The 110,603-nt window shown below is 65.9% G+C and carries 105 protein-coding genes, 5 tRNA genes and 1 riboswitch (2 of these 111 cut by a window edge); of the genes, 54 read left to right on the forward strand and 56 right to left on the reverse strand.

Translation table 11 applies throughout. The features are described 5' to 3' along the window. Both minC and AC3WOB_RS20875 read right to left on the reverse strand, forming a co-directional pair. Positions 1 to 799 carry the 5' portion of a septum site-determining protein MinC gene (gene minC / locus AC3WOB_RS20870; RefSeq protein WP_492276062.1) on the reverse strand. 80 nt of this gene lie to the left of the window's left edge, so 799 of the gene's 879 nt are visible here — the first part of the coding sequence; its start codon is at positions 797 to 799; its stop codon lies beyond the left edge, outside the window. 162 nt (positions 800 to 961) lie between these two features. Next, on the reverse strand, positions 962 to 2,728 hold the full coding sequence (locus tag AC3WOB_RS20875; protein WP_492276063.1) for a glutamine--tRNA ligase/YqeY domain fusion protein: 1,767 nt from the start codon (positions 2,726 to 2,728) through the stop codon (positions 962 to 964). A 136-nt stretch (positions 2,729 to 2,864) separates the two neighbouring features. On the opposite strand from AC3WOB_RS20875, the gene AC3WOB_RS20880 reads away from it, so the two are divergent. Both AC3WOB_RS20880 and AC3WOB_RS20885 read left to right on the forward strand, forming a co-directional pair. After that, positions 2,865 to 4,208 (forward strand): cytochrome ubiquinol oxidase subunit I, encoded by a 1,344-nt coding sequence (locus tag AC3WOB_RS20880; RefSeq protein WP_492276064.1) that lies wholly within the window; start codon positions 2,865 to 2,867, stop codon positions 4,206 to 4,208. Beyond that, the gene (locus AC3WOB_RS20885; RefSeq protein ID WP_492276065.1) at positions 4,205 to 5,257 is read left to right on the forward strand and encodes a cytochrome d ubiquinol oxidase subunit II; all 1,053 of its coding nucleotides are present in this window, start codon (positions 4,205 to 4,207) and stop codon (positions 5,255 to 5,257) included. Before AC3WOB_RS20880 ends, AC3WOB_RS20885 begins: the two co-directional genes overlap by 4 nt. A 30-nt stretch (positions 5,258 to 5,287) precedes the next feature. Here AC3WOB_RS20885 and recQ read toward each other — a convergent pair whose 3' ends face one another. Beyond that, complete coding sequence (gene recQ, locus AC3WOB_RS20890) at positions 5,288 to 7,117, reverse strand: DNA helicase RecQ (protein WP_013391716.1); 1,830 nt, start codon at positions 7,115 to 7,117, stop codon at positions 5,288 to 5,290. Between the two features lie 93 nt (positions 7,118 to 7,210). After that, on the reverse strand, positions 7,211 to 8,515 hold the full coding sequence (locus tag AC3WOB_RS20895) for a fimbrial protein (protein WP_492276066.1): 1,305 nt from the start codon (positions 8,513 to 8,515) through the stop codon (positions 7,211 to 7,213). 216 nt (positions 8,516 to 8,731) lie between these two features. Between AC3WOB_RS20895 and AC3WOB_RS20900 the strand changes: the two genes are divergently transcribed. The 5 genes from AC3WOB_RS20900 (at position 8,732) to AC3WOB_RS20920 (ending at position 14,254) form a co-directional block, all read left to right on the forward strand. Continuing rightward, positions 8,732 to 9,433 carry a response regulator gene (locus tag AC3WOB_RS20900; protein ID WP_041652336.1) on the forward strand — a complete coding sequence of 234 codons (702 nt, stop codon included), beginning with the start codon at positions 8,732 to 8,734 and terminating at the stop codon, positions 9,431 to 9,433. Further along, positions 9,433 to 10,992 carry a sensor histidine kinase gene (locus tag AC3WOB_RS20905; protein WP_013391719.1) on the forward strand — a complete coding sequence of 520 codons (1,560 nt, stop codon included), beginning with the start codon at positions 9,433 to 9,435 and terminating at the stop codon, positions 10,990 to 10,992. The genes AC3WOB_RS20900 and AC3WOB_RS20905 overlap by 1 nt, the downstream gene beginning before the upstream one ends. An 88-nt stretch (positions 10,993 to 11,080) precedes the next feature. After that, positions 11,081 to 12,154, forward strand: a complete 1,074-nt coding sequence (gene ruvB, locus AC3WOB_RS20910) for a Holliday junction branch migration DNA helicase RuvB (RefSeq protein WP_492276067.1) — start codon at positions 11,081 to 11,083, stop codon at positions 12,152 to 12,154. Between the two features lie 123 nt (positions 12,155 to 12,277). Then, positions 12,278 to 13,243 carry a threo-3-hydroxy-L-aspartate ammonia-lyase gene (locus AC3WOB_RS20915; RefSeq protein WP_492276068.1) on the forward strand — a complete coding sequence of 322 codons (966 nt, stop codon included), beginning with the start codon at positions 12,278 to 12,280 and terminating at the stop codon, positions 13,241 to 13,243. 102 nt (positions 13,244 to 13,345) lie between these two features. Next, complete coding sequence (locus tag AC3WOB_RS20920; protein ID WP_013391722.1) at positions 13,346 to 14,254, forward strand: complex I NDUFA9 subunit family protein; 909 nt, start codon at positions 13,346 to 13,348, stop codon at positions 14,252 to 14,254. 7 nt (positions 14,255 to 14,261) lie between these two features. On the opposite strand, the gene ruvA is transcribed toward AC3WOB_RS20920, so the two are convergent. The 6 genes from ruvA to AC3WOB_RS20950 form a co-directional block, all read right to left on the reverse strand. Continuing rightward, entirely contained in the window at positions 14,262 to 14,834 is a 573-nt protein-coding gene (ruvA, locus tag AC3WOB_RS20925; RefSeq protein ID WP_013391723.1) for a Holliday junction branch migration protein RuvA, read from the reverse strand. A gap of 125 nt (positions 14,835 to 14,959) precedes the next feature. Further along, a complete protein-coding gene (gene ruvC / locus AC3WOB_RS20930; RefSeq protein ID WP_013391724.1) occupies positions 14,960 to 15,508 on the reverse strand; it encodes a crossover junction endodeoxyribonuclease RuvC in 549 nt (182 codons plus the stop codon). Continuing rightward, entirely contained in the window at positions 15,508 to 17,097 is a 1,590-nt protein-coding gene (gene purH, locus AC3WOB_RS20935; RefSeq protein WP_013391725.1) for a bifunctional phosphoribosylaminoimidazolecarboxamide formyltransferase/IMP cyclohydrolase, read from the reverse strand. The genes ruvC and purH overlap by 1 nt, the downstream gene beginning before the upstream one ends. Positions 17,098 to 17,200: 103 nt before the next feature. Continuing rightward, entirely contained in the window at positions 17,201 to 17,440 is a 240-nt protein-coding gene (locus tag AC3WOB_RS20940) for a helix-turn-helix domain-containing protein (protein WP_006217670.1), read from the reverse strand. Between the two features lie 36 nt (positions 17,441 to 17,476). Then, positions 17,477 to 18,502, reverse strand: coding sequence for a tRNA dihydrouridine synthase DusB (dusB, locus tag AC3WOB_RS20945; protein WP_013391726.1), 1,026 nt, complete (start codon positions 18,500 to 18,502; stop codon positions 17,477 to 17,479). A gap of 115 nt (positions 18,503 to 18,617) precedes the next feature. Next, positions 18,618 to 19,787 (reverse strand): UbiH/UbiF/VisC/COQ6 family ubiquinone biosynthesis hydroxylase, encoded by a 1,170-nt coding sequence (locus tag AC3WOB_RS20950; protein WP_013391727.1) that lies wholly within the window; start codon positions 19,785 to 19,787, stop codon positions 18,618 to 18,620. Positions 19,788 to 19,866: 79 nt separating this feature from the next. Between AC3WOB_RS20950 and AC3WOB_RS20955 the strand changes: the two genes are divergently transcribed. Further along, positions 19,867 to 20,331: a TM2 domain-containing protein gene (locus AC3WOB_RS20955; protein ID WP_492276069.1), complete on the forward strand. Its 465-nt coding sequence runs from the start codon at positions 19,867 to 19,869 to the stop codon at positions 20,329 to 20,331. Positions 20,332 to 20,354: 23 nt separating this feature from the next. Here the strand turns inward: AC3WOB_RS20955 and AC3WOB_RS20960 are convergent, their stop codons facing one another. Then, positions 20,355 to 21,698: an aminopeptidase P N-terminal domain-containing protein gene (locus tag AC3WOB_RS20960; protein WP_492276173.1), complete on the reverse strand. Its 1,344-nt coding sequence runs from the start codon at positions 21,696 to 21,698 to the stop codon at positions 20,355 to 20,357. Between the two features lie 128 nt (positions 21,699 to 21,826). After that, positions 21,827 to 22,016: riboswitch (yybP-ykoY riboswitch) on the forward strand. 52 nt (positions 22,017 to 22,068) lie between these two features. On the opposite strand from AC3WOB_RS20960, the gene AC3WOB_RS20965 reads away from it, so the two are divergent. The 5 genes from AC3WOB_RS20965 to AC3WOB_RS20985 all read left to right on the forward strand — a co-directional run bounded on the left by AC3WOB_RS20965 (position 22,069) and on the right by AC3WOB_RS20985 (position 29,207). Continuing rightward, entirely contained in the window at positions 22,069 to 23,073 is a 1,005-nt protein-coding gene (locus tag AC3WOB_RS20965) for a sodium:calcium antiporter (protein WP_013391730.1), read from the forward strand. A gap of 440 nt (positions 23,074 to 23,513) precedes the next feature. After that, positions 23,514 to 23,867, forward strand: a complete 354-nt coding sequence (locus AC3WOB_RS20970; RefSeq protein ID WP_013391732.1) for a hypothetical protein — start codon at positions 23,514 to 23,516, stop codon at positions 23,865 to 23,867. 422 nt (positions 23,868 to 24,289) lie between these two features. Further along, complete coding sequence (gene mgtA, locus AC3WOB_RS20975; RefSeq protein ID WP_492276070.1) at positions 24,290 to 27,088, forward strand: magnesium-translocating P-type ATPase; 2,799 nt, start codon at positions 24,290 to 24,292, stop codon at positions 27,086 to 27,088. A 52-nt stretch (positions 27,089 to 27,140) separates the two neighbouring features. Continuing rightward, positions 27,141 to 28,244: a porin gene (locus tag AC3WOB_RS20980; protein ID WP_492276071.1), complete on the forward strand. Its 1,104-nt coding sequence runs from the start codon at positions 27,141 to 27,143 to the stop codon at positions 28,242 to 28,244. An 87-nt stretch (positions 28,245 to 28,331) separates the two neighbouring features. Next, positions 28,332 to 29,207 carry a cytochrome c oxidase assembly protein gene (locus AC3WOB_RS20985; protein ID WP_492276072.1) on the forward strand — a complete coding sequence of 292 codons (876 nt, stop codon included), beginning with the start codon at positions 28,332 to 28,334 and terminating at the stop codon, positions 29,205 to 29,207. Positions 29,208 to 29,232: 25 nt separating this feature from the next. Here AC3WOB_RS20985 and galU read toward each other — a convergent pair whose 3' ends face one another. Next, positions 29,233 to 30,084: a UTP--glucose-1-phosphate uridylyltransferase GalU gene (galU, locus tag AC3WOB_RS20990; RefSeq protein ID WP_013391740.1), complete on the reverse strand. Its 852-nt coding sequence runs from the start codon at positions 30,082 to 30,084 to the stop codon at positions 29,233 to 29,235. Between the two features lie 56 nt (positions 30,085 to 30,140). Here galU and AC3WOB_RS20995 point away from each other — a divergent pair, with 56 nt between their 5' ends. Next, positions 30,141 to 31,667 carry a M48 family metalloprotease gene (locus AC3WOB_RS20995; protein ID WP_492276073.1) on the forward strand — a complete coding sequence of 509 codons (1,527 nt, stop codon included), beginning with the start codon at positions 30,141 to 30,143 and terminating at the stop codon, positions 31,665 to 31,667. A 33-nt stretch (positions 31,668 to 31,700) separates the two neighbouring features. Here AC3WOB_RS20995 and AC3WOB_RS21000 read toward each other — a convergent pair whose 3' ends face one another. The 4 genes from AC3WOB_RS21000 to AC3WOB_RS21015 all read right to left on the reverse strand — a co-directional run bounded on the left by AC3WOB_RS21000 (position 31,701) and on the right by AC3WOB_RS21015 (position 34,499). Continuing rightward, on the reverse strand, positions 31,701 to 32,801 hold the full coding sequence (locus AC3WOB_RS21000) for a YheT family hydrolase (RefSeq protein ID WP_013391742.1): 1,101 nt from the start codon (positions 32,799 to 32,801) through the stop codon (positions 31,701 to 31,703). Between the two features lie 17 nt (positions 32,802 to 32,818). Beyond that, entirely contained in the window at positions 32,819 to 33,241 is a 423-nt protein-coding gene (locus AC3WOB_RS21005) for a YybH family protein (RefSeq protein ID WP_013391743.1), read from the reverse strand. Positions 33,242 to 33,278: 37 nt separating this feature from the next. Next, positions 33,279 to 33,500 carry a zinc-finger domain-containing protein gene (locus AC3WOB_RS21010; protein WP_013391744.1) on the reverse strand — a complete coding sequence of 74 codons (222 nt, stop codon included), beginning with the start codon at positions 33,498 to 33,500 and terminating at the stop codon, positions 33,279 to 33,281. 78 nt (positions 33,501 to 33,578) lie between these two features. Next, the gene (locus tag AC3WOB_RS21015; protein WP_492276074.1) at positions 33,579 to 34,499 is read right to left on the reverse strand and encodes a branched-chain amino acid transaminase; all 921 of its coding nucleotides are present in this window, start codon (positions 34,497 to 34,499) and stop codon (positions 33,579 to 33,581) included. Between the two features lie 196 nt (positions 34,500 to 34,695). Between AC3WOB_RS21015 and AC3WOB_RS21020 the strand changes: the two genes are divergently transcribed. The 3 genes from AC3WOB_RS21020 to AC3WOB_RS21030 all read left to right on the forward strand — a co-directional run bounded on the left by AC3WOB_RS21020 (position 34,696) and on the right by AC3WOB_RS21030 (position 37,581). Beyond that, positions 34,696 to 35,445: an AzlC family ABC transporter permease gene (locus AC3WOB_RS21020; RefSeq protein WP_492276075.1), complete on the forward strand. Its 750-nt coding sequence runs from the start codon at positions 34,696 to 34,698 to the stop codon at positions 35,443 to 35,445. Then, positions 35,442 to 35,777, forward strand: a complete 336-nt coding sequence (locus AC3WOB_RS21025) for an AzlD domain-containing protein (protein WP_013391747.1) — start codon at positions 35,442 to 35,444, stop codon at positions 35,775 to 35,777. The genes AC3WOB_RS21020 and AC3WOB_RS21025 overlap by 4 nt, the downstream gene beginning before the upstream one ends. Before the next feature lie 322 nt (positions 35,778 to 36,099). Then, complete coding sequence (locus tag AC3WOB_RS21030; RefSeq protein WP_492276076.1) at positions 36,100 to 37,581, forward strand: DEAD/DEAH box helicase; 1,482 nt, start codon at positions 36,100 to 36,102, stop codon at positions 37,579 to 37,581. Positions 37,582 to 37,669: 88 nt separating this feature from the next. On the opposite strand, the gene AC3WOB_RS21035 is transcribed toward AC3WOB_RS21030, so the two are convergent. Beyond that, positions 37,670 to 38,053, reverse strand: coding sequence for a thioredoxin family protein (locus tag AC3WOB_RS21035; protein WP_013391749.1), 384 nt, complete (start codon positions 38,051 to 38,053; stop codon positions 37,670 to 37,672). A 63-nt stretch (positions 38,054 to 38,116) separates the two neighbouring features. On the opposite strand from AC3WOB_RS21035, the gene AC3WOB_RS21040 reads away from it, so the two are divergent. The 3 genes from AC3WOB_RS21040 to AC3WOB_RS21050 all read left to right on the forward strand — a co-directional run bounded on the left by AC3WOB_RS21040 (position 38,117) and on the right by AC3WOB_RS21050 (position 40,810). Next, positions 38,117 to 38,926: an EI24 domain-containing protein gene (locus AC3WOB_RS21040; RefSeq protein WP_492276077.1), complete on the forward strand. Its 810-nt coding sequence runs from the start codon at positions 38,117 to 38,119 to the stop codon at positions 38,924 to 38,926. 34 nt (positions 38,927 to 38,960) lie between these two features. Next, positions 38,961 to 39,776: a competence/damage-inducible protein A gene (locus AC3WOB_RS21045; RefSeq protein WP_492276078.1), complete on the forward strand. Its 816-nt coding sequence runs from the start codon at positions 38,961 to 38,963 to the stop codon at positions 39,774 to 39,776. 170 nt (positions 39,777 to 39,946) lie between these two features. After that, positions 39,947 to 40,810 carry an IclR family transcriptional regulator gene (locus tag AC3WOB_RS21050; protein ID WP_013391752.1) on the forward strand — a complete coding sequence of 288 codons (864 nt, stop codon included), beginning with the start codon at positions 39,947 to 39,949 and terminating at the stop codon, positions 40,808 to 40,810. A 79-nt stretch (positions 40,811 to 40,889) separates the two neighbouring features. Here AC3WOB_RS21050 and AC3WOB_RS21055 read toward each other — a convergent pair whose 3' ends face one another. Then, positions 40,890 to 41,867, reverse strand: a complete 978-nt coding sequence (locus AC3WOB_RS21055; RefSeq protein ID WP_492276079.1) for a tripartite tricarboxylate transporter substrate binding protein BugD — start codon at positions 41,865 to 41,867, stop codon at positions 40,890 to 40,892. A gap of 381 nt (positions 41,868 to 42,248) precedes the next feature. Between AC3WOB_RS21055 and phaP the strand changes: the two genes are divergently transcribed. Then, entirely contained in the window at positions 42,249 to 42,827 is a 579-nt protein-coding gene (gene phaP / locus AC3WOB_RS21060; RefSeq protein ID WP_013391754.1) for a TIGR01841 family phasin, read from the forward strand. 151 nt (positions 42,828 to 42,978) lie between these two features. Here phaP and AC3WOB_RS21065 read toward each other — a convergent pair whose 3' ends face one another. The 5 genes from AC3WOB_RS21065 to AC3WOB_RS21085 form a co-directional block, all read right to left on the reverse strand. Then, positions 42,979 to 44,019 (reverse strand): quinone-dependent dihydroorotate dehydrogenase, encoded by a 1,041-nt coding sequence (locus AC3WOB_RS21065; RefSeq protein ID WP_492276080.1) that lies wholly within the window; start codon positions 44,017 to 44,019, stop codon positions 42,979 to 42,981. Between the two features lie 67 nt (positions 44,020 to 44,086). Next, positions 44,087 to 44,824, reverse strand: coding sequence for an arginyltransferase (locus AC3WOB_RS21070; protein ID WP_013391756.1), 738 nt, complete (start codon positions 44,822 to 44,824; stop codon positions 44,087 to 44,089). Positions 44,825 to 44,865: 41 nt separating this feature from the next. Further along, positions 44,866 to 45,639 carry a leucyl/phenylalanyl-tRNA--protein transferase gene (gene aat, locus AC3WOB_RS21075; protein ID WP_492276081.1) on the reverse strand — a complete coding sequence of 258 codons (774 nt, stop codon included), beginning with the start codon at positions 45,637 to 45,639 and terminating at the stop codon, positions 44,866 to 44,868. Beyond that, positions 45,636 to 46,217 (reverse strand): NUDIX hydrolase, encoded by a 582-nt coding sequence (locus AC3WOB_RS21080; protein WP_492276082.1) that lies wholly within the window; start codon positions 46,215 to 46,217, stop codon positions 45,636 to 45,638. Before AC3WOB_RS21080 ends, aat begins: the two co-directional genes overlap by 4 nt. A gap of 10 nt (positions 46,218 to 46,227) precedes the next feature. Further along, positions 46,228 to 47,160 (reverse strand): LysR family transcriptional regulator, encoded by a 933-nt coding sequence (locus AC3WOB_RS21085; RefSeq protein ID WP_013391759.1) that lies wholly within the window; start codon positions 47,158 to 47,160, stop codon positions 46,228 to 46,230. Positions 47,161 to 47,289: 129 nt separating this feature from the next. Between AC3WOB_RS21085 and AC3WOB_RS21090 the strand changes: the two genes are divergently transcribed. Both AC3WOB_RS21090 and AC3WOB_RS21095 read left to right on the forward strand, forming a co-directional pair. Further along, on the forward strand, positions 47,290 to 47,691 hold the full coding sequence (locus AC3WOB_RS21090) for a DoxX family protein (RefSeq protein WP_013391760.1): 402 nt from the start codon (positions 47,290 to 47,292) through the stop codon (positions 47,689 to 47,691). A 96-nt stretch (positions 47,692 to 47,787) separates the two neighbouring features. After that, positions 47,788 to 48,252 (forward strand): nuclear transport factor 2 family protein, encoded by a 465-nt coding sequence (locus AC3WOB_RS21095; RefSeq protein ID WP_492276083.1) that lies wholly within the window; start codon positions 47,788 to 47,790, stop codon positions 48,250 to 48,252. 9 nt (positions 48,253 to 48,261) lie between these two features. On the opposite strand, the gene AC3WOB_RS21100 is transcribed toward AC3WOB_RS21095, so the two are convergent. Together AC3WOB_RS21100 and AC3WOB_RS21105 are read right to left on the reverse strand one after the other, a co-directional pair. Further along, positions 48,262 to 48,852 carry a DUF2946 family protein gene (locus AC3WOB_RS21100; protein ID WP_492276084.1) on the reverse strand — a complete coding sequence of 197 codons (591 nt, stop codon included), beginning with the start codon at positions 48,850 to 48,852 and terminating at the stop codon, positions 48,262 to 48,264. A gap of 2 nt (positions 48,853 to 48,854) precedes the next feature. Continuing rightward, a complete protein-coding gene (locus tag AC3WOB_RS21105) occupies positions 48,855 to 49,217 on the reverse strand; it encodes a hypothetical protein (protein WP_492276174.1) in 363 nt (120 codons plus the stop codon). Between the two features lie 182 nt (positions 49,218 to 49,399). On the opposite strand from AC3WOB_RS21105, the gene AC3WOB_RS21110 reads away from it, so the two are divergent. Together AC3WOB_RS21110 and AC3WOB_RS21115 are read left to right on the forward strand one after the other, a co-directional pair. Continuing rightward, complete coding sequence (locus AC3WOB_RS21110) at positions 49,400 to 50,374, forward strand: D-2-hydroxyacid dehydrogenase family protein (RefSeq protein WP_492276085.1); 975 nt, start codon at positions 49,400 to 49,402, stop codon at positions 50,372 to 50,374. Continuing rightward, entirely contained in the window at positions 50,371 to 50,841 is a 471-nt protein-coding gene (locus tag AC3WOB_RS21115; RefSeq protein ID WP_492276086.1) for a hypothetical protein, read from the forward strand. Before AC3WOB_RS21110 ends, AC3WOB_RS21115 begins: the two co-directional genes overlap by 4 nt. Before the next feature lie 63 nt (positions 50,842 to 50,904). Here the strand turns inward: AC3WOB_RS21115 and AC3WOB_RS21120 are convergent. From AC3WOB_RS21120 to AC3WOB_RS21135, 4 genes are all read right to left on the reverse strand, one after another. After that, positions 50,905 to 50,978, reverse strand: a tRNA-Cys gene (locus AC3WOB_RS21120). 55 nt (positions 50,979 to 51,033) lie between these two features. Continuing rightward, positions 51,034 to 51,109 (reverse strand) — tRNA-Gly (locus AC3WOB_RS21125). Between the two features lie 150 nt (positions 51,110 to 51,259). Beyond that, positions 51,260 to 51,862: a ProQ/FinO family protein gene (locus tag AC3WOB_RS21130; protein WP_492276087.1), complete on the reverse strand. Its 603-nt coding sequence runs from the start codon at positions 51,860 to 51,862 to the stop codon at positions 51,260 to 51,262. A gap of 245 nt (positions 51,863 to 52,107) precedes the next feature. Beyond that, positions 52,108 to 52,305, reverse strand: a complete 198-nt coding sequence (locus tag AC3WOB_RS21135; protein ID WP_492276088.1) for a hypothetical protein — start codon at positions 52,303 to 52,305, stop codon at positions 52,108 to 52,110. A gap of 419 nt (positions 52,306 to 52,724) precedes the next feature. Between AC3WOB_RS21135 and AC3WOB_RS21140 the strand changes: the two genes are divergently transcribed. Continuing rightward, positions 52,725 to 55,679 (forward strand): autotransporter family protein, encoded by a 2,955-nt coding sequence (locus AC3WOB_RS21140; RefSeq protein ID WP_492276089.1) that lies wholly within the window; start codon positions 52,725 to 52,727, stop codon positions 55,677 to 55,679. 172 nt (positions 55,680 to 55,851) lie between these two features. On the opposite strand, the gene AC3WOB_RS21145 is transcribed toward AC3WOB_RS21140, so the two are convergent. Continuing rightward, positions 55,852 to 56,466: a hypothetical protein gene (locus AC3WOB_RS21145; RefSeq protein WP_013391778.1), complete on the reverse strand. Its 615-nt coding sequence runs from the start codon at positions 56,464 to 56,466 to the stop codon at positions 55,852 to 55,854. Between the two features lie 111 nt (positions 56,467 to 56,577). Then, positions 56,578 to 56,653: transfer RNA gene (locus AC3WOB_RS21150), tRNA-Gly, on the reverse strand. Positions 56,654 to 56,984: 331 nt separating this feature from the next. Here AC3WOB_RS21150 and AC3WOB_RS21155 point away from each other — a divergent pair. The 10 genes from AC3WOB_RS21155 (at position 56,985) to AC3WOB_RS21200 (ending at position 65,595) form a co-directional block, all read left to right on the forward strand. Further along, on the forward strand, positions 56,985 to 57,719 hold the full coding sequence (locus AC3WOB_RS21155) for a succinate dehydrogenase/fumarate reductase iron-sulfur subunit (RefSeq protein ID WP_013391836.1): 735 nt from the start codon (positions 56,985 to 56,987) through the stop codon (positions 57,717 to 57,719). A gap of 1 nt (position 57,720) precedes the next feature. Further along, entirely contained in the window at positions 57,721 to 58,056 is a 336-nt protein-coding gene (locus AC3WOB_RS21160) for a succinate dehydrogenase membrane anchor (protein WP_013391837.1), read from the forward strand. Beyond that, positions 58,053 to 58,397 (forward strand): succinate dehydrogenase/fumarate reductase transmembrane subunit, encoded by a 345-nt coding sequence (locus AC3WOB_RS21165; protein ID WP_013391838.1) that lies wholly within the window; start codon positions 58,053 to 58,055, stop codon positions 58,395 to 58,397. The genes AC3WOB_RS21160 and AC3WOB_RS21165 overlap by 4 nt, the downstream gene beginning before the upstream one ends. A gap of 1 nt (position 58,398) precedes the next feature. Further along, on the forward strand, positions 58,399 to 60,138 hold the full coding sequence (locus AC3WOB_RS21170) for an L-aspartate oxidase (protein ID WP_492276090.1): 1,740 nt from the start codon (positions 58,399 to 58,401) through the stop codon (positions 60,136 to 60,138). 13 nt (positions 60,139 to 60,151) lie between these two features. Next, positions 60,152 to 61,087, forward strand: a complete 936-nt coding sequence (locus AC3WOB_RS21175) for a fumarate hydratase (protein WP_013391840.1) — start codon at positions 60,152 to 60,154, stop codon at positions 61,085 to 61,087. Then, the gene (locus AC3WOB_RS21180; protein WP_013391841.1) at positions 61,081 to 61,761 is read left to right on the forward strand and encodes a fumarate hydratase C-terminal domain-containing protein; all 681 of its coding nucleotides are present in this window, start codon (positions 61,081 to 61,083) and stop codon (positions 61,759 to 61,761) included. The genes AC3WOB_RS21175 and AC3WOB_RS21180 overlap by 7 nt, the downstream gene beginning before the upstream one ends. 51 nt (positions 61,762 to 61,812) lie before the next feature. Beyond that, a complete protein-coding gene (locus AC3WOB_RS21185) occupies positions 61,813 to 62,646 on the forward strand; it encodes an amidohydrolase family protein (RefSeq protein ID WP_492276091.1) in 834 nt (277 codons plus the stop codon). A gap of 54 nt (positions 62,647 to 62,700) precedes the next feature. Continuing rightward, positions 62,701 to 63,606 (forward strand): LysR family transcriptional regulator, encoded by a 906-nt coding sequence (locus AC3WOB_RS21190; RefSeq protein WP_013391843.1) that lies wholly within the window; start codon positions 62,701 to 62,703, stop codon positions 63,604 to 63,606. 171 nt (positions 63,607 to 63,777) lie between these two features. Further along, positions 63,778 to 64,779 (forward strand): Bug family tripartite tricarboxylate transporter substrate binding protein, encoded by a 1,002-nt coding sequence (locus AC3WOB_RS21195; protein ID WP_492276092.1) that lies wholly within the window; start codon positions 63,778 to 63,780, stop codon positions 64,777 to 64,779. A gap of 66 nt (positions 64,780 to 64,845) precedes the next feature. Further along, complete coding sequence (locus AC3WOB_RS21200) at positions 64,846 to 65,595, forward strand: sulfite exporter TauE/SafE family protein (RefSeq protein ID WP_492276093.1); 750 nt, start codon at positions 64,846 to 64,848, stop codon at positions 65,593 to 65,595. 12 nt (positions 65,596 to 65,607) lie between these two features. Here the strand turns inward: AC3WOB_RS21200 and AC3WOB_RS21205 are convergent, their stop codons facing one another. Continuing rightward, positions 65,608 to 67,137, reverse strand: a complete 1,530-nt coding sequence (locus AC3WOB_RS21205) for a CoA-acylating methylmalonate-semialdehyde dehydrogenase (protein ID WP_492276094.1) — start codon at positions 67,135 to 67,137, stop codon at positions 65,608 to 65,610. Between the two features lie 119 nt (positions 67,138 to 67,256). Here AC3WOB_RS21205 and AC3WOB_RS21210 point away from each other — a divergent pair, with 119 nt between their 5' ends. Beyond that, positions 67,257 to 68,222, forward strand: coding sequence for a LysR family transcriptional regulator (locus tag AC3WOB_RS21210; RefSeq protein ID WP_013391847.1), 966 nt, complete (start codon positions 67,257 to 67,259; stop codon positions 68,220 to 68,222). Here AC3WOB_RS21210 and AC3WOB_RS21215 read toward each other — a convergent pair. From AC3WOB_RS21215 to AC3WOB_RS21240, 6 genes are all read right to left on the reverse strand, one after another. Next, positions 68,219 to 69,220, reverse strand: coding sequence for a Bug family tripartite tricarboxylate transporter substrate binding protein (locus AC3WOB_RS21215; RefSeq protein ID WP_492276095.1), 1,002 nt, complete (start codon positions 69,218 to 69,220; stop codon positions 68,219 to 68,221). The genes AC3WOB_RS21210 and AC3WOB_RS21215 overlap by 4 nt on opposite strands. A gap of 62 nt (positions 69,221 to 69,282) precedes the next feature. Beyond that, positions 69,283 to 70,914, reverse strand: coding sequence for a thiamine pyrophosphate-binding protein (locus AC3WOB_RS21220; protein ID WP_492276096.1), 1,632 nt, complete (start codon positions 70,912 to 70,914; stop codon positions 69,283 to 69,285). A gap of 111 nt (positions 70,915 to 71,025) precedes the next feature. After that, positions 71,026 to 72,486: a catalase gene (locus AC3WOB_RS21225; protein WP_492276097.1), complete on the reverse strand. Its 1,461-nt coding sequence runs from the start codon at positions 72,484 to 72,486 to the stop codon at positions 71,026 to 71,028. An 83-nt stretch (positions 72,487 to 72,569) separates the two neighbouring features. Continuing rightward, positions 72,570 to 72,803 carry a hypothetical protein gene (locus tag AC3WOB_RS21230; RefSeq protein WP_492276098.1) on the reverse strand — a complete coding sequence of 78 codons (234 nt, stop codon included), beginning with the start codon at positions 72,801 to 72,803 and terminating at the stop codon, positions 72,570 to 72,572. Positions 72,804 to 72,880: 77 nt separating this feature from the next. After that, a tRNA-Cys gene (locus tag AC3WOB_RS21235) sits at positions 72,881 to 72,954 on the reverse strand. Positions 72,955 to 73,224: 270 nt separating this feature from the next. Further along, positions 73,225 to 73,300, reverse strand: a tRNA-Gly gene (locus AC3WOB_RS21240). 229 nt (positions 73,301 to 73,529) lie between these two features. Between AC3WOB_RS21240 and murB the strand changes: the two genes are divergently transcribed. Then, on the forward strand, positions 73,530 to 74,576 hold the full coding sequence (gene murB, locus AC3WOB_RS21245; RefSeq protein ID WP_492276099.1) for a UDP-N-acetylmuramate dehydrogenase: 1,047 nt from the start codon (positions 73,530 to 73,532) through the stop codon (positions 74,574 to 74,576). Positions 74,577 to 74,639: 63 nt separating this feature from the next. On the opposite strand, the gene dapB is transcribed toward murB, so the two are convergent. Continuing rightward, positions 74,640 to 75,431, reverse strand: a complete 792-nt coding sequence (gene dapB / locus AC3WOB_RS21250; protein WP_013391853.1) for a 4-hydroxy-tetrahydrodipicolinate reductase — start codon at positions 75,429 to 75,431, stop codon at positions 74,640 to 74,642. A gap of 15 nt (positions 75,432 to 75,446) precedes the next feature. Then, on the reverse strand, positions 75,447 to 75,983 hold the full coding sequence (locus AC3WOB_RS21255) for an outer membrane protein assembly factor BamE (RefSeq protein WP_013391854.1): 537 nt from the start codon (positions 75,981 to 75,983) through the stop codon (positions 75,447 to 75,449). Between the two features lie 152 nt (positions 75,984 to 76,135). Between AC3WOB_RS21255 and fur the strand changes: the two genes are divergently transcribed. After that, positions 76,136 to 76,555, forward strand: a complete 420-nt coding sequence (fur, locus tag AC3WOB_RS21260) for a ferric iron uptake transcriptional regulator (protein ID WP_013391855.1) — start codon at positions 76,136 to 76,138, stop codon at positions 76,553 to 76,555. A 143-nt stretch (positions 76,556 to 76,698) separates the two neighbouring features. Here the strand turns inward: fur and recN are convergent, their stop codons facing one another. Both recN and AC3WOB_RS21270 read right to left on the reverse strand, forming a co-directional pair. Continuing rightward, entirely contained in the window at positions 76,699 to 78,354 is a 1,656-nt protein-coding gene (recN, locus tag AC3WOB_RS21265) for a DNA repair protein RecN (protein WP_492276100.1), read from the reverse strand. A 13-nt stretch (positions 78,355 to 78,367) separates the two neighbouring features. Further along, positions 78,368 to 79,267, reverse strand: a complete 900-nt coding sequence (locus AC3WOB_RS21270) for an NAD kinase (protein WP_013391857.1) — start codon at positions 79,265 to 79,267, stop codon at positions 78,368 to 78,370. A 141-nt stretch (positions 79,268 to 79,408) separates the two neighbouring features. On the opposite strand from AC3WOB_RS21270, the gene hrcA reads away from it, so the two are divergent. The 7 genes from hrcA to dnaJ all read left to right on the forward strand — a co-directional run bounded on the left by hrcA (position 79,409) and on the right by dnaJ (position 86,255). After that, entirely contained in the window at positions 79,409 to 80,413 is a 1,005-nt protein-coding gene (gene hrcA, locus AC3WOB_RS21275; RefSeq protein ID WP_013391858.1) for a heat-inducible transcriptional repressor HrcA, read from the forward strand. A gap of 45 nt (positions 80,414 to 80,458) precedes the next feature. Further along, the gene (gene hemH / locus AC3WOB_RS21280; RefSeq protein WP_041654993.1) at positions 80,459 to 81,574 is read left to right on the forward strand and encodes a ferrochelatase; all 1,116 of its coding nucleotides are present in this window, start codon (positions 80,459 to 80,461) and stop codon (positions 81,572 to 81,574) included. After that, positions 81,564 to 81,797, forward strand: coding sequence for a hypothetical protein (locus AC3WOB_RS21285; protein ID WP_013391860.1), 234 nt, complete (start codon positions 81,564 to 81,566; stop codon positions 81,795 to 81,797). Before hemH ends, AC3WOB_RS21285 begins: the two co-directional genes overlap by 11 nt. A 235-nt stretch (positions 81,798 to 82,032) precedes the next feature. Beyond that, positions 82,033 to 82,590: a nucleotide exchange factor GrpE gene (gene grpE, locus AC3WOB_RS21290; RefSeq protein WP_013391861.1), complete on the forward strand. Its 558-nt coding sequence runs from the start codon at positions 82,033 to 82,035 to the stop codon at positions 82,588 to 82,590. A 14-nt stretch (positions 82,591 to 82,604) separates the two neighbouring features. Continuing rightward, complete coding sequence (locus tag AC3WOB_RS21295; protein WP_492276101.1) at positions 82,605 to 83,009, forward strand: thioredoxin family protein; 405 nt, start codon at positions 82,605 to 82,607, stop codon at positions 83,007 to 83,009. Between the two features lie 80 nt (positions 83,010 to 83,089). Beyond that, the gene (gene dnaK / locus AC3WOB_RS21300) at positions 83,090 to 85,015 is read left to right on the forward strand and encodes a molecular chaperone DnaK (RefSeq protein WP_013391863.1); all 1,926 of its coding nucleotides are present in this window, start codon (positions 83,090 to 83,092) and stop codon (positions 85,013 to 85,015) included. Between the two features lie 109 nt (positions 85,016 to 85,124). After that, entirely contained in the window at positions 85,125 to 86,255 is a 1,131-nt protein-coding gene (gene dnaJ / locus AC3WOB_RS21305) for a molecular chaperone DnaJ (RefSeq protein ID WP_013391864.1), read from the forward strand. 323 nt (positions 86,256 to 86,578) lie between these two features. On the opposite strand, the gene AC3WOB_RS21310 is transcribed toward dnaJ, so the two are convergent. Both AC3WOB_RS21310 and AC3WOB_RS21315 read right to left on the reverse strand, forming a co-directional pair. Next, positions 86,579 to 86,968: a DUF4148 domain-containing protein gene (locus tag AC3WOB_RS21310; protein WP_013391865.1), complete on the reverse strand. Its 390-nt coding sequence runs from the start codon at positions 86,966 to 86,968 to the stop codon at positions 86,579 to 86,581. A 286-nt stretch (positions 86,969 to 87,254) separates the two neighbouring features. Continuing rightward, the gene (locus AC3WOB_RS21315) at positions 87,255 to 90,011 is read right to left on the reverse strand and encodes a M16 family metallopeptidase (protein ID WP_492276102.1); all 2,757 of its coding nucleotides are present in this window, start codon (positions 90,009 to 90,011) and stop codon (positions 87,255 to 87,257) included. Positions 90,012 to 90,134: 123 nt separating this feature from the next. Here AC3WOB_RS21315 and AC3WOB_RS21320 point away from each other — a divergent pair, with 123 nt between their 5' ends. From AC3WOB_RS21320 to AC3WOB_RS21330, 3 genes are all read left to right on the forward strand, one after another. Further along, a complete protein-coding gene (locus AC3WOB_RS21320; RefSeq protein WP_013391867.1) occupies positions 90,135 to 90,734 on the forward strand; it encodes a GNAT family N-acetyltransferase in 600 nt (199 codons plus the stop codon). Between the two features lie 249 nt (positions 90,735 to 90,983). Further along, positions 90,984 to 91,361: a hypothetical protein gene (locus AC3WOB_RS21325; RefSeq protein ID WP_013391868.1), complete on the forward strand. Its 378-nt coding sequence runs from the start codon at positions 90,984 to 90,986 to the stop codon at positions 91,359 to 91,361. A 115-nt stretch (positions 91,362 to 91,476) separates the two neighbouring features. Beyond that, positions 91,477 to 92,034, forward strand: coding sequence for a GNAT family N-acetyltransferase (locus tag AC3WOB_RS21330; RefSeq protein ID WP_492276103.1), 558 nt, complete (start codon positions 91,477 to 91,479; stop codon positions 92,032 to 92,034). 20 nt (positions 92,035 to 92,054) lie between these two features. On the opposite strand, the gene AC3WOB_RS21335 is transcribed toward AC3WOB_RS21330, so the two are convergent. Together AC3WOB_RS21335 and AC3WOB_RS21340 are read right to left on the reverse strand one after the other, a co-directional pair. Next, positions 92,055 to 93,227 (reverse strand): vWA domain-containing protein, encoded by a 1,173-nt coding sequence (locus AC3WOB_RS21335; RefSeq protein ID WP_013391870.1) that lies wholly within the window; start codon positions 93,225 to 93,227, stop codon positions 92,055 to 92,057. Between the two features lie 28 nt (positions 93,228 to 93,255). After that, positions 93,256 to 94,137 carry an AAA family ATPase gene (locus tag AC3WOB_RS21340; protein ID WP_492276104.1) on the reverse strand — a complete coding sequence of 294 codons (882 nt, stop codon included), beginning with the start codon at positions 94,135 to 94,137 and terminating at the stop codon, positions 93,256 to 93,258. A gap of 175 nt (positions 94,138 to 94,312) precedes the next feature. Between AC3WOB_RS21340 and AC3WOB_RS21345 the strand changes: the two genes are divergently transcribed. Together AC3WOB_RS21345 and AC3WOB_RS21350 are read left to right on the forward strand one after the other, a co-directional pair. Then, on the forward strand, positions 94,313 to 94,666 hold the full coding sequence (locus AC3WOB_RS21345; RefSeq protein WP_013391872.1) for a c-type cytochrome: 354 nt from the start codon (positions 94,313 to 94,315) through the stop codon (positions 94,664 to 94,666). Positions 94,667 to 94,678: 12 nt separating this feature from the next. Beyond that, positions 94,679 to 95,041 carry a c-type cytochrome gene (locus AC3WOB_RS21350; RefSeq protein ID WP_013391873.1) on the forward strand — a complete coding sequence of 121 codons (363 nt, stop codon included), beginning with the start codon at positions 94,679 to 94,681 and terminating at the stop codon, positions 95,039 to 95,041. A gap of 72 nt (positions 95,042 to 95,113) precedes the next feature. Here AC3WOB_RS21350 and AC3WOB_RS21355 read toward each other — a convergent pair whose 3' ends face one another. Further along, complete coding sequence (locus tag AC3WOB_RS21355; protein WP_013391874.1) at positions 95,114 to 95,539, reverse strand: DUF1841 family protein; 426 nt, start codon at positions 95,537 to 95,539, stop codon at positions 95,114 to 95,116. A gap of 202 nt (positions 95,540 to 95,741) precedes the next feature. On the opposite strand from AC3WOB_RS21355, the gene icd reads away from it, so the two are divergent. The 3 genes from icd to AC3WOB_RS21370 all read left to right on the forward strand — a co-directional run bounded on the left by icd (position 95,742) and on the right by AC3WOB_RS21370 (position 100,129). After that, positions 95,742 to 96,998, forward strand: a complete 1,257-nt coding sequence (gene icd / locus AC3WOB_RS21360; RefSeq protein WP_013391875.1) for an NADP-dependent isocitrate dehydrogenase — start codon at positions 95,742 to 95,744, stop codon at positions 96,996 to 96,998. A gap of 118 nt (positions 96,999 to 97,116) precedes the next feature. Further along, a complete protein-coding gene (locus tag AC3WOB_RS21365; RefSeq protein WP_492276175.1) occupies positions 97,117 to 98,373 on the forward strand; it encodes an O-antigen ligase family protein in 1,257 nt (418 codons plus the stop codon). Positions 98,374 to 98,587: 214 nt separating this feature from the next. Next, entirely contained in the window at positions 98,588 to 100,129 is a 1,542-nt protein-coding gene (locus AC3WOB_RS21370) for a methyl-accepting chemotaxis protein (protein ID WP_492276105.1), read from the forward strand. On the opposite strand, the gene AC3WOB_RS21375 is transcribed toward AC3WOB_RS21370, so the two are convergent. From AC3WOB_RS21375 to kdpF, 9 genes are all read right to left on the reverse strand, one after another. After that, positions 100,107 to 101,006, reverse strand: a complete 900-nt coding sequence (locus AC3WOB_RS21375; RefSeq protein ID WP_492276106.1) for a 4-hydroxy-tetrahydrodipicolinate synthase family protein — start codon at positions 101,004 to 101,006, stop codon at positions 100,107 to 100,109. The two genes, AC3WOB_RS21370 and AC3WOB_RS21375, sit on opposite strands and share 23 nt — an antisense overlap. A 3-nt stretch (positions 101,007 to 101,009) precedes the next feature. Next, positions 101,010 to 101,333 (reverse strand): hypothetical protein, encoded by a 324-nt coding sequence (locus AC3WOB_RS21380; protein WP_492276107.1) that lies wholly within the window; start codon positions 101,331 to 101,333, stop codon positions 101,010 to 101,012. 145 nt (positions 101,334 to 101,478) lie between these two features. Continuing rightward, on the reverse strand, positions 101,479 to 102,255 hold the full coding sequence (locus tag AC3WOB_RS21385; RefSeq protein WP_492276108.1) for a TorF family putative porin: 777 nt from the start codon (positions 102,253 to 102,255) through the stop codon (positions 101,479 to 101,481). 117 nt (positions 102,256 to 102,372) lie between these two features. Then, positions 102,373 to 103,065 (reverse strand): two-component system response regulator KdpE, encoded by a 693-nt coding sequence (gene kdpE, locus AC3WOB_RS21390; RefSeq protein WP_088138719.1) that lies wholly within the window; start codon positions 103,063 to 103,065, stop codon positions 102,373 to 102,375. A 12-nt stretch (positions 103,066 to 103,077) separates the two neighbouring features. Further along, positions 103,078 to 105,864, reverse strand: coding sequence for a DUF4118 domain-containing protein (locus AC3WOB_RS21395; RefSeq protein ID WP_492276109.1), 2,787 nt, complete (start codon positions 105,862 to 105,864; stop codon positions 103,078 to 103,080). 51 nt (positions 105,865 to 105,915) lie between these two features. Further along, positions 105,916 to 106,524, reverse strand: coding sequence for a potassium-transporting ATPase subunit KdpC (gene kdpC / locus AC3WOB_RS21400; protein ID WP_492276110.1), 609 nt, complete (start codon positions 106,522 to 106,524; stop codon positions 105,916 to 105,918). A 24-nt stretch (positions 106,525 to 106,548) separates the two neighbouring features. After that, the gene (gene kdpB / locus AC3WOB_RS21405) at positions 106,549 to 108,708 is read right to left on the reverse strand and encodes a potassium-transporting ATPase subunit KdpB (protein ID WP_492276111.1); all 2,160 of its coding nucleotides are present in this window, start codon (positions 108,706 to 108,708) and stop codon (positions 106,549 to 106,551) included. 8 nt (positions 108,709 to 108,716) lie between these two features. Then, a complete protein-coding gene (gene kdpA / locus AC3WOB_RS21410) occupies positions 108,717 to 110,519 on the reverse strand; it encodes a potassium-transporting ATPase subunit KdpA (protein ID WP_492276112.1) in 1,803 nt (600 codons plus the stop codon). Continuing rightward, positions 110,519 to 110,603, reverse strand: partial view of a K(+)-transporting ATPase subunit F gene (kdpF, locus tag AC3WOB_RS21415; RefSeq protein ID WP_013391886.1) — the 3' portion only. It continues 5 nt past the right edge of the window; only the last 85 of its 90 coding nucleotides appear in the window; its start codon lies beyond the right edge, outside the window; it ends in the stop codon at positions 110,519 to 110,521. Before kdpF ends, kdpA begins: the two co-directional genes overlap by 1 nt.

The following is a 110,603-nucleotide window of genomic DNA, read 5'->3' on the forward strand; positions in this document are numbered from 1 at the left end:
GCTTGTCCTCGACCACGCGGTACACGCCGGCCACGGCCAGCAGTTCAGCGTCCAGGTGGGTCGTGAAGATGCGCGCCGAGGTGTCGCCGCGGGCGCCGGCCATGGCTTTGCCGCGCAACGGGCCGTAGACATGGATGTTGCCGTCGGCAATGACTTCCGCGCCCTGGCTCACCATGCCGATCACCACCAGGTCCGTGTGGCGCGCGTAGACGCGCTGGCCGGAGCGCAGCGGCTTGGTGATGACCAGCGCCGACGACGAGTGCGGCGCGGCGGGCGTGGGGCTGGACGCCGAAGTGGTGTTGCTGGCCGCGCGCGCGGGCAGTGGTTCGCCTGCGCGATTGCCGGCAGGCGCTTCCGGCTCGGCGGCGGCTTCGGTGGAGACTTCAGTGGGCGCGGGCGCGGTTTCGATCGCGGCGGCAGGCACCGAGGGCACCGGGGTGGAGACGTCGTTGGGCGGCGCGGTGTCGATCACGGGCGCGGGCCGGGCCGCGGGCGTGGACAGTTCCACCGGGGTCAGGCCCGCGGCGCGCGCGGCTTCCAGGTTGGCGCCTTCGGCGACCACGCCGATCGGAGGCAGGTTGTGGCCGCGCAATGCCGCCACCAGGGCGGTCCAATCGATTTTTTCCTCGACGCGGCTGGCGTCCACGACCACGGGTTCGTTTTCGAAGAAGCTGCCGGCATCGGCCATGCGCTTGGCCAGGGCGGCGTTCAGGCGTTCAGGGTCGGCGCTGTGCAGGACCACCCGGATGGCGTAAAGGGTGGCGCTTTTGAAGTCCAGGGCTAGGGATTCAGTGTTCATCTTGATTGTGGCTGGCGGTCTTGGGGCCGGGAAACGGCGCGCTCGACCGGCTGCGGGGTTCGGGGGATGATAACCCGCCCAGGGGCGGCATGCGCGGGCGGCGGATCCAAAGAAAAAGGCGCCTTTCGGCGCCTTTTCCCGGCAATGCGGACGCCAGGCGCATCAGCCTTGCGCCCAGGAATCGCGCAGGGTCACGATGCGGTTGAGCACCGGCGCTGCGGCGGTGGATTCCTTCAGGTCGGCGGTGAAGTAGCCCAGCCGCTCGAACTGCCAGGTGGCGCCCGGCGTGGCGACAGTGCCCGGTTCCAGCCAGGCCGTGACGGTCAGCTTGGAGTTCGGGTTCAGGCAGGCCAGGAAGTCCTTGTCGCCGCCGTCGGGGCGGGCGTCGGCGAACAGGCGGTCGTACAGGTGGATCTGGGCGGGCACCGCGTGGGCCGCGCTGACCCAGGTGATGTTGCCCTTGACCTTGACGCTGTCGGCGCCCGGCGTGCCGCTCTTGGTTTCCGGCAGGTATTCGGCCTGGACCTCGATGACTTCGCCGGCTTCGTTCTTGGTGAAGCCGGTGCAGCGCACCACGTAGCCGTACTTCAGGCGCACGGTGTTGCCCGGGAACAGGCGGAAGTACTTCTTGGGCGCTTCTTCGCGGAAGTCGTCGCGCTCGATCCAGAGTTCGCGCGACAGCGGGAATTCACGCACGCCGGCCTCGGGATCGTGCGGGTTGCGCGGCGCGGTGCAGATCTCGGTCTGGCCTTCCGGGTAGTTGGTGATGACCAGCTTGATCGGATCCAGCACGGCCACCGAGCGCGGCGCGATCGGGTCCAGATCGTCGCGCACGGCCTGCTCGAGCAGGCTGTAGTCGATGCGGGAATCCGACTTGGACACGGCGGTGCGGTCGCAGAACAGGCGGATCGAAGCAGGCGTGTAGCCGCGCCGACGCAGGCCGAAGAGGGTCGGCATGCGGGGGTCGTCCCAGCCGTCCACGTGGCCTTCGCGCACCAGTTGCAGCAGCTTGCGCTTGCTGGTGACGACGTAGCTCACGTTCAGGCGCGCGAATTCGTACTGGTGCGGCAGCGGCTGCGCCAGCTTGCCGAGTTCGGCCAGGCGCGCCAGGATCCAGTCGTAGAACGGGCGCTGGTCTTCGAATTCCAGCGTGCAGACGCTGTGTGTGATGCCTTCGAGCGCGTCCTCGACCGGGTGCGCCCAGCTGTACATCGGGTAGATGCACCACTGGTCGCCGGTGCGGTGATGGTGGGCGTGGCGCACGCGGTACATGACCGGGTCGCGCAGGTTGATGTTGGGCGAAGCCATGTTGATCTTCGCGCGCAGCACCAGGCTGCCGTCCGGATGCTTGCCGTCGCGCATTTCGCGCAGCAGCGTCAGCGACTCGGCGGCCGGGCGGTTGCGCCAGGGCGAGTCGGTGCCGGGTTCGGTCAGCGTGCCGCGGTTGGCGCGGATCTCTTCGGGGCTTTGCTCGTCGACGTAGGCGTGGCCGGCTTCGACCAGCGCCTCGGCGAACTCGTACATGTAGCCGAAGTAGTCGCTGGCGAAGTACAGGTTGTCATTGCCGTCGGCCTTCCAGTCGAAGCCCAGCCAGTGCACGGCCTCGATGATGGCGTCGACGTATTCCTGGTCTTCCTTTTCAGGATTGGTGTCGTCGAAGCGCAGGTGGCAGACGCCGCCGAAGTCGCGCGCCAGCCCGAAGTTCACGCAGATGCTCTTGGCGTGGCCCAGGTGCAGGTAGCCGTTGGGCTCCGGCGGAAAGCGCGTGCGGATGCGGGCCGGATCCAGTCCGCCCTGCTCTTGCAAGGCCGCCGGGCCAGGCTTGCCCGCCCAACGCTTGCCTGCGAAGCGCTGGGCTTCGAGGTCGTCTTGAACGATGTTGAGCAGGAAATTTGATGCGGCAGGGGTCGGCGTCGTGGCGGAGGTCATTCTTGAAAGAATAGGAAAAAGCAGCGACAAAGAGTCAATTTTGCCACGTTCCGCAGGAGAGGCCTTTTCGCGGCCGGTGCAACCGGTTTCAAACTGTCCCCACAGTGATGTAACTGGCTCTACACTACGGGCCATCATGGACATATCCACGTTATCCCTGGCCCGCGCGCAGTTCGTGGCCAGCCTGAGCTTCCTGGCGTTCTTCCTGGCCTTCTCCCTGGCGCTCGCCTGGGTGTTGCTGTTCTTCAAGATCAGGGCGCGCTGGTCCGGCCATGGCGGTTGGACGGCCGCATATCGCTTCTGGGTGCGGATCTTCGCGCTGGCCTTCGTGCTGACGCTGGCGGCCAGCGTGCCGGTGCTGATCCAGTTGGGCAGCTTGTGGGCGGGCCTGATGGACAAGATAGGCAATGTGGCCGGTCCCTTGCTGGGCTACGGCATTCTCTCGGTTTTCATCCTCAAGTCCTGTTTCCTGGGCGTCATGCTGTTCGGCCAGCGTCGCGTGTCGGACGGCGCCCATACGCTGGCCGTGCTGATGGTGGCGGTGGGCCAGCTGGTGGCGGTGTTCTGGGTGCTGGCGCTGCAATCCTGGATGCAGACGCCGGACGGCGCGCTGCTGGTCGACGGCCGCTATCAGGTCTACGACTGGATGGCGGTAGTGCTGAATCCGTCCGTGGGCTGGCGCATGGCGGTGGTGGTGGTGGGCGCGGCCCTGGCCGCCTCGTTCCTGATGATGGGCGTGACCGCGCTGCAGGCCTTGCGGCGTCCGTTGGGCGACGGCGAGCGCAATACGTTCAAGACCGCCCTGGTGGTCGCCGTGGTGGCGGCCTTCATGCAGCTGCCGGTCGCGACCGGCGCCGGCCAGATGACCGCCAAGCTCCAGCCGGCCAAGGCGGCGGCTGCCGCTGGCTACTGGGAAAGCGGCGCGGAGCCTCAGCTGGTGCTGTTTGCCTGGCCCGACGCGCGCGCCCATGAGAACGTGGCCGACCTGACCTTGCGCAACATGGGCGGGATGTGGCTGCACCGCAACCAGGACGGCACCTACCGCGGCCTGGACAAGTATTCGGGCATGCTGCCGCCGGTGGCGCTGACCTTCTGGTCGCTGCGCGTGGCGGCCGGACTGGGCCTGTTGATGCTGGTCGTGGCCTGCGTGACCTTCCTGTGGACGTTCCGGCGCGGACTGGATCCGTCCACGCTGCCGCAGTGGTGGCAGCGGGTCCTGTGCGGCATGATGTTTTCCGGCGCCATCGCCGTCGTGGCCGGATGGTGGGTATCCATCCTGGGGCTGCAGCCGTTCGCGGTGAACGGCACCATCACGCAATCCGAGGTGCTGGGCATCGTGGCCTCCAGCACCGTGCTGTATGGCTTGATCGGCTATGGCGTGCTGTACCTGCTGCTGCTCGCGGCCTTTGTCGGCATGCTGTTCCACGCGGCGCGCTACGGCGTCGTGCCTGTGCGCAAACTGGGCGGAGGGTCGCCATGATCGCCATGCTGGCCGCCTCCCAGGGCCTGAACCCCGATGATCCTTCGTTCTGGATGCCGCTGGCCTTCATGGCCCTGCTGTTCGTGGTGATCGCCGCGGGCATGGTGCTGGACGGCTTCGACCTGGGCGTGGGTATTCTGCTGCAGCTGGCGCCGGAGCACGAGCGCGGCCGCATGATGAGCCTGCTCAGCCCATGGCGCGACGCCAACGAATTCTGGCTGCTGCTGGGCATGGGCCTGTTCGCGGCGGCGTTCCCGTTCGCCTGGGGCGCGGTGCTGGGCAAGCTCTACGGGCCGCTCACCTGCATGGTGCTGGGCGTGGTGCTGCGCAGCGTTTCGTTCGAATTCCGCATCCGCGCGCGCAACGACATGAAGCCGCGCTGGATCTTCGGCTTCTGGGCGGGGTCGCTGATCGCCGCCTTCGGCCAGGGCATGCTGCTGGGCCGCATTGCGACCGGCTATCAGTCCGATGCCGGCTATGGCTGGTTCTCCATGTTCGTGGGCCTGTGCGCGGTGGCGGCCTATGTGCTGCTGGGCGCGTCCTGGCTGGTCATGCGGGTGGACGGCGACTTACAGCGCCGCGCCGCCAACTGGGCCCGCCACGCCATCCGCTGGACGGCGGTGGGCATGGTGGCGATCGCGGTCACGCTGGGTCTGGCCAACGCGGGCATCTTCTACAAGTGGAGCAACATCGCCCACCTGAGCCTGGCGGCCACGGTCTGGGTGCTGATGCTGGCGGGCTTCGTGGCGGCCGAAATGGTGCTGGCGCGGCTGCCCGGCAAGGCCGACCGCTTCAGCTGGCTGCCGTTCGTGCTGTGCGTGGCCCTGTTCCTGCTGATGCTCAGCGGCCTGGCCTACAGCCTGTTCCCCTACCTGATCCTGGACGACATGACACTGTGGGACGGGGCGGGCGCGCTGGGCTCGATGCGTCTGGTGCTGGCCGGCGCGGTGGTGGGCGTGCCGGTGGTGCTGGTGTTCAACATCCTGGCCTACCGTTCGGTGTTCGGCAAGGAGCGTGCGCCGGTGCCGCTGCTGCCGCCGCCGGGCTGATCCGGCCGGGATGCCCGGCCGGGGCCGGCTTCACAAGACCGGCTTGGCCACGCGCTGCAGGATTTCTTCGCCGTAGGCTTCCAGCTTGCGGGCGCCCACGCCGCTGATGTGGCTCAGGTCGTCCATTGATTCGGGCTGGGCCAGCGCGATCTCGCGCAGCGTGGCGTCGTGGAAGATGACGTAGGCCGGCACGCCATGGCTCTTGGCCACTTCGCCGCGCCAGGCGCGCAGGGCCTCGAATACGGGTTGCAGTTCGGCCGGCAGGTCGATGGCCGCCGCCTTGGGGCGGCCGCTGCCGGTCTTGCCCGAACGCGGTTTCTTTTCGGATTCCCGGCGCAGCATCAACTGCCGTTCGCCCTTGAGCACGGCGCGGCTGCCTTCGGTCAGGGCCAGGGTGCCGTAGCCTTCGTGGTCCACCGTCAGCAGGCCTTGCGCCAGCAATTGGCGCAGCACGCCGCGCCAGGCGGTGTCGCTCAGGTCCGCGCCCACGCCGAACACGCTCAGCGTTTCGTGGCCGTGCTGCTTGGTGCGGTCGGTGATCTTGCCGCGCAGGATGTCGATGATGTGCCCCGCGCCATAGCGCTGGCCGCGTTCCTTCCACAGGCGGTAGACGGCGGACAGCACCTTTTGCGCCGCGACCGTGCCGTCCCAGGCCTGGGGCGGTTCCAGGCAGACGTCGCAATTGCCGCAGGCCGTGATCTGCTGGCCGAAGTAGGCCAGCAGGCGCACGCGCCGGCATTCCACCGTTTCGCACAGCCCCAGCATGGCGTCCAGCTGCTGGCCCAGGCGCCTGCGGTAGGACTCGTCGCCGGGCGATTCGTCGATCATGCGGCGCTGCTGCACCACGTCTTGCAAGCCATAGGCCAGCCAGGCCGTGGCCGGCAGGCCGTCGCGGCCGGCGCGGCCGGTTTCCTGGTAATAGCCTTCCACGGATTTGGGCAGGTCGATGTGCGCCACGAAGCGCACGTCGGGCTTGTCGATGCCCATGCCGAAGGCAATGGTGGCCACCATGACCACGGCGTCCTCGCGCAGGAAGCGCGACTGGTTGGCGGCGCGCACCTGCGCGCTGAGGCCGGCGTGATAGGGCATCGCGTCGATGCCCTGGTTGCACAGGAACTCCGCGGTTTCTTCCACGCGGGCCCGCGACAGGCAGTACACCACGCCGGATTCGCCTTCATGGTCGGTCTGGATCATGTCCAGCAGCTGCTTGCGCACCTCGTTCTTTTCGATGATGCGGTAGCGGATGTTGGGGCGGTCGAAGCTGGAAACGAAGTGGCGCGCGTCGTCCAGCGACAGGCGCTGGGCGATCTCGCTGCGCGTGTCGGCGGTGGCGGTCGCGGTGAGCGCGATGCGCGGCACGTCGGGCCAGCGCTCGTGCAGCATCGACAGGCCCAGGTATTCGGGACGGAAGTCGTGGCCCCATTGGGACACGCAGTGGGCCTCGTCGATGGCGAACAGCGCGATGCGGCCGCGTTCCAGCAATTGCAGGCAGCGGTCGGTCAGCAGGCGCTCGGGCGCCACGTACAGCAGGTCCAGCTCGCCGGCCAGGAAGGCCTGCTCGACGTCGCGGGCAACCCGCCACTCCTGGGTGGAATTCAGGAAGGCCGCGCGCACGCCCAGTTCGGTCAGGGCGTCGACCTGGTCCTGCATCAGCGCGATCAGCGGCGACACGACAATGCCGGTGCCTTCGCGGACCAGCGAGGGAATCTGGTAACAGAGCGACTTGCCGCCGCCGGTAGGCATGAGGACCAGCGCGTCGCCGCCGTCGATCACCTGTTCGACAATGGCTTGCTGGTCGCCGCGGAAGGATTCGTAACCGAAAACGCGCTGCAACACGCCGAGGGCGCGCGCGTCAGACATGGGGGTAGGCCGGGAGCATCATGGCAGGGATTTTAAGCCGCAATTCCGGCGGCCCCTTTCCAGGGGGAGATTTCCGTCCCTGCCGTGGCCTGCCTACCAGCTCAGCCAGGTGCCGCGCATGAAGGTATCCACCGGCATGCTCAGGTTGGCGCGCCATTCGTAGTTGCCGGAAATGATGTCGCGGTCCGCGCCCACCGCCAGCTTGACCTTGGGCGCCACGAACATGCTGTGCGACAGGCCCACGCGCTGTTCGGCCAGCTCGGAGCCTTCGCGCAGCCCCGAATAGGTGCCGCTGAGCACGCCCCAGCCGGTGATGGGGACGCCGGCCGACAGCGTGTTGCGGGTGTGCGCGGCCGAGGCTCCGCCGCCCGCGTAGCTGGACAGGTCGCCATAGCCCGCGCCGACCTGTTCGTTGGAATAGCCCAGGTTGACGGCGTCGGCCACGGCCACGTTGTAGTCGAAGCGGTAGCGCCAGGCGCTGGCCGCGTCGAACGAGCTTTGCGTGGCCCCGGCGCGGAAGGTGCCGTACTCGCCGGCGGCATAGGTGGTGCCCATGCCGCGCGTCGTGAGCGAGGGCGCGCTCTGCACCTGGCCCTCCACGGTCAGCGCAGGCGTGAGCCCGTAGCGCACGCTGCCGCTGCCTACCGTGTCGCCGTAGTCCACCGCGCCGGAATTGGCTGCCGGGTCCATGCGGTTGAGCCGGCCCAGCGATGAGGAATAGCCGAAGCTGCCTTCCGGCGCCGTGGCGCCGGACCCGGCCCAGTTCGATATCTGCAACCCGCCCACCGGCGCGCTGCTGCCCCAGGCGGGCGCTCTGGCGTCGATGTTGCCGACGGCAACGGACGGACCCGAGGTGTTGCGGTAGACCCAGTTGCGGCTGCCGCCGTAGCGCAGGCCGTCCTGGCTGCTGGCGGAGGCGAACCACGGGCGGGAGGCGCGCGACACGCCGGAAATCATGACCACGGGCACGCGCGGCAGATCTCCGTCCTGGAGGACGAAGGAGTAGTCCGGTGCGGGTTCTTCGGGCGTGGCGAGCACGCCGCAGTCCAGGGGGACCGGGGCGGGCTGGGCGTCGCCGGATAGCCCCAGTCCGGTGCCGGGGATCAAGTCCGCGTCGGCCGCTCCGTGCACGCTGGTGTCCAGCGCCGGTTCCATGGTCTGCATGTCGCAAGGGGACGGGTCGAGCGGCACCGCGCGCGACTCCAGGGACGCCGCGGGGCGCACGGGGATGGGTTGAACCGTGGATAGCACCCCGATGCCGCGCGCCGAGGGCGGGGCCGGCATATACGGGGACGCAGCCAGCGGATCGCCCAGGGCCGGGGCGATCGGGCAGGCCATGGCGGCCGCGAGCGCGGCGCGCGACAGCCGGTTTCGCCAGATGAATGCAGGGGCGATCATAGATACAGTGTAGAGAGGGGGCCCTGCCTTGCCTGTAAACGATTTTTAGCAAAGCGGACAGAAGGCGGGCCGGATTCCATTTTAGGGCCAGTCCGGACCGGCGCGGCGACGCGGCGGGAAAGCGCTGGCAAACGCAGCCAACATCGTGCAACAGGTATATTTCAGTTGATTTCCCGCCTCTTGCGGCGGGGCCCGCCGGGCCGCACTATGGCATCCATGGACAATCCCCACACCAAGCTGCTGGTCGTCGACGACGATCCTGCCTTACGGCAATTGCTGGCCGATTACTTGAACCGGCACGGCTACGACACCCTGCTGGCGCCGGACGCCACCGACCTGTCGTCCCGCATCACCCGCTACGCGCCCGACCTGCTGGTGCTGGACCGCATGCTGCCCGGCGGCGATGGCGCGGACGCCTGCCGCCGCCTGCGCGAGCAGGGCGAGGACATCCCCGTCATCCTGCTGACCGCCCGCGACGAGGCGGTGGACCGCATCATCGGCCTGGAGGCCGGCGCCGACGATTACGTCGGCAAGCCCTTCGACCCGCGCGAACTGCTGGCCCGCATCGAGGCCGTGCTGCGCCGCAAGCGCGGCCCGTCGGCGCTGACCAAGGACGCGCCGGTCTCGTTCGGCCCCTTCGTATTCGATCCTTCCACCCGACAGTTGTCGCGCGAGGGCACGGTGGTCAAGCTGACCGGCGGCGAGATCAATCTGCTGGAAGCGCTGGTGCGCAACGCCGGCAAGCCGCTGTCGCGCGAACGCCTGCTGGCGCTGGCGCGCGATGACGACGCCGGCGAACGCAATGACCGCGCCATCGACATCGCCATCCTGCGGCTGCGCCGGGTCATCGAAGAAGATCCCAAGCAGCCGCGCTGGATCCAGACCGTCTGGGGCATCGGTTACCGGTTCTCGCCCTGATGCGCTTTGCTCCTGGTTTCCTGGTGCCGCGGTCGCTGCGGGCAAGGCTGATCCTGCTGATTCTGGGTTCGGTCCTGCTGACGCAGGCGGCCACGCTGGTGACGGTGTCGTACTTCCGGCACAAGTTCATGGAAGACGTGGCCATCGGCTACATCGTCACCACCATCCGCACCTTGCGCGCCGCCGTGTCGCAGGTGCCGGCGGAGGAACGCGCCGACTTCGTGCGCACGGCCTCGCAGAACCAGTGGCGGCTATGGTCGCGGGTGCTGCCCGCCGAGGCCAAGCTGCAGCGCTTCAATGGCCGCCGTCCCCCGCCGAAGACCGCTCCGAAGCCACCGCCGCCGCGGCCGCCCGCGGACATGCAGATACACGGCCCGCCGGCGCCGCCGCCCCCGGAAGTGCGCGACGAGGAGCATGGCGATGAACGCGCCAGCGCGCGGGAAGGCGAGCGCGCGCGCGATCGCGAGGAGCACAGCCGCCGCTACCAGCCCGAGCCGGACGACATCCGCCGCGACCTGCGGGTGCTGGTGCAACAGCTCAATGAACGCCTGAACGACGGCACGCGCGTGGCGCTGTCGCGCGGGCCCACGCCGGAAATCTTCATTTCACTGGCGCCCAATCCCGCCAGCGAGGATGCGCCGCGCCTGCGCGAATGGCTGGTCATTCCACTGGACCGCCTGGACCCGCCGGTCGCCACGCCCTTCATCGCCGCCTGGCTGGGCGGCCTGGGGCTGCTGCTGTTGCTGGCGGTGGGTTTCTCCTGGCATATCACGCGTCCGATCACCCGCCTGGCCGACGCGGCCGACCGGCTGGCGGCGGGGCAGCCGCAGCGGGTCGAGCCCTCGGGTCCGCATGAAACGCGGGTGCTGGGCGTACGCTTCAACGCCATGCTGGATGCGCTGGCCGAATCCGATTCGGTGCGCCGCACCCTGTTGTCGGGCCTGCCGCACGACTTGAAGGGACCGCTGTCGCGGATGTGGCTGCGCATCGAACTGGCCGACGACTCCAAGCTGAAAGAGGGGCTGCGCGCAGACTTGCAGGACATGCAGCACATGGTCGACCAGTTCATCGGCTTCGTGCGCGGCACGGATCCGGCCGCCTACCGCTACGCCTCCATGATCCTGTCCGACTGGCTGACCGAGCGCGTCGGCGCCTGGCAGGGCGCCGGCACCGACATCAGCCTGCGGGCCGGCGACGACGTCGCGGCCCTGGTGGTGCAGGCGGACGCGGTGGCGCTGGGCCGCCTGCTGGACAACCTGATCGGCAATGCGCTGAACCATGGCGCGCCGCCGGTCGAGGTCAGCCTGCGGCACGAGGGCCGCCACGCGGTGCTGGACGTGGCCGACCATGGTTCCGGCATCGTGCCGGAGCGGCGCCAGGAAGCATTGCGGCCGTTCAGCCGCCTGGACGATGCGCGCACGCGCACCGGCAGCGTGGGCCTGGGCCTGGCGCTGGCCGAGGCCATCGCGCGCGCCCACGGCGGGTCGTTGGAGCTGTTGCAAGCGGAATCCGGCGGGCTGTGCGTGCGGGTCAGGCTGCCGCTGTCGGAAACGCCTTAGGACCGTCCGGGCAAGGGCGGCCACCCCCCCGGGGCGGGCCGCCCTACGGTACGATGCATCCTGCTCAGTACTTTGTTGTTTCCGCACCATGGCCATCCAGTCCGATTCGCTTTCCTCCCGTCCCGACGCCCCCCGTATCGTGGCGCCGCAGCCGGTGTCGCCCAACGAGGAGTCGATCGAACGCGCCCTGCGGCCCAAGGCGCTGCAGGAGTATGTCGGCCAGCACCGCGCCCGCGAACAGCTGGAGATCTTCATCGCCGCGGCCAAGAAACGCGGTGAAGCCCTGGACCACGTGCTGCTGTTCGGTCCCCCAGGCCTGGGCAAGACCACGCTGGCCCACATCATTGCGCATGAAATGGGCGTGCAGCTGCGCCAGACCTCCGGCCCGGTGCTGGAACGGCCGGGCGACCTGGCGGCGCTCTTGACCAACCTGGAAAAGAACGACGTCCTGTTCATCGACGAAATCCACCGCCTGTCGCCCGTGGTCGAGGAAATCCTCTATCCGGCGCTGGAGGATTTCCAGATCGACATCCTGATCGGCGAAGGACCCGCGGCGCGCAGCGTGAAGCTGGACCTGCAGCCCTTCACCCTGGTCGGCGCCACCACCCGCGCCGGCATGCTGACCAATCCCTTGCGCGACCGCTTCGGCATCGTGTCGCGCCTGGAGTTCTACAACGCCGCCGATCTCGGTCACATCGTCACGCGCAGCGCCGGCCTCCTGAACGCTGGCATCACGCCGGACGGCGCGGCGGAAGTCGCGCGCCGCGCCCGCGGCACGCCGCGCATCGCCAACCGGCTGCTGCGCCGGGTGCGCGACTACGCCGAGGTCAAGGCCGGCGGCACCATCGACGCCGAGGTCGCCGGCCGCGCGTTGGCCATGCTGGAGGTGGACCCGCAGGGCCTGGACCTGATGGACCGCAAGCTGCTCGAGGCCATCATCCACAAGTTCGACGGCGGCCCGGTCGGCGTCGACAGCCTGGCCGCCGCCATCGGCGAAGAGCGCGACACCATCGAAGACGTGATCGAGCCCTATCTGATCCAGCACGGCTATCTGCAACGCACGCCGCGCGGCCGCACTGCCACGCTGACTACCTGGCGCCATCTGGGGCTGACCCCGCCCGCAGGCACCACGACAGGCTCTGGCGACCTCTTCGGCAAATAGGCGACGGGCCTCGATCGGACAGGGCGCGCGTGTCGAACGGCGCCCAATCGGCGCCGGGACTGCGCTACGGGTTTATCATCCGAAGGTTTTGATTTCCCTTCGCGATCAAAGGACCCCCATCCCATGCAGCCCGAATTGCCCACCTATGATGATGTCGTGCGCGCCAGCGAGCGCCTGGCCGGCAACGCGCACCGCACGCCCGTACTGACCTCGGCCACCGCCGACGCGATCAGCGGCGCGTCGGTCTTCTTCAAGTGCGAGAACTTCCAGCGCATGGGCGCCTTCAAGTTCCGCGGCGGCTACAACGCCATTGCGCGCCTGACGCCTGAACAGCGCGCCGCGGGCGTGGTGACGTTCTCGTCGGGCAACCATGCGCAGGCCATCGCCCTGGCCTCCAAGTTGCAGGGCGTGCGGGCCACCATCATCATGCCGCTGGACGCGCCGGCCGCCAAGCGCGCGGCCACCGAGGGCTATGGCGGCAAGATCGTCACCTATGACCGATACACCGAGGACCGCGAAGCAATCGCCCGCCGCATCCAGGCGGAAACCGGCGCCGCCCTGATCCCGCCCTACGATCACGAAGATGTGATCGCCGGCCAAGGCACCGCCGCCAAGGAGCTGTTCGAGGAAGTGGGCGAGCTGGACTACCTGTTCGTCTGCCTGGGCGGCGGCGGCCTGCTGTCGGGATCGGCGCTGTCCGCCTACGCGCTGAGTCCGCGCTGCCTGGTCTACGGGGTCGAGCCCGAGGCGGGCAACGACGGTCAGCAGTCCTTGCGCAAGGGTGAAATCGTCCGAATTCCTGCGCCCAAGACCCTGGCCGACGGCGCCGCCACGACGCATCTGGGCAACCTGACCTTCCCGCTCATCCAGAAGCATGTGCGCGACATCGTCACGGTGACCGACGAACAGCTGGTCACGACCATGCGTTTCTTCGCCGAACGGATGAAGATGGTGGTCGAACCCACCGGCTGCCTGGGCGCGGCCGCCGTCATGCAGAACGTGGTGCCGGTGCGCGGTGCGCGGGTCGGCGTCATCATCAGCGGCGGCAACGTCGATCTCCCGGTCTACGCCAAGCTGCTGGCGGCCTGATACCGGCGGGCGGTCCCATTCCGGGGCCGCCGATGCGCGCTTGCGGTTGTCGCGTGTGCAAGGCAGAATCGGGACTGAATCCTGACGAACAGGGGCTGCGACATGCGTATCCTTGTCATCGGCGGCACCGGTTTCATCGGCCGTCATCTGGTAGCGCGGCTTTCCGCGGATCAACATCAGATCGTCGTGCCCACCCGGCTCTACAGCCGCGGGCGCGACCTGCAGATTCTCCCCACCGTTACCCTGCTCGAATGCGACGTGCATGACGACGCCACGCTGGACAGCCTGGCGCAAGGTTGCGACGCGGTCGTCAACCTGGTCGGCATCCTGCACGGCAACGCCGGCCGACCCTATGGCTCGGCCTTTGCGCGGGCGCACGTGCTGCTGCCGCAGCGCATCGCGCAAGCCTGCCGCCGGCAGGGCGTGCGCCGCTTGCTGCACGTCAGCGCGCTGGGCGCCGATTCCAATGGCGACAGCATGTACCAGCGCTCCAAGGGCGACGGTGAAGCCGCCATCAAGCAGGAATTGCAGGGCTGGCAGGACGGCGGCTGGACCATATTCCGGCCTTCGGTGGTCTTCGGCCCCGACGACAAATTCACCAATATGTTCGCCGGCCTGGCGCGCTGGCTGCCGGCGCTGCCGCTGGCGGGCGCGCACGTGCGCATGCAGCCGGTCTATGTGGGCGATGTGGTCGCCGCCATCGTGTCGGCGCTGGGCAATACGCATACCTGCGGCAAGACCTACGAACTGGGCGGCCCCCAGGTCTACACGCTGGGCGAGATCGCCCGGCTGTGCGCCGCCTGGGGCGGCCATCCCCGCCCGGTCGTCAGCATGCCGATGGGCGTGGGCCGCATGCAGGCCCGGCTGTTCGAGTGTCTGCCCGGCACGCCGCTGATGTCGCGCGACAACCTGGATTCCCTGCGCCGCGACAACATCTGTACCGGACCGATAGCGCCCGAACTGCATGTGGTGCCGACCGGCCTGGAAGCCGTGGCGCCGCGCTACCTGTAAGCCTGGCTCAGCGCACCAGCGCCTTCAAGGCCTGCTTGATGCCGTCGGACACGCCCACGCCTTCCGGCAGGGTCTTCAGCGCCGACAGCGATTCCTTCTCTGAGTAGCCCAGCGCCAGCAGCGCGTTCAGGATGTCCGACTGGTTGTCGGGCGCCGCGTGCGGCGACGCACCGATGTCCGCGCCCAGCTTGCCGCGCATTTCCAGCAGCAGGCGTTCGGCGGTCTTCTTGCCGATGCCGGGCACGCGCGTCAGGCGGCCCGATTCCTGCAAGGTGATGGCCTGGGCCAGATCCGCCACCGACAGGCCCGACAGCACCGACAACGCGGTGCGCGCGCCGATGCCGCTGACCTTGATCAGTTCGCGGAATGCGCTGCGCTCGCCGGCCGACGCGAAGCCATACAGGATGTGGGCGTCTTCGCGCACCGTCAGGTGCGTGTAGAGCGTGACGCGGGCGCCGGTGTCGGGCAGCGAATACAGCGTGCTCATGGGCACGTCGATGTCATAGCCCAGACCGCCCACGTCCACACAGATGGTGGGCGGGAGTTTTTCGATCAGGGTTCCGGTGATGCGTCCGATCATGGTGATGGTGGCCTGGCAATGGTGAGACCGCTGAATGCGCGGCGGATGCGGGGATTCTATACGCGCGGGCGCGCAATCGGCGGGAACCGGTCCCGCCCTGCGGCAAATCGCGGTGAATCAGGCGGTCAGCCGACCAGGCGGCCGTTGCGGATGCGGGTCTTGCCGCCCATGCGCAAGCTCGCGCCCAGGCGTTCCAGCTTGTCCTGCATGGGGCCGACGTGGGCATGGCAGATGGCGCAGGCCAGCGCGTCGGCCGAGTCTGGCGCGGGCGCGCCGTCCAGCGCCAGCAGGTGCTGCACCATCATCTGCACCTGCTCCTTGGCGGCGCGGCCGGTGCCGACCACGGCTTTCTTGATCTGCAGGGCGGTGTACTCGTGCACGGACAGCGAGCTGTCGGCCAGCGCGCACAGCGCGGCGCCGCGCGCCTGGCCCAGCAGCAGGGTAGAAGCGGGGTTGGTGTTCAGGAAGATGATTTCCAGCGCGGCCACGTCGGGTTGCGTGTCGCGCGCCACCTGGCGCAGATTGTCCAGGATGACTTTGAGGCGTTCGGACAGCGCCAGCGCCGGCGGGACTACGATGGTCCCGCTGGCCACATAACGCAGCCGCGGGCCGTCGGCATCGATCACACCGAAGCCGGTGCGGCGCAAGCCGGGATCGATGCCGAGGACGCGCATCAGTGGCGGAAGTGACGGGTGCCGGTCAGCACCATGGCGATGCCGTGCTCGTCGGCCGCGGCGATGACTTCGTCGTCGCGCATGCTGCCGCCCGGCTGGATCACGCAGGTCGCGCCCGCCGCCACCACTACGTCCAGGCCGTCGCGGAACGGGAAGAAGGCATCCGACGCCACGGCCGAGCCCTTCAGGGTCAGGCCGGCGTTCTCCGCCTTGATCGAGGCGATGCGGGCCGAATCGATGCGGCTCATCTGGCCGGCGCCCACGCCCAGGGTCATGCCGCCGCCCACGAACACGATGGCGTTGGATTTGACGTACTTGGCGACCTTCCAGGCGAATGCCAGGTCGTTCATTTCAGCTTCGGTGGGCTGGCGCTTGCTGACCACCTTGAGCGCGTCGCGCGGCACGTTGTAGGCGTCCGGGCTCTGCACCAGCCAGCCGCCGCCCACGCGCTTGATGTCGAAGGCGTTCTGTCCCGTGCCCATCGGCACTTCCAGCACGCGCACGTTCTTCTTGGCGGCCAGGATGGCCAGCGCGGCGCCGTCATAGGCGGGCGCCAGCAGCACTTCCAGGAACTGCGCGCTGACGGCTTCGGCCGTGGCGGCGTCGACCGGACGGTTGAAGGCGATGATGCCGCCGAAGGCCGAGGTCGGGTCGGTCTTGAAGGCTTGCTGGTAGGCGCCCAGCGTGTCGGCCGCGACCGCCACGCCGCAGGGGTTGGCGTGCTTGACGATGACGCAGGCGGGCGCTTCGAAGCTGCGCGCGCATTCCCAGGCGGCGTCGGCGTCCGCGATGTTGTTGTAGGACAGTTCCTTGCCCTGCAACTGGCGGTAGTTGCCCAGCAGGCCGGCCTGACGCTGCGCGTCCACGTAGAAGGCGGCGGTCTGGTGCGGGTTCTCGCCGTAGCGCAGGGCCTGCTCCTGCTTGACCTGCAGGGTCAGGGTGCCGGGCCATTCGTTGCGGGCCGGCACGGCTTCCTGCTTGGGCTCGGCGTCGACCAGGCTGGTCAGGTAGGCGGCGATGGCGCCGTCGTAGGCGGCGGTGTGGGCGTAGACCTTGGAGGCCAGCGCCAGGCGCAGGCCGTAGGAGGTGTTGCCGCCCTTGTCCATTTCCGACAGCACGCGCGAGTAGTCCACGGGGTCGATCACCACCGTGACGCCGCCGGCTTCGGTGCCGTGGTTCTTGGCCGCCGCGCGCAGCATGGCCGGGCCGCCGATGTCGATGTTTTCGACGGCGTCGGCGAAGGTGCAGTCCGGCTTGGCCACGGTTTCGCGGAACGGATACAGGTTGACCACCAGCATGTCGATGCGGTCGATGCCCGCCGCCTTGATGGTGTCCATGTGTTCGGCGCTGTCGCGGCGCGCCAGCAGGCCGCCATGGATCTTCGGGTGCAGCGTCTTGACGCGGCCATCGAGAATTTCGGGCGAACCCGTGTGGGCCGCCACTTCGGTGACGGTCAGGCCGGAGTCGGCCAGCAGCTTGGCGGTGCCGCCGGTGGACAGCAGGCGCACGCCGCGCGCGGCCAGGGCGCGGGCAAATTCAACGATGCCGGTCTTGTCGGACACCGAAAGCAGGGCGGTTTCGATTTTCATGGTGAGGGACGGGAGTGGGGCGGGAGCGCCTTTCTCGTTCAGGTCGGATGGGAAATCTGGGGGGAGCGGGCGGCGCGATGCGCCTGCCGCCCGCGCGCGAAAGCTATACCTGGATATTGTGCGCCAGCAACTTCTTGCGCAGGGTGTTGCGAGTGATGCCCAGCATTTCGGATGCCCGCGACTGGTTGCCGCCCGAGCGTTCCAGCGCCACTTCCAGCACCGGGCGCTCCACGCAGCGCATCACCATGTCCCACATGTCGTGGGGTTCGGATTCGCCCAAGTCTTCGAAATAGCGCTCCAGGCTGGCGCGCACGCATTCTTCCAGGACATCTTTCTTGCTCATTTGAGTACAGATATTTTTATGTTGGTGTTGAGGCGGTTATGCCGCCAGCAGGGCTTCTGCGACTGGCGCCGGATGGGGTCCGCCGTCGCGCGAGATGAGATCGAACCAGTCCGACACGGCCCGCCACTGGTCGCGGGTGTTGTCGATCAGATTCATGCGGGCGCAGAACGAATCCGCGCCCGGCAGGCCGTCCAGATACCAGCCTATGTGCTTGCGCGCCGTGCGTACGCCGGTGTGCTCGCCATAGAACCGGTAGTGGTCGTCGAGATGTTCGAGCAGCAGCTCGCGCATTTCCCCATAGGAGGGAGGGGCCAGTGTTTCGCCCGTGCGCAGGTAGTGGTCGATTTCGCGGAAAATCCAGGGACGGCCTTGAGCCGCCCGGCCGATCATGACCGCGTCGGCGCCAGTGTAATCCAGGACGTGCTTGGCTTTTTCGGGCGTCGTGATATCTCCGTTGGCGACAACGGGGATTTTCAGCTCGGCCTTGACGGCGCGGATAGTGTCATATTCCGCCTCCCCCGTATAGAGGTCGGCGCGGGTGCGCCCATGCAGGGTCAGGGCAGCGATGCCGGCGTTTTCAGCCATTTTCGCCACCCGCAAAGCATTGCGGCTTTCGCGGTCCCAGCCGGTACGGGTCTTCAGCGTTACTGGCACGTCCAGGGGCGCGCAGGCGCCCACCACCGCGTCCAGGATGCGGGCGATCTGGTCTTCATGGCGCAGCAGCGCCGACCCGGAGGCCACGTTGCAGACCTTCTTGACCGGGCAGCCCATGTTGATGTCGATGATCCGGGCGCCCTTGCTGGCGTTGAACACCGCCGCCTCCGCCATCATGGCGGGGTCGGCGCCGGCGATCTGCACGGAAATGGGGGCGATCTCGCCGTCGTGGTTCAGGCGCCGGGAGGTTTTGACGCTATCCCATAGCTTGGGATTGCTGGCGGCCATTTCCGACACGGCATAGCCCGCCCCCAGCTTCTTGCAAAGCTGGCGGAAAGGACGGTCCGTCACGCCCGCCATGGGCGCGACCAGCACGTTGTTGGGTAGGGTCCATTGACCTATGCGCATGCTCACATTTTAACCGGCTCGATCGCACCCCCTTTGTCACCGGGAGAACAATTCGTAACAGAGGAAGGCGAAAACAGACAATCCGCCCCTTTTATCGGGACGGAACGGGTGGAATTCAGGCGCGAAAACCCTGCAGCAAATGCTGCGCCAGCGGCGCGCGCAGAGGGGACGCCAGATCCATCCCCAATAAGGCCAGGCCGCAGGCGTGCTCTACCGGCGCCAGGCCGGTCGAAAAGATGCGGGGCATCAGATCGGTCAGGCCGGCGGTGATGAAGCGGTCCAGGTGGCGCGCGCCGGCGAATTCCGCCAGGGCGGCCCCGGGATTGGCGTCGGGATGGGCCAGCCAGCCGCCCAGGGTCTGGGCCAGGCGGGCCGCGTCGCGCAGGCCCAGGTTCAGGCCCTGGCCCGCGACCGGATGCAGGGTCTGCGCCGCATTGCCGATAGCCGCCACGCGGCCGTGCACCTGGGCGCGGCGGGCGCTGAGCGCCAGCGGAAAGACATGCCGCGGCGCCTGGCTGGACAGCCGTCCCAGGCGGTCGCCGAACGCTGCGGACAGCGCCCGCGAAAAGGCGGCGTTGTCCAGCGCGGCCAGTTCGGCGGCGCGTTCGGGGGCGCTGCACCAGACCACCGAATAGGCGTCCGGGGTCTGCGGGTGCGGCAGCAGCGCCAACGGCCCTTCGGCGGTGAAGCGTTCCCAGGCCCAGCCGCGGCGCGGCAGGGTGGCGTGGGCGGTGGTCAGCACGGCGTGCTGGTCGTAGTCGCGGCGCAGGTCGGTCGCGCCCGCGCCGTCGGATTGCACGGCGACCTGGCACAGCAGCGTCGCGTCGCCTTGTTCGACGCGCACGCCGTCCGCATCCTGCCGGCCGATCCGGGCGGGCGGGCCCTGCAGCACGGTGACGCCACAGGCGGCCACGCATTCATCCAGCTTGGCGTGCAGGCCGGAATAGGCGACCACGCTGCCCAGCTGCGGCACGCCGAAATCGGTGTTCTGGATCAGGGTGCGTCCGAGCCTGCCGCGTTGCGACACATGGATGTTGCGGATGTCGGCCGAGCGCTCGGGCCAGGCATGCAGCGATTCCAGCAGCACCCGGCTGCCGTGGTTCATGGCCAGTACGCGGGGATCCGTGGCGGGCACCGCCGCCGACGGCGCGGCCGGAGCGGGCGCGCTGCTTGCAAGCAGCGCGATGCGCGCCGGGTCCGGCGCCACGCGGGCCAGCATCAGGGCCAGCACCCGGCCCACCGGGCCCGCGCCGAGTATCGCTATGTCGAAGGCGGATGAAGTCATGCCCGGATTTTAACCGTCCACTACAATCCGCAGCAGCCGGCGCGTCTTGGCGCCGTGGTTCCCTTTCCGGTCGATCGATATGACGCAGCTCCAGGCTTCCTCTCAGCTGTCCGCCGTTACCGCCCGCCGCCCGCGCGGCAAAGTCGCGGTAGGGCTGCTGGCCTGCCTGTTCGGGGCGGTGGGGGCGCATTGGTGGTATCTGGGCCGGCGCCACGCCTGGCTGGTGACCGCGTACACCTTGGTCAGCCTGTTCTGCGCGTTCAGTTTCTATCCCGTCTGGTACGACAACCCCGCTTTCTTCCTGGTGTTCATTCCCATGGTCGACGGCTTCATCGAGAGCGCGGTGTTCTCGCTGATGCCGGACGAGAAATTCGACCGTCTCTATAACGACGGCCTGGGCAGGCCGACCCGGACCGGCTGGGGGCCGGTGCTGGTCGCCATCCTGGCCTGCCTGGTCGGCGCCATCGTCTCGATGTTCGCCATCGCCATGGTGGTGGTCTATACCTGGATCGCCATGGGCTGGCTGGACGGCTACGTCTTCTAGCGCGGGCCAGGCGCGTTGCCTGCCTATTCGCGCATCAGCGCTTCGATTTCCCCGGCCTGCACCGGCACGCCGCGGGTGATGAGTTCACAGCCTTCGTCGGTGACCAGCGCATCGTCCTCGGTACGGATACCGATGTTCCAATACGCCTCGGGAACGTCGTCGGCGGGCCGCACGTAGATGCCGGGCTCGATCGTCAGCATCATGCCCGCTTCCAGCTTGCGCCAGGGCCGTTCGGCGCCATGGGCCGGGCCGGGCTGGCGGTAGTCGCCCACGTCGTGCACGTCCAGGCCCAGCCAGTGGCCGGTGCGGTGCATATAGAAGCGGCTGTAGTCGCCGGATTCCAGCACGCCGTCCAGGGAACCCTTCAAGAGCTTCAGGTCCAGCATGCCTTGCGCCAGCACCCGCAGGGCGGCCTGGTGGCCGTCGTTGAAGCTGCGGCCCGGCGCCGTGGCTTGGGCGGCGGCATCCTGCGCGGCCACCGTCAGATCGTACAGGGCGCGTTGCGGACCGCTGTAGCGGCCGTTCACGGGAAAGGTCCGGGTGATGTCGCTGGCATAGCTGTCGACCTCGCAGCCCGCGTCGATCAGCACCAGATCGCCGTCGCGCAGCGTCGCCTCGCCAGCCGGGTAATGCAGCACGCAGGCGTTGGCGCCCGCGGCCACGATGCTGTTGTAGGCGACCGATTGCGCGCCGTGGCGGCGGAACTCGTACAGCAGTTCGGCTTCGATCTCGTACTCCCGCATGCCGGCACGGGCGACGCGCATCGCGCGCACATGCGCGCCGGCGGAGATCTTGGCCGCGCGCCGCATCGCCGCGATTTCGGTGGCGTCCTTGATCAGCCGCATTTCGGCCAGCAGGGCGCGGACGTCCTGCTGGCGGGAGGGCGGCGCATGGCCGCCGCGGCTGGCTTCGCGCGCCGCGGCCAGCCAGCGGTGCAGGCGGCCGTCGCTGCGCTTGTCGCCCGCCAAGGGCGCGTACAGGGTGGCGTGGTCCTGCAGCAGCGCGGGCATCAGCTCGTCCAGCGCATCGAGCGGATGCGCGTCGTCAAAGCCGAAATGCGCTGCCGCCGCTTCGGGGCCGAAACGCTTGCCTTCCCAGATTTCATGTTCGATGTGACGCGGGCGGCAGAACAGTATGGCGCGGTCGGTCGCACCCGCGCTCAGCACCAGCCAGGCACCGGGTTCGGTGAACCCGGTCAGGTAGAAAAAATCGCTGTCGTGCCGGTACGGATACTCCGCGTCGCGGTTGCGCGTGGCCTCTGGGGCGGTCGCCAGTATGGCGATGCCGCCGCCATCGGCGCGCATCTGCTCCATCAGGCGTTGGCGCCGTGCGGCGTAGGGGGCAATGTCGTCGGGAGGCAGGCTCATGGCGGACTGGGGCGCGAACCCCGGCAGGGTGAGGATGCCGTTTACTTTACCCGCCATCCCCCGGATGCAACAGCCCACGCGGCCTGCGCGGAATTCACTGGATACCGATGGGCAAGCTGCTACAATCGCCGCTCTGTCATTGGGGAGTAGCCATCCTTTGTCCCCTCAAAGGAGCTAGCGTCAACAGACTTGGTGGTTCAGCGCTGCGCAGCAGCCGCTAGAACTCCATGGCGCTAGTAGCGGTTCCATGCATGTCGGCAAGCCCGCCGCATGGACCAGCCAGGCGAGACCTTTGGCCGCGTTGCGTTCACCCCAGCCGGGCGAGCCGCGACGTCGCGCCAATTGGTTTCTGCTCGTCCGGCTCGCCTATATGTTTCTCACCCTGTTCCTGTTTTTCCTGTCAGCGGCAGTGATCTACTTCGCCTGCGAATATTTCGTAAATGGCGTTGAATGGGTCGGCCATCGCTTTCAGCTCGGCGCCACCGCCACCGGCACCGTGCTTGCCGCGTTCGGCACCGCCTTGCCGGAAAGCGCGGTGACCTTCATGGCCGTTGTGTTCGGCGAAACCCCTGAGCAAAAAGACATAGGCGTCGGCGCGGCCATGGGCGGCCCGCTGGTGCTGGCGACACTGGCGTACGCGGTGGTCGGCCTGGCCCTGTGGCGCGCTCGGCGCGGGCAGGCCACGCAGGCGGACTGTATCAACGCGGACCAGCGCCGGCTGGCCCGCGACCAGGCCTGGTTCATGGGCATCTTCATCTTCAAGGTGGGCCTGGGTCTGCTGGCCTTTGCCTGGAAGCCCTGGCTGGGCATCCTGTTCCTGGCCACCTACGGCCTCTACGTCAAGCGAGAGCTCAGCCGCGACGAGGCCAGCCTGGATGCCGAGGAACTGGAACCGCTGAAGCTGCGCCCCCGCGATGAAGACCCGGCCATGTTCTGGGCAGTCGCGCAGACGCTGCTGGCCTTGGTGGTCATCGCCGGCGCATCGCATGTGTTCGTGAATCAGATCGAGTTGTTGGGCGTAGCCATGGGCGCGTCGCCGCACGTTGCCGCCCTGTTGCTGGCGCCGGTGGCGACCGAGTTGCCGGAAATCATGAACGCGCTGATCTGGGTGCGCCAGGGCAAGGAGCGGCTGGCGCTGGCCAACATCTCGGGCGCCATGATGATCCAGGCGACCATACCCAGCGCGCTGGGGATATTCATGACGCCGTGGCTGCTGGACGCGCCCTTGCTGGCGGCTGGCCTGTTCACCATGTTGTCCATCGGTCTCCTGTGGCTGCGTTTCCGCCGCTCGGCCATGAGCGTGCCGGCTTTGTCGGCGGTGGGCGGGTTGTATGCGGTGTTCGCCGCCTATCTGGGCTGGCATTTCTACGTCTGACAGTGGTTTGCGCGCGGGGCTGCGGCCCCGCGCCGGTTTTTGCGGCATTCAAGTCCGATTTGGCGGCAAAAACCTTGTCCATAAGTGGAAACCCGCGTAAAATCCTGCCTGTTATCCATCCCAGGAGCAGTCTTCGTGAATACCGATTCCGGCGAAAGTAGTCGATCTTGCATCGACGTCGCTGTTTAACAGGTCCACGCAGAACTCCGTCTGCCGCAGCCTGTTGAACAGGTTGCGGTTGTATCCCAAGCTCCAGGCGCAAGCCCGGGCAATCGCGCAAGCCAGCGGCTTGCCGGGAACCTCCCCAACGTAAACCGCCAGAACCGCCGCCATCCGCAGCGTCAGCGTTCGTGCACGTTTGCCCGTGCCAGTCCGCCGAGCGCCGCGCGAGTGCGCGCGTATTCGCGATCACGCTCCCCATTCTTGCAATGGAGGTCGTTATGCGTTTCTTCGACTTGTTCCTACGCCGCGCCGGCGTGGACCGCGCCACCGCCCTGGGCCGCCGCCGCGGCACTTCGCGCCTGACGGTCATCTGTCCGCGCGACGAGCTGGGCGCCTTGCGCAAGCAGATCTGCCTGGACTTCAGCGCCGCCGGCCTGGACGTCTCGCAAGTGCAGATCGACCAGGGCCGGGATCCTGGCATGGCATCGGCCTGCATCACCGTCAATTGCCCGCCGGAGCTGCGCGGCGAACTGATGTCGCAGGCGCGCCGCCTGAGCGCCAATCCCGCCGTGCGCCACGTCCATTTCGGCGCGCAAGCCACGCAAGCCGCCGCGCAAGCCGCGCTGGCCTGACGGCAGCCGATTCATTCCACAGGAGAGATCATGCCTAGTGCCTTAGACCCCGAGCCTCGATTGCGCCCAGTGCGCGGCGCCGGCATGCCTGTCTGATCTGTCTACTCGCTGCGAGCCGACAGGCAGGATAGTCATCCTGGCCCGTACGGAGTCCGCAGCCAAGAATCCCCGGCCTGGCCCACGCCTTGTGCGCCCTTGCCGCCGGTATCGATTCCCCCGCTAGCTCCCTTCCGTTTTCCGCACCCGGCGCATTTCATGCGATCCGGACACCGGCAACATTGCTCCGGCGCCTGCGCACGCCTGTACGCGGCGGCTTGACGGCTTTCTGCGCGAAAGCCGCGGCCTGCTGCTGCCTGCGCGCGGGCGCGGCGGGCAGGGTCGTCCGTGTCTCCGACAACGATACGTACAACCGGAGCACTCCCATGTTCAAGTTCCTCAAGTCCTTCTTTACGTCCGCGGCTGGCCTGCGGCAAACCGCAAGGCACTTCCGCCGCTCGCCCCTGCCCGAACAAGGCGCAGCGGCCGCCGCCGCAGCCTCCGACACCGCGCGCCACGCCAACCGCCAGATGCTGGACCTGTCGCGGATGGACTTCGGCGCCGTGTTCGCGCTGTTCGGCAGCAGCCGCGGCGGGCTGTCGGAAGCCCAGGCACAGGCCGCGCGCGAACGCTACGGCGCCAATGAGGTCGACCATGAAAAGCCGCTCTCCTGGCCTGCCCATCTCTGGCTGTCCTACCGCAATCCGTTCAACCTGCTCCTGACCGCGCTGGCGGCGCTGTCCTGGCTCACCGACGTGCACATGGCCGTCCCGGACGACCAGTCCTGGACGGCGGTGTTCATCATCGGCGCCATGGTGCTCATCTCCACCGTGTTGCGCTTTGCGCAGGAGCAGCGCTCCAGCCGCGCCGCCGAGGCGCTCAAGGCCATGGTGCAGAACACCGCCACCGTGCTGCGCAGCGATCCCGCCACCCAGGCCGAAGGCGACGCCCGCCGCTTTTTTGGCGTGACGCTGCATGTCAGCGGCTCGCGCCAGGTGGAGGCGCCGCTGACGGAACTGGTGCCGGGCGACGTGGTGCTCCTGTCCGCCGGCGACATGATTCCCGCCGACTGCCGCATCCTGGGCGCCAAGGACCTGTTCATCGCGCAAGCCGCGCTGACGGGCGAATCCCTGCCCGTCGAAAAATACGCCACGCAGCGCACGGACACCGCCAACGCGCTGGAACTGGAGAACATGGCCTTCATGGGCACCAATGTGGTCAGCGGCTCCGGCAGCGCCCTGGTGGTGGCCACCGGCTCGCGCACCTATTTCGGCCAGCTGGCCGGGCGCGTCACGCAGACCAGCCGAGCCCCGACCCAGTTCCAGCAAGGCATCAACCGGGTGAGCTGGGTGCTGATCCGCTTCATGCTGGTCATGGCGCCCATCGTCATGCTGATCAACGGCTTTACCAAAGGCGACTGGATGGAGGCATTGTTGTTCGCGCTGGCCATCGCCGTGGGCCTGACGCCCGAAATGCTGCCCATGATCGTCACGGCCACGCTGGCCAAGGGGGCGGTGCGCATGTCGCGCCGCAAGGTGGTGGTCAAGCGGCTGGATGCCATCCAGAACCTGGGCGCGATGAACGTGCTGTGCACCGACAAAACCGGCACCCTGACCCAGGATCGCATCGTGCTGGAACGCCACACGGATGTGTATGGCGCCAGCAGCGACGATGTGCTGGCCTACGCCTATCTCAACAGCTACTACCAGACCGGCTTGAAGAACCTGCTGGACGTGGCGGTGCTGCAGCACGCCGAGGTCGAGCGCAAGCTCGATCTGGCGGCGAAGTACCGCAAGGTCGACGAAATCCCCTTCGACTTTTCCCGGCGCCGCATGTCGGTGGTGGTGAACGAGACCGAGAACGGCCGCGAACACCATGAACTGATCTGCAAGGGCGCGCTGGAAGAAATGCTGTCGGCCTGCACCCGCCTGCGCGTGGGCCACGAAGAGCATCTGCTGACCGATGCCCGCCGGGCAGACATCCGCCGCGTGACGGCGGAGCTGAACCGGGACGGCCTGCGCGTCATCGCGGTAGGCGTCAAGGAAATGCCGCCCACTCAGCAAACCTATGGCGTGGCCGACGAGTCCGACCTGGTGCTGGTTGGGTACATGGCTTTCCTGGATCCCCCCAAGGAATCCACCGCTCCTGCGCTCAAGGCGCTCAGGAATTCCGGCATCGAAATGAAGGTGCTGACGGGCGATGTCGAACTGGTAACCCAGAAAGTCTGCCGCGAGGTCGACTTCGAGGTGCGCAAGGTCTACCTGGGCGCCGAGATCGAGGCGATGGACGAGGCGCAACTGGCTGCGGCCGTGCGCGAGGCCAATGTGTTCGCACGCCTGACGCCGGCCCACAAGGAGCGCATCGTGCACAGCCTGCGGGCCCAGGGCAACACCGTGGGTTTCATGGGCGACGGCATCAACGATGCCCCGGCCCTGCGGGCGGCGGACGTGGGCATTTCGGTCGATTCGGCGGTCGATATCTCGAAAGAGGCGGCCGACATCATCCTGCTGGAAAAGAGCCTGATGGTGCTGGAGGATGGCGTCATCGAAGGCCGCAAGACCTTCTGCAACATGCTCAAGTACCTGAAGATGACGGCCAGCTCGAACTTCGGCAACGTTTTCTCGGTCCTGGTGGCCAGCGCCTTCCTGCCGTTCCTGCCGATGCTGCCTATCCATCTGCTGGTGCAGAACTTGATGTACGACATTTCCCAGACGGCGATTCCGTTCGACAATGTCGACGAAGAGTTGTTGAAGCAGCCCCAGCAGTGGGACCCTGACGGCCTGGGCCGCTTCATGGTGTTTTTCGGTCCGATCAGTTCCATATTCGATATCGCTACGTATGCGCTCATGTGGTACGTATTTCAGGCCAATGCACCGGAACACCAGACCCTGTTCCAGTCGGGTTGGTTCGTCGAAGGCTTGCTGTCGCAGACGCTCATCGTCCATATGATCCGCACGCGCAAGATCCCGTTCCTGCAAAGCCGCGCCGCCTGGCCGCTGATGGGCATGACCTTGATGGTGGTGGCGATGGGGCTGCTGCTGCCGTTCTCGCCGCTGGCGGAATACCTCCAGCTGCAGCCGCTGCCATGGAGCTATTTCCCCTGGCTGGTGGGCATCCTGTTGGCCTACTGCACGCTGACGCAGTTGTTGAAGGGAATCTGGGTCCGCCGTTATGGCTGGCAATAAGTAGATGAGGACCGCGGCGGGCACATGCCCGCCGCGCAATCAGGAGAAACGCATGAGAATCGCTACTTTTGCCGCGCTGATGGCGGCCGGCCTGGCTCTTCCCCTGGCGGCGCGCGGCGCCGATACCGCACAGGGGCTGTCGTTGTACGGTGTGGTCGACGCGGGCGTGGCCGTCACCAAGGTGTCGGGGCAGGGCAGCCATAGCGGGCTGCTCAACGGCGGCTTGACCGACTCGCTGTGGGGCATGACGGGGGCGGAAGACATGGGCGGCGGCTGGAACGCCCGCTTCCAGCTGAAAAGCGGCTTCGATCCCTCGTCGGGCAAGCGGGCCGACGACGATCGCCTCTTCAATTACGCCGCCTGGGTGGGGCTGGCCCATGACAGCTATGGCGACTTGCGGCTGGGCCGTCAGCACACCATAGGCCAGGTCTACGGCAATTCCCTGGAAATCGCCTCCTGGAAGGAAATGGGGATGGGCGCCACGTTCAAGGCGTCCGACAACTACCAATTCAGCAACCTGGTCAATTACTACACGCCGGTCTGGCAGGGCTTTCAGGCCGGCATCGGCTATTCCTTCGACGCCGACGACCGCAGCCGCTTCCGTACCGCCAACAACAACCGCGCCCTCAGCCTGGGGCTGAAATATGAGGACGGACCCTTGCTGGCGGTCGCCACCTGGGACCAGCTGCGCCTGGCCGAGGCCCCGCCTGGCAGCAACGGCCGGCCACAGGCGGTGCAGTTGGGCGCTTCGTATGATTTCGAGGTGCTGAAGCTGTCCCTGGCCTGGTCGCGCCAGCGCAATGGCGATGTCGGGCTGGACGGCGGCGATCCGGACGGCCTGGGCATGGGCCTGGGACCGGCCGCCTTCGTGCGCGGCGGCACGGTCAACGCCTGGCTGGTCGGCGCCAGCGTGCCGGTGGGGCCGGGCACGGTGCTGCTGCAATGGTCGCTGGCGCGGCCAGACTGGCATTGGGACAACGGCATGACGGCGCGCAATGCGCAGGTGATGACTCTGGGCTATACCTACGGCCTGTCCCCGCGCACGACGCTTTATGCCTTTGCTGGCTATGCGTCGAACTACACGCTGGACGACCAGTTCGATCCTGCCCATTCCCACACCACGCGCGTGGGCACGGGCATTTCACACCGTTTCTGAGCGCCGGGGCAGGGCGGGCCGGGGTCAACTACAATCGGCGGGTGCGGCGCATGGCGCCCGTCCTCGTACAGCCCCGACGTTTTCCGGATGGTTTGCATGGATAGTCTCGAATGGCTCATACCCTGGGAGTTCTCTCCCACGCTGGTGGCCTCCTTCCTGGTGGCCATCGCGCTGTTCGTGCGCGGCCAAAAAGTCCATCACGTGACCGCCGCCCGCCGCATCCTGTTCTGGACCGGCATGGTGCTGCTGTACCTGTCCATGCATACCCGGCTGGATTACTACGCCGAGCGCATGTTCTTCATCCACCGCATCCAGCATCTGGTGCTGCACCATCTGGGGCCGCTGCTGGTCATGGCGGCGTTTCCTGGGCAGGTGATGCGGGCGGGGCTCCCGATGAGCTGGCGCATCCGCCTGCGCGACTTCCTGCGCACCGGCGCCGGTCGCGCCACGGTGACGCTGCTGACCCACAAGATCTTCGTGCCGGCGCTATTCGTCTTCCTGGTGATCGTCTGGCTAATCCCGTCGGTGCAGTTCTATTCCATGCTGGACTGGCGCCTGTACCGCCTGATGAACTGGTCGGTGGTGATCAGCGGCTTCATGTACTGGAACCTGATCCTGGACCGCAGGCCCGCGCCGCCGGCGGCCATGACGCCGGGCGGCCGCGTCATTTCGCCCGTGCTGACGATGCTGCCGCAGATGGTGGCGGGGGCCATCATCGCCTTTACTGAAAGCGATATCTACCCGCTGTTCGAGTTGTGCGGCCGGGCCATCGCCATGTCGGCCCAGACCGATCAGACCATAGGCGGCCTGACCATGTGGATTCCGGCTGCGCTGGTCGAAGTGATCGGCCTGATGGTGGCCCTGGGAACCTTGATGCGCCTGTCGGCCAAGGGACGCCTGCGCAAGGCGGACCGCGATGCCCAGGCGCGGGCCAGGGCGAAGGCCCGCGAGGTGTCCGCCTAGGGGGCGGGCCACCGCAGGCTTGCGGCTATTCCGGCAGCAGGCCGTGGTACTTCTTGCCCAGCGCCACGGTGGCCTGGAACATGCCGGCCTTGCTGCCGCAGTCATAACGCACGCCTTCATAGCGGTGCGCATACACGGCGCGCTCGCGCATCAGCGAGGCAATGCCGTCGGTCAGCTGGATCTCGTTGCCAGCGCCCATCTTGGTCGAGCGCAGGTGGTCGAAAATCGCCGCTTCCAGCACATAGCGGCCCACCACGGCCAGCGTCGACGGCGCGGCTTCGGGATCCGGTTTTTCCACGATATGGGTGACGCGTTCGGTGCGGCCGTGGGCGCTGGCATCCCCCTGGCGGGTGGCCACGATGCCGTACTTGCGGGTATCGGCGCGCGGCACGTCCTGCACGCCCAGCACACTGGCGTTCTGCGCCACGGCCACCTCGATCAGCTGCTTGAGCGCGGGCTGGTCGGAGTCGATCAGGTCGTCGGCCAGCAGCACGGCAAAGGGTTCGTCGCCCACGGCGGGCGCGGCGGACAGCACCGCATGGCCCAAGCCCAGCGGGGCCGATTGGCGGATATAGAGGCAATTCACATGCGCGGGTAGAATGCCCCGCACCATGGCCAGAAGCTCATGCTTGCCCTTGCTTTCCAGGTCCGATTCGAGTTCCGGCGCGGAATCGAAGTGGTCTTCGATGGCGCGCTTATTGCGCCCCGTCACGAAGATAAGATCCGTGATTCCGGCGGCCACGGCTTCTTCCACGGCATATTGGATCAGCGGCTTGTCGACCACGGGCAGCATTTCCTTGGGCATCGCCTTGGTGGCGGGCAGGAAGCGCGTGCCCATGCCGGCGACAGGGAAAACAGCTTTACGGACAGGACGCATTGAAACCTCGTTGGGCTATCGATGAAACATTTTAAGCGCATCGCTATCATAGGCTTATGAACCGCAGGAAAATGCCATCCATTTGCTCGATTGCGAAACGGGGTGCAATCGTCGGGCTGTCCGTGGCCCTGACCGTGCCCGCTCTCCCCATTGCTGCCTGGGCGCAGCCCGTGGGCCTGCCCTCCATGGGGGCGGCGTCCGCGGCCGAACTGTCCCCCATGCTGGAGCGCAGCCTGGGCGAGGCCATCATGGCCCAGGGGCGGCGCGACCCGACCTACGTGGACGATTCCGAGCTCAGCCAGTACCTCACTACCATGGGGCGCAAGCTGGCGGCGTTCGCGCCCGGCGCGGTCCCCGAGGTCGAGATGTTCGGCGTGCGCGACCCCGAGATCAACGCCTTCGCCATGCCTGGGGGCTTCATCGGCGTCAATACGGGGCTGATCGTGGCTTCCGCCAGCGAGTCCGAGCTGGCCGCAGTGCTGGCGCACGAAATCGGCCACGTCGTGCAGCGCCACATCGCCCGCGGCATGACCCAGCAGAACCAGAACAGCATGGTGATGCTGGCCAGCCTCGCCGGCGCGCTGCTGGCGGCCCTGGCCGGGGGCGGCGGCAATCTGGCGGTGGGCGTGGCGGCTTTCGGCCAAGCCGCGGCCATCAACCGTCAACTGGGCTTTTCCCGTGATGCGGAACGCGAGGCCGACCGGGCCGGGCTGCAGATGCTGACCAAGGCGGGGTACGACGCCGAAGGCATGGCGCAGATGTTCGGGCGCCTGATGAACGCTTCGCGCCTGAATGAAGGCGCCGGCGGCGGCTCATGGGCCAGCACCCACCCGCTCTCCATCGAGCGCATGTCGGACGTGCAGAATCGGGTGCGCAACCAGTCTCCCGTGACGCGCCACGTGGACAGCGACGATTTCTGGTACATCCGCGCCAAGATGCGCGTGGTGCAGGGCCGCGACGCGGTCAGCCTGCGCACCGCCGGCCAGCAGTTGCAGGACGAGGCCCAGGCGCTGTCGGGCGTGCGCAAGTCGGCCGCCTACTACGGCCTGGCGCTGCAGGCGTTCCAGCGCAACAACCTGGCGGAGGCCGAGCGCAACTGGAATCTGGCGTCGGCGGACGGCCGCAGCTCGGCCCAGTTGGCCAAACTCAGCGTGGATATCGCCCTGGCGCGCAAGGAGTACCCCCGGGCGCTGGAGCTGGCCCAGGCCGGCACCAAGCGCTGGCCCGGCCACCGGGCCCTGGGCATCGCCTACGCCCAGGCGCTGCAAAGCATCGGCCGCCACACGGACGCGCAGGAGTACCTGCGGGCCAGGATCAAGCAGTGGGGCAGCGACGAGCCCAGCCTCTACCAGATGCTGGCGCAGAGCGAAGACCGCAACGGCAAGCCGGTGGCGGCCCGCCGCGACCAGGCCCGCTACTACGTCATGACGGGCGCCTACGCAGCCGCGGAATCGCAGCTGCAGCAGGCGCGCAACATGTCCACCGATTTCTACGAGCAGTCGCAGATCGACGTGCAGATCAAGGAAGTCAAGGACAAGCTGGCCGAAGAGCGCCAGTTGCTCGAACGCTTCAAATCGGGCTGAGTGTCGGGCCGGGCGGGGTAGGGCGCAGGCGCCCTACTGGCCGGTTTCGAAGAAGCGTCCCAGCCGCTGCGGCAGCCAGTTCAGATGAGCCGGGAAGCTGCCCGTCGGAAAACCGGCATGGCCGCCGTCCGTGGGCTGGTGCAGCAGTATGGCGGGCGAGCAATCCTCGGGTGTCGGCAGCGACGCGGCCGGCACGAACGGATCGTTGCGCGCATTGAGCACCAGCGTCGGCACGGATATCTTCGGCAGCCAGGGCTTGCTGGACGCGCGCGTCCAGTAGTCCAGCGCATTGCGGAAACCATGCATGGGCGCGGTGTAGGTGTCGTCGAATTCGCGCAGGTCGTGCGCATGCGCAATGCGCATGACGTCGACGGCGCCAGGATAGCGATGCGCCTTCTCCAGCACCTTGTGCTTGAGCGTCTTCAGGAAATGAGCGGTGTAGACCCGGCGGTTGAACATGCCGGTGGATAGCGTCTTGCCGCAAGCCACCAGGTCCAGCGGCACGGACACGCCCGCGCAGGCGGTCAGCCAGCCGGTGTCTTCCTGGTGCTCGCCCAGGTACTTGAGCAGGGCGTTGCCGCCCAGCGATACGCCGACCGCATGCCAGCGCGCATGCGGGATGCGCTGGCGCACGGTTTCCAGCATGAAGCCGACCTCGGCCGAATCGCCGGAGTAATAGGCGCGGGCCAGGCGGTTCGGCACGCCGGAACAACCGCGGAAATGCGCGATCACCACGATCCAGCCGCGCGCGCGGAAATGATGCGCGATGGATTGCGCGTAGCGGCTGTTGCTGCCGCCTTCCAGGCCATGGAACAGAATCAGGGCGGGGGTGTCGGGCGTATGCGGCAGGGACTTCCAGTCCGCGTCCGTCATCCACCTGGCCGCGGCGGTCTTGCCATTGGCGACCGGGCGCTGGCCGCTGACGGGCGCGCCGTCGGCGGACTTGTGCGGGAACAGGCCGGGGCCGGTCCAGTCGAAGTCGACGAAGTCGGTATCGGGCGTGTCCACCCGTTCGCGCACGAACGCGATGCGGTGGTACTGCGCGAACAGGGCGGCATAAACCGTCTGGCTGTCGCCTCCGGGCAACCAGGAGGGAACGGGACAGGGCGTTGTATCAAGACGAGCAGCGGCCAACTAAAAATCCACCCGATTCAATGCAGCATGTCGGGTACGTCGTGCAAGTCGAGCACCCCGGCTTCCGTGGGCGCCGGCGAGGCATGGTGCATGACCATGCGCCAGCCGGTGGGGCCCTTGTGGTAGATGTTGGTGGCATAGCAATTGGCGAATTGCGTGCCTTCCCGCGTCTGTACCGCCACCTGTTCCACCAGCACGTGCACCGCGCACATCATGCTCAGCATGACCAGCGGGCGCAGGGGCCGCACGTGCAGCGGGCCGTTGGTCAGCACCTGCTGCCAGGAGTCGTGCACCGCCGAATGGCCGACGATGCGCAGGCCCCCCGGGTGGATGCAGACGACTTCCTCGTCGTCCGCCCACACTTGCATCAGGCGCACGACGTCCGCCTGCTCGAGGGCTTCGTAGAACGCGTGCTCTGCTTCTTCGGGCGTGGCGAACATGATGGCGGATACGGGTCGACGTTGTAGAGCGGGTGACTCAGTGCCCGTGGCCGTGCAGCACGGTGCCGGGCTTCAGACGGTACTCGGCGCCGCAGTAGGCGCAGCTGGCCGAGCCGCTGCGGGCCACGTCCAGGAACACGCGCGGGTGCATGCTCCAGAGCGGCGCCTTGGGGCCCGGACAGAACACGGGCAGGTCGTCGGCGCCGACCTCGATGACTTCGTGGGGGTGGGGGACGGCGGCCGGAGCAGCAGCGGTCATGGATATTCCTGAAAAAAAAACCGGTAAACGGCAGGTTGGGGCAATGATGCGGCCTGGTCGGGGACCGGGCCGCGCGGATCAGACTTTACTCAGCCAGTGATGGTACTTCGGGTTGCGGCCATTCACCACGTCAAAAAATGCTTTCTGCAGCTTCTCCGTGATCGGGCCGCGCCGGCCAGTGCCGATCTGGCGGTTGTCCACTTCGCGGATGGGCGTTACTTCGGCGGCGGTGCCGGTGAAGAACGCCTCGTCGGCGATATAGACGTCGTCGCGCGTCAGGCGCTTGGTCACCACGCGCAGGCCCAGGTCGGCGGCCAGCGCATGGATGGTGGAGCGGGTAATGCCGGTCAGGGCGGAGGCGATCTCCGGCTCGCAGAGCACGCCGTCCTTGACGATGAAGAGGTTTTCGCCCGAGCCCTCGGCCACGAAGCCTTCGGTGTCCAGCAGCAGGGCTTCGTCGTAGCCGTCCTGCAGGGCCTCGGTATTGGCCAGGATCGAGTTGGCGTAGGTGGTGGCGACCTTGGCGCGCGGCATGGTGACGTTCACGTGCTGGCGCGCGAACGACGATACCTTGACGCGGATGCCCGCGGACAGCGCCTCTTCGCCCAGGTAGGCGCCCCAGGGCCAGGCGGCGATGGCCACGTGCACCCGGGCGCCCTTGGGCGAAACTCCCATCTTCTCGGGGCCGTAGAACACCAGGGGGCGCAGGTAGCCGGCTTCCAGCTGGTTCTCGCGCACGACCGTCCGCTGCGCCTGGTTGATCGTGTCGCGATCGAAGGGCATGGAGATCTGGTAGATGTGCGCCGAATTGAACAGGCGGTTGGTATGGTCTTCGAGGCGGAAGATGGCGGTGCCGATCTCGGAGCGGTAGGCGCGCACGCCTTCGAATACCGACAGGCCGTAGTGCAGGGAGTGCGTCAGGACGTGCGTGGTCGCGTCTCGCCACGGTACGAGCTTGCCGTCATACCAGATGAAGCCGTCGCGGTCTGCCATCGACATGGTCTACTCCCAAGAGCCCAAGAATCTCGAGGCCCGTATTGTATCAAGCAGCGAGGTTACAATACGCGCCTATTCGCGCCCCGGCGCGGCGCCGCCAGGCCCGCGCGCAGTGATCCCGGCGGGCGAACGGGTTGTCGTGCGTTCCTTTTCCTTAGAGTTTCCATGTCGTCCTGTCCGAATCGCCAGGGGCCTGCCGTTGTCCTCTGAATCTGCGCTTCCTGAAACCGAAGACCCCGTTGCGGTCCGCCAGGAACGCGTCGCCGCCTTCCGCGCTGGCGTCCATGCCATCGTGCCCGCCCTGATCGCCACCGCCACCTGGGGGCTGGTCACCGGGGTGGCCATGGTCAAGTCCGGCCTGACGGAGACCATGGCGCTGGCCATGACCCTGCTGCTGTACGCCGGTTCCGCCCAGCTGACATCCCTGCCGCTCATCGCCACCGGCGCGCCGCTCTGGCTGATCTTCGCCGCCGGTTGTGTCGTCAATCTGCGCTTCCTCATTTTCGGCGCGGCGCTGCATCCCTATTTCCGCCACCTGTCCTGGCCCAAGCGGCTGGGGCTGGGCTATTTCACGACCGACATGGGTTTCGTGCTGTTCATGCCGCGCTATGGCGATGCGGCCGTGCGCGGTACGCGCGAACAGCTTTGGTTCTTCCTGGGCGCCATCGCGCCGGGCTGGTTCGTCTGGCAGACGTCCTCCATTGTCGGCATCTACCTGGGCACCATGGTGCCCACGGGCTGGTCGCTGGACTTCGCCGCGGTGCTGGCGCTGCTGGCCATTACGGTGCCGCTGGCCAACACCAAGCCCATGCTGATTTCCATGTTGGCCGCCGGCGTGGTCGCCTGGACGGGCCAGGTCCTGCCGCTGCGCCTCGGCCTGGCGGCCGCCGTGGTGGCGGGTGTGGTCGCCGGCATCTGGGCGGAACGCTACTTCAAGGCCCGCGCATGACCCTCTGGCCCGCCGAAATCTACGTCTATTCCGCCATCCTGCTGCTGGCGCTGTGCAGCGTGCTGACGCGCGCCGGCTTTATGCTGTTCGGCGACTACATCCCCCTGCCGGAAGGCGTGCGGCGCGCATTGCGCTACGCGCCGGCCGCCGCCCTGACCGCCATCATTGTGCCGGACCTGCTGCCCTGGAAGGCTGGCCTGGGGCCGGTGTTCGACTACAAGCTGGTCGCGGGCGTGGTCGCCATCCTGGTTTTCCTGCGCACGCGCAGCGCGGTGCTGGTCATCATCGTGGGCATGCTGGCCCTGTGGGGCCTGCGCTGGCTAGCTGGTTGACGGTTTTTTTCGAAACGTCCATCCAGTGGACGCTGCTGGTATGCCCGGCGGGCGCTTTCTGGCGGCTGCCGGAAGGCGTTTGCAATGCCTTTCGAACGCGGACCGAACCGTGTGGTAATGCGGCTGCGCTAAAATCATGTTATCCACAGCAATCCGGGCCTGGTACTGCCCTCATAAGTATCGAATCCAGAATGCGCCGCCTGCCCTGCAAGGCAGGATGCTGATTGCGCGTGTTCAGGTTGTTCCGATGCATATGTAGTGCAGTGCGCGTAGCACTCTCGTTTTGTTCTTTTTCACTGGTCCCGGTATCTGCCTAACCCTGATGACTGAATCCACTCAATCCGTAGCACCCGCCGCTGACGCGCCCGCGCCGACGTTCACTGATTTCGGTCTGCATCCCCTGCTGCTGCAGTCCATCGCCGAAACCGGCTACACCACCCCCACGCCCATCCAGGCCCAGGCCATCCCCGTCGTGGTGGAAGGGCGCGACGTCATGGGCGCGGCCCAGACCGGCACCGGCAAGACGGCCGCCTTCACGCTGCCCATCCTGCATCGCCTGATGCCGCTGGCCAACACCAGCGCATCGCCCGCGCGCCATCCGGTGCGCGCGCTGATCCTGACGCCCACGCGCGAGCTGGCTGACCAGGTCTACGAAAGCGTCAAGCGCTACAGCAAGCAGACGCCGCTGCGTTCGGCGGTGGTGTTCGGCGGCGTGGATATCGGTCCGCAGAAGGAAGCCCTGCGCCGTGGTTGCGAAGTGCTGGTGGCCACGCCCGGCCGCCTGCTCGACCACGTCGAGCAAAAGAACGTGAACCTGAGTCAGGTCGGCATCCTGGTGCTGGACGAAGCCGACCGCATGCTGGACATGGGCTTTTTGCCTGACCTGGAACGCATCATCCGTCTGCTGCCCGCGCAGCGCCAGGGCCTGCTGTTTTCCGCGACGTTCAGCAATGAAATCCGCAAGCTCGGCCGCTCGTACCTGAATCATCCGGTCGAAATCGAAGTCGCGGCGCGCAACGCCACCGCCAACACGATCACCCAGATCGCCTACAAGATGCCCAGCGACGCCAAGCGCGCCGCGGTCGTGCACCTGGTGAAGTCGCGCGGCCTGAACCAGGTCATCGTGTTCTCCAACACCAAGATCGGCACGGCGCGGCTGGCCCGCGACCTGGAACGCGATGGCGTCAAGGCCGAGTCGATCCATGGCGACAAGACGCAGGCCGACCGCATGAAGGCGCTGGAAGCCTTCAAGGCCGGCGAACTGGAAGTGCTGGTGGCCACCGACGTGGCCGCGCGCGGCCTGGACGTGGCCGGCGTGCCCTGCGTCATCAACTACGACCTGCCGTACAACGCCGAAGACTACGTGCACCGTATCGGCCGTACCGGCCGTGCCGGCGCTTCGGGCGAGGCAATCGCCCTGTTCACGCCCGACGAAGAGCGTTTCCTGCTCGACATCGAAAAACTCATCAAGCGCGAAGTGCCGCGCGGCACCCTTGACGTGCCGGCCGAACTGGTCGCGCGCAGCCACCGCCGCAGCGACGAGCACCGCGGTTCGTCCTCGCGTGAAGGCCGTGAAGGTCGTGAAGGCCGCGACAGCCGTGGTGATCGCGGCCGTTCGTCCGACCGCCGCTCCGGCTACTCGTCCGGGGCGTCGCGCCAGCCCGTGGACGATTTCTTCCTCAAGCCCTACGAGCCCTCGGCCCCGTCCGCACCGGCCGACGAGCCGGCGCCCAGGAGCAACGGCGCATCCTCCGGGCCGAAGCGCCAGATCGCCGTCTTGCTCGGCGGCAGCCGCAAGCCCTGAACCGGGTCCGCATGAAAAAACCCGCAAGCCTTTGGGCGTTGCGGGTTTTTTTATGGCTGGCGCGCGTAGCGTGCCAGAGCGCTACTGCTCAGGCTGCCAGCAAGCGCGGCAGGTCCGGCAATGCCGCGGCGACGGCGGGACTATTTTCATTCAGGCTTTCGAGCAGGCGTTCCAGGTGGCCGATATGCGGCAGCATCGGGCCGTAGAACACCACTCGCGCGCCGATCTGCACCAGCAGCGTGGGGAAATTCTCCACGTCTTCGTCGCCCAGCAGTTCGGCGTGGTCTTCGATGTCGATCCAGGCGAAGACGTGTTGGGGCAGGGCGTCGGCCAGCGCTTGCAGCTTGGGCTTGTATTGCTCACAGGTATCGCACCAGGCCGCGCAGAAGCAGGCTACCAGCCAGGCGTCGGGCGATGAGCCCAGCCGCGCGCGCAGCGCGGCCAGATCGGTATCGGGTACAAGTAGAGACATGTGGGCAGATCGAGGCGTGTTTGACTATCATACCCGGGATGTCTACCCCCTTATTTCTCGTCCATGACCGCTTTGCGTACTGATTCCGCCCCGCCTGAAAACGGCCGATTTTCCGCTGCCGGTGTCGGCGCCGTCAGCGTGGGCCAGGCGTTCAAACGCGCCCTGGTGTCCCAATGCCACCCCACCATGCTGTTCGCGGTGCTGCTGCCATTCCTGATTGCGCTGGTTGGGGCCCTGTTGTTGCTGTACCTGTTCTGGACGCCGCTCAATGAATGGCTGGCGGCCGAGGCGGCTCGCTGGGACTTCGTCAATCGGGCCGAGGACTGGATGCTGGCGATGGGGCTGTTCTCGCTCAAGGTCTACATGATCCCCGTGATCGCAGTGGCCATCCTGTTGCCGGTATCGGGCATCCTGGGCCTGGCGATTGCCGCCGTCTTCGTGATGCCGCTGGTGCTGCGTCACGTCAGCAAGCGTGAATACGTGAGCGTCACGCCGCAAGGCAAGCACGCGACCGCGGTCAGCGTGTGGAACGCAATCTGGGTGTCGCTGGCGTTTGCCGCGGGCTGGTTGCTGACGCTGCCGCTATGGCTGGTGCCGCCCATGGCCATCGCCTTGTCGATCTTCTGGTGGGCCTTCGCGTTTTCGCGCATGATGCGGGTGGACGCCATCGTCGAACATGCCAGCCCCGCCGAGCGCAAGCTCATCCTGGAGCGCAACAACGGCGGCTTCTGGACCATAGGCCTGATCTGCTCGTTGCTGAACCTGTTGCCGCCCGCGTGGGTCATCCTGCCGGTGTTTTCGGCCCTGGTTTATGCCCACTACGGTCTGGAAGCGCTCAAGCGCTTGCGCGAGGACCGCGTCATCGACGTCTGACCGGCGTCACCCCTCTCAACTTCTGGAATCGGACATGGCCGCAGAATCCGCCGCCCGCCGCATCGGCCTCATCATCGTGGGGGACGAGATCCTCTCGGGCCGCCGTCAGGACAAGCATTTTTCCAAGGTCGTCGAGCTTCTGGGCGCGCGCGGCATGCAGCTGAGCTGGGCCGAAATCGTGCCCGACGACCGCGACACGCTCATCGCCACCTACAAGCGCAGCTTCGCCACCGGGGACGTGGTGTTTTCCTGTGGCGGCATCGGCGGCACGCCCGACGACCACACCCGCCAGGCCGCCGCGGCCGCGCTGGGCCTGCCGCTGGCGCTGCATCCCGAGGCCGAGCAGGCCATCGCCTTGCGCACGGCCGAGATGGCCGCCAAGGGGCAGGGCACCGCCGACATGAGCGCGCCGGAAAACCAGCAGCGCCTGCAGATGGGCGTGTTTCCGCAAGGCTGCGAAGTCGTGCCAAACCCCTATAACCGCATCCCCGGCTTCTTCATCAAGGACCATACCTTCGTGCCGGGCTTCCCCGTCATGGCCTGGCCCATGCTCGAATGGACGCTGGATACGCGCTATCGTGCGCTGCAGCATGTGCGCGCCCATGCGGAGCATTCCTTCCTGGTGTTCAGCATGCCCGAATCGCGCATCACGCCGGCCATGCAGGCCGTGGAAACGCGCTGGCCGGGCGTGCGGGCGTTCAGCCTGCCCAGCGTGGGCGAGGCTGGCGGCACGCCGCATATCGACCTCGGCGTGAAGGGCGAGCCGGCCGCGGCCGCTGAGGCGCTGGAGTATTTGCGGGCCGAGGTGCTGCGCCTGGGCGGCAAGCTGGCGCCCCCGCCAGCAGCGTGAAGCCAGGGCCGCCCACTATGCGCGGCCCTTTTTTTTTGATACAAAAACCGGTTGCCAAACGCGCCAGTAAATTTCACAATACGGGAAAGAACTGTTTGCTGCGATGCCGCAAGTCCGGTTCCCGAAGGTGGGGCCCTACAGGCGGCGCGGCTGTCCTCGCCCCCCTTTCCATGTCCCGTCTCCCCACTACTCGCAATGCCCTGGACGCCGAGACCGAAGGCGCCTCCGCCCATCCCATCGCCATCCAGGTGATCGAACGCGCCATGCGCCTGCTCGACGCCCTGGCCGCGCAGCCGGATCCGGTAACGCTCAAGGAACTGTCCGCGACCACGGGTCTGCATGCGTCCACCGCGCACCGCATCCTGAATGACCTGGTCGTGGGCCGCTACGTTGAACGCGTCGACAACGGCCTGTATCAATTGGGCATGCGCCTGCTGGAGCTGGGTTCGCTGGTCAAGGGACGCCTGAACGTGCGCGAGGCGGCCATTTCCGCCATGCGCTCGCTGCACAAGCTGACCGGGCAGACCATCAACCTGTCGGTGCAGCAGGGCGATGAGATCGTCTACATCGAACGGGCCTGGAGCGAGCGTTCGGGCATGCAGGTGGTCCGCGCCATCGGCGGCCGCGCGCCGCTGCACCTGACCTCCACCGGCAAGCTGTTTCTGTCCACCGCCGATGCGCGCCAGGTCCGCGCCTACGCGTTGCGCACCGGCCTGGCCGGCCACACGCGCAACAGCCTGACCGACCTGGACCGCCTGGAACGCGAACTGGCGCTGGTGCGGCGCCACGGCTATGCGCGCGACAACGAGGAACTCGAACTCGGCGTGCGCTGTATCGCCGCCGGTATTTTCGACGACACCGGCAAGCTGGTCGCGGGCCTGTCCATCTCGGCCCCGGCCGAACGACTGCAGGACGACTGGATCAAGGCCCTGGTCGACACCGCCGCCAGCATTTCCGAAGCGTTGGGCTACGAGCCCTCGGTCTCCTCCGGCTTCAACGGCCTGGGCATGGCGGCAGAGGCCCTGCGCCCGTAATCCAAGGCCGCTCGGCCAAAAAAGAAAAGCCCCTGATGGGGCTTTTCTTCCAGGTGCGCCGTGCAGGCGCCCGTTCGGATTACTGCTGTTCGACGCCAGCCTTCTTGAACAGCTCGCCCCACTGCGGAACTTGTTGCTTGACCTTGGCTTCCAGGGATTGCGGATTGGCTTCGGACGTCAGCACCGTGGCGCCCAGCTGCTTCATGCGGTCCTGGAACTTGGGATCGGCCAGGCCGGCCTGCAGGCTCTTGATCAGCTTGTCCACGACCGGCTTGGGCGTGCCCTTCGGCACCCACATGCCATGCCAGATGCCCACTTCAAAACCCTTGTAGCCGGATTCGTCCATGGTCGGCAGGTTCGGCAGCGTGGGGACGCGCTTCAGGCTGGTGACGGCGTAGGCCTTCACCTTGCCACTGTCGATCTGCTGGGTGGTGTTGGTGGTCTGGTCGCATAGCAGGTCCACCTGCTTGCCCAGCAGGTCGTTCATGGCCGGCGCGGTGCCCTTGTAGGGGATGGTCAGCAGTTGCACGCCCAGCGCCTCGACCAGCATGGTGCCGCACAGATGGCTGGCGGCGCCGATGCCGGCGTTGGCCAGGGACACCTTGTCCTTGTTCTGTTTGACGTACTCCGCCAGTTCCTTGATGTTGTTGGGCGGGAAGTCGGAGCGCGCGATGATGGTCATCGGCACGTCGACCACCAGGCCGATAGGCTCGAAGCTCTTGTAGGGGTCGTACCCCGGATTCTTGTACAGCGAGGGCGCGGTCGAGAAGCCGGCGTGCATCAACAGGACGGAATAGCCGTCAGGCTGCGCGCGCGCTACCTGGGTGGTGCCGATGGTGCCACCGGCGCCGCCCTTGTTCTCGACCACGACCGTCTGGCCCAGGCTCGGCCGCATGGCTTCCGCGAGCGAACGCGCGACGTTGTCCGTCGGGCCGCCAGCGGCGAACGGCACCACCATATTGATGGGGCGATCCGGATATTCGGCTTGGGCGGCGCCGGCTGCGAGCATGGCGCTGACCGCGAGCAAGGCCGAAAGCGTGCGGGGGATGAGGGTCATGGAGTCTCCAATTGCAGGGTTTTGCTGCTGCGATTTCATTGTTGCGCGCTGACTTGTGGGTTTATTTGTCTGTCATCAGCGTGAAAGCAGTTTAGAAAACAATTGATACGTCGTCACTTCGGGTATTTCCTGAATCCTGGGAAATCTTTGTGCTGGATCAAGCCCGTATGAGGCGTGCACCGTCGAAGTGCAATTCTTTGTTGCGTTGCACAAAAACTCCTTGACAAGTTTTTTTGCCAGTCTAGAATGTGAATTGTGCAGTGCATCAAACGGGCCGGCGGTAGCTTGTAGTACCAGTTTCCGCGCACGTTTCTCTAGTTCGTCGCAGACAACCATCCTTACTTGCCGGACAGCCTCCGGCTACCCCTAAAGGAGCATTCTATGAGCGCTATTCCGCAACAAGTCCTGGACCGTCAAAAGGCCAGCATCAACACCATCGTGGCCGCCCAGACCGCTGTTTTCGCCGGCTTCGAAAAGCTGGTCGAACTGAACCTGAAGGTCGTCCGCGCCACGCTGGACGAAGTCGCCCAGAAGTCGCAGCAAGCCGCTGAAGTCAAGGATCCGCAGGAAGCCGCCGCTTTCGCCTCGGGCCTGCTGCAGCCGGGCGCCGAAAAGGCCATGGCCTACACCAAGCATGTGTACGACATCGTCGCCGGCGTGCAGACGAGCCTGGTCAAGCTGACCGAGGAACAGATCGCCGAAGGTCAGCAGCAGCTGAGCGAAGCCGTCGACCAGTTCTCCAAGAACGCCCCGACCGGCTCCGAAAGCGCCGTTGCCCTGATCAAGTCCTCGCTGGCCACCGCGACCAGCGCCTACGATTCCATGACCAAGGCTGCCAAGCAGGCTGCTGAAGTCGCCGAATCGAACCTGAATGCCGCCGCCAACGCGACCTTCAAGGCTGCCTCGGATGCTGCCGACGCCGCCACCAAGGTTGCCAGCCGCAGCCGCCGCAGCGCCTAAGTTTTTGGCGCGCAGTGCTGCGCAAACCGCAGTTATGTAGTACTGTTGAGTGACAGAGCAGAGCTGGAATTAGGGCCACCCACCGGGTGGCCCCTTTTTTTGCCTGCTTTTTTGTCCTTATCGCCGCGGTGGATGCCGGCGCCGTTTCCGGTCAGCGCGCCACGGCGCGCACGCACTCGCCCACCAGGGCCGGACCGCGGTAGATCAGGCCGGTATAGAGCTGCACGGCGTCGGCGCCCGCGTCCATTTTCTCGCGCGCCTGGCGGCCCGACATGACCCCGCCCACGCCGATGATGGCCAGGCTGCCGCCCAGCCTTTCCTTCAGGCGGCGGATGACGGCCAGCGACAATTCATGCACCGGGGCGCCCGACAGGCCGCCGGCTTCCTCGGCATGCGGCTGGCCGGTGACGGCATCCCGCGAGAGAGTGGTGTTGGTGGCGATGACGCCGTCGATGCCATGGCGCGGCAGCGTTTCCGCGATGGAATCGATCTGCTCATGCGTCAGGTCGGGAGCGATCTTCACCGCCATGGGCACGCGCCGCTGGTGTTTGTCTTCCAGCGCGCGGCGCTTGTCCGCCAACTGCGCCAGCAGGGCCGACAGTTCGTCGCCGCCTTGCAGCGCGCGCAGGTTCTTGGTGTTGGGCGAGGAAATGTTCACCGTCACATAGTCGGCATGCGGATACACGCCTTCCAGCCCGATCAGGTAGTCGTCCGCGGCGCGCTCGATGGGCGTGTCTGCGTTCTTGCCGATGTTCAGCCCCAGCACGCCGCCTTGCTTGCGCCAGGCGCTGCGCTGCACATTGGCCAGGAAGGCGTCCAGTCCCTGGTTGTTGAAGCCCAGCCGGTTGATCAGCGCGTTGGCGCGCGGCAGCCGGAACATGCGCGGCTTGGGGTTGCCGGGCTGGGCGCGCGGAGTCACCGTGCCTACCTCGATAAAGCCGAATCCCAGATTGCCCAGCGCGTCGATATAGGCGCCGTTCTTGTCCAGGCCCGCGGCCAGCCCGATCGGGTTGGCCAGTTGCAAACCCATCAGCGTGCTCGGCGCCTTCGGCTGCGCATGCATGAGCTTGCGCGTCGCCCCGCACTCATAGGCGCGTTGCAGGCCCGACAGGGTGACTTCGTGGGCGGTTTCCGCGTCCATGGCGAACAGCGCCGGGCGGGCCAGGGGATAGGCGTGGAAGAGGATAGACATGGGGCGGAATTGTAGAGCGAATTTTGCCGGCCCTGCGCCGCGCCGGGCGCCCCGGGCGAGACCAGAATCAGGCGGGCGGCGGGGCGGGCTGCTCGCCCCACGCGCCGTCGACCAGGAACTGGGCCGGGTGGAAGCTCGATTTGTAAGACATCTTGCGGCTGTCGGCGATCCAATAGCCCAGGTACAGCCAGGGCAGGTTCAGCGTGCGGCATTGCTCGATCTGCCACAGGATGCTGTAGGTGCCCAGGCTGCCGGCAAGGTCCGGATCGTAGAAGGTGTAGACGGAGGACAGGCCGTCGTCCAGTACGTCGATGATGGACACCATGACCAGCGCGCCCGTTTCATCGCGGAATTCGACCAGGCGGGTGTTGACGCGGCTGGTGAGCAGGAATTGCGCATACTGCGTACGGCTGTCCTCGTCCATGCCGCCGCCTGGATGGCGACCCTGCTGGTAACGCGTGTACAGCCGGTAGTGTTCGGGCGACCAGGCCAGCTCCGCCACGAACGATTGCAGGCCCTGGTGGTCGCGCCAGGCGCGGCGCTGGCTGCGATTGGGCGCGAAGCCTGCCGTATCCACGCGCACGGGGATGCAGGCATGGCAGTTGTCGCAGTGCGGCCGGTAGGTAAACAGCCCGCTGCGCCGGAAGCCTTGCTCCACCAGTTGCGAATACGTGCCCGCGTTGATCAGGTGGCCGGGCGCGGCGACCTGCGACCGTGCCTGGCGACCCGGCAGATAGCTGCAAGGGTAGGGAGCGGTGGCGTAGAACTGCAGGGTGGAGAAAGGGAGTTCTTTGAGCTGGCTCATCGGAGGTCCCGCGTTGCGGCGGCAGGCCCGCAAGGGGCTGGCTACATATTAACGCCGAACCCCGCGCCCGATGCTGTGTCGGGATGCAAGCGGCCGGCGCTGTCCAGCGTGCCGCGGGCCCATGCGACGGCGGGCAGCGCCGTGGCTGCCCGCACATGCTGCAGGAACGCGGCGCGCGGGATGGCGCGCGCGCCCAGGCTGGCCAGATGGCGCGTCTGCTGTTGGCAGTCGATGCGCTCCACGCCTTGCGCGGCCAGATAGCGCACCAGATAGGACAGGGCGATCTTGGAGGCGTTGGGCGCGCGGGTGAACATGGATTCGCCGAAGAACATGCGGCCCAGGCTGATGCCGTAGAGGCCGCCGGCCAGTTCGCCGTCGATCCAGGTTTCGATGCTGTGCACGTAGCCAGCCTCATGCCAGGCGCGATAGGCCTGCTGCATGGCGGCGGTGATCCAGGTGCCCGGCTGGCCGTCGCGCGGCGCGGCGCATTGCGCCATCACCTCGGCAAAGGCCGTGTCCACGCGCACCTGCACGCGCGGCGCGGCGGCATGCTCCTGGCTGGCGACCTGCCGCAGCAGCTTGCGCAGCGTATGCGAGGGCGCGAAGTCCTTGATGCCCAGCACCATGCGCGGATCGGGGCTCCACCACAGAATCGGCTCGCCCTCGGAGTACCACGGGAAGATGCCGTTGGAGTAGGCCTCGATCAGCCTGGCGGTCGACAAGTCCGCGCCCGCGGCGAGCAGGCCGTCGGGATCCGCTAGCGCAAACTCCGCGGGCGGAAAGGGGGTGTCGACGGCTAGCCAGGGCAGTTTCAACGGTGCGATTCTAGGGTGTAGTGATGAGGGGGAAACACGCCCTGCTTGCGGTCGTCGAAGTAGTGGCGCAGCGTCGTCGCCACGGTGCGGAACGCCAGATCGTCCCAGGGGATCTCGGACTCGTCGTAATAGCGGGCCTCGAGGCTTTCGGGGCCCGGGTCGAGCTCGCCCGACAGCGCCTCGGCCAGGTAGAACACATGCACCTGATCGATCTGGGGCAGGTCGATGACGGTATAGAGTTCGCCCAGCTTGATGCGGGCGCCGGACTCTTCCAGCGTTTCGCGGGCGGCGCCCTGTGCCGTGCTTTCGCCCAGTTCCATGAAGCCGGCCGGCAGGGTCCAGGTGTTGTAGCGCGGTTCGATGGCGCGCCGGCACAGCAGGACCCGGTTTTCCCAGACCGGCAGGGTACCGACCACCAGCCTCGGATTCTGGTAATGGATTGCGCCGCAGTGATCGCAGATGTCGCGTTCGCGGTTGTCGCCTTCTGGAACCCGGCGGCTGATGGGCGAGCCGCATTGGCTGCAGAAATGCGAACGGCGCGGCGCGGGAAAGTATTCGAGGGGCGATTTTGCGGTCATGGGTACGATTCTAACGGCTGCGGCGGGGGCTGGCGCGCCGGCCTGGGACGGCCGGGGAGGGGGCGCCGAAGCGGCCCTCCAGATGCTCCACGAAGGATCGTACCTTGGGCGACAGGAAGCGCCGGTGCGGGTAGACGGCGTACATGGAGATCGAGGTGTGGGTGTAATCGGTCAGTAGCGCCACCAGGCGGTGGGCGCGGATGTCGTCGCCCACCAGGAAATCGGGCTGCAGGATGATGCCGTGGCCGGCCAGCGCCGCGGTCCGCAGCACGTCGCCGTTGTTGGCCCGCAGGGCCGCGTTCACGCGCACCAGATGGGTCACGCCGTCCTTCTCGAAGTGCCATTCGTTGCCGGTGCTGGCGTAGGCGTAATGCAGGCAGCGGTGCTGCTTCAGTTCTTCCGGCGTCTGCGGCGTGCCGTGGCGCCGCAGGTATTCGGGGGCGGCGCAGACCAGCAGCTGCTGCGGCGCCAGCGGCCGCGCGACCAGCGAGGAATCCTGCAGCGGACCGATGCGCACGGCAACGTCGTAGCCGTCCTCCACCAGGTCCACCACGCGGTCGTTCAGGTCCAGGTCGATGATCACGTCGGGATAGCGCTGCAGGTACTCGGCAATAGCCGGTCCCAGGTGCAGGATCCCGAACGACACTGGCGCGCTCACCCGCAGTCGGCCGCTGGGCCGCTGGCCCTCGGCCTGCAGCGACAGTTCCAGGTCCGCCACCTCGGCCAGGATGGGCCGCACGCGTTCATAGAAGGCGCGTCCGGCGTCGGTCATGCTCAGCTTGCGCGTGGTGCGGTTCAGGAGGCGCACGCCGTACTTCTGTTCCAGATAGGCGATCTGGCGCGTGACCACGGAGCGGGCCTGGCCCATCTTGTCGGCCGCGGCCGCGAACGAACCCAATTCCACGACCTTGGCGTAGGTCTGCATGGCGGTATGCGTGTCCAAGATTGTTTCCTATCGGGGAACAATAATTTGCAATTCTGCATGTTTATCTTTGTTTTTGGAATCGCAAGAATAGCGCTCATCAAGAATCTTCCCATCCTGGGCGATTCCCCACCGCTCTAGGAGAGTGCAATGGTTGATATCCGTACCGCGCCCTATGCCGCGCTGCTGCTGCGCGTGGCGCTCGGCGTCATGTTCCTGGCCCATGGCCTGACCAAGCTGCTGGTGTTCACGCTGCCCGGCACCGCGCAGTTCTTCGCCAAGATCGGCTTCGCCGGCTGGCTGGCGTATCCTGTGACGTTCTTCGAGGTCGGCGCCGGCGTGCTGCTGATCCTGGGCATCGTGCCGCGCTGGGTCGCCGCCATTGCCGTGGTGCAGTTGTTCGTGGCTTCCACGGTGCATTTCCCCAATGGCTGGGGCTTCGGCAATGCCGGCGGCGGCTGGGAATATCCGATCTTCCTGACCGTGGCGGCCGCCGTGCTGGCGCTGCTGGGCGACGGCAAGTACGCGCTGGTCAAGAGCGGCCGCGGCTGATCGCTGCGCGCACCAGTCTGTCTACCGTCACGGACGTGTCCGACAGGACGGTCGGACCCTAGAATGGCCCGGCCGTTTTCCATTTCTGGAGTTTCCATGTCCTTCCCGAAGTCGTACTTCAAGCGCGCCGCCGCCGCAGCCATGCTGGCCCTGGCCTTGTCTCCCGCCGTCCATGCGTCCGCTGAACAGGAGGCCGCCAACAAGGCGGCCGTGCTGGCCTTCTACGAGAAGGGCCTGAATCAGAAGGACGCGGATGCGGCGCTGAAATACGTGGGCGACCGCTATGTGCAGCACAATCCCAATGCGGCCGACGGCCCAGAGGGTTTCCGTAAATTCATCGCCTTCCTGCGCGACAAGTTTCCGCAATCGCGCAGCGAGATCAAACGCGTCTTCACCGACGGCGACTATGTGATCCTGCACGTGCACGCGGTGCGCCAACCCGGCGACCGCGGCAGCGCCATCATCGACATCTTCCGCCTGGAGCAGGGCAAGATCGTGGAGCACTGGGACGCGGTGCAGCCCATCCCCGAGCAGTCCGCCAATCCCAACGGCATGTTCTGAACGTGCCGGTCAGGCGTGGGGATCCGGGTCGAAGCCGAATTCCTGTGCCACATCCTTTTGCGCGACCAGCGCCAGCGGCGCGGCCGCATAGGTTTCGGGCAGGACGGCCTGTATCGTGCCGCCGGGTGCGAGTTCCGTCAGGGCGTCCAGCAACGGCTCTCCGTCCGCCGTGGTCATCCTTTCCAGCAGCGGCGGCAGATCGCGGTCCAGCACGATGCCCGCCCCGAAGGGCGTCATCGCATACAGCTGGCCCGCATCGTCCAGCTTCCACGCGGCGACCGAATCGACCGTCTGGTTCGTGTGCGTGAGCAGGCCACTGTTGTCATCGCTCAAGCGCAACACATACGGCGCCGCGTCCAGGCGCAGGAATACGCGCTGGGGACCGTTCTGGAAAAACCAGCGCCCCGCGTCGTCGTGTTCATAGTTGCGGTTGATGAACTCCAGGATCTGCGTGTTGGTGATGGACTCGCCCGGACCGCCCGCGGCCGATTGGCCTTGCGGGTGCAGGCGCCAGCGGCCGCGCGCGTCCAGCGACAGCCAGCCGTACACCGCCGGCACGTCGGGCCAGCGCGCGAGCGCGTCCTTCACCGATTGATCCATGTTCAGGGCCGGATGATGATGGGAGGAGGGTTGATGATGATGGCGGGCGCCGGCATCGCGGGCACCACCACCGGCTGCGGCATTTGCACGTAGCCGTGGCGGTAGTCATCCCGGCATTTGCGCTTTTCCTGGTAGTCGCCGTTGCGCTTCCATTTGCGCTCGACCTTACAGGCGCCGTCCCAATACTGCTCTTTATACTCGCGGCCGTGGCGATGGCGGTGCTTGTCCGAATCCGCCTGCGCCGCAAGCGGGGCCAGCGTGAGCAATGCCGCGGCGGACAGCGTCAGCAACGCGGAGGAATAGTGGGCTCGGGAGTTCGGAAGCGTGCGCATGGGATCGTCGTCAGTGGCAAACGGCGTCACCATAGCAATCATTTGGTTGACCGCGCGTAGTGATGCGTAACGAGATGCAGGAGGGCAGCCCGCAATCGTACCTGAGATCCTCATGGCCGGTCCCGGCCGCCAGCCGGTACGCGATTCTGATTTACGGCCAGCCCCCGGGCGGCGTAAAAATTGAGTCCTTACTTCTACTCGGCGAGTTCCGACATATGAAGATCGCTATTCTCGACGACTGGTTCGACACCCTGCGCCGCCTTCCTTGTTACTCCCTGCTGCGCGATCACGAGATCACCGCCTGGACGGATCACGTGGAAGATACCGATGTGCTGGCAGAGCGTCTGGCCGATACGGAAGCTCTGGTCCTGATCCGTGAACGCACCACGATACGGCGCGAATTGATCGAGCGATTGCCCAAGCTGCGGCTGATCAGCCAGCGTAGCGTCTACCCGCACATCGACGTTGCCGCATGTACCGATCATGGCGTCCTGGTGTGCTCGGACCTGCACGCGGATACGCCTTCGTATGCTGCCGCGGAGCTGACGTGGGCGCTGGTGCTGGCGGCCATGCGCCAGCTGCCGCAACAGGTGGAGTCCATGCGTCAGGGCCATTGGCAATACGGGGTGGGGCACACTGTCCGGGGCAAGACCATGGGCATCTTCGGCTATGGGCGCATCGGCCGGGTAGTGGCGGGCTACGCCCAGGCATTCGGCATGAGGGTGCTGGTCTGGGCTCGTCCCGAGTCGTTGCAGCGCGCGCGGGAGGACGGCTACGACATCGCAGCCTCCAAGGCCGAGTTCTTTTCATCCTGCGACGTGCTGTCTCTACATATGCGCTTGGTTCCCGCGACCAAGGGCATTGTCACGGCCGCGGATCTCGCCGTCATGAAAGAGAGCTCGCTGCTCGTGAACACCAGCCGCGCCGGACTCATCGAACCCGGCGCCCTGGTGCCGGCGCTGCTGGCCAAACGCCCGGCCATGGCGGCGCTGGATGTTTTCGACCACGAACCCTTGACCGATACTTCGAATCCGCTTCTGCAGATGCCCAACGTCCTGTGCACGCCCCACATCGGATACGTGACTTACGAGGAATGGGATCTGCAGTTCAAGGACGTGTTCAACCAGATTCTCGCGTTTGCGGCGGGGACGCCGGTAAACATGGTGAATCCGCAGGTGGCGGCGTCATGAACGCCTCTCTGGAACGCCTTGCGAAACAGCTTGATCTGGACGCCGATCGCAATGAACGCTTGCGTCTGGCATTCGGTCACGCCTGCGCGCTTCGGGTCGAGCACTTGCTTGAAGAACAGGAGGTCGTGGATTGCCTGGCGATTCTCGGCCGGTATCTGGGCGGCGCAATCGGCCATGAACAGCTGCAGCAGGTTTGCGCTCAGGCCTCGCGCCTGGCGAACCGGCATCAGGGGTCGAAATCCCTGGATGGCTGCGGCCATGCCGCCGTGTCCGCGACCTATGCCGTGGCCAGCGCCCTGGCCGGGAAGGCGCTCCGCGCAGCCGAATATGCGGCTTACGCCGCAGTCTACGGTCAGGGTGGTTATGGCGCTGTTTCAGATCCCGAGTCGTTCGAGCCGGAGTTCGCCTGGCAAGCGGAATGTCTGGCTTCTCTGGCTACCCGCGAGCCTGACAGGCATCTGGCGTAGTGGTTGAGCCGTCAGGAAAACAAAAAACCCGCAGAGCATTATCTGCGGGTTTTGAGAAATCGCTGGAGGCGCAAGCCGGAATCGAACCGACGTACACGGATTTGCAATCCGCTGCATAACCACTCTGCCATTGCGCCAGCATTTGCAAGAAAAAAGGAAGCGCGGTGTAGGCCGTTGCTTCCTTTTTGTATTTGGAGCGGGAGACGAGTCTCGAACTCGCGACCTCAACCTTGGCAAGGTTGCGCTCTACCAACTGAGCTACTCCCGCGGGGCACTGCGTTTTTGGTGTGATTTCTGATTTGGTTTTCAGAAGGCCGTGTCCACCAAAGACAGCGATTATACACAGAATTTAAGGCTTGTGTGGCCCGGTTGCGCGGGGAAGTGAAAAATCCCCGCACAGCCGGGCTGTGCGGCGCCGTCAGGGGGTATCGCTGGACACCGGCTCGGTGGCCTTGGACTCGGGCGCGGATGCGGGAGCGGGCGCGTCGACGGGCGCATCAGCAGGCGCGGCCGCAGGCGAGGACGCCGGCGCGGCAGCCTTCTTCGCGGGACGGGCCTTGCCGGCGGGCCGGCGCGAGGCCTGGCGGCGGGCATAGGAAGCCTGTTCCGCGGTCACCGTGCCTGCCGGCTGGCCCTGCAGGTCGACGCGCGTGGCGTCCGCGACCATGCTGCTCCAGTAGCGGCTGCCCTTGCACCAGGTCGCGATGGCCTGCTTCAACTGCTCGTCCGTCATGCCCAGCTTTTCGAGATGCTGGGCTGCGTCGGCCAGGATGCCTTGCTTGAGCGGCAGTTTCGGCGCGGGATTCTTGGGGAAAGCCTGGGGGAAGTGCTTCTGCAGGCGCCAGATGGCCTCGACCACCGGGTCGACCGGCTCGCGCTTTTGCTGGGGCCGGGTTGCGGCCTTGGCTTGATCAGGCTCCCGCTTTTTCGTCCGGCCTGCCGCCTTCGGTTGGACCGGCACCGCCTTTTGAGCCTGTGCCCGCAGCTGCTCGCGCAGGTCGGCAAGTTTTTCAAAACCCATTGTTATTTCCAACACCTCAGATTTGTTCAGGCTGAAGGTTACCGCAAGTGCGCGAATGCAGCACTGTCGACAGGGCGCGTGTGTGGCGGCGGCGCCATGGCCGCCGCCCGCGCCGTGGGCGGATTTGCCGGAAATCAACGCGCGCAGGCCGGGCAGGATGGCTGGTCAGTGCCCGACACGGCCAGCCAGGCGTCTTCCGCATCGCAGCGCAGTGACAGGTCCGAGGTCCGGCTTTGCGGCAGCAGTCATACCAGGGGGCTGCACGCAAGGGTGACGACCACATTGCCGGTGCGTACCGACGAGGCGGCCACCGCCCCGAGCAGCGTTTCGCGCTGGTTGAAGAAGATCTGCGCCCGGTCGGCGGCCGGCATGTCTCCGTCGGGCAGGCTGGGGGCGGCCATCCTGCAAACGATGGCATGGGCCGGGCCGATCTGCGCGGACAAGAAAATTCTGGAAGCTGGGCCGCGTTGCGCCCCGCGTATACAACCCGGCTATGTCAATTTGTTTCGCGAGTGCATTGAAAAACCGCCGGAAGCATCTCTGGTCTGCTTATCGGGATGGTATCCACTGTAGAAAAATAAACAATTTGGATATTGTCCAATTTAACTATATTCCAATGATGGATGGTATCCATGTTCCCTTATTTGATTATTGGATGGTATCCAAGTCGTTGATTTAAATAATAAAGATGGTATCTATTGATTAATTTTTTGTATTGAAAAAAAAGGGGTATAAATTGCCTCCTTTTTTCGCGAAGCATGTTTCGCCCATTCGGATTGCCTGGTTACTTAATAATACTTTTATAGCGATCCGGTAATGCCTTGGGTATCAGATTAATTAATCGACATAGGGAGGATTTACGTTGATACATGACACGAAGAAATGGCTGACGGCGACGCTCGCATTGAGCGCGTCCTACTGCGGTGGCGTCACGGCTGCGGACTTGACGGTGACGTCGGGCAATACGCAGGTGTTCGACGGCTCGGCCAATTTCCCCGGGGGGGTGGATGTCAACGGCGGCACGCTGGTGATCGGCGGCAACGGCGGCGGCTCGGGCGTCACGCTCGGCGGCAACGTCAATGCGAATTCGAACGGGACCGTCGCGGGCTTTGGCTCGATCAATGGCGATCTCAACGTATCCGGCGCGCGCGTGGCGCCCGGGTATGAAGTCGGTACGCCGACGGGGGTCTCCAACGGCAATCTGGTCGTCAACGGCAACCTGTCGATGAACAACGCGGTGTTCAATTTCGAGACCGGCTATGCGGGGCTGCCGATCACGCAACCCGGCACTGGCGACAACATCACCGTGCGCGGCAATGCCGCCATCAACAACACCACGCTGAACGTCACGGTCAATACCTTGGGCGTCAACGCTGGCTACTACCGGATCCTGTCGTACGGCGGCTCGATGAGCGGCAACGGCCTGACGCTGGGTTCGGTCTCGGGCGATTCCGCGCCTGCAGCCACCATCCAGAACCTGACCGGCGACAAGCAGATCAATCTCATCCTGGGCCCCAGCACCACCAACCTGTGGAACGGCAACGGCGCGGCATCCGCGACGCGGTCGGGCGGCGGCAACGGCACCTGGAGCGCGGCCGGCACGAACTGGAACAGCCCGAGCAATGCCACCGGCGCGCTGCCCGATGGCGGCTACGCGATCTTCACTGGCGCGGCCGGCACGGTGACCGTGGACGGTAGCGCAGGTCCGGTGCGCGTGTCGGGCATTCAATTCGCCACCGATCGCTATCGCCTGCAGGGCGCGCCTATCACCCTGGTTGGCAGCGGCGGCAATCCGCCCGCAATCGTGGTCGGCGATGGCACCTATGCTTCGGGCCAATTCGTCGACACCATCGACAACCCCTTGCAAGGCACGCAGGGCTTCGTCAAGACCGGCCCGGGGTCGGTGATCCTGACGGCCGACAGTAGCGGCCTCACCGGTCCCATCCTGATCGCCGACGGCGCGCTGGAGATCGACGGCAAGTTGAACGGCCCGATGGACATCGGCCGCGAGGTCGTGCTGGCGGGTGTTGGCCAGGTAGGCAGCACCAATCTGTACCCCACCGCGGTCATCTCTCCCGGCAACGATGGCACGCCCATGGGCACGCTCACGGTCAACGGCAACCTGACCTTTGGCCAGAACACCATCTACCGCGTGCATGCCGATCCGGGCAGCACCCTCAGCGACCGCATCCATGTCACCGGCGTTGCCTATCTCGACGGCACCGTGGCGCACGTGGGTCCCGACGGCAACTACGCGCCGCGCACGACCTACAACATCCTGACGGCGGATGGCGGCATCCAGGGGCAGTTCACTGGCGCTTCGAGCGCTTATGCCTTCCTGACGCCCACGCTCAGCTATGACCCGAAGAATGCGTACATGACGCTGACGCGCAATGATGTGCCTATCGGCAGCATCGGCGGCTCGGGCAACGAGAGCAGCGTGGGCGGAGCGCTGGACAAAGAGGAACCGCCCGCGACGGGCAACGGTTCGTCTTCGACCGGCAACGGCTCTTCGTCGACGGGCAATGGTTCGTCGTCGGCTGGCAATGGCTCTTCGTCGACGGGCGACGGTACGTCTTCGACGGGTAACGGCTCCACGTCGACGGGCAACGGTTCGTCCTCGACCGGCAATGGCTCGACCTCGACTGGCAACGGCTCGTCCAGCGCCGGCAACGAAACGCCGCCCACCGGCAGCGGCTCTTCCCTGGTCGACAGCGGCATCGCCGCGGGCAAGAACACAGGCGCCAGCCAGGTGGCTAATGCCGTGCTCGCCATGACTCCGAACGAAGCGCGATCGGCCCTGAGGATGCTCTCGGGCGAAGTCTACGGCAGCACCGCGAGCGTACTGCTGAGCCAGGGCGACACCGTGCGCACGCTGCCGCTCTCGCATCTGCGCGGCAACCTCGACGCGCCGGTGTTGGCCGGACGTCCCACCGCCCAACTGGGCGTCCCGTCGTCCGACGCCATGCCGCAAAGCGGCGCATCGCCGGTCTGGGCGCAAGCGTTCGGCAACTGGAGCAAGTTCGACGGCGACAGCAACGCGTCCAGCCTGAGCCAATCGTCGGGCGGCCTGTTCGTCGGCGGCGATGGCGCGGTGGGCGGCGGCTGGCGTCTGGGCGGCGCGGTCGGCTACATCGGCAGCCACAACTCGATCGACGACACGTCCTCGCGCACCAATGTCGACAGCTATACGGCGACCCTGTTCGGCGGGCGGAATTTCCAGGCCGGTCCCGGCCACATCCGCTTCATGGCCGGCGCGGCCTACACCTGGCATGACATCGACGCGAAACGCGACGTGGCGGCCGGCAGCCTGAACCAGCGGCTCGAGTCGTCGTATCACGCCTCGTCGACGCAGGTGTTCACCGAGCTCGGCTACAACCTGCCGCTGGGCGATGCCTACACCATCGAACCGTTTGCGGGCCTGGCGTGGAACCAGCTGCGCACGCGCGGCTTCGAGGAGTCCGGTGGCACTGCAGCCCTGCACGGGTCCAGTAATTCCGACGACGTGACCAGCACCACGCTGGGACTGCGCGGCTCTTGGGAGTTCGGTTCCGACCGCGCGCCTGGCCGCCTGACCGCGTCGCTGGGCTGGCGCCATGCCATGGGCGATGTGCAGCCCAAGCAGCAGTTGGCCTTCGAAGGCGGCAGCACGTTCTCGGTGACGGGCGTGCCGATCGCGCGCAACGCCGCGGTGTTGGGCCTGGGCGCCGAGATGGCCATCACGCGCAACACGACGGCGGGCATTGCCTATGACGCGCAGTTCGGCGGCGGCAACCGGCAGCAGTCGGGCGTGCTCAAGCTGGCCGTGCGCTTCTGATCAGGCGCCGACAGGCGCAGCAAGCGTCGCAGTCATGACGCTTGCTGCGCCAGCGCCGGGCTGGAATCGAGAACAAATGAAAAGGGGCGAATCGAAAGATTCGCCCCTTTTTCAAGGACTTGCTCAAGAATGCCCGCTGAGCGGGGCCAGAACGGACGAGGCGCCGTTGGTCTTAGTGTTTATCGTCCCCCTGCCAGCGCAGATAAGCCGAGCGGGTAACAGCAGACACTGAATCCAGGACTTTCCGGTGATTGACCTGATGCCGCAGCATCAGCCGTGCATCGGCCACGGCGCGGGATTTGCAGAACCAATGGCAACTGTGCTGCAGCAGATACAACTCCGCCGAGAGGTGGTACGCGCGCTCTCTTGCGTCCCAGTGGCCTTCGTTGTCCACGACATGGCGCAAGCCGAGTGCATGGATGTGCAGCAGCTCACGAAAATCCCGTGTCATCGCGGGAAGAAAGCGCTCGATGTATGGCACGCAGAACGAGAGCGTGGACACGCGGGTGGCCTGTGGACTTTCCTTTTGCATGGCATCGGCCAGCGACTGCACTTGTGCCGCCACGGCGCGTTCGGTCTGGGCGAAGGTTTCCAGTACCTGTAGCTGGCGGTTCTCGGTGTCTTCGCGGATGGCGCGGGTGTAGCCTTGCGTCAGTGTTTCCATGTGGCGCTCCAGCTGCAAACCGCCCAGATGACGCCCCAGCAACGCAATGCGGGCGCGCTGATAGCGCACGCGCAGCACCTGCCATGCCGCGATAAGCACCAGCAGGATCAATGCAATATCCATTGCCCGTGTTCCTTCATTTCCCAAGCGGCACAAGCCGGAATGAAAAAAGGGCCCGAAGGCCCTTTTTCAAGGATTTCCAGAACTCCGCGAAGGAGGTTGAAAATCAAAATTTGGAGCGGGAGACGAGTCTCGAACTCGCGACCTCAACCTTGGCAAGGTTGCGCTCTACCAACTGAGCTACTCCCGCATTTGCGTGCCTTGCGCGATCCGCGATCGTTGCGATCTGGGACTGAGCCGGCAAGCGAGGGCGAAGTATACCGAATTTTTCAAAAGATGCTTTTTAGGGCGATTGAGCCCTGCCGACCAGTCTCGGTTCCTGCCCGACAGCGGTCCTGTTGCGTCCAGTGATCGCCATCCATTGAAGATGCCGCGGCGCGGCAGTCGCCGGATCGCACGGCGCACCCTCTGGGCGGGCCGAAAATAACTTCAAAAAATATCAACCAAATCCATATTGCTTCACTCATACGCGAGATCCAGAATTCTGTTCATGGACGCAAGGTGTCGTCCGAGGGCGGAAAATGGATACCAAGAACTCCACGAATCAGAGACAACTCACGGTCCGCATCTCGCGGGGAACCGAAGACGGAAGCTATTCCACTTACTCGGTGCCGTGGCGCGAGAACCAGACGGTTCTGGATGTGGTGACCGAAGTGCAGCGCACCCAGGAGCCGAACCTTTCGTACCGCTACGCCTGTCGCGTCGGCGTCTGCGGGTCCTGTGCCATGACGGTCAACGGCAAGCCCCGCTGGACCTGCCGCACCCACGTCAGCCGGGTGGAAGAGGGGGGCGTGATCGTGATCGAACCCTTGCGCAACATGCCGCGGATCAAGGATCTGGTCGTCGACATGAGCGAGTTCTTCCAGAAGTGGGCGCGCGCCGGCAATACCTTCGTCGGCACGGCCACGCGCAATGATCCGCCGGCACTGGTGTCGCCGCAGAGCAAGAAGCGCAAGCAGGCCGACGCCGCCATCGAGTGCATCAACTGCGGCGTGTGCTACGCGGCCTGTGACGTGGTGTCCTGGGATAAGGACTACCTGGGCCCGGCCGCCCTGAACCGGGCGTGGACACTGTTCAACGACGAACGGCACGCAGACCCCAAGGACGTGCTGCGCAAGGCCACCTCCGGCAGCGGCTGCAACTCCTGTCATACCCAGGGCAGCTGCATGAAGCACTGTCCGGTAAGCCTCAGCCCAACCGGCAGCATTGCGGGGCTGAAGCGCAGCGCCATCTTCAGCCTGCTCAAGGGGGGCTGACATGGAAGCTCGTCTTTTCGCGCTCCAGCGCCTGACGGCGATGGTGATGGCGCCGTTTGTCCTGGTGCACGTGGGCCTGGTCATCTACGCGGTGCGTGGCGGGCTGACCGCGGGCGAGATTCTCTCGCGCACGCAGGGCAACTGGTTCTGGATCGTCTTCTACGGCCTGTTCGTGCTGAGCGTGTCGGTCCACGTGCCGATCGGCGTGCGCAACATCCTGATCGAGTGGCTGCGGCTGGGCCGCGGCGCCGCGTCCGTGGTCGGGCTGGCGTTCGGTTTGGGACTGCTCATCCTGGGCGTGCGCGCCGTCGCGGCGGTGGGAGGGCTGATGCCATGAGATCCGCGCGCAACCATCAGGCCTACTGGGCCTTCCTCGGGCATCGCCTCTCCGGCCTGGCGCTGGCCCTGTTCCTGCCCGCCCACTTCTACGTGCTGGCGATGGCGCTGGACCAGGCGCGGCTGGACGGATTCCTCAAGCTTGCCGACATGCCGGCGATGAAGTTCGGCGAATGGGGGCTGGTGCTGCTGCTGACCCTGCACATGTTTTTCGGGCTGCGTCTGCTAGCGCTGGAGCTGTTGCCCTGGAAGTCGCCGCGGGATGCGCGCGTTGCCTGGATCGGGTGGGGCTTTGCGGTCTCCATGGCGACGGGCCTGGTTTTCATCGCGGGAGTGATCTGAGATGCGGATCGAGAACATCAAGACGGACATTCTGGTGCTGGGCACCGGGGGCGCGGGCCTGTTCGCGGCGCTGCATGCCAAGAAGGCAAATCCGTCTTTGAAAGTGACGGTGACGGTGAAAGGCCTGCTGGGCAAGTGCGGCTGTACCCGCATGGTCCAGGGCGGCTACAACGTCGCGCTGGCCGCGGGCGACTCGGTGGAGCGCCACTTCATGGACACCATCGAGGGCGGCAAATGGCTGCCGCGCCAGGACCTGGCGTGGCGTCTGGTCGAAGGCGCGGTTGAACGGGTGCGCGAGCTGGAGAACGAGATCGGCTGTTTCTTCGACCGCAATCCCGATGGCACGCTGCATTCCAAGGCGTTCGCCGGCCAGAGCTTCGACCGCACCGTGCACAAGGCCGACTTGACCGGCATCGAGATCATCAACCGCTTGATGGAGCAGGTGCGGGCGCTGGACGTCGATGAACTGGAAGAGCATCGCGCCATCGAGCTGATTCCGGCCGCCGACGGCTCCGGCATCTCGGGCGTGCTGTTCATCGACATGCGGACCGGCGCCTATCGGTTCATCCAGGCCAAGGCCGTGCTGCTGGCCACCGGGGCCGGGCCGACGATGTACCGCTATCACACGCCCTCCGGCGACAAGACCTGTGACGGCTTGGCCATGGCCTTGCGCTACGGCTTGAAGCTGCGGGACATGGAGATGGTGCAGTTCCATCCCACCGGCCTCCTGGGCGGGCCGGATACGCGCATGACCGGAACGGTGCTGGAGGAAGGGCTGCGCGGGGCGGGCGGCTATCTGCTCAACGGCGACGGCGAGCGCTTCATGGCCAACTACGACAAGCGCGGCGAACGCGCCACGCGCGACGTGGTCAGCCGCGGCATCTACGCCGAAATGCGCGCCGGCCGCACGGGCCCGATGGGCGGGGTCTATATCCAGATGAGTCATCTGGGTCCGGACAAGGTGGCCAAGACTTTTCCCGGCATGGTCAACCGCTGCAAGGATTGCGGTTTTGACCTGGCGGGCGGCAAGGTGGAGGTGGTGCCGACCGCCCACTACCTGATGGGCGGCGTCGAATTCAACGTGGACGGCTCGACGGCCTCGCCGGGGCTGTACGCGGCCGGCGAGGACTGCGGCGGTGTGCATGGCGCCAATCGCCTGGGCGGAAACGGCGTGGCCAATTCCACGGTGTTCGGCGGCATCGCGGGCGATGCGATGGCGGCCTATGTCGCCAAGTCCGGCCAGTGGCGCGATGCGGACCAGCGCATCATCGCGCGCGGCATCGAACGCGCCGAGTTCCCGTTTTCCCGGCCAACTGGGCGCATCCACGAGTTGCGCGACGCGCTTTCGCAAACCATGTGGGACGACGTCGGCGTGCTGCGCCGCCGCGAGGCTATGGAGCATGGCCTGGACGCCATCGCCGGCCACCGCGCCGCCTTGCGCGACATCGGCGTGGCGGACGGCGACCGCCGCTACAACCTCACCTGGCACGACTGGCTCAATATGGAAAGCCTGGTCGACATTTCCAAGGTCATCACGGTCTCGGCGCTGGCGCGCGAGAACAGCCGCGGCGCACATTACCGCGAGGACTTTCCCGAAGCTGGAGACCTGCACACCAGCCGCTACACGCGCGTGAGCGCGCAGGACGGCGAGGTGGCGCTGGAGATGGTTCCGGTTTCCTTCGACATCGTAAAACCCGGCGAATCGCTCATCGAGGGCGAGGCGGGCATTCCCCAGAACTAAGGCACATCCCACCATGAGCATCCCTGTACAGAAAGTTGAAGAGGCGGCGCTGGAGATCATGCGCCGCGCGGCCATCGAGATTCCGGCCGATTACAAGCAAGGCATCCAGGAACTGCAGAAGAAGGAAACCGGCAAGCTGCCGCGCTTCGTCATCCATGCCATGGTGGACAACTGGGAGGCCGCCGACCAGGACCGGCGGCCCATGTGCGCCGACACCGGCCTGCCGCGCTACTACGTCAAGGTGGGCAACAACGCCTCGGTCGACAGCGGCTTCGTCGCGGTGGAGCGCGCGCTGCGCCACGCCACGGCTGAGGCCACGCTCAGCATTCCGCTGCGGCCCAACCGCGTGCATCCGCTCTGGCGCACCGACCACAACAACAACGTCGGCATCAACGCGCCCGAGGTCGAATGGTCGTTCGAGCCCGATACCGACTGGATCGAAATCACGACCGTGCACAAGGGCGGCCTGTTCGGCACCGACTACCGCATGCTGTTTCCCGGCGATGGCATAGACGGTATCAAGCGCTTCGTGCTGGACACGCTGATCGCCTTCGGCAAGCGCGGGCTGGCCTGTCAGCCGGCCATCGTCGGCATCGGGCTGGGCGGCTCCAAGGACACCTGCATGCAGTTGGGCAAACAGGCCGCCTGTCTGCGCACGGTAGGGGACCGCAACCCGGACCCCAAGGTGGCGGAACTGGAACTGGAGCTGATGCAGCTGGGAAATTCCATCGGCATGGGCGCCATGGGCTTCGTCGGTTCCGGCATGGTGGTCGACTGCCATATCGAGTGCGGCTACACCCATACCGGAGGCATGCCCATCAGCCTGCATACCTTCTGCCTGTCTTCGCGCCGCGCCACCGCGCGGATCCATGCCAACGGGAAGATCGAGTACCGCACCGATCCCCAGTGGTTCACGCCCTACCTGCGCCGGGAGACGGTCGAATGGTAAGCAACGACGACGACATCAAGGTCTTTCACCTGGACCTGCCCGCCAAGCGCGAGGACCTCGCCAAGCTCGAACTCGGCGCGGCCGTGTATCTGAATGGCGTGGTCTACACGGCCCGCGAAGGCGTCTACAAGAAGGTGCTGGACCAGGGCCTGCCGCTGCCGGTGGACCTGCGCTCCCTCAGCAACGTCAACTTCCATTGCTCGCCGGCCGCGGCGCCGGACGGCCACGGCGGCTACAACGTGGGCGCCGTCACCGCCACCGCTTCGTTCCGCTTCTCCAAGTGGATACCCCGCTGGCTGGAGGAGACCGGCTGCCGCATCCTGATCGGCAAGGGCGGCATGCCCGCCGACGACTACAAGCAGGTGCTGGCGCCGGGCGGCGCGATCTACCTGACCACCGTGGGTTATGGCACCGGCGCCTTGCTGGGCCGCGGCATCAAGCGGGTGCGCGAAGTGCATTGGCTGGATGAGTTGGGGATCGCGCAGGCGATGTGGCTGTTCGAGGTCGAGAACTTCGGGCCCTTCATCGTCGAGAGCGACCTCGAGGGCAACTCGCTCTTTGCCCAGCACGCCGAAGTCATCAATGCGGGCATCGAGAAGCTTTATGCCGGCTTGAAGCCGCCCGCTCTGCACCGCTATGGCGAGACGGACGACCGCAAGGATGAAGTGATGTAGGCGCGGCAGCGCGCCAGACCCGGCAACCGTGCACCTGACAGGGATACTTTGATGATCATCGACTTTAGGCTGCGGCCGCCCGTGGGCGGCTTTCTGGACACGCTGATGTACTCGGCGGGAGAACGCCGCGACGGCTTTACCCGGACGGTGGGCTTCGAGCCCTCGGCTGCGGCGCAGCAGCAGTCGATGGCGCTGTTGCTCAAGGAGATGGACGCGGCGAGGATAGACCGCGGCGTGGTCGTGGGACGCCTGGCAGGCGTGCTGGGCAGCGTATCCAACGAGGATGTGCGCGGCATCGTCGCCGAGCACCCGGGCCGCTTCATCGGCGCCGCCTCCATCGACCCCACCGACAGGCGGCGCGCATGCCAGACCATCAGTCAGGCGGTCGAGGACGGCTTCAAGCTGATCAATATCGAGCCCGGTTCCTACCCGGTGCCGATGTACGCCGACGACCGGCGGCTCTATCCGATCTACGGCCATTGCGAGGACCTGGGCGTTCCGGTGATCATGATGGTCGGAGGCACGGCGGGCCCCGACCTGAGCTATTCGGACCCGATACGGACCGACCGGGTGCTGGCGGATTTCCCCGGCCTGAACGTCGTGGTCGCGCATGGCGGGTGGCCCTGGGTCAACGAGATCCTGCATCTGGCATTCCGGCGGCAGAATCTGTGGCTGTCGCCCGATATGTATTTTTCCCGCATGCCGGGTTGGGAGGAGTATGTGAAGGCGGCCGACGGCTTTCTTGCGGACAGGATGCTCTACGCCAGCTCGTTCCCGTTTTGTCCCGTGCAGGGGTACAAAGAATGGTTCGAGACCTTGCCGATCCGGGAAGATAATCTCAGGAAAGTCATGGGGGGCAATGCGCGGCGGCTGCTAGGCATCTGACGCGGCATACTCCTCCTTCCCATAAAGCTCGCCTACACCAGGAACCCCCCTTGCATGGACATCCGGACGCTCTACACGCTGATCGCGATTGCAGACCACGGCAGCTTCGCCGAGGCCGGCAATACCATCGGCTTGTCGCTGTCTGCGGTGAGCATGCAGGTCCGCGCTCTCGAGGATGAACTTGGCATCACGATCTTCGATCGCAGCCGGCGTCCGCCGATCCTCACGGATACGGGCCTGGCGCTGGTGCACCGGGCGCGCGACCTGATCGCCCACTGGGAAAGCATGAGCGCCGCGCTGAAGAAGGGCACCTCCTCGGGATTGCTCAGGCTGGGCAGCGTCCATACCTGTGTGTCGGGCGTGCTGCCGCTGGCCCTGCGCCACTTGCAGAAGCAGGGGCATGGACTGGAAGTCCACGTCACCACCGGGCTTACGCATGATCTGGAACGCGCCATCTACCACCGCCAGCTGGACGTGGCGATCGTGACGGAACCCGATGCGCCGCGCTCGGGGCTGGATTTCCTGCCGTTCGTGGAGGAACAGCTGGTCGTCATCGCGCACCGTTCGGTAAAGGGCGCCAGCGACCAGGAGATCCTGGAGCAGAACCCTTATGTCCGCTTCAACCGCTCGGCGCGCGTGGGGCATCTGGTGCAGGAAGAGATGGTGCGCAGGCGCATCACGGTGCGTTCGGCCATGGAGATCGACAACCTGGAGGGCGTGATCGCCATGGTGGCCAATGGCCTGGGCGCCTCGGTGGTGCCGGCCTGCCGCGGCAGGAACGAGTTTCCGCCGGGCATCCGCGTTATTCCGTTCGGCTCGCCGACGGTCACGCGCCGGCTGGGCATCCTGGCGCCGAAGGAGAACCCGCGAGCCCATCTTACGCAGTTGTTGCTCGATGCATTGAAGTCAGTCTGCGCCGGCCAGCGCGACGGCACGGAGCAGGCCGGTCCCGGCCAGTAGTCCTTAGTCTGGTAGTTCTGTAGTTCAGCAGCCTAGTAGTCCGCAGAAAAACACCGCAACGCCCCAAAAAAATCGAGCCATCGGCCCGAGGGTCAGTTGCTGCCTGGCGAATCGTCAGCCGGCCGAGAACCGGCAGGCTTCGCCGTCCCGCGAACTGAAGGAGACAAAACCATGAAAGACGAATTTCAACCCAATAACGCCCGCCGCCGCATCGTCAAGACGCTGGGCTGTGGCCTCGCGCTTACGCCGTTTCTGGCCCTGCCGGCGCGAGCCGAATGGCCATCTGACAAGGTCATACGCATGGTCGTTCCGTTTTCGGCGGGCGGCGCCACCGACTTGCTGGGCCGCGCCTTGGCGGCCGAACTGGGCAAGGGCCTGAAGCAAAGCGTGATCGTCGAGAACCGGGCGGGCGCCGGCGGCAGCGTGGGTGCGCAGGCCGTCGCCAGCGCGCCGGCGGACGGCTACACGCTGTTGCTCGCATCGGGCAGCATGTTCACAGTCAACCAGTTCATCTACAGCAAGCTGCCTTACTCGCTGGCCGACTTCAGCCCCATCGGCAAGGTGGCCAACGGACCCATGGTGCTCACGGTCAATGCCAATCTGCCCGTCAAGAACACGCGGGAGCTGATCGAATACGCCCGCGCCAGGCCGGGCAAGCTCAGCTTCTCGTCCGCGGGCGTGGGCAGCCAGACGCATATGGCGGGGGAAGCCTTCAGCGATGCCGCGGGGATCGAGCTCATGCATGTCCCATACAAAGGCGAAGGCCCGGCCTATACGGATCTGATGGCGGGCGTGATCGAAGTCGCCGTGGGCAACATCAATGCCATCGTCCCCTTGCTCAAGGGCGGGCGCCTGCGGGCGCTTTCGGTGACGGGGAGGGAGCGCTCAGCGCTGCTGCCGGACGTGCCCACCACGGCGGAGGACGGCGTGCCGGGTTTCGAGTTCACTGGCTGGTTCGCGCTGCTGGCGCCGGCAGGCACGCCCCAGGCGTCCGTCGACCGGCTGCTGGCCGATGCCAGGACGGCGGTCGAACAGCCGAACCTGCAGCGCTATCTGGCGGACCAGGGCATGTCCGCGACCATTGTGCCGCCAGCCCAGCTCAGGGACGAGATCGCCAGGGAGTCGGCCAAGTGGAAGGCGCTGGTGGAGAAAAAGAAGATCACCGCCAGCTGAGGCTACGTTGCGGGCCTGTGGCGCTCACTGGCCCGCCCTTATTTTCATGCTCACCTTGCACGCATCATGTCGCCCGATTCCCTTGTTGTCGCCGCTCCCGTCGTCTTGGTCGCCTACGTCGTCTTCGGGATGACAGGATTCGGCGCGGCCATGGTGGCCGTGCCGGTCCTGGTCCAGTTCATGCCCCTGCAGTTTGCGGTGCCGCTGGTGGTGCTGTTCGACCTGGCCTGCACCGCGCTGGTGGGCGGCAGCAACTGGCGGCGGGTGTCCCTGGTCGAGCTCAAGCGGCTGTTTCCCTGGCTGCTGCTAGGGATAGGCCTGGGCGTCACGCTGCTGCACAATGCCGGCGCCCGCTGGCCCTTGATACTGCTGGGCAGCTTCGTACTGGCCGTGTGCATCAAGGGCCTGCGCGGCGCGCGGGCGAAGACGGCGGCGCCGTTGAACACTTTTTGGGCGTTGCCGTTCGGCGTGTTCGGCGGCATCTTCAGCGCGCTGTTCGGGACCGGGGGGCCGATCTACACCATCTATCTGTCGCGCCGGCTGGACGCGCTGGATCAGTTCCGCGCCACGATCTCGGTGGTCATCCTGGCCAGCGGCCTCATCCGGGCGGCGGCTTTCGGCGCCGCCGGACTGTACGCGCAGCCGGAAATCCTGTCTGCCGCCGCCGTACTGCTGCCGGTGGCCCTGATCGGCCTTTATGGCGGCTCCCGCCTCAGGGCCCGGGTGTCTCCGGAACTGCTGAAGCGGGCCATTTTCCTCTTGCTCGCGATAGCTGGCGCGGGCGCCATCTATCGCGGCTGGGTCTCGCCTGCGTGACGCGGACGCCTGCTACTTGGCCGTCGGCATGGCGAACTCGGCGCCCTTGCCGATGCTTTCGGGCCAACGCTGCATGATGGACTTCTGCCGGGTGTAGAAGCGCACGCCTTCCTCGCCATAGGCGTGCATGTCGCCGAACAGGCTGCGCTTCCAGCCGCCGAAGCCATGCCAGGCCATGGGCACCGGGATGGGCACATTGATGCCCACCATGCCGACTTCGATGCGCCGGCCGAACTCGCGCGCGACGTTGCCGTCGCGGGTGAAGCAGGCCACGCCGTTGCCGAATTCGTGGGCGTTGATGAGATCCACTGCCTCTTTCAGGTCCTTCACGCGCACGCAGCCCAGCACCGGGCCGAAGATTTCTTCCTTGTAGATGCGCATGTCGGGCGTGACGTGGTCGAACAGCGTGCCGCCCATCCAGAAGCCGTCGCCGCAGCCTGCGCCCGCTTGCGAGCCCTGGAAACCGCGGCCGTCCACCAGCAATTGCGCGCCTTCCTGCACGCCTAGGTCGATGTAGCCGCTGATGCGTTCGTGAGCGGCCCGGGTCACGATGGGACCCATCTCGGCCGCGGGGTTCTCGCCGTCCAGCACCTTCAGCGTCCTGGTACGCTCGATCAACCGGGGCAGCAACCGGTCGGCCACGTCGCCCACCAGCACCGCCACGCTGATCGCCATGCAGCGCTCGCCGGCCGAGCCGTAGCCGGCGCCGACCAAGGCATCGACCGCCTGGTCGATGTCGGCGTCCGGCATCACGACCATATGATTCTTGGCGCCGCCCAGGGCCTGCACGCGCTTGCCGTGGCGGGCGCCAGTCTCGTAGATGTAGTTGGCGATGGGTGTGGAACCGACGAAGCTGATCGCCTTCACGTCCGGGTGCTCCAGCAGTGCATCCACCGCCACCTTGTCGCCCTGCACCACGTTGAACACGCCATCCGGCAGGCCGGCCTCGCTCAGCAGCTCGGCGATGCGCAGGGAGGCGCTGGGATCGGTGGGGCTGGGCTTGAGCACGAAGGTATTGCCCGCCGCGATGGCCACGGGGAACATCCACATGGGCACCATCACCGGGAAGTTGAACGGCGTGATGCCCGCCACCACGCCTAGCGGCTGGCGCAGCGTCCAGTTGTCGATGCCGGTGGAAACCTGCTCGGTGTGAGCGCCCTTCAGGAGCTGGGGGACGCCGCAAGCGAACTCCACGATGTCGATGCCGCGGGTGACTTCGCCTTGCGCATCGCTGAAAACCTTGCCATGCTCGGCGGTGATCAGGTGAGCCAGTTCGTCGCGATGCTTGTTCATCAGTTCAAGAAACCTGAACAGCACGCGGGCGCGGCGGATGGGAGGAGTGTCCGCCCATTGCGGAAATGCCGCTCGGGCGCTGGCCACGGCACGGTTCACCTCGTCTGGCGTGGCCAGGGCCACTTGCTTGGCGACGACGCCCGTGGCCGGGTTGTAGACGGGCTGGCGGTTGCCTGTCCCCTCGACGAGGCTGCCGCCGATATAGTGTCCGGCATCACGGGATTGGGCGCTGGCATTGCTTGCGGTCATGGCTGACTCCTGGGCTTGAGCATGGTGATCTGGAACTGGCAATGTCGCGCATTGGCGCGCGGCCGTCGAGACCAGAGGGCTGGAATCAGTGTTTGGCGTTTCGAACAATGGAGCAGGGCATGACGAAAACCAGGCGTCTGGAAGATCTGTGGTCGCATATTCATTGCCTTGGGGTGCTGGCCGATACCGGCAGCTACACGGCGGCCGCCCGCCGCCTGCAGATCAGCAAGGCCTCGGTGAGCCAGCGCATCGTGGAGCTGGAGCAGGCGGCTGGCGTGCCCCTGGTGCGCCGCACCACCCGCAGCGTCGGCCTGACCGAGGCGGGGCAGAGTCTGGTAGACCAGACCGCGGCGGCTTTCCTGCGCATCGAGGAAGGCTTCTCGGCCGTGCGGGATCTGTCAGAGGGGCCGCGCGGCGTGCTGTCCGTGACCGCGCCCGTGGCCCTGGGGCGCCAGGTCATTGCGCCGCTGATACCGGAATTCCTGAAGCGCTTTCCCGACGTGCGGATCCAGCTGGAACTCAGCGACCATCTGGCGTCCCTGGCGACCGAAGGCTTCGACCTGGCGATCCGGCACGTGGCCGGCGTGCCGGACACGCATGTCGCCTCGGTCATCTGCGAGACGCGCTCCGTGCTGGTTGCCACCCCGGAATACCTGGCGCGGAACGGCACGCCGAAGATACCAATGGATCTGGCGGCCCACAATTGCCTGCATTACCTGCGGCGCAGCGGCAGCGCCACCTGGTCGTTCGAGTCGCGTGACGGGGACAAGCGCGTGGCGGTGCCGGTGCGCGGCAGCTTCACGGCCAACAACAGCGAAGTGTTGAGAGAGGTGGCGGCCGGATCCCTGGGAATCGCGCTGCTGCCGGATTTCAGCGCCAATCAGGCCTTGCGCAGCGGAGCCCTGGTCGAAGTACTGCATGGCTGGCGGGTGGTGGGCGACTACGCGGAGCGGCTATACGCGGTCAGGCCCTACACGCCGCGCGTGCCCCTGACCGTATCCTCGTTCGTCGGCTACCTGCGCGAGGCGATCCCGGCGTCCGCTGGACTAGGCGGGCCGCCAGGAGCGGGGAGCGAGGCGGGCTAATTGACCTGTAGCCCGGCCTTGGCCACCAGGTCGGCGTAGATCGCGGCGCCCTGGTTGACGTACCTTTCCGTCTCGGCGGGCGACAGGACGTGGGGGATGCCGCCGAAGTTGGCGTTGCCGGCGATCCATTTCGGATCCTGCGAGATCTGCTTGAGCACGGCGGCCCATTTGGCCACGGCCTCGGAATTCATGTCGGGCGGCCCGAACAGTCCGCTCCAGCCTATGACCGCTTCGAGCTGAGGCAGCCCCAGCTCGCGGGCGGTCGGTATGTCGGGGAATTGCGCCAGGCGTTCCGGCGTGGTCGTCAGCAGGGCGCGCAGCTTGCCGCTGGCGAGTATGCCTGTCATTGAACTCAGGTTGTTGCAGGCGAAGTCGGCATCCTTGCTGAGGACCGCCAGCGCGACCTCATTGCCGCCCTTGTACGGCACGCTGACCACGGCATCGGGCTTCAGGCCAAGGCTGCTCAGCAGCAGCTGGGGCGCGAGGTTCTGCACCGTAGCCGGGCCGGAATGGCTGTAGTTGAGCTTGCCGGGCTGCGCCTTCATCGCCTGCGCCAGGTCGCGGATCGTCTTGTACGGACTGTCCGGGTGGACGACACAGACCACCGGATTCAACTCCAGCAAGCCGATGAAGGTGAAATCCTTCGAGGTATAGGGCGTGGTCTTGGGCTGCAGCGCGGGCAACAGGACCTGGGAGCCTATCCGGCCCATCAGCAGCGTGTAGCCGTCGGGGGCGGCGTTCTTCACGGCGGCGGAGCCGATTGCGCCGTTCGCCCCGGCCTTGTTGACCACGACGATGGGCTGGCCAAGCACGCCTTGCGCGGCGGCGGACAGATTGCGGGCCGCCATGTCGGCGTCGCCGCCGGCGCTGAACGGAACGATGAGCTGGATCGGTTTGGCGGGATAGGCCTGGGCGTTCGCCAGGCCGGGAAGCGTGGCAAGCATGCAAATCGCGGCGCGAGCGAACGCGCCCGGCCAGCGGCCGGTAGGGCTGATCATGGGAAGTCTCCTGTCGTGCTAAGGGACGTAACCGGACTGCAGCTGTGCTCGATGCCTCGAGGTCAATGACCGGTCGCGGACTGCGTTGATGCGCTGAAAACCGGGGCGGGCTCGCCCGCCAGGGAAACGTTGATGCAGGCGGGCAGCCCGCTGTTCGCCGCCATGTCCAGCGCGGTGGCCAGACCGTCGCTGTCCTGCGCGGCAAAGCCTGCCCCGCCGAGCGCCGTGGCGACGTCGTGGTAGCGCGCGGTCGCCGCAAGTTCGCAGCCGATCAGCCTGTTCGGACCATAGGTGCGCATCTGGATCAGATGTTCTGCGTTCCAGCGCAGGTCGTTGCCGATCACGGCGATGATCGCGGCCTGTTCGCGCACCGCCGTGTCCAGCTCCATCAGGTGGAAGCCTGCGGTGCCATCGCCCATGAGGACCACCACGGTCGCATCGGGCTGCGCGATCTTGGCGGCGATCGCGTAGCAGATGCCCGCGCCAATTGCGCCGGACATGCCGTTGATGATGCGCACCGGCGCCTGGCAGTAGGCCTGCGCCCACTGGCCGAACTCGCCGCCGTCGCAGACCAGGATGGGATTCGGGACGGAGGCGAGAAACGCCTGGACCGTCTCGCAAAGCGCGCGCGGTCCCAATGCGCCGGCGGCGGACGCGGCGGCATTCAGTGTGGTCCGGTTGCGCAGCGCTTCGTCCACGCGCGCGCGCCATGGGGCGCGCTCGGCCGGAGCTGGTGTGGCACGCATCGCGGACAGTGCGGCATAGGGATCGCCCTGCAAGGCCAGGGCCAGTCGTTCGCCCAGCAGGCGGCTCGCGCGTTCCAGCATGGCGGGATCCGGGTCGATCGCTACGACCTGGGCCGTCTTGCCCAGCGCGCCCGTGCCGCCGAAGCCCAGCGTGAAGTCCAGGGACTTGCCTGCCAGCACGATGAGGTCCGCCTGTGGCATGAGCGCGGCCAGGGAACCGAGCGAAGGATCCTTCAGGCCGCGCGGGCTTTCCATGGGGATGACGCGCATTGCAAGCGCTTCTTCCAGCATCCCGCGGACGGCACGCATGTGGGCGCGCGCGCCTGTGGGGCCGGCCAGCATCAGGGGGCGCTGCGCGGTATTCACCAGCGCGGCGAGCTTTTCCATGCCGGCTGCGTCCGCTGGGACGGCCTCGCGGCTCTGCGCTGCGGCGGGAAGCTCCGCCAAGCCGGTCTCGGCGGTCATCAGGTCGAAGGGCAGGGTCAGATGCACCGGCCCGCGCCGGGGCGCAAGCGCCTGCGCCACCGCGCTTTCGAGCGCGGGGTAGAGTTCCTGCGCGGTCCGCGGACGCAGCGAAAGCTTGGTCAGCGGACGGGTGATGGCGACCTGGTCCAGTTCCTGGAAGGCGCCCATGCCGTCCTCGGCAACGGAGGAGTCGCCGGAAATGAGCAGCACGGGGCTTTCCGCCTGCGACGCCGAGTACAAGGGCGCGAGGCCGTTCGTGATGCCCGGCGCCGCGGTCAGCATCGCGACGCCGAGTTCGCCGGTGATCTGGGACCAGGCGTCCGCCATGAAGACGGCGGCCGCCTCATGCCGCACGTGGATGATGCGGATGCCTGCGTCGATACAGGCATCGTAGAGCGGCATGATCTGATTGCCGGACAGGCTGAAGATGGTCTTGACGCCCAGGCGATGCAGCGTACGGATAATCAACTGGGATCCAAGCACCTGAGTCTCCGAGGGCCGCGCTGGTAAACGCCGCGCGCCTGTTTTTATACCGGCTATGGGAGAGTTCAGTGTATCGGCTATCCGTGGCGTGTTGGTTGATGTTTTTTGAACCTAGGGGGCAGCTCGCGGGCTGTCCCGATCAGTCTGCGCCGCGATCGCCTCGCGCACGCCTTGCCCGTACGCTGGATCGGCCTGGGCACAGTTGGCGATGTGGCGCTCGATGACTTCCTCGGACGCGCCGCGGATCGCGCGGGCGGTGTTTTCGAACAGCCTTTGCTTTTCGTCCGCGGCCATCAGGCGGAACAGGTCGCCGGGCTGGGAGAAATAGTCGGCATCTTCCCGGTGGTTCCAGCGGGCCGCCGCGCCGCTGAGGTCCAACGGCGGCTCCGAGTAGTCCGGCTGCGCCTGCAGGGCGCCACGACTGTTGGGCGTGTACGCGGGCGCGCTGCCGCCGTTGCCATCGACACGCATGGCCCCGTCGCGGTGGTAGCTATGGAACGGACAGCGGGGCGCGTTGACCGGGATCTGCGGATAGTTCACGCCCAAGCGATAACGTTGCGTGTCGCCATACGAGAACAGGCGGCCTTGCAGCATCTTGTCCGGTGAGAACCCGATGCCGGGCACGATCACCGCGGGGCTGAACGCGGCCTGTTCGACCTCGGCGAAGAAATTCTCCGGATTCCGGTTGAGCTCCAGGACGCCGGCCTCGATCAGCGGATAGTCCTTGTGCGGCCAGACCTTGGTCAGGTCGAAGGGATTGAGATGATAGGTATTGGCCTCGGCCTCGGGCATGATCTGCACGTACAGGGTCCAGCGCGGGAATTCGCCGCGTTCGATCGCTTCGTACAGGTCGCGCTGGTTGCTTTCGCGGTCCGCCGCGATGACCTGGCCGGCTTCGGCGTCCGTCAGGTTCTGGATGCCTTGCTGGGTCTTGAAGGTGAACTTGACCCAGAACCGCTGGTTGGCAGCGTTGATGAAACTATAGGTGTGGCTGCCGAACCCGTGCATGTGGCGATAGCTCTTGGGAATGCCGCGGTCGCCCATGATGAGCGTCACCTGGTGCAGGGTCTCGGGCAGCAGGGTCCAGTAGTCCCAGTTGTTCTGCGGGCTGCGCATGCCCGTGCGTGGATCGCGCTTGACGGCCCGGTTCAGGTCGGAGAACTTCAGCGGATCGCGCACGAAGAAGACTGGCGTGTTATTGCCGACCAGATCCCAATTGCCCTCTTCGGTGTAGAACTTGAGGGCAAAGCCGCGGATGTCGCGCTCGGCATCGGCCGCGCCGCGTTCTCCGGCCACGGTGGAGAATCGCGCGAACATGTCGGTCCGCTTGCCGACCTGGCTGAAGATCCTGGCCTTGGTGTAGCGCGTGATGTCATGGGTCACGGTGAACGTGCCGAAGGCGCCGGCCCCCTTGGCGTGCATGCGCCGCTCCGGTATCACCTCGCGGTCGAAGTGCGCCATCTTCTCCAGGAACCAGACGTCCTGCAAAAGCGCAGGCCCGCGCGGACCGGCGGTCATGGTGTTGTCGTCGTCGGCAACAGGGGCGCCGAATGCGGTGGTGAGTTTGCTCATGATGGGCTCCATGCGATGTTGATGTGGCAGCGGCCTTCAAGAGCGGGTGCATCGCAGCGGCCCCGGATCCGGCCACGTGGGGTTCAGGCGTAGTGCTCGATGGGGGAGTGGTCTTCCAGGCGCAGCACGCGGCCGTCGATGACGAGGGATGGCAGCCGGGCGATGCCCAGGGCGCGGGCTTTTGCGGCGTGTTCGGGTTGCAGGGCGAGGTCGAATGATTCGTAGCGATGCTGTGGCGTCGTGAATACCGCCGCTATGTTGCGATCGATGCTCAGGCAGAGGTTGCAGCCGTCGTGGAACAGGGTGACTTGAATCAAGGCGATCTCCTTCGTATGCCGCCAGAGCGACTGCCCTGGCGATTCCGGCTTGAAGAGGAGAATCGCCAGGCCGATCTTGGAGGCGCGGGCTGGAATCGAACCAACCTCAGGAGATTTGCAATCTGCCGCATGACCACTCTGCCACCGCGCCATCTTATTTGTCCTAGGACGTAATGCATGGTACGCAAGCGGGGCGAGGCGTGGACTTCCGCGAATCCACGAATATTGTCCTAACGTCCAGAATGACTGACGCAGGACATAAGTATGTACGTCATAGGTCGCAGAGGAGCGCGGACTCTTGGGGAGCGGGGAGGGCGCGGCGGCGCTGTGCGGGAAGGTGCCCGATGCGGGCGCGGAAATGAAAAAAGGGCCCGAAGGCCCTTTCTCAAGGATTTCCAGAAAGGATCTGGAAATCAAAATTTGGAGCGGGAGACGAGTCTCGAACTCGCGACCTCAACCTTGGCAAGGTTGCGCTCTACCAACTGAGCTACTCCCGCATGGGTTCTGCACTTGAAACAGCCAGAACCTGTTTTCTTATTCACTCTGATCAACTTGGTTATCGATCAGAAGGCGCGCATTCTACATGATTTTTTTGAGCTTGTCTTGGCCTGTGCTTTCTTGGATCCGTTCACTGCAAGCAGTTGTCGAACAGGTCCTGGAACTCAGGGCAAGCACTCAATCAAGTAATATGAGCGAAGACAGAAACTATAGCAATCCGTAGCACCCATGTCAAATTCGCCCGCCCCTGCCCATCCGTCCCCCGCCTTGTTCCCCATCAGCCAGGATCTCACCCGGCTGAACACGCTGGGTCTGGAGTCGCGGGCCGGGGACTTTGTGACCCTGGAGGATCCGGCGCAGTTGCCCGCGCTAACGGAACTGGCGCGCGCGGCGTCCTCCCTGCTGGTGCTGGGCGGCGGCAGCAATCTGGTGCTGCCGCGCCAGGTGCAGGGGCTGGTGGCGCGAGTTGCCTTCAAGGGCGTGCGCCTGCTGGAGGCCCGGTCCGATGCCTGGCTGGTCGAGGCGGCGGGCGGCGAGACCTGGCACGGCTTTGTCGAAACCTGCGTAAAGCAGGGCTGGGACGGGCTGGAGAACCTGGCGCTGATCCCCGGCACGGTGGGCGCGGCCCCGGTGCAGAACATCGGCGCCTACGGTGTCGAGCTGCAGGAGCGCTTCCATAGTCTGACCGCCTGGGATGTGCGCATAGGCCGTCTGGTCGAAATGAGCGCGGCCGATTGCAGGTTTTCCTATCGCGACAGCGTGTTCAAGCACGATGAACCGGGACGGTGGGTCATCGTCAGCGTGCGTTTCGCCTTGCCGCGGCCCTGGCGGCCGGTGCTGGCTTACCCCGACCTGCAGCGCCATGCGCGGTTGGCAGAAGGCGCGCCGATTGCGCGCGATATCTTCGACGCGGTATGCGAGATCCGCCGCGCCAAGCTGCCCGATCCGGCGGTGACGGGCAATGCGGGCAGCTTTTTCAAGAATCCCATCGTATCGTCCGAGGTGCGCGACGCCTTGCTCGGCCGTTTTCCCGGCCTGGTGTCATACGCCCAGCCGGATGGCGGCTACAAGCTGGCGGCTGGCTGGCTGATCGACCAGTGCGGCTGGAAGGGCCGCACGCTAGGGGCTGCGGGTGTGCACGAGCGCCAGGCCCTGGTACTGGTCAACCGCGGCGGGGCGACGGCAGCCGATATCATGGACTTGGCGCATGCCATCCAGGAAGCGGTATCCGAGCGCTATGGCGTGCGGCTGGAACCGGAACCCGTGGTGGTGTGAGGCTGTTTCGGCCTGGCAAGAAAAAGGACCCCGCGGGGTCCTTTTTTTGTCGGCGAGGGCGGCTCAGAAGCCCAGCACGGACTGCATGTCGTACAGGCCGTTGTGCTTGCCTTCCAGGAAGCGGGCGGCGCGCAGGGCGCCTTCCGCGTAGGTGGCGCGGCTGGCCGAGCGGTGCGTGATCTCGATGCGTTCGCCGATGCCGCAGAAGGACACGGTGTGGTCGCCGACGATGTCGCCGCCGCGCAGTACGGAGAAACCGATGGTGCCGGGTTTGCGCACGCCGGTGTCGCCGTGCCGGCTCCAGGTGGCGACGTCCGGCAGGGCCACGTTCCAGGCCGAAGCGATGGTTTCGCCCATTTTCAGCGCGGTGCCCGAGGGCGCGTCGACCTTATTGCGGTGGTGCGCTTCGAACACTTCGACGTCGTAGCCGGAGTTCAGGATGCGCGCGGCCATGTCCAGCAGCTTGAGCGTGGCGTTGACGCCCACGCTCATGTTGGGCGCGAAGACGATGCCGATCTTCTGGGCGGCGACTTCGATCTCGGCGCGGCCGTTGTCGTCGAAACCGGTGGTGCCGATGACGGCGTTCACGCCGTGCTTGACGCAGGCCTGCAGGTGTTCGAGCGTGCCTTCCGGACGGGTGAAGTCGATCAGGCAGTCGGCCTGGGCCAGTGCGTCGAGATCATCGGTGATGGCCACGCCGGTCTGCTTGCCCAAGGGCGCGCCGGCATCCTGACCCAGCGCGGCCGAGCCCTGGCGGTCGAGCGCCACGGCGAGCTGCAGCCCGGAGGCGTTCAGGACGGCTTCGATCAGCATCTGGCCCATCCGGCCGCTGGCGCCGGCAATTGCAATACGCATGGATAGTCCTTGGTGTTACTTGAGCGGCTCGGGGGCGTTGCCCGGCTGGCCAGGATACTGGTTGAGAGGGCTGACCGGTGCGGCGGCGTCGCGCTTGCGCTGGTCTTCCTCTTCCTTCTGGCGGGCTTCGTCTTCCGTGAGGCGCTTGTCCGCCTTTTCGTCGGCGACGGCGTTGGGCGTATTGATCTGGTATGGCTGCAGGTCAGGCTGCTTGTCGCCTTCCCAGCGGGTCAGACGGTCGTTTTCGAACCAGACCGTGAATTTGCGCTCCTGGGCGTCGCCGTAACCGGGCTTGTAGTAGTAGGGGTAGTCCCAGCGGTTGGCGTGCAGCACGCTGGTCAGCGTCGGGCTGCCGAGGGCGAAGCGCACCTGTTCGCGCGTCATGCCGGGCTGCAGCAGGGCCACCTGCTCCTGGGTGATCCAGTTTCCTTGCTGGACGCCGGCTTTGTAGGGGAAGCCCCACTTGTCCCCCGAGCATCCGGCCAGGGCGACGGCCAGGGCGGCCACCGCCAGGCCGGTCTTCAGCGAGCGGGAGGGAATTCGTGCAATCATGGACACTACGCGCCCCTATTATTTGGAAGCAGACAAAACCGTTATCATAAAGGTTTCATAAGGATAGTTCCGCGTGGCGGCATGATTTCGGTGAGCCGGCTCGCGGTGAACCTATCCTGCCCATGCCAACGCGGACGGAGAGCGATTACACCATGAGCGACCAAAGCGAACTGAAGAACATGGGTTTGAAGGCGACGTTCCCCCGCCTGAAAATTCTTGATATTTTCCGGAAATCGGATCAACGGCACCTGAGCGCCGAAGACGTCTATCGCGCCCTGATCGGCGAAAACGTCGAAATCGGGCTGGCTACCGTCTACCGCGTCCTGACCCAGTTCGAACAGGCCGGCATTCTTGCCCGCAGCCAGTTCGACAGCGGCAAGGCGGTGTTCGAGCTCAACGACGGCGATCATCACGATCACCTGATCTGCACGAACTGCGGCAAGGTGGTCGAGTTTTCGGACCCCGAGATCGAAAAGCGTCAGCAAAAGATTGCCAAGGACAACGCCTTCGCGCTGGAAAGCCACGCCATGGTGTTGTACGGCATTTGCGGCAGCTGCATGAAGGGCCGCTGATCCCGGCCCGGTAGTCCAGCCCGCGGCTACGCTCGCAGCGGGTATGCGAGATCCAAAGCCCCTTCAGGTTGAAGGGGCTTTTTTTGTGTGCGAGATGAAATCAGACCCGCCTCGGCGTTGTTGGCGGGAGCGGAGGGAGCCTTTCAGTCCTGCCCGAAGCCAGCCAGCATTTCGCGGGCATGTTCGCGGGTGGTCGCGGTGAGCTTGATGCCGCCCAGCATGCGCGCGATTTCCTCGACGCGGGCGGGGGCGTCCAGCTCTTCGATGCTGGAACGGGTCGCGCCGCGCGATTCGGCCTTGCTGACCAGGAACTGGTTGTTGGCGCAGGCCGCGACCTGGGGCAGATGGGTCACGCACAGGACCTGATGGCGTTCGCCGAGTTCGCGCAGCAGCTTGCCGACGGCCTCGGCCACCGCGCCGCCGACGCCGCTGTCGACTTCGTCGAAGATCAGCGTGGGCACGCGCGCGGCGCGGCTGGCGATGACGGACAGCGCCAGCGAGATCCGCGACAGTTCGCCGCCCGAGGCCACCTTGGCGAGCGGGCGCGGCGTGGTGCCGGCATGGCCGGCCACCAGGAATTCGACCTGCTCGTTGCCATGCGCGGAGGGCGCCGATGCGGCCAGGGTGGGCTCGAACTTGCCGCCCTGCATGGCCAGCGTCTGCATGGCCTGCGTGACCTGCTTGCCCAGGTCCTTGGCGACCTTGCGGCGCGCCGTCGTCAATTTCGCCGCGCCGGCGTCGTACTGCGCCTGCGCGGCCTGCGCCTGGGCACGCAGGGCATCGATGTCGCCCGCGGCCTGCAGCGCCTTGAGCTGCGCATGCAGCGTGTCGCGCAGTTCGCAGAGCGCATCGGGTTCGACGCGGAATTTGCGGGCGGTTTCGAACACCAGGCCCAGGCGCGCTTCGGCAGCCACAAGTCTCTGCGGATCGAGGTCGACGCGGCTGACGTAGTTGTTCAGGTCCGACACGGCCTCGCTGATGGCGATGCGCGCCGATTCCAGCTCATCGTGCACGCCTTGCAGGCCGGGGTCATGGCGCAGCATCTGCTGGATGCGGTGGTTGGCAGACGTGAGCCGGTGGTGCGCGGAGTCGCCTTCGCCGTCGAGGGCGTCAATGATCTGCGTGGCGCCGTCCAGCAGCGATTGCGAGTGCGACAGGCGCGTGTGTTCGGACTGCAGCGCGTCCCATTCGTCGGGGCCGAGGTTCAACTGGTCGAGTTCGTCGACTTGCCATTGCAGGCGGTCGCGTTCGGTGGCCAGGCTGGCGGCGTCCTTTTCGGCGGCTTCCAGCTGGCGCGCCAGCGCGCGCCATTGCTTCCAGGCCTGGCCGACCGCGTTGCGCAGTTCGCCATGGCCGCCGTGGGCGTCCAGCAGGTCGCGCTGGGCGTCGGCGCGCATCAGGCTTTGGTGCGCATGCTGGCCGTGGATGTCGACCAGGCTGTCGCCCAGTTCGCGCAACTGCGCCACGGTGGCCGGCGTGCCGTTGATGTAGGCGCGGCTGCGGCCCTGGGCGTCGATGACGCGGCGCAGGGACAGCTCTGCGTCGGCGTCGATCTCGCGCTCTTGCAGCCAGGCGACCAGCCCCTTGGGCGTGTCGAAGACCGCGGTGATGTCGGCGCGCGGCGCGCCTTCGCGCAGCATGCTGGCGTCGCCGCGTTCGCCCAGCGCGAGCGCCAGCGCGTCCACCAGTATGGATTTGCCCGCGCCGGTTTCGCCGGAAAAGACGCTGAAGCCGGGGCCGAAATGGATCTCGGTCTGTTCGACGATGACGAAGTCGCGGATATGCAGGGTGCGCAGCATGTCGGGGCGCTTACTACTCTACGTTGTCGGAGGCTTCGGGCATCAGGTTCCAGTGCAGCTTGCGGCGCAGGGTGGAGAAGAAACTGTAGCCTTCGGGATGCACGAAGCGGATGGTATAGGGGGCGCGCTGCACGACGATACGGTCGCCCGGCTGCAGGTCGGACCAGGTCTGCATGTCGAAATGCACGCTGGCCCCGACTTCGACGCGGCCCATGGCCGTGAGCGTCATGTTCAGCACGCCGGAATCGGGAATGACGATGGGGCGGTTGGACAGCGTTTGCGGCGCCACGGGCACCAGCACCATGGCATTCATGCCGGGATGCAGGATGGGGCCGTTGGCCGACAGCGCGTACGCGGTGGAGCCCGTGGGCGTGGCGATGATCAGGCCGTCGGCGCGCTGCGTGTACATGAAGGCGCCGTCCAGCTCCACCCGCACTTCGATCATGCCGCCGCGTCCCGCGCGGTTCAGCACTACGTCGTTCAGGGCGGATGCGGAGTACATCTTCTGGTCGCCGCGCCACACGCTGCCTTCCAGCAGCATGCGTTCTTCGATCTGGAAGCTGCCTTCGAGCACGCGCGCCAGCGCAGCATGCGCGTCCTGCAGCGCGATGTCGGTGATGAAACCCAGGCGCCCGTGGTTGATGCCGACCAGCGGCATGCCGTAGGGCGCGAGGTGGCGGCTTGCGCCCAGCACGGTACCATCGCCGCCCATGACCACGGCCAGCGACGCGGTCTTGCCGATTTCCTCGAGCGTAGCGACGGGGTATTCGGTCAATCCGGTATTGCGCGCCGTGTCCGCATCGATGAGCACTTGCCGGCCCGCTTGCGTCAGCGCGTGGGCCAGTGCTCTCAGCGGTGTGTCCAGGCCGGTGTCCTGGTATCTGCCGATCAGGGCTACGGTAGGAAAATGCATGGCTGCTTGCGTATCAAAAAAGGCCGGACCAGAAGCCGAAACCTGCCCGGAATGGGCGGTTTAGCCGATTATATGGGGCCGCATATGTGCTTGCGGGACAAAAATCGCCTCAATTGAAAAAGATTCCCTAAAATACTTGTTATGGATGACCGCGCACGCGCACTACTGAAAGCGTTGATCGAACGCTATATCGCCGATGGGCAGCCAGTCGGCTCGCGGACGCTATCGAAAGTATTCGACTTGTCCCCGGCCACGATCCGCAATGTGATGTCGGATCTGGAAGAACTGGGACTGATCCACAGCCCGCACACCTCTGCCGGCCGCGTTCCCACGCCGCGGGGTTACCGCATGTTCGTCGATTCGCTGCTGGCGGTGCAGTCCTACCAGCTCGAGCCGCACAACATGGGCGAGATGCTGGCGGCCGCCGAACCCACCCGGGCCGTCAACGCGGCGGCGGCGCTGCTGTCCAACCTGACCCAGTTCGCGGGGGTGGTGTTGACGCCCAAGCGCGCCCAGGTGTTCCGCCAGATCGAATTCATCCGCCTGTCCGACAAGCGCGTGCTGCTCATCATCGTCACGCCCGACGGCGACGTCCAGAACCGCATTCTTTTCGTCCAGCGCGACTACGCCGAGGCGGAATTGCTGGAAGCCGGCAATTTCTTCAACATGCACTTCGCCGGCAAGTCCTTCAATGCGGTGCGGCAGACGCTGTCGACCGAACTGGCGCAGCTGCGCGAAGATATCTCGCGGCTGATGCAGGCCGCGGTCGAAGCCAGCGCGGAAGCCGCCGAGGACGGCGACGCCATGGTCATCTCCGGCGAGCGCAAGCTGCTGGACGTGACCGACATCGCGTCCGACATGGACCGCCTGCGCAAGATGTTCTCGCTGTTCGAGAAAAAGACCGACCTGTTGCAGCTGCTGGACGTGTCCACCCGCGCCCAGGGCGTGCAGATCTACATCGGCGGCGATTCGCAGCTGGTGCCGATGGAAGAGGTCTCGGTCATCACCGCGCCTTATGGCGTGGACGGCAAGGTCGTGGGCACGCTGGGCGTCATCGGCCCCACCCGCATGTCCTATGAACGCGTCATTCCCATCGTGGATATCACGGCGCGCTTGCTGTCCAACGCCCTCAGCCATAACCAGTAGGTCCATCCGAAGCTACGTCCTCCTCGCGGAGGAAGGGGAGTGTTTGTGTTTCTTCGCCTGTTCAAGTACCTGTGGCCTGAGCGTTATCTGCCGGAACCCGAGCAGGAGGACCCCTTCGACGAAGACCCCGCGCCGCGCGGGCCGGGCAAAGTCGGTGTGCTGCTGGTGAACTTGGGCACGCCGGACAGCCCGGGCAAGCAGGACATACGCAAGTATCTGGGCGAGTTCCTGTCGGACCCGCGCGTGATCGAGATCCCGCGCTATCTGTGGAAGCCCATCCTGCATTGCCTGGTCCTGACCTCGCGACCCAAGAAGCTGGAGCCGCGCTACGCCGGCGTCTGGCTGAAGGAAGGTTCGCCGCTGATGGTGTACAGCCAGCGCCAGGCCGACGGCGTGCGCGCCGCCCTGGCCGAGGCCGGCATCGACGCCGTGGTGGAGCTGGGCATGCGCTACGGCAATCCTTCGATCCCCGACGCCATCTCGCGCCTGCGCAAGCAGGGCTGCGAACGCATTCTGACCGTACCGCTCTATCCCCAGTACGCCGCCAGCACCACCGCCACGGTGGTGGACGCGGTCACCCGCCACGCCGGCCGCTTGCGCGACCAGCCCGAACTGCGCTTCATCAAGCGCTTCCACGAAGAACCGGCCTACCTGGACGCGCTGGCCGGCCGGATCGAGCGCTATTGGCAGGAACACGGCAAGCCGCAGAAGCTGGTCATGAGCTTCCATGGCCTGCCGCGTTATTCGATCGAATTGGGCGACCCGTACTACCGCGATTGCATGGAGACCGCGCGCCTGCTGGGCCAGCGCCTGTCGCTGCCGCGTGAGCAGATCGAGGTGACCTTCCAGAGCCGCTTCGGCACCGCCCGTTGGCTGGAGCCTTACACCGAACCCACCCTGAAGGCGCTGGCCGCGGCAGGCGTGACCGAGGTCGATGTGGTGTGTCCGGGTTTTGTGGCAGACTGTCTGGAAACCCTGGAAGAGATCAGCCTGGAGTGCCGCGACGCCTTTATCGGGGCCGGCGGCAAGCGCTTCCGCTACATCCCGGCGATCAACGACGATCCGGCCTGGATCGCAGGGCTGGCCGACCTGGTGGCACGCCACTTGCAGGGGTGGCCCACGCAAATCACGGACTTGAAGGAGAAGGCGCATGCACCATGATCCCAAGACTGGCAAGATCGTTAAAAAGGGGCAGGTCAGCACCCCTGTGGACGAAGATCAGGTGGAACACGAACTGGACGAGGCGCTCGCCGAGACTTTTCCCGCCAGCGATCCCATCGCGATCAGCCCCGAGCCCGACGAGGATCGGGCCGTGGACCGCGCCCTGAAGGACAGCTTTCCCGCCAGCGACCCGGTCGCGCCCGCGCAACCGCACAAGAAGTGAAGTAGCTACCCGCGGCAGGTGTCCGCCGTTTGCCGGATGGCGGTGGAAAACGCCGAATCTATGCTTGCAGTCTGAGATTTGACGGCATTCGGCGGAAATTGGGCGGGTTTTTGAGTACATTCAGACTGCCTCTGCTGCCCGGTGCCGTCAGGGAATATTTGCTTTCCCGGGCTTGAAATAGGGGTATTGGCCCCCATTCATGTCTGCGAAAGCCATTCTTTTTGGAGGATTCCCCATGACGGCACCCAACGAGCCTGTAGACCAGACGCCCGAAGTCGGCCAGAACGCCGATGCGGCCTCCGCCGCCGAGGACGCCATGCAGGCCGAGCTGAACGAGTTGCGCGCCCAGCTGGACGCCGCCCAGGCTACCGTCAACGAGCAGCAGGACCAGCTTCTGCGCATCCGGGCCGAAGCCGAGAACGTGCGCCGCCGCGCCCAGGAAGACGTGTCCAAGGCGCGCAAGTTCGGCATCGAGTCTTTTGCCGAAAGCCTGGTTCCGGTCAAGGACAGCCTGGAAGCCGCGCTGGCCCAGCCTGACCAGACCGTTGAAACGCTGCGCGAGGGCGTGGAAGTGACGCTCAAGCAATTGACGGCCGGCTTCGAGCGCAATCTGCTCAAGGAAATCGCGCCGGTGCAGGGCGACAAGTTCGACCCGCACCAGCATCAGGCCATTTCGTCCATACCCGCCGAGCAGCCCGCCAATACCGTGGTGCAGCTGCTGCAGAAGGGCTATGCCATCGCCGACCGGACCCTGCGCCCGGCCTTGGTGGTGGTGTCCGCCGGCCAGGGCTGAACAGGCCGCGCGCCATGACGGATCCCCGGTTCGACCCCGCCCAGGTTTTCCAGGTGTTCGGCATGCGTCATGTCGACACCGCGGGATTCGACGAGGCGGTGGTTCAGGCGCCGGGGACGGACCTGCGCTGCGTGTTTCTGTGGGGCCAGGATTGCTACAACTGCAATCTTTTCAAGCAGGCGGCCCTGCTGCATCAGGAAACGCTGCTGGGACTGGGCCTGACCTGGTTCGAGGCGGACGTCTACGCGGACGAAGCGCTGGGAAGGCGCTTTTCCCTGCATGGCGTCCCCACTTTTGTGCTGTACCGCGCCGGGAAGCGGCTGGGCCGAATCACGGGCTGGCCTGGCTTGCCGCAGTTCACGGCGGCCATGCAACGCTTGCAGGAGCCGGCTGCAGAAAATTCCGGCCAGGCGTCTTGAAAAACCCTGCGGACAGCCCCAGTTATGTGGGGACAAGAAGTTTCTCCCTATTTTCATAGATTCAATCAAGGTAACCGACCATGAGCAAGATTATTGGCATTGACCTGGGCACGACCAACAGCTGCGTGGCTGTCATGGACGGCGGGCAGGTCAAAATCATTGAAAACGCGGAAGGCGCTCGCACCACCCCCTCCATCGTCGCCTACATGGACGATGGCGAGACCCTGGTCGGCGCGCCGGCCAAGCGCCAGGCCGTGACCAACCCGCGCAACACCCTGTACGCGGTGAAGCGCCTGATCGGCCGCAAGTTCGAAGAAAAGGCGGTGCAGAAGGACATCAACCTGATGCCCTATGCCATCGTCAAGGCCGACAACGGCGACGCCTGGGTGGAAGTGCGCGGCAAGAAGATGGCGCCTCCCCAAGTGTCGGCCGACGTGCTGCGCAAGATGAAGAAGACCGCCGAGGACTACCTGGGCGAAGAAGTGACCGAGGCCGTCATTACCGTGCCCGCCTACTTCAACGACAGCCAGCGCCAGGCCACCAAGGACGCCGGCCGCATCGCCGGTCTGGAAGTCAAGCGCATCATCAACGAACCCACCGCCGCGGCGCTGGCGTTCGGCCTGGACAAGACCGAAAAGGGCGACCGCAAGATCGCTGTGTATGACCTGGGCGGCGGCACGTTCGACGTATCCATCATCGAAATCGCCGATGTGGATGGCGAAAAGCAGTTCGAAGTGCTGTCGACCAACGGCGACACCTTCCTGGGCGGCGAAGACTTCGACCAGCGCATCATCGACTACATCATTGCCGAGTTCAAGAAGGAACAAGGCGTTGATCTGTCCAAGGACGTGCTGGCCCTGCAGCGCCTGAAGGAAGCGGCTGAAAAGGCCAAGATCGAGCTGTCCTCGACGCAACAGACCGAAATCAACCTGCCGTACATCACGGCGGACGCCTCGGGTCCGAAGCACCTGAACCTGAAGATCACCCGCGCCAAGCTGGAAGCGCTGGTCGAAGAGCTGGTCGAACGCACGATCGAGCCTTGCCGCGTGGCCATCAAGGACGCCGGCGTGAAGGTTTCCGACATCGACGACGTGATCCTGGTCGGCGGCATGACCCGCATGCCCAAGGTCCAGGAAAAGGTGAAGGAATTCTTCGGCAAGGATCCGCGCAAGGACGTGAACCCCGATGAAGCCGTCGCCGCTGGCGCCGCCATTCAAGGTTCCGTGCTGTCGGGCGACCGCAAGGACGTGCTGCTGCTGGACGTCACCCCCCTGTCCCTGGGCATCGAAACCCTGGGCGGCGTGATGACCAAGATGATCCAGAAGAACACGACCATCCCGACCCGGTTCTCGCAGACCTTCTCGACCGCTGACGACAACCAGCCGGCCGTGACGATCAAGGTGTTCCAGGGCGAGCGCGAAATCGCCGCGGGCAACAAGGCCCTGGGCGAGTTCAACCTCGAAGGGATCCCGCCGTCGCCCCGCGGCATGCCGCAGATCGAAGTCACATTCGACATCGACGCCAACGGCATCCTGCACGTGTCCGCCAAGGACAAGGGCACCGGCAAGGAAAACAAGATCACCATCAAGGCCAACTCGGGTCTGTCGGAAGACGAGATCCAGCGTATGGTCAAGGATGCCGAGGCCAACGCCGAGGAAGATCACCGCGTCGCCGAACTGGCTCAGTCGCGCAACCAGGCCGATGCGCTGGTGCATGCCACCCGCAAGTCGTTGACCGAGTATGGCGACAAGCTCGAGGCTTCCGAAAAGGAAGGCATCGAAGCCGCCATCAAGGAACTGGAAGACACGCTGAAGGACGGCGACAAGGCCGCGATCGACGCCAAGGTGGAAGCCCTGTCGACGGTTTCGCAGAAGCTGGGCGAAAAGATGTACGCCGACATGCAGGCGCAGCAAGCCGCCGGCCAGCAGCAAGCGGCCGATAACGCGAAGCCGGTGGACGACAATGTCGTCGACGCCGACTTCAAGGAAGTCAAGCGCGACCAATAATGGCCGGGCGCTGACCTGCCTCTGCCGCCCGGTAGCCGGAGAAATCCGCCTACCGGGCGTACTCATTCTGTAGCACTGAAAAGAAGGCTCGTTTTCGAGCCCACGGATCATGGCAAAACGTGACTATTACGAAGTCTTGGGCGTTGCGAAGAACGCTTCGGACGACGACCTCAAGAAGGCCTATCGAAAGCTGGCCATGAAGTACCATCCGGACCGCAACCCGGACAGCAAAGAAGCCGAAGAGAAGTTCAAGGAAGCCAAGGAAGCCTACGAGGTCCTGGGTGACGATCAGAAGCGCGCCGCCTACGACCGCTACGGCCATGCGGGCGTGGACCCCAACTCCGCCGGCATGGGCGGGGGCATGGGCGGCGGTTTCGCCGACGCCTTCGGCGACATTTTTGGCGAAATCTTCGGCGGCGGCGGTGGCGGTGGCCGCCGTGGCGGCGGCCCGCAGGTCTACCGCGGCGCCGACCTGAAGTACGCGCTGGAAATCACGCTGGAGCAGGCCGCGGCCGGCTTCGACACCGAAATCCGCGTGCCCAGCTGGGAACACTGCGACACCTGCCACGGTTCCGGCGCCAAGGCCGGCACCTCGCCCAAGACCTGCCGCACCTGCGGCGGCTCCGGCGCCGTGCGCATGCAGCAGGGTTTCTTCAGCGTGCAGCAGACCTGCCCGACCTGCCACGGCAACGGCAAGGAAATCACCGATCCGTGTCCTGCCTGCGATGGCGTGGGCCGCATCCGCCGCAACAAGACGCTGCAGGTCAAGATTCCGGCCGGCATCGACGACGGCATGCGCATCCGCTCCAGCGGCAACGGCGAGCCGGGCATCAACGGCGGCCCTCCGGGCGACCTGTATGTGGAAATCCACATCAAGCAGCACAAGATCTTCCAGCGCGACGGCGACGACCTGCACTGCGAACTGACCATCCCGTTCACGTCGGCGGCGTTGGGCGGCGAGCTTCAGGTGCCGACGTTGGGCGGCAAGGCCGAGATCTCGATCCCCGAAGGCACGCAGTCCGGCAAGACCTTCCGCCTGCGCGGCAAGGGCATCCGCGGCGTGCGCGGCAGCTACCCGGGCGATCTCTACTGCCATGTGGTGGTGGAAACGCCGGTGCGCCTGAGCGACGACCAGAAGAACATCCTGCGCCAGTTCGAGGCTTCGCTGAACGATGGCGGCGACCGCCATTCGCCGCAAAGCAAGTCCTGGACCGACCGGGTGAAGGAATTCTTCAGCTGAATCGCCTGATGCAAGCAAGAAGGCCGCGACGTTGTCGCGGCCTTTTTTTCGTCTTGGGATAAAGCAAAGGCGCCGTTGCGGGAAGATGGCGTGCGCAAATGAAAAGACCGCGGCGCGAGCCGCGGTCCTGGTGCTGCTACTACAACTGCGATCACTGCTATTGCTACTGCGGTTACTGCAACTGCTGCATCAACTTCAACTTCAACTTCAAACTTCAGCTTCTACCGCTACTTCTACTGCTACATCGACCGCTGCTGTCGCCGGTAAAAAACCGGCCTCAAACCATGATGCCGTCCGAGGCCGGCCGGGCCACAGCAAGCAGCTCACCGGGTGATCGGCGGGTACTCGAGTTCGCCGAACGTGTATTGGCCGCTGGCCTTGGCTTGCGCCAGTTCCTGCTGGACGTCAGCGCGCGTCATGGCGCTGGCGGGGGCGGACACGGCCGCCGGATATTCCAGCTCGCCGAACGTGTATTGGCCGCTGATCTTGGCTTGTTGCAGCTGGGCTTGCACTTCCTGCGAGCTCAGGCTGGTGGTCTGGGGCAGGGCGGGCGGATAGTCCAGCTCGCCGAAGGTGTACTGGCCGCTGATCTTGGCTTGCTGCAGTTCGGTGGCGACCTGGGCGCTGCTCTTGGCTTGTTCCGCGCCGGCGGCTTGGGCGCCAACGCCAACCAGGGCCAGGGATAGCAGCAGGGTGGTGGTTAGGGTTTTCATGGTGGACCTCCAATTCGTCTTGGTTTGGGACCGAATCCGGCGGCCTTCCGTCGTGGTTCGTTGTTTGTTCCCGATGACTCAATTCTGCTCGTTATCTCACCTGGGATAAACCCGTATATCTTGAAAACATCTTTCCAAATAATCGAGTAATCATGTTCGCTTTTATGATTTCGTCCATTTTTGGCATAGTCGAGGGGTGTCCCTGTGAGTTTTGGTGAACTGACTCAGGGCGGCCAGGCGAAAAAAAGCCCCGCCGTAGCGGGGCTTTGCAGGGAAACGGGGAGGCTCAGGGTGCGGTCTTCTTCTTGAAGTCGCCGGCAACCGCCGTGCTGAAACCGTCCGCGCGCAGGCTCTTGCGCATGGCCGCATTGACCGATTCGGCGGTCAGCGCGGAGATCTTCTTGTCCATCTCGGCCGACCAGGCGAAAGTGCGGCCGCGTTGCATGTAGTCCAGCCAGGTGCTTGCCAGCACGTCATCCTGGGCGCGGGCCAGGTTGCGGTAGTTCAGCAGGGCCGTGATGCCATCCGAGATCTCCTTGTCCGAGAAACCGTCCTTCAGTACCCGAGCCAGTTCCTCGCCGATCGCCTTTTCCAGGCGCTCGCGGTTTTGCGGGGCGTAGATGGCGTACATGGTCCAGCTGGCGGAGGGTTCGAACGACGAGACCGACAGCGAGCTGCGCACGTTGTACGACAGGCCTTCGGTTTCGCGCACGCGGTTCCACAGGCGCGAGGTTTCGGAGGCGCCGAACAGGTAGTTGGCCAGGTACAGCGCGGCGTAGTCCGCGTCCGTGTCCTGCAGCTTCAGCGGCATGCGCGAGATGTAGAAGGCATTGGCCTTGTCCGGCGTTTCGATGTCGAACTGCTTGGCGGGAATGTCGCGGTACGGGTTGGGCACGCGGGTGTAGGCGGGCGCCTTCTTCCAGCCGGCCAGTCCGGTCTTGAGCGCGTTTTCCACCGCGGCCGGCTCGAAATCGCCCACTGCCGAATACTCGATGTCGCCGGCGCCGTAGAACTTGGAATGGAACTTGACCAGGGCGTCGCGGTTCAGCCCGCGTATGCCCGCCAGCGATTCCTCGAAGGTCGGCACGTAGCGCAGGTCATTGGCGGGCCACGGGTTGTCCTGGCGCGCCAGCGCGCGGCCGGCCAAGGCCGAAGGTTCGGTCATGGCGTTCTGGATCGAGGTTTCGAGCTGGCGCTGGTATTCCTCGAGCTGTTCCTTGGGGAAGTTGGCGTTGCGCACGATGTCCAGCGCCAGGGCGGTGAGTTCGGGCAGGTTTTCGCCCTTGGTCGACATGGCAATCTTGAGCGTGGTGCCGCCGCCGCTGAAGCCCAGTTCCGCCTGCAGCTTGTCCAGGCGGTCCTGGATGTCCTGGCGCGACAGCTTGGCCGTACCGCGGGTCAGCAGGTCGGCCACGGCGCTGGAGTTCACGCGTTGGCCGAGCAGGTCTTTTTCATTGCCGAACTGGATCAGCATCTGCGCCTGCACCCGGTTGCCGCGGGTGGCCTTGGGCAGGAGCGCCAGTTGGACCCGACCGTTGGGGAGGTCCAGCTTCTTGCGTTGCGTCAGCTTGTCGATGTTCTCGGGCGTGGGATCGAAGGCCGAGGCGGCCTTGAAGTCGGGGTCGCCCTTGTAGTCTTTGAAGACGGCCGTCAGATCCACGCGCTGCTCCTGCGGCGCGCGCAGCGGCTTTTCGGTCGGAATGTAGCGGCCTTCGATGCTGTTGCTCTGGACCAGATAGGTGGTCGCGGCGCGCTGCACGTCGGCCAGCGTGGCCTTGCGGGCGCGGTCGCGCTGCAGGAAGAACAGGCGCCAGTCGCCGGCGGCGATGGCCTCGGACAGCGCCACGCCGACCTGTTCAGGATCGCTGTAGGTCTGTTCCCAGGCGGTCAGCCACTTGCTGCGGGCGCGGTCCAGCTCCTGCTGGGTGAATGGCTTCTTGCCCAGGGATTCCAGCGTGCCGGTCAGCGCCTTCATGGCGGCGTCCAGGCTCTTGCCCGGCGTCAGCTGGGCGGCGAACATCGCCAGGCCCGGATCCAGGTTTTCCATGGTGAAGCCGAACACGCCGGAGGCCAGCTTGGTCGGGACCAGGGCGTGGTAGAGACGGCCCGAGGGCGTGTCGGCCAGGATGGTGGCGGCCAGGTCCAGCGGCACGAAATCGGCGCTGCCGGCGGCCGGGATGTGGTACATCGCCGCGACCAGCGGCGTGCCGCCAGTGCGGCGCAGGGTCACGGAACGCTCGCCGTCCTGAGCGGGTTCGACGGTGTACTCGGGCGGCAGCTTGCGCTCGGGCTTGGGCAGCTTGCCCAGCGTTTCCTCGATATCGGCCAGCGTCGCCTGCGGGTCGAACTTGCCCGCCACGATCAGCACGGCGTTATCGGGCTGGTAGTACTCATGATAGAAGGCGCGCAACTGGCCGATGTCCACATTCTCGACGTCGGAGCGGGCGCCGATGGTGTTCTTGCCGTAGCTGTGCCACTGGAAGGCCGCCGACTGCATCTTCTGCATCAGGATGCGGAAGGGACTGTTTTCGCCGCTTTCCATTTCATTGCGGACCACGGTCATTTCCGAGTCCAGGTCTTCCTTGGCGATCAGGGAATTGACCATGGCGTCGGCCTGCCAGCCCAGGTACCACTTGAGGGTTTCGGGATTGGCGGCGAAGCTGGCGAAATAGTTGGTGCGGTCGCTGGAGGTCGAACCGTTGGCCTGCAGGCCGCGGCGCGAGAACTCGCCCATGGCGTTGCGGGTGGTGGAGGTGCCCTTGAAGAGCATGTGCTCCAGCAGGTGCGCCATGCCGGTCTGGCCGTAGTTCTCGTTGCGCGAGCCCACCAGGTAGGTCATGTTGACGGTGGTGGACGGCTTGGATTCGTCGGGAACCAGCAGCACTCTCAGGCCGTTGGCCAGGCGGTATTCGGTGATGCCTTCAATCGAGGCGGCCTCCGAGACGCCGGCCGGCAGGCTGGCGGCGCCGGCCTGAAAGGCCAGGAAGGAGGAAAACAGCAGCACGCCCAACGGGCGCGGCAGCTTCGATAGGGACAGGCGCATGGCAGACAATTCCTTTGGCATGGCAGAATCCGTTGGAGTGTATACGTTGGCAATGGTTCAGGGGCTGCGAGGCGGCCGTTATCGCGGCGCACGGCCCGGGACCGCAAGGCAAGGAAGTCCGCTATGTCTCTATCCCTGGAAGTCGAAACGCCGCGCCTGGTGCTGCGCCAATGGCGCGCCGCCGACCGTGAACCTTTCGCGGCGCTGAACCAGGATCCTCGCGTCACCGAGTACCTGTTGCCGCTGAGCGCACAGGAAAGCGATGCGCTCGCCGACCGGCTGGCTGCTGGCATCGACGAGCACGGCTGGGGCTTCTGGGCCGTGGAGGCGCCGGAGGTGGCTCCCTTTATCGGCTTTGTCGGCATCAAGCCGCTGGCGCCCACTCTGCCGTTCGCGCCTGGCGTGGAGATAGGCTGGCGCCTGGCTCAGCGGCACTGGGGCAAGGGCTACGCCAGCGAGGCGGCCGAGGCGGCCTTGCGGGCGGGGTTCGAGCAGGTCGGGCTGGACCAGATCGTGGCCTTCACGGCCACGGGCAACCTGCGCTCGCGCGCGGTGATGGACCGCCTGGGCATGAAGGAAGATCCGGATGGTTTCGACCATCCTGCCGTCCCGCCGGGACATCCGCTGTGCCGGCACGTGCTGTACCGGATCGGTCGCGAGGACTGGCGTGGACGAAAAAATGGTGACGCAGATGCAGGCGCCACGCCGGTCGCGGCGGCATAAAGCGCGGGAAGCGCTGTTAATTCGCCATGCTGCATTGCAGCATGGCGAATTGCCGGGCTGATTTGGGGTATGCCGGCCCGCGGGTGTAAGCTTTTCAGGACGCAGTACCAGTTGCTGACGGGATGCGCGACAGCCCGCCCACAGGCTTCCCGTCCAACGCCAGACGCCGTCTCTTACGCGGCGTCGGTGCTTGTCGTTCGCGCCTTCGCCGCCGGCATCGTGCCGGCGCATTTACCGGAGGAACGACCCATGCTGACCGAGATCGTCACGCGTGCCTTGTCCCAATTGACCGGCAGCTCCTTGAGCGGCGACGGGATCAAAGGACAGTTTCAGTACGCCTATGCCAGTGATGACGGCCAATTCGTGGCCATACTGACCCATGACATGACCACCTATGTGGTGGACTTGAGCACACAACGATATTTTGCGGAGTGCGGTGGCTCGCCACGGGGCTTTGCCGGGCATGTGCTGGAAATGGAAGGCGCGGCGGCTCGCAGCCATCCCTGGCCCGCCGCCAACGACCTGTTCGATCTGGACATGGATGCGGACGAGCTTGCCTGGCGTCAGTGTCCTGGCCTGCGCCGCGAACCGGCCGCCAATCGATCTGCGGAGAGCCGCGCCGCCTGAGAGTGGCCAGAAGCGGCAACACCTACCTGAACCGGCGGCTTCGCCGGTTTTTTTTGCCTGGAGCGGCCGCCAACCCAATAGCCGCAGGGCCCTGCGGCTCGCTACAATTTGCGCCATGACTACGCACGCCGAAACCCGCGCGCCGGATGGCGCAACCCTGGTCGATTGCACGCACGAGCGCCATGCCGACCAGATCCTGGCCATACTCAACGAAGCCATCGTCAATTCCACCGCGCTGTACGACTACAAGCCGCGTCCGCGCGAGGCGATGCAAGGCTGGTTCCAGGCCAAGCAGCAGGGCGGTTTCCCGGTGGTGGGGTACGAGAACGCCGCTGGCGAGCTGATGGCCTTCGCCAGCTACGGCACCTTCCGCGCCTGGCCCGCCTTCAAGTACTCGGTGGAACACTCCGTGTATGTGGACGGACGCTTTCGCGGTCTGGGTTTGGGCGAGGCGCTGATGCAGGTGCTGATCCAGCGGGCACGCGCCAATCAGGTGCACGTGCTGGTCGGCGGCATCGACGCGAGCAACCAGGGCAGCATCCGCCTGCACGAGAAGCTGGGCTTCAAGCATGCCGGCACCATCCGCGACGCCGGCTTCAAGTTCGGGCGCTGGCTGGACCTGGCGTTTTATCAGCTGACGCTGGATACGCCTGAGCAGCCTGTCGACGGCTGAACCTTCGCCGCCGGGCCTTCCTACTTCGATAGCACGCGCATGGCCTGTTCCAGGCCGGCGACCGTCACGGGATACATGCGGCCCTGCATGATGTCGCGCATCAGCGCGATCGACTGGCGGTACTGCCAGGACGCGGTGGGCTCGGGGTTGAGCCAGACCGATTTGGGCCACGCGTCCAGCAGGCGGCGCATCCATTCGGCGCCGGGCTCCTTGTTGTAGTGCTCTACCGAGCCGCCCGGCTGCAGGATCTCGTAGGGACTCATGGTGGCGTCGCCGACGATGATCAGGCGCCAGTCGGGGTTGTACTTGCGCAGCACGTCCCAGGTATCGAAGCGTTCATTCTGGCGCCGCCGGTTGCTCTGCCACAGGCTTTCGTACGGGCAGTTGTGGAAGTAGTAAACCTCCAGGTTGCGGAACTCGCTGCGCGCCGCGGAGAACAGTTCCTCGACGCGCCCGATGTGATCGTCCATGCTGCCGCCCACGTCCAGCAGCATCAGCACCTTCACGGTGTTGTGGCGTTCCGGCACCATGCGCAGGTCCAGGTGGCCGGCATTGCGCGCGGTGCTTGCGATGGTGTCGTCCAGGTCCAGCTCCATTTCCGCGCCTTGCCTTGCAAAGCGCCGCAGGCGGCGCAGCGCCACCTTGAAATTGCGCGTGCCCAGTTCGACCTGATCGTCGTAGTCCTTGAACTGGCGCATGTCCCAGACCTTGACCGCGCTGCGGTTGCCGGCAGAATCGCCGCCCACGCGGATGCCCTCGGGGTGGTAGCCGCCGTTGCCGAAAGGCGAGGTGCCGCCGGTGCCGATCCATTTGCTGCCGCCGGCATGGCGCTCCTTCTGTTCTTCCAGGCGCTCTTTGAAGAGCTCCATCAGCTTGTCCCAGCCGTGCTTTTCGATCGCTGCCTTTTCTTCCGGCGTCAGGCTTTTCTCGAACTGCTTGATGAGCCAGTCCAGCGGGATTTCCTTGCCTGGGGGCAGGGCGGCCGCGATGCCTTTGTAGTAGGCGCCGAAGGCCTTGTCGTAGCGGTCGTAGAGCGCCTCGTCCTTGACCAGCGTGGCGCGCGCCAGGAAGTAGAACTCGTCCAGCGTGGGCGCCATGAGGTCCTGGCGCAGGGCGTCCACCAGGGTCAGGTATTCCTTGACCGAGACGGGCAGCTTGTGCGCCCGGAGGTGGTAGAAGAAGTCGATCAGCATTTGCGGGCCGCCGGTGGTTGCTGGCGGATCAGCGGCGCTGGCCGCCGCGCGTCATGGCCGCCAGGCGTTCCAGCAGGTGCACGTCCTGCTCGTTCTTGAGCAGCGCGCCGGCCATCAGCGGCACGGCGGTGGCTGTGTGCGCGTCGATTTCGGCGGCGGTCGAGCCTTCTGCCAGCAGCAGGCGCAGCCAGTCCAGCAATTCGGAGGTGGACGGTTTTTTCTTCAGGCCCGGCGCGTCGCGCAGCGCGAAGAAAGTGTCCAGCGCGGCGCGCAGCACTTCCTGCTTCAGGTGCGGATAGTGCACGGCCACGATGTCGCGCATGGTCTCGCGGTCGGGGAAGCGGATGTAGTGGAAGAAGCAGCGGCGCAGGAAGGCGTCAGGCAGGTCTTTCTCGTTGTTGGACGTGATGATGACCAGTGGACGATGCCGCGCCGAGATTGTCTCGCGCGTTTCGTACACGTGGAATTCCATACGGTCCAACTCGCGCAGCAGGTCGTTGGGGAATTCGATGTCGGCCTTGTCGATCTCGTCGATCAGCAGCACTACCGGCTCCGGCGACTGGAAGGCCTGCCACAGCGTGCCCTGCACGATGTAGTTGCGGATGTCGCGGACTTTTTCGTCGCCCAGCTGCGAGTCGCGCAGGCGCGACACCGCGTCGTACTCGTACAGGCCCTGATGGGCTTTGGTGGTGGACTTGATGTGCCATTGCAGCAGCGGCCGCCCCAGCGCGCGCGCCACTTCCTCGGCCAGCATGGTCTTGCCGGTGCCGGGTTCGCCCTTGATCAGGAGCGGGCGCTGCAAGGTGAGGGCGGCGTTGACGGCGAGTTTCAGGTCATCGGTGGCGACATAGCTGTCGGTCCCGTCGAAGCGGTCTGGCGAGGCGGAAGTAGCGGACTGGGCTGCGGACATGGTCTGATGGCTTCTGAGATTTGACGGTGATCAATACCATCGTAAGGTATTAATCCTGAGCAATTATCGTACAATCAGGCGGTTTTGCTTTGGGTTCGACCCGCAACGTGTTTGCCGAGGGCCTTTTCGTGTGAGCAGGCCCTAGTCCTTAGCCATACCAAGAAGAGCCATTCCAATGAAGTTGCGAACCTCTCTGAAGTACACGGTATCCGTGTTGGCCGCGATGGCATCCTGTGCGATCGCCGGCCAGTCTGTTGCTGCAGACGCAGCAGTGGTCGGTAATGTCCAGAATGCCCGCGACAAGGTTTCCATGTGCATCGGTTGCCACGGCATCGAAGGCTACAAGGCGACGTTTCCCGAGCTGTACCACGTGCCGATGATCGCTGGGCAGAACGCCAAGTACATCGAAACCGCCCTCAACGAGTACAAGAAAGGCGCGCGCAGCCATCCCACGATGGACGCCATCGCCGGCAGCCTGTCCGACCAGGACATCGCCGACCTGGCCGCGTACTACTCGAATCTCAAGTAAGGGGGCAAACACATGAATCGCTACATGCTTGCCCTTGCGGGCGCGACCCTGGCCATGACGGGCGTTGCCGCCCAGGCGCAGGACCTGGCGGCCGGCAAGGCCGTCTTCGACAAATTCAATTGCGCTTCCTGCCATGGCGCGGACGCCAAGACGGCCGTGGATCCGGCCTACCCGACCCTGGCCGGCCAGCACGCGGACTACCTGGTCCACGCCCTGAAGGCCTACAAGCGCGGCGCTTCCGGCAGCGCGGCCACCGCCAACGTGCGCAAGAACCCCATCATGGGCGCGTTTGCCACCCAGCTGTCCGACCAGGACATCTCCAACGTGGCGGCATGGCTGTCGGCGCAGCCGAGCGACCTGGGCGTGCGCAAGTAAGCCGTCCTGGCGTGTCCCGAAAACAAGAAAGCCCTCGATCGAGGGCTTTTCTTCGTTGGGCGGACGCCGCGCTCAGCGGCTGGCGCGCTGGCGGATCAGATCGATGTAGGTGTCGCTGTCCAGCGGGGTGCCCAGGCGCTGCGCTTCCCAGACCACCTGGCCCAGGCATTCCATGATTTCATGCGCCGCGTGGTGGGCGTCGCTGCGCGCCACCAGTTGCTGGTAGGCGTTCCGGATCCCGGGCGGATGATCGATGGACAGCTGCTCGGCGATGGCCAGATGCATGGAAAGGTGCAGAAAGGGGTTGGTGCGGCCCTTTTCCACCGAGTACTCGGCCGTCATGGCCTCGGGGCTTTCCAGGTCGCCGTGGTACTCGGGATGCTCGATGATCCAGTCCAGCGCGATGGCTTCGAGCGGCGTCAGCACTTCGGCAGCGCGGTGTTTGCGCCAAGTTTCGATAAAGAATTCGCGGACTTGGTCGCGGGAAGGATTGAACATCTGAGGGGGCGGAATTCGGGCTGGAGATGCATTATTTTACCGCCGCGCGCGGCCCGTCAGGCGCGCAGGCCTTTTTGCGATATAGAATTGGTTGCTATCGGCCATCCAGTGCGCGGTTCCCGTGGGCGATCTTCCCCGCCGGAACGGACACTTCCCGATGCCGGCGCGTGCAGAAAAACCACTCGGAGCAAATGGAGCATTCATGTCCTACCAACATATCAAGGTTCCCGCTGGCGGCCAGAAGATCACGGTCAATGCTGATTTCTCGCTGAATGTGCCCGATCAGCCCATCGTCCCCTACATCGAAGGCGACGGCACGGGCGCCGACATCACCCCGGTGATGATCAAGGTCGTCGACGCGGCGGTGCAGAAGGCCTATGGCGGCAAGCGCAAGATCCACTGGATGGAAGTCTATGCCGGCGAGAAGGCCACCAAGGTCTACGGCCCGGACGTATGGCTGCCCGATGAGACCCTGGAAGTCGTCAAGGATTACGTAGTGTCCATCAAGGGCCCGCTGACCACGCCCGTGGGCGGCGGCATCCGTTCGCTCAACGTGGCCCTGCGCCAGCAGCTGGACCTGTACGTCTGCCTGCGCCCGGTGGCGTACTTCAAGGGCGTGCCCTCGCCGGTGCGCGAACCCGAAAAGACCAATATGGTGATCTTCCGCGAGAACTCGGAAGACATCTACGCCGGCATTGAATACATGGCCGAAAGCGAGCAGGCCAAGGAACTGATCCAGTTCCTGCAGACCAAGCTCGGCGTGAAGAAGATCCGCTTCCCGAACACCTCGTCCATCGGCATCAAGCCGGTGTCGCGCGAAGGCACCGAGCGCCTGGTGCGCAAGGCTGCGCAGTACGTCATCGACAATGACCGCACGTCGTTGACCCTGGTGCACAAGGGCAACATCATGAAGTTCACGGAAGGCGGCTTCCGCGACTGGGGCTACGCGCTGCTGCAGAAGGAATTCGGCGCCACGCTGATCGACGGCGGCCCGTGGTGCAAGTTCAAGAACCCGAAGACGGGCCGCGAGATCATCGTCAAGGACGTGATCGCCGACGCCTTCCTGCAGCAGATCCTGCTGCGCCCGGCCGAGTACGACGTAATCGCCACCCTGAACCTGAACGGCGACTACATCTCGGACGCGCTGGCGGCGCAAGTGGGCGGCATCGGCATCGCCCCGGGCGCCAACCTGTCCGACTCGGTCGCCATGTTCGAAGCCACCCACGGCACCGCGCCGAAGTACGCCGGCAAGGACTATGTGAACCCCGGTTCCGAAATCCTGTCGGCCGAAATGATGCTGCGCCACATGGGCTGGACCGAAGCCGCCGACCTGATCATCTCCAGCATGGAGAAATCCATCCTGTCCAAGAAGGTCACGTACGACTTCGCCCGCTTGCTCGAAGGTGCGACTCAGGTGTCGTGCTCGGGCTTTGGCCAGGTGATGATCGATAATATGTAATTGGCGGGTTGCCGCCTGCATGTCCAGTAAACCCGCCCGCCGTCATGGCGGGCGGGTTTTGTGTAACTAGCCAAACGGCATGATGCATGCCGCATTAGTCTTTCTCAGGTTGAGTGTTGTGCCCCGACTGTATGTTTCCTTGGCCACATGGCTGGTGTTGTTGGTTCCTGCGCTGGCCTTGACCAGCTCCGTTGGGGGGCCGGCCATTGTCTATCTAAGCGGCTTGATTGCGTTGATTGCGCTGGCCGTCAATGCGATCAAGCGCTACGAACCGATGGATTTCCAAGCCATGTGGCCCATGTCACTGGCGTTGTTGCTGCCGTTGTTTTGCCTAATTGTCACTTCCGTCGTACGAGGCGTCTGGAGTGATTCCGAATTGGAAAAGTTGCTGCGGTTTGCTCTGGCGGTGCCGGTGCTTTGGCTATTGCTCAGAGCGCCGCAACAGTGGCTGAAGCAGATCCAGTGGAGCATTCTGGCAGGCGCGCTGGCGGGGGCGGGAATTCTGATCGTCGCCATGACGCTCTGGGATCGAGGCGCCGTGGCCGATATCGGCGGCCGTTACAACGCCGTCGCCTTCGCCAACATGACCCTGCTGTTCGGCTCGATGTCCTTGTTGTCGATTGGTTGGGGCGCCACGACGCGCTGGCCGCGCGCGGAAAATGGGCTCAAGGTGCTGGCTTTCGCTTTGAGTGTATGGGCTACCTGGTTGTCGCAAACCCGTAGTAGTTGGATGCTGCTTCCCATCCTGGCGGTGGTGTTTCTACTGGGTCTCCGCGGCTGGAGCCGTCGCCACAAGGCATATTGCGCACTGGCGCTCAGCGTGGCTCTGGTTGTCAGTGCGGTTGGCATTTGGAACTTCAGCAGTCGCATGAAAGAGGTCGTGACCGATTTGCAAAGCTTCTCCACATCGGGCGATCGAGACACCTCGTTCGGCATCCGTCTCCAGCTGTGGCATGCGTCGATCCTCATGTTCCAGAAAAGCCCGATCGTCGGCGTGGGTCCGAGCAATTTCCGTGGCGAACTACTCGAATTGGAAAAGCAAGGCGTGGTGTCGCATGAGGTCGTCGACGGCTATGGCGAACCCCACAACGATCTGCTCGCCGCTTTGTCGGGATATGGATTGCTGGGCCTGTTGAGCATTCTGACGCTGTATCTCCTGCCGGCTTACATATTCCTCTGTAGGCTGGCCAGCGACGATCGCGTGATACGCGTAGGTGCCCAGTTGGGCCTGTTGTTCTGTCTGGGTTACTGCGCTTTTAGCCTGACTGAAATGATGTTCCGCAACATGCGCAGCGTGCCCACATATTCCTTGATTGTTGTGGCGCTGATAGCGCTCACCACGCCACGCGCCGAGAGCGCCAGGCGGGCGGCCTAGGACAGGGCGGTAAGGACGGCGGAGCAAATCGCCACCAAAAAACGCAAGGCAAGCGCGCCTTGCGTTTTTTTTATGGACCTTGCGCCAGATCAAACGTCCCGTGTGGACTTGGCGAAAACCCCTGCCCTGTCCCTTATTCTGACGAAACAATACATGAATCGTCACATTCTGCCTTGATTGGTTTCATGGTGGGATGAACAAGGATAAGAGGACTATGAAAAATTCCAGCTTGCGCAGGGAGCTGCTGTGGTTCGTGTTCGCGATCGGCGTGGCCGTACTGGCCCTGGGCGCCTGGGACGCCTGGGAGCGCCGCGCCGAGATGGTGGCCGAGCGCAAGACCGCATTGCGCCACGTCCTCGATCTGGCATCCAGCATCGTGCGCAACGGCAAGCAAAGCGTGCGCGAGGGCATGCCTCTGGATGAGGCCAAGCGCAATGTGACGCGACGGCTGGCGCAACTGCGCTATGGCGAGGACGGTTACGTGGGCGCCTTCGGCGACGGCTACGACCTGCTGGTGCACCCCGATCCCAAGCTGGTCGGTACCAATGTCCGGTCCGTCAAGGACAGCGCAGGGCAGCCGATCTTCGAAAACCTCTACGCCCAGGGCAAGGCCGGCGGCGGCTATACGCGCTACCAATTCCCGCGGCCGGGAACGGAACAGGCGCTGCCCAAGATCAGTTACGCCGCCTACGACGCCGACTGGGGCTGGCTGTTGTTCACAGGCCTGTACGTGGATGACGTCGATCAGGCGTTCTATGCCACCTTGTGGCGGCAGGGCGGCGTGACGCTTGGCCTCCTGGTGCTGCTGTTGGCGGCGGCGTTGCGCTTTTTCCGCTCGCACGTCCTCGGTCCGCTGGACCAGGCCGTCGCGGTATGCGAACGCGTGGCCAATGGCGATCTGTCCGGCAGCGTGCCGCGCAACCAGCGCGGCGAGATCGGCCGCCTGTTCGACGCCCTGGCGCGGATGCAGGAACGCCTGGACGGGGCGGTGCGCAGCATCGTGCATTCCACCACCTCGATCGCCGCGGCCTCGCGGCAGATCGCGGCGGGCAGCATGGACCTGTCGGACCGTACCGAGAAACAGGCCGCCGCGTTGGAGCAGACCGCCGCCAGCGTGGAGCAAATCACCGCCACCGCGCAGCAGAGCGCGCAACACGTGCGCGAGGTCAGCGCGCTGGCCGGCCAGGCAGCGCAACTGGCCCGGCAGGGCAGCGATGAAACGCAGCATGCCATCGACGCCATGCGCGAGATTTCACATAGCTCGCAGCGCATCGACGAGATCATCCGGCTGATTGACGAGATCGCGTTCCAGACCAACATCCTGGCGCTGAACGCCGCCGTGGAAGCCGCAAGGGCCGGAGAGCAGGGCCGGGGCTTCGCGGTGGTGGCGGGCGAGGTGCGCGCGCTGGCCCAGCGCTCGGCCACCGCCGCCAAGGAAATCAAGACGCTGATCGAAGCGTCGGCGGATTCGGTGGCGCGTGGCAGCCAGCGCGTGGAGCAGGCCAGCGCGACGATGGGCAACGTGCTGGAGTCGGCCGCCACCAGCGCGCCGCTGATGGGTGAGATCGCCACGGCCTCGGCCGAGCAGAGCGTGGGTATCGAGCAGATCAACCAGGCCGTGACGCATCTGGACGGCGTGACGCAGCAGAACGCCGCGCTGGTGGAAGAGTTCGCCGCGTCGGCTGCCGCCCTGCGCGACCAGGCGGGCGAACTGGCGAACGCGGTGTCCGTCTTCAGGCTGTCTGCAGCCGGCTAGGCGAGCCCTGCACCGCGCTCATGGCCCGTTGCAGGCGTTGTCCAAGCTCGCGGCTGGCGCTGGTCATGGGCATGCGCAGCTCGTCGGCGATCAGCCCCTGCAGGGCCAGGGCGCGTTTGATCGGCGCGGGATTGGGTTCGGCAAACAGCAGTCGGATCAGGCCGCGCAGCGGCTCGAACAGTTCGCGCGCGGCTTCCGCGTGGCCGTCGCGGGCCAGCTGCATGACCTCGACATAGCGCTCGGGATAGATATGCGCGGCGGCCGGGATGGCGCCGCGGCCGCCGGCCAGGAAGTGGTCCAGCAGCGCGATGTCTTCGCCGCATAGCGGGGCCAGTGCGCTGCGCCGGTTCAGCGCCGACAGCACCGAGGGATTGCATTCCTTGACGGCGCTGAAGTTGGGCAGCGCGGCCAGCGCCTCCATGGTTTCGACCGTCATCGTCACCCCGGCGCGCTTGGGGATGTTGTACAGAATGATGGGCCGTTCCGTGGCCCAGGCGATCTGACGATAGTGCCACAGTATGCCGGCCTGCGACGGTCCCAGGTAGTAGGGCGGCGGCACCAGATACCCGGCCGGCCGATACTTGTCCAGGCGCCGGATCGCGGTTGCCACGCCGCGCGTGTCGACGCCGCCCGCGCCGAACACTAGCGGCAAGGCGTGCGGATCGCTGGATATGGCTTCTATCATGTCGATCTTTTCCGGCATGCTGAGCAGATTGCCTTCGCCGGTGGATCCGAACAGCACCAGGCCGGCGATGCCCGCGTTGCGGTAGTAGCGGGCCAGCGCCTGGGCGGCGTCCAGGTCCACATAGCCGCCGCGCATCGGCGTGACCATGGGTAGCCAGATGCCCTCGAATGCGGTCTTGCGTGGCATGTCCATGGCTTATTGCACCGTCATCGCAGGGGCCGGACGCACCGCGCCGAACTCGGCGCGAGGCAGGCCGGACATCACTGCGTGCATCAAGGCATCCAGCTGTCCGCGTTCGCATTGCAGCTGCAGCACGCTTTGCGCATGGGCGTGATCCACCGACAGTACGTAGACGCCGATGCGATCGCCCAGCGCGCGGTGCAGCGCCAGCCGCACGTTCAGCGCGTCCAGCGTGTCTATCCTGATGGTCAGCGCGACCAGGTCGGCACGGGTTTGCGCGCGCTGCGCGGGCAGGATGCCGGGCATGGGGGAAGGGCGGGCTTGCAGTCGGGGGATCATGGCGGGGGAGCGGGGCGGAGACGCCGCTTGCGGCATTCCGGGGATCCGGTTGGTTGATGACGGTTCCACTATAGGAAGCGCGCCATAAATCCCGCCGATAAAAGCGGACGCGGCGCGTAAAAAACGCGTCAACGTCCGGTTGCGGTCAGAAAGTCTTGGTCAGCGACAGCAGGCCCGTCGCCCGACCCATGTCGCGGCCGCGGGTATTGGTGTAGACGGCGCGGTCGGCATTGGTGTCCAGATAGGCCAGCGATACCGACAGGCCTTGGCCGAAGTCCTTCGTCAGCCCCAGCTTCCAGTCCGTGTAGTTGGCGTGGTCGACGTTGCGCACCAGTTGCCGGCCGAGGTGGGCGTTGAGCGTCAGGCCCCACACGCCCGTATCGAAGTTGCCGGACAGGTCGAAGTACTGGCTGTGCTTGCTGTCCGCGAAACCGAACAGATTGGTCATGGCGATGGAGTACTTGAACATCAGCGGTCCATAGCCGATGCCAGCGTACAGCTCGGTGGTGTCGGGGCTGGTGTAGCCCGACGGATAGTCGCCGGGGTAGTAGTACTGCAGGACGCCCAGGTCTACCGGTACATCCTGCGCGAGGTTGCCTTTGTAGCCGCCGTAGAAGTCCATTTCGACGGGGGCGGAGACTTCGCTGTTGCTGTCGTTGAGCCAGCTGATGCTGGAGTTCCAGTTACCCAGGTAGAAGCCGCTGGAATGAACCAGATCGAATCCGCCCTGGATGGCCGGCTTGTTATTGCTTTGCATCAGGCCGCGGTAGCGGTACTGGCTGGCCAACGTGAGATTGGCCGTCAGCGTGAAATCGGAAGCAGACGGCGCTGGGTCCGGGGGCGCGTCGGCGGCCAGCGCGTTGCCGGCATGAGCGGCGGACAGGGTCAGCAGCGCGAACGCGGCCAGGGTGTGGCGGGGCATGGGAGGGCTCCTGGTGTTGGATGGGATCGCAACAATAGGAGGAACGGCATAAAGGCCGAGACAAGACTTGCGGGCTGCGCGTAAACGCGGCGTCAATGCGCGCCCGCGGCGCGCGGCTCAGCCCGCGAAGCGATAGCCCACGCCGATCTCGGTCAGCAGGTAGACGGGCTGGGCCGGGTCGGCTTCCAGCTTCTGACGCAGATGGCCCATGTAGATGCGCAGGTAATGGTTGCTCTCGACGTGCGACGGCCCCCACACTTCGCGCAGCAGTTCGCGGTGCGTCATGACCTTGCCGCGATGCGCCAGCAGCGCCGCCAGCAGCCGGTACTCCATCGCGGTCAGGTGCACGTGCTGGCCGCCGCGCTCGACCACGCGCTTGGCGAAGTCCACGCGCACGTCGCCGAAGCTGATTTCGGATGCGTTGCCGGCGCCGCCCCTGGCGTGCCGCCGCAGCAGCACGCGCAGGCGCGCCAGCAATTCGCTGACGCCGAAAGGCTTGGTCAGGTAATCGTCCGCCCCTGCATCCAGCGCGGCGACCTTGTCGGCCTCGGCGCTGCGCGCGGACAGCACCAGCACCGGTACTTCGGTCCAGCCGCGCAGCTCGCGGATCAGGGTCATGCCGTCCTCGTCCGGCAGGCCCAGGTCCAGCACCACCGCGTCGGGCTGCCGGGTGCCGGCCTCGATCAGGCCGCGCTTGACGGTATCGGCCTCGTGCACGGCGCAGCCCTCGCTTTCCAGGGCCTGGCGCACGAAGCGCCGGATGTTGGCGTCGTCTTCAATGATCAGGACGGTAGGCTGGTAATCGAACATGCGTGGCGGCGTTCAAGGGGTTTCGGATTGGATCGGGGGCGGCGTGCCCAGGGGCAGGGTGAAGACGAACTGCGCACCGGATTCCTGGCCGGGCGCATGCTCGACCCAGATTCTCCCATGGTGGGCGGCGATGATGGCTTCGCATACGGCCAGGCCCAGGCCGACGCCCGGCGTGGCGGACTCGCGATCGCCGCGCGTGAATTTCTCGAAGATGCGGCGTTCCGCGCCCGGCGGCACGCCCGGTCCGTTGTCGCTGACGGCCACGCGCAGTTCGCCTTCGTGCACGTCCGCATGCACGCGCAGGGTGCTGCCGGCGGGCGTGTACTTGGCCGCGTTCTCCAGCAGATTGCACAGCACGCGCTCGATCAGCACGCCGTCGCATTCCACCAGCGGCAGCTGCGACAGGCTGTCCACGGCGACGCGGTGCGCGGCCAGCGGTTCGCGCATGGCGGCAAGCGAGGCGCCGACCAGTTCTTCGATGGATTGCCATTCCAGGCGCAGCGGCGTGTCGCGGTTCTGCAGCCGCGCCATATCCAGCAGGTTGACGACCAGCGCGTGCATGCGCTGGGCCTGGTCGCGCATGGCGCGGATGGTGTCGTGGATGCCGGGCGGCAATGCCGCCTGCTGGCGCATCAGCGTGTCCGTCATGCCGACCAGGCTGGTCAACGGGGTGCGCAGATCGTGCGATACCGCCGCCAGCAGCGAGTTGCGCAACTTCTCGGATTCCATGCTGACCAGCGCCTGCTGCGCCACTTCCACGTAGTGCAGCCGCTCCAGCGCGATGGCAATGAGGGTGGCGTAGGCTTCGATCTGGCGGCGCGAGTCGGGATTCGAGAACAGGCTGCGGCGCGGGGCCGCCAGCGCCAGCACGCCGCGCGTGCGCATGGGCGCTTTCAGCGGCAGGTACAGCAGCTCGCTGTTGGACAGGGTGGCGGTGCCTGCGCCCGCAGGCTGCCCGTGGTCGTAGACCCATTGGGCCAGCGCCGATTCCAGCGGCGGCATGTCGTCCGCGGCGGGAGACGCCAGCTTCAGCCTGTCGTCCATGCCCAGGATGTACAGCGCGCAGCGCGAGCCGAAGGTGGCATGCACGAAGGCCCCGGCCAGAGTGACGATCTGCTCAGGCAGCAGCGCGGACGACAGTTCGCGCGCGAATTCGTAGAGGCTGCGCGCATCGGCTTCGCGCTTGACCGAGGCTTGCGCCTGCAGCCGCAGGCCGGCTGTGAGCTGGCCGATCAGCAGGCCCACGGACAGCAGCACGCCGAAGGTCAGCAGGTACTGCACGTCCGACACGGCGAACGACGCCAGCGGCTGCACGAAGAAGAAATCGAACAGCCCGACGCTGATGACCGAGGCTAGCCCGGCTGGCCCGCGCCCGTGGCGCAGCGCCACGGCCACCACCGCCAGCAGGAACAGCATGACGATATTGGTCTGGTGCAGGGCCGGGAAGGCCAGCGCGGACAGCGCCGTGGCGGCGGCGCAGTAGCACAGCGCCCAGGCATAGCCCGCCAGCGGCCGCGGATTGCGCTCGTCGGCGCCCAGGCGCGCCCGCTGGCCCAGCGTGAGCGGGTCGCGTCCGGGCGCTGCGGCGGCGGGCAGGGGCGGCGCGCCCAGGCGGATGATGTCGATCTCTGGGCAGCCCGCGGCCAGCATGTCGGCGAAGCTGTGGCGGCGCCACAGCCAGCCCGGTGAGATGGCTGCGGTCAGCACCGCGGACAGCGACAGGCGCAGGCGCTGCAGGCCGCTGGCGCGGGTCCGGCCGATGATGGCCTTGGTAATGTTGTGGCGGCGCACGTAGCGCACCACGGCGTCGACCATGTCGCCGCCGGCCAGGGTTTCGCTGCGCGCGCCCAGCGCATCGGCCAGGGCCAGGCTGCGCTGGATGCGTTCCTGTTCGGCCTGGGGCGGCGGCGCCGCGCGCGGCGTGTCGATGGTGACCACGTGCAGATCGCATTCCAGCTGCTGGCTCAGGCGGTGCGCGCTGCGGATGACGTATTCGGCGTCCACGTCCGGGCCGATGCAGGCGACCACGGCCTCGCGCGTGCGCCACACAGGCTCGATGGCGCGGTCGCGGCGATAGGCCTGGACGTCGTCGTCGACATGGTCGGCGGTGCGGCGCAGCGCCAGCTCGCGCAGCGCGATCAGGTTGCCCTTGCGGAAGAAATTGCGGGTGGCGTGGCGGGCCTGCTCGGGCAGGTAGACCTTGCCTTCTTTCAAGCGGCGCAGCAATTCGTCGGCCGACAGATCCACCAGGATGACTTCGTCGGCCGCGTCGAAGACCTCGTCGGGTACGGTCTCCCAGACGCGCACGCCAGTGATGCTGCCTACCGCTTCGTTCAGGCTGTCCAGATGCTGCACGTTCAGCGTGGTCCAGACGTCGATGCCGGCGGTCAGCAGTTCCTGGATATCCTGCCAGCGCTTGGCGTGACGCGAGCCGGGCGCGTTCGAGTGGGCCAGCTCGTCCACCAGCACCAGGTCCGGGTGGCGGGCCAGCGCGCCGTCCAGGTCGAATTCCTTCAGCACGTGGCTGCGGTACGGCACGTCCTGCAGCGGCAAGACGGGCAGGCCCTCCAGCAGTGTGGCGGTTTCGCGCCGGCCGTGGGTTTCGACGATGCCGGCCAGCACCTCGATGCCCTGGGCGGCCTGCGCGCGGGCCGCCACCAGCATGGCGTAGGTCTTGCCCACGCCGGCTGAAGACCCGAAGTAGACGCGCAGCTTGCCGCGCACCGCCTGGCGCGCGGCGTCGTCCAGGGTCTTCAAGAGCGCGTCGGGATCGGGACGCTCGCCAGCGATATCAGCCATGAACGCGCAATAGGTGGGAGGGAACGGCTGGCAATACTATACGCCGCGGCATCAGCGCGCCGGACGCAGTTGGTCCAGCGCCAGGTTCAGCGTCAGGACGTTGACCGCGGCGTCGCCCAGCACGCCTAACCAGGGCTTTTCGGTATGGGCCTGGATCAGGGCGTCGACCTGCGCACGCGGCAGGTTGCGGGCGCGCGCGACGCGCTCCGCCTGGTAGGCCGCGGCAGCCGGACTGATGTGCGGATCCAGCCCGCTGCCGGAGGCGGTGACCAGGTCCACCGGCACGGGCACGGGGTTGGCCGGATCGGCCGCCTTCAGCGCGGCGATGCGGGCCTGGATGGCGTCGGCCAGCGCCGGATTGCGCGGCCCCAGGTTCGAACCGCCGGAGCCGGCGCCGTTGTATGGCATGGGCGCAGTGGCGGACGGACGGCCCCAGAAGTAGCCAGGCGAGCTGAACGACTGGCCGATCAGTTCCGAGCCCACGACGCGTTCGCCCTGCTTGATCAGCGAGCCGGCCGCTTCGTGGGGGAACACGGCGGCGGCGATGCCCGTGGTCAGGAAGGGGTAGGCCAGGCCGGTCACCAGCGACAGCGCGGCGAAGACGACCAGCGCCGGGCGCAGGATGCCGCCTTGGCGCGGCAGGGTAGTGGAATTTTTCATGATGAGTTCCTTGCAGTGTGGGGCTCAGGCCCAGCCCAGGGCGGCCAGCACCATGTCGACCAGCTTGATGCCGGCAAACGGCACCAGCAGGCCGCCCAGGCCATAGATCAGCAGATTGCGACGCAACAGCACGGCCGCGCCCAGCGCCCGGTAGCGCACGCCCTTGAGCGCCAGCGGGATCAGCACCACGATGATCAGCGCGTTGAAGATCACGGCCGACAGGATGGCCGAGGCCGGTGTGGCCAGGCCCATGATGTTGAGCACGTTGAGCTGCGGATAGACGGTGGCGAAGGCGGCCGGAATGATGGCGAAGTACTTGGCCACGTCGTTGGCCACGCTGAAGGTCGTCAGCGCGCCGCGGGTCATCAGCATCTGCTTGCCGATTTCGACGATCTCGATCAGCTTGGTGGGGTTGGAATCCAGGTCCACCATATTGCCTGCCTCCTTGGCGGCCTGGGTGCCCGAGTTCATCGCCACCGCGACGTCGGCTTGCGCCAGCGCGGGCGCATCGTTGGTGCCGTCGCCCGTCATGGCAACCAGCCGGCCTTCGGCCTGATAGGCGCGGATCAGCTTGAGCTTGGCCTCGGGCGTGGCTTCGGCCAGGAAATCGTCCACCCCGGCTTCGGCGGCGATGGAAGCGGCCGTGAGCTTGTTGTCGCCCGTGATCATCACGGTCTTGATGCCCATGCGGCGCAGTTCCGCGAAGCGCGACTGGATGTCCGGCTTGACGATGTCTTTCAGCTCGACCACGCCGAGCGCGCGGTTGCCGTCGCTGACCATCAGCGGCGTGCTGCCGCGGCGCGCCACGTCTTCGGCCAGGCGCAGGGCCTGCTCCGGCACCGTCGCGTCCTGCGCGGCCAGCCAGGCCTGCACGGCGTCGACCGCGCCCTTGCGGATCATGCGGCCGTTCAGGTTCACGCCGCTCATGCGCGACTGCGCGGTGAAGGGCACGAACTCGGCGTGCGCCATGGCCGGAGCCGGGGCGTGGATGGACTTGTCGGCAAGTGCGACGATGCTGCGGCCTTCCGGCGTTTCGTCGGCCAGCGAGGCCAGGCGTGCGGCATCGGCCAGTTCGCGCGCGGACACGCCGGGCGCCGGCAGGAAGGTCGAAGCCTGGCGGTTGCCGAAGGTGATGGTGCCGGTCTTGTCGAGCAACAGCACGTCCACGTCGCCCGCGGCTTCGACCGCGCGGCCCGAGGTGGCGATGACGTTGGCGCCCATCATGCGGCTCATGCCCGCCACGCCGATGGCCGACAGCAGGCCGCCGATGGTGGTGGGAATCAGGCAGACCAGCAACGCGACCAGCACCGTCACCGTGACGGCGGAGCCGCCGCCGGCGGCGTTGACCGCGTAGATCGAGAACGGCATCAGGGTCACGACCACCAGCAGGAACACCACGGTCAGGCCGACCAGCAGGATGGTGAGGGCCAGTTCGTTCGGCGTCTTCTGGCGCTTGGCGCCTTCGACCATGGAAATCATGCGATCCAGGAAGCTCTCGCCCGGATCGGCGGCGATACGCACGAAGATCCAGTCCGACAGCACGCGGGTGCCGCCAGTGACCGACGAGAAGTCGCCGCCGGATTCGCGGATCACGGGCGCGGATTCGCCGGTGATGGCGCTTTCATCCACCGATGCCACGCCGGCGATGACCTGGCCGTCGCCGGGGATGGTTTCGCCCGCTTCGACCAGCACCACGTCGCCCCGGCGCAGCAGGCCCGAGGGCTGGCTGACGGTTCGGCTACGCCACTCGCCCGGCTGCGCCGTGCTGGCGTCGACGTCGCGAAAGCCCTTGAGCAGGCGGGCATCGATGGTGGTGCGCAAGCCACGCAGCGTGGCCGCCTGTTGCTTGCCGCGGCCTTCGGCCAGGGCTTCGGCGAAGTTCGCGAACAGCACCGTGAACCACAGCCACACGCTGATCGCCAGGATGAACCCGGCGGGCGCCTCGGCCTGGCCGCGCAGGGCCATGATCCACAGCACCGTGGTCAGGATGCTGCCCACGTAGACCACGAACATCACGGGATTCTTCAGCTGCGCGGCGGGCGAGAGTTTGCGCAGGCTGTCCAGCACGGCGGGGCCGACCAGGGCGCGCGACCACATGCCGAACTGGCGTTCATGGGCGCTGCTAGCCGCGGCGCGGGCGGCGCCGCCGCCGGCACCAGTAGTAGAGATTTCAATCTTGGCCATTTTCATTCCTAGCCTTTCAATTGCAGGTGTTCCGCGACCGGACCCAGAGCGAGCGCGGGCACGTATGTCAGGGCGCCTACCAGCAGCACCGCGCCGATCAGCAGCACCACGAAGAGGGGGCCGGTGGTGGGCATGCTGCCGGGGCCGGCGGGATGCCGGCGCTTGGCGGCCAGCGAACCCGCCATCGCCAGGATGGCGACGATGATGGCAAAGCGGCCGAACCACATGGCGATGCCCAGCAGCACGTTGTAGAACGGCGTGTTGGCGGACAGTCCGGCGAAGGCGCTGCCGTTGTTGTTGGCGGCGGACGTCAGGGCATAGAGGATTTCGGAGAAACCGTGGATGCCGGGGTTCAGCACGCCGGCCTGGCCGGCCGCCACCGAGACCGCCAGGGCCGTGCCGCAAAGCACCAGCAGCGGCGTGGCCAGGATGACGATGGAGACCATCTTCATGTCGTAGGCCTCGATCTTCTTGCCCAGGTATTCCGGGGTGCGGCCTATCATCAGCCCGGCGATGAAGACGCCCAGGATGGCGAAGGCCAGCATGCCGTACAGGCCCGAGCCCACGCCGCCGAACACGACCTCGCCCAACTGCATCAGCAACATCGGCGTCAGTCCGCCCATGGCGTTGAGCGAATCGTGCATGCCGTTGACCGCGCCGCAGGAGGCCGCCGTGGTGACGGTGGCGAACAGCGAGGTGGCGGCGATGCCGAAGCGGGTCTCCTTGCCCTCCATGTTGCCGCCGGGGGAGAAGGCGCTGAGCGTGCTGTCTGCGCTCGCCTGGGCCGCCATCGGGTTGGGCTGCTGCTCGAAGTAGGCGGCGGACAGCGCGAATACCGCGAACAGCACCGTCATGGCCGCCAGGATCGCGATGCCCTGGCGCCGGCTGCCGACCATCTCGCCGAACGAGAAGCACAGCGCGGCGGGGATCGCCAGGATGGCCAGCATCTCCAGGAAGTTCGCCAGCGGCGTGGGGTTCTCGAAGGGGTGCGCGGAGTTGGCGTTGAAGAAGCCACCGCCATTGGTGCCCAGCAGCTTGATCGATTCCTGCGAGGCTACCGGTCCCATGGCCAGGGTCTGGGTCTTGCTGACGGCGGGGTCGGTTACGGCCTGCCCCTTGGCGTCGAGCACGGGCTGGCCATGGGCGTCCATGCGGGGCTGATCGTAGTGCACAGCCTCGACGGTCTGGACTTCCTGGTAGGGGCTGAAGTTCTGGATCACGCCCTGGCTGACCAGCGCCAGCGCCAGCACCAGGGACAGCGGCAGCAACACGTACAGCGTGCTGCGCACCATGTCGGTCCAGAAATTGCCGACGGTGGCCGAGCAATGGCGCGACAGGCCGCGGATCAGCGCGAACACCACCGCGATGCCGGTGGCGGCCGAGACGAAGTTCTGCACCGTCAACGCCAGCATCTGCGTCAGGTAGCTCATGGTCGATTCGCCGCCGTAGCCCTGCCAGTTGGTGTTGGTGACGAAGCTGATGGCGGTGTTCAGGGCGGAGTCCGGCGACACCGCGCCCATGCCGGCGGGATTGAGCGGCAGCACGCCCTGCAGGCGCTGCAAGGCGTAGACCGCGGCGATACCGATGATGTTGAAGGCCAGCACCGCCACGGCGTAGCGCTTCCAGCCCATCTCGGCCTGCGGGTCTATGCCCGCCAGCCGGTAGATGCCGCGCTCTATCGGGCGGCCCCAGGCGGTCAGCCGCGACTGCCCGTTTTCCATGGCGATGCGGATATAGCGCCCGAGCAGGGGCGCGATCGCTAGCAGGACTGCCAGGTATACGACCAGCAATCCGATGAATTCGGCGGTCATCAGAATTTCTCCGGTTTGAACAGCGCGACCAGCAGGTACACGAACAACAGGGCGGCCGTCAGGCCGCTCAGCCAGTAGAGCCAG

It is taken from the genome of Achromobacter sp. FW305-C-30-7 (assembly GCF_058783105.1).

Bases quoted from the DNA above. Each gene is read 5' to 3' on its own strand.
- AC3WOB_RS21115 (WP_492276086.1), top strand. From the start codon at position 50,371: ATGAACGCCTCTCTGGAACGCCTTGCGAAACAGCTTGATCTGGACGCC.
- AC3WOB_RS21330 (WP_492276103.1), top strand. From the start codon at position 91,477: ATGACTACGCACGCCGAAACCCGCGCGCCGGATGGCGCAACCCTGGTC.
- AC3WOB_RS21320 (WP_013391867.1), top strand. From the start codon at position 90,135: ATGTCTCTATCCCTGGAAGTCGAAACGCCGCGCCTGGTGCTGCGCCAA.
- kdpB (WP_492276111.1), bottom strand. From the start codon at position 108,708: ATGGCCAAGATTGAAATCTCTACTACTGGTGCCGGCGGCGGCGCCGCC.
- AC3WOB_RS21225 (WP_492276097.1), bottom strand. From the start codon at position 72,486: ATGAGCAAACTCACCACCGCATTCGGCGCCCCTGTTGCCGACGACGAC.
- AC3WOB_RS20905 (WP_013391719.1), top strand. From the start codon at position 9,433: ATGCGCTTTGCTCCTGGTTTCCTGGTGCCGCGGTCGCTGCGGGCAAGG.
- AC3WOB_RS21170 (WP_492276090.1), top strand. From the start codon at position 58,399: ATGCGGATCGAGAACATCAAGACGGACATTCTGGTGCTGGGCACCGGG.
- AC3WOB_RS21095 (WP_492276083.1), top strand. From the start codon at position 47,788: ATGTCCTTCCCGAAGTCGTACTTCAAGCGCGCCGCCGCCGCAGCCATG.
- AC3WOB_RS21355 (WP_013391874.1), bottom strand. From the start codon at position 95,539: ATGTTCAATCCTTCCCGCGACCAAGTCCGCGAATTCTTTATCGAAACT.
- AC3WOB_RS21010 (WP_013391744.1), bottom strand. From the start codon at position 33,500: ATGACCGCTGCTGCTCCGGCCGCCGTCCCCCACCCCCACGAAGTCATC.
- AC3WOB_RS21315 (WP_492276102.1), bottom strand. From the start codon at position 90,011: ATGCGCCTGTCCCTATCGAAGCTGCCGCGCCCGTTGGGCGTGCTGCTG.
- AC3WOB_RS21035 (WP_013391749.1), bottom strand. From the start codon at position 38,053: ATGTCTCTACTTGTACCCGATACCGATCTGGCCGCGCTGCGCGCGCGG.
- kdpC (WP_492276110.1), bottom strand. From the start codon at position 106,524: ATGAAAAATTCCACTACCCTGCCGCGCCAAGGCGGCATCCTGCGCCCG.
- AC3WOB_RS21385 (WP_492276108.1), bottom strand. From the start codon at position 102,255: ATGCCCCGCCACACCCTGGCCGCGTTCGCGCTGCTGACCCTGTCCGCC.
- AC3WOB_RS21080 (WP_492276082.1), bottom strand. From the start codon at position 46,217: ATGACCGCAAAATCGCCCCTCGAATACTTTCCCGCGCCGCGCCGTTCG.
- AC3WOB_RS21070 (WP_013391756.1), bottom strand. From the start codon at position 44,824: ATGAGCCAGCTCAAAGAACTCCCTTTCTCCACCCTGCAGTTCTACGCC.
- AC3WOB_RS20875 (WP_492276063.1), bottom strand. From the start codon at position 2,728: ATGACCTCCGCCACGACGCCGACCCCTGCCGCATCAAATTTCCTGCTC.
- icd (WP_013391875.1), top strand. From the start codon at position 95,742: ATGTCCTACCAACATATCAAGGTTCCCGCTGGCGGCCAGAAGATCACG.
- AC3WOB_RS21335 (WP_013391870.1), bottom strand. From the start codon at position 93,227: ATGCTGATCGACTTCTTCTACCACCTCCGGGCGCACAAGCTGCCCGTC.
- AC3WOB_RS21090 (WP_013391760.1), top strand. From the start codon at position 47,290: ATGGTTGATATCCGTACCGCGCCCTATGCCGCGCTGCTGCTGCGCGTG.
- dnaK (WP_013391863.1), top strand. From the start codon at position 83,090: ATGAGCAAGATTATTGGCATTGACCTGGGCACGACCAACAGCTGCGTG.
- fur (WP_013391855.1), top strand. From the start codon at position 76,136: ATGAGCGACCAAAGCGAACTGAAGAACATGGGTTTGAAGGCGACGTTC.
- AC3WOB_RS21340 (WP_492276104.1), bottom strand. From the start codon at position 94,137: ATGTCCGCAGCCCAGTCCGCTACTTCCGCCTCGCCAGACCGCTTCGAC.
- AC3WOB_RS20965 (WP_013391730.1), top strand. From the start codon at position 22,069: ATGTTTCTCACCCTGTTCCTGTTTTTCCTGTCAGCGGCAGTGATCTAC.
- AC3WOB_RS21310 (WP_013391865.1), bottom strand. From the start codon at position 86,968: ATGAAAACCCTAACCACCACCCTGCTGCTATCCCTGGCCCTGGTTGGC.
- purH (WP_013391725.1), bottom strand. From the start codon at position 17,097: ATGAAAATCGAAACCGCCCTGCTTTCGGTGTCCGACAAGACCGGCATC.
- AC3WOB_RS20980 (WP_492276071.1), top strand. From the start codon at position 27,141: ATGAGAATCGCTACTTTTGCCGCGCTGATGGCGGCCGGCCTGGCTCTT.
- AC3WOB_RS21100 (WP_492276084.1), bottom strand. From the start codon at position 48,852: ATGGATCAATCGGTGAAGGACGCGCTCGCGCGCTGGCCCGACGTGCCG.
- AC3WOB_RS21165 (WP_013391838.1), top strand. From the start codon at position 58,053: ATGAGATCCGCGCGCAACCATCAGGCCTACTGGGCCTTCCTCGGGCAT.
- AC3WOB_RS21370 (WP_492276105.1), top strand. From the start codon at position 98,588: ATGAAAAATTCCAGCTTGCGCAGGGAGCTGCTGTGGTTCGTGTTCGCG.
- recN (WP_492276100.1), bottom strand. From the start codon at position 78,354: ATGCTGCGCACCCTGCATATCCGCGACTTCGTCATCGTCGAACAGACC.
- AC3WOB_RS21155 (WP_013391836.1), top strand. From the start codon at position 56,985: ATGGATACCAAGAACTCCACGAATCAGAGACAACTCACGGTCCGCATC.
- AC3WOB_RS21025 (WP_013391747.1), top strand. From the start codon at position 35,442: ATGACCCTCTGGCCCGCCGAAATCTACGTCTATTCCGCCATCCTGCTG.
- AC3WOB_RS20995 (WP_492276073.1), top strand. From the start codon at position 30,141: ATGAACCGCAGGAAAATGCCATCCATTTGCTCGATTGCGAAACGGGGT.
- AC3WOB_RS20895 (WP_492276066.1), bottom strand. From the start codon at position 8,515: ATGATCGCCCCTGCATTCATCTGGCGAAACCGGCTGTCGCGCGCCGCG.
- AC3WOB_RS21005 (WP_013391743.1), bottom strand. From the start codon at position 33,241: ATGTTCGCCACGCCCGAAGAAGCAGAGCACGCGTTCTACGAAGCCCTC.
- AC3WOB_RS20915 (WP_492276068.1), top strand. From the start codon at position 12,278: ATGCAGCCCGAATTGCCCACCTATGATGATGTCGTGCGCGCCAGCGAG.
- dusB (WP_013391726.1), bottom strand. From the start codon at position 18,502: ATGCGCATAGGTCAATGGACCCTACCCAACAACGTGCTGGTCGCGCCC.
- grpE (WP_013391861.1), top strand. From the start codon at position 82,033: ATGACGGCACCCAACGAGCCTGTAGACCAGACGCCCGAAGTCGGCCAG.
- AC3WOB_RS21040 (WP_492276077.1), top strand. From the start codon at position 38,117: ATGACCGCTTTGCGTACTGATTCCGCCCCGCCTGAAAACGGCCGATTT.
- AC3WOB_RS21050 (WP_013391752.1), top strand. From the start codon at position 39,947: ATGTCCCGTCTCCCCACTACTCGCAATGCCCTGGACGCCGAGACCGAA.
- galU (WP_013391740.1), bottom strand. From the start codon at position 30,084: ATGCGTCCTGTCCGTAAAGCTGTTTTCCCTGTCGCCGGCATGGGCACG.
- AC3WOB_RS21030 (WP_492276076.1), top strand. From the start codon at position 36,100: ATGACTGAATCCACTCAATCCGTAGCACCCGCCGCTGACGCGCCCGCG.
- AC3WOB_RS21205 (WP_492276094.1), bottom strand. From the start codon at position 67,137: ATGACCGCAAGCAATGCCAGCGCCCAATCCCGTGATGCCGGACACTAT.
- AC3WOB_RS20970 (WP_013391732.1), top strand. From the start codon at position 23,514: ATGCGTTTCTTCGACTTGTTCCTACGCCGCGCCGGCGTGGACCGCGCC.
- AC3WOB_RS21145 (WP_013391778.1), bottom strand. From the start codon at position 56,466: ATGGATATTGCATTGATCCTGCTGGTGCTTATCGCGGCATGGCAGGTG.
- AC3WOB_RS21345 (WP_013391872.1), top strand. From the start codon at position 94,313: ATGAAGTTGCGAACCTCTCTGAAGTACACGGTATCCGTGTTGGCCGCG.
- AC3WOB_RS20900 (WP_041652336.1), top strand. From the start codon at position 8,732: ATGGACAATCCCCACACCAAGCTGCTGGTCGTCGACGACGATCCTGCC.
- dapB (WP_013391853.1), bottom strand. From the start codon at position 75,431: ATGCGTATTGCAATTGCCGGCGCCAGCGGCCGGATGGGCCAGATGCTG.
- AC3WOB_RS21185 (WP_492276091.1), top strand. From the start codon at position 61,813: ATGATCATCGACTTTAGGCTGCGGCCGCCCGTGGGCGGCTTTCTGGAC.
- AC3WOB_RS21180 (WP_013391841.1), top strand. From the start codon at position 61,081: ATGGTAAGCAACGACGACGACATCAAGGTCTTTCACCTGGACCTGCCC.
- kdpA (WP_492276112.1), bottom strand. From the start codon at position 110,519: ATGACCGCCGAATTCATCGGATTGCTGGTCGTATACCTGGCAGTCCTG.
- AC3WOB_RS21210 (WP_013391847.1), top strand. From the start codon at position 67,257: ATGACGAAAACCAGGCGTCTGGAAGATCTGTGGTCGCATATTCATTGC.
- AC3WOB_RS21295 (WP_492276101.1), top strand. From the start codon at position 82,605: ATGACGGATCCCCGGTTCGACCCCGCCCAGGTTTTCCAGGTGTTCGGC.
- AC3WOB_RS20920 (WP_013391722.1), top strand. From the start codon at position 13,346: ATGCGTATCCTTGTCATCGGCGGCACCGGTTTCATCGGCCGTCATCTG.
- ruvA (WP_013391723.1), bottom strand. From the start codon at position 14,834: ATGATCGGACGCATCACCGGAACCCTGATCGAAAAACTCCCGCCCACC.
- AC3WOB_RS21175 (WP_013391840.1), top strand. From the start codon at position 60,152: ATGAGCATCCCTGTACAGAAAGTTGAAGAGGCGGCGCTGGAGATCATG.
- AC3WOB_RS21055 (WP_492276079.1), bottom strand. From the start codon at position 41,867: ATGACCCTCATCCCCCGCACGCTTTCGGCCTTGCTCGCGGTCAGCGCC.
- AC3WOB_RS21045 (WP_492276078.1), top strand. From the start codon at position 38,961: ATGGCCGCAGAATCCGCCGCCCGCCGCATCGGCCTCATCATCGTGGGG.
- AC3WOB_RS21195 (WP_492276092.1), top strand. From the start codon at position 63,778: ATGAAAGACGAATTTCAACCCAATAACGCCCGCCGCCGCATCGTCAAG.
- AC3WOB_RS20940 (WP_006217670.1), bottom strand. From the start codon at position 17,440: ATGAGCAAGAAAGATGTCCTGGAAGAATGCGTGCGCGCCAGCCTGGAG.
- AC3WOB_RS20985 (WP_492276072.1), top strand. From the start codon at position 28,332: ATGGTTTGCATGGATAGTCTCGAATGGCTCATACCCTGGGAGTTCTCT.
- AC3WOB_RS21065 (WP_492276080.1), bottom strand. From the start codon at position 44,019: ATGTCTATCCTCTTCCACGCCTATCCCCTGGCCCGCCCGGCGCTGTTC.
- AC3WOB_RS21130 (WP_492276087.1), bottom strand. From the start codon at position 51,862: ATGGGTTTTGAAAAACTTGCCGACCTGCGCGAGCAGCTGCGGGCACAG.
- AC3WOB_RS21285 (WP_013391860.1), top strand. From the start codon at position 81,564: ATGCACCATGATCCCAAGACTGGCAAGATCGTTAAAAAGGGGCAGGTC.
- AC3WOB_RS21380 (WP_492276107.1), bottom strand. From the start codon at position 101,333: ATGATCCCCCGACTGCAAGCCCGCCCTTCCCCCATGCCCGGCATCCTG.
- mgtA (WP_492276070.1), top strand. From the start codon at position 24,290: ATGTTCAAGTTCCTCAAGTCCTTCTTTACGTCCGCGGCTGGCCTGCGG.
- AC3WOB_RS21190 (WP_013391843.1), top strand. From the start codon at position 62,701: ATGGACATCCGGACGCTCTACACGCTGATCGCGATTGCAGACCACGGC.
- AC3WOB_RS21160 (WP_013391837.1), top strand. From the start codon at position 57,721: ATGGAAGCTCGTCTTTTCGCGCTCCAGCGCCTGACGGCGATGGTGATG.
- AC3WOB_RS21395 (WP_492276109.1), bottom strand. From the start codon at position 105,864: ATGGCTGATATCGCTGGCGAGCGTCCCGATCCCGACGCGCTCTTGAAG.
- AC3WOB_RS21200 (WP_492276093.1), top strand. From the start codon at position 64,846: ATGTCGCCCGATTCCCTTGTTGTCGCCGCTCCCGTCGTCTTGGTCGCC.
- recQ (WP_013391716.1), bottom strand. From the start codon at position 7,117: ATGTCTGACGCGCGCGCCCTCGGCGTGTTGCAGCGCGTTTTCGGTTAC.
- AC3WOB_RS21105 (WP_492276174.1), bottom strand. From the start codon at position 49,217: ATGGTGACGCCGTTTGCCACTGACGACGATCCCATGCGCACGCTTCCG.
- phaP (WP_013391754.1), top strand. From the start codon at position 42,249: ATGAGCGCTATTCCGCAACAAGTCCTGGACCGTCAAAAGGCCAGCATC.
- murB (WP_492276099.1), top strand. From the start codon at position 73,530: ATGTCAAATTCGCCCGCCCCTGCCCATCCGTCCCCCGCCTTGTTCCCC.
- AC3WOB_RS21110 (WP_492276085.1), top strand. From the start codon at position 49,400: ATGAAGATCGCTATTCTCGACGACTGGTTCGACACCCTGCGCCGCCTT.
- AC3WOB_RS20955 (WP_492276069.1), top strand. From the start codon at position 19,867: ATGACGCAGCTCCAGGCTTCCTCTCAGCTGTCCGCCGTTACCGCCCGC.
- AC3WOB_RS21350 (WP_013391873.1), top strand. From the start codon at position 94,679: ATGAATCGCTACATGCTTGCCCTTGCGGGCGCGACCCTGGCCATGACG.
- AC3WOB_RS21325 (WP_013391868.1), top strand. From the start codon at position 90,984: ATGCTGACCGAGATCGTCACGCGTGCCTTGTCCCAATTGACCGGCAGC.
- hrcA (WP_013391858.1), top strand. From the start codon at position 79,409: ATGGATGACCGCGCACGCGCACTACTGAAAGCGTTGATCGAACGCTAT.
- AC3WOB_RS21255 (WP_013391854.1), bottom strand. From the start codon at position 75,983: ATGATTGCACGAATTCCCTCCCGCTCGCTGAAGACCGGCCTGGCGGTG.
- AC3WOB_RS20960 (WP_492276173.1), bottom strand. From the start codon at position 21,698: ATGAGCCTGCCTCCCGACGACATTGCCCCCTACGCCGCACGGCGCCAA.
- AC3WOB_RS21215 (WP_492276095.1), bottom strand. From the start codon at position 69,220: ATGATCAGCCCTACCGGCCGCTGGCCGGGCGCGTTCGCTCGCGCCGCG.
- AC3WOB_RS21375 (WP_492276106.1), bottom strand. From the start codon at position 101,006: ATGGACATGCCACGCAAGACCGCATTCGAGGGCATCTGGCTACCCATG.
- dnaJ (WP_013391864.1), top strand. From the start codon at position 85,125: ATGGCAAAACGTGACTATTACGAAGTCTTGGGCGTTGCGAAGAACGCT.
- AC3WOB_RS21270 (WP_013391857.1), bottom strand. From the start codon at position 79,267: ATGCATTTTCCTACCGTAGCCCTGATCGGCAGATACCAGGACACCGGC.
- ruvC (WP_013391724.1), bottom strand. From the start codon at position 15,508: ATGCGCGTCCTCGGCATCGATCCCGGCTTGCGCCGCACCGGCTTCGGT.
- AC3WOB_RS21015 (WP_492276074.1), bottom strand. From the start codon at position 34,499: ATGTCGATGGCAGACCGCGACGGCTTCATCTGGTATGACGGCAAGCTC.
- AC3WOB_RS20950 (WP_013391727.1), bottom strand. From the start codon at position 19,787: ATGACTTCATCCGCCTTCGACATAGCGATACTCGGCGCGGGCCCGGTG.
- ruvB (WP_492276067.1), top strand. From the start codon at position 11,081: ATGGCCATCCAGTCCGATTCGCTTTCCTCCCGTCCCGACGCCCCCCGT.
- AC3WOB_RS20880 (WP_492276064.1), top strand. From the start codon at position 2,865: ATGGACATATCCACGTTATCCCTGGCCCGCGCGCAGTTCGTGGCCAGC.
- AC3WOB_RS20885 (WP_492276065.1), top strand. From the start codon at position 4,205: ATGATCGCCATGCTGGCCGCCTCCCAGGGCCTGAACCCCGATGATCCT.
- kdpE (WP_088138719.1), bottom strand. From the start codon at position 103,065: ATGTTCGATTACCAGCCTACCGTCCTGATCATTGAAGACGACGCCAAC.